104 protein-coding genes and 1 pseudogene (2 of these 105 cut by a window edge) are annotated in these 113286 nt (G+C 69.7%); 40 read left to right on the top strand and 65 right to left on the bottom strand.

From position 1 onward, the window contains the following. Positions 1-844, bottom strand: partial view of a DUF5941 domain-containing protein gene (locus tag ACGFU7_RS15940; protein ID WP_393696135.1) — the start only. 941 nt of this gene lie to the left of the window's left edge; only the first 844 of its 1785 coding nucleotides appear in the window; its start codon is at positions 842-844; the stop codon falls past the left edge of the window. Between the two features lie 274 nt (positions 845-1118). Here ACGFU7_RS15940 and galE point away from each other — a divergent pair, with 274 nt between their 5' ends. The 4 genes from galE to idi all read left to right on the top strand — a co-directional run bounded on the left by galE (position 1119) and on the right by idi (position 5428). Then, positions 1119-2099 carry a UDP-glucose 4-epimerase GalE gene (galE, locus tag ACGFU7_RS15935; protein WP_393696133.1) on the top strand — a complete coding sequence of 327 codons (981 nt, stop codon included), beginning with the start codon at positions 1119-1121 and terminating at the stop codon, positions 2097-2099. A 166-nt stretch (positions 2100-2265) separates the two neighbouring features. Continuing rightward, a complete protein-coding gene (locus ACGFU7_RS15930) occupies positions 2266-3207 on the top strand; it encodes a cation diffusion facilitator family transporter (protein ID WP_393696132.1) in 942 nt (313 codons plus the stop codon). Between the two features lie 211 nt (positions 3208-3418). Next, positions 3419-4687, top strand: coding sequence for a bifunctional class I SAM-dependent methyltransferase/N-acetyltransferase (locus ACGFU7_RS15925; protein ID WP_393696131.1), 1269 nt, complete (start codon positions 3419-3421; stop codon positions 4685-4687). Positions 4688-4834: 147 nt separating this feature from the next. After that, on the top strand, positions 4835-5428 hold the full coding sequence (gene idi, locus ACGFU7_RS15920; RefSeq protein WP_393696129.1) for an isopentenyl-diphosphate Delta-isomerase: 594 nt from the start codon (positions 4835-4837) through the stop codon (positions 5426-5428). A gap of 16 nt (positions 5429-5444) precedes the next feature. On the opposite strand, the gene ACGFU7_RS15915 is transcribed toward idi, so the two are convergent. After that, positions 5445-5900: an ATP-binding protein gene (locus tag ACGFU7_RS15915; RefSeq protein WP_393696127.1), complete on the bottom strand. Its 456-nt coding sequence runs from the start codon at positions 5898-5900 to the stop codon at positions 5445-5447. 134 nt (positions 5901-6034) lie between these two features. Continuing rightward, entirely contained in the window at positions 6035-6421 is a 387-nt protein-coding gene (locus ACGFU7_RS15910; protein WP_393696125.1) for a hypothetical protein, read from the bottom strand. 80 nt (positions 6422-6501) lie between these two features. On the opposite strand from ACGFU7_RS15910, the gene ACGFU7_RS15905 reads away from it, so the two are divergent. Continuing rightward, a complete protein-coding gene (locus ACGFU7_RS15905; protein ID WP_393696123.1) occupies positions 6502-7260 on the top strand; it encodes an enoyl-CoA hydratase/isomerase family protein in 759 nt (252 codons plus the stop codon). An 11-nt stretch (positions 7261-7271) separates the two neighbouring features. Here ACGFU7_RS15905 and ACGFU7_RS15900 read toward each other — a convergent pair whose 3' ends face one another. Together ACGFU7_RS15900 and ACGFU7_RS15895 are read right to left on the bottom strand one after the other, a co-directional pair. Beyond that, a complete protein-coding gene (locus ACGFU7_RS15900; protein WP_393696121.1) occupies positions 7272-7910 on the bottom strand; it encodes a DJ-1/PfpI family protein in 639 nt (212 codons plus the stop codon). Positions 7911-7950: 40 nt separating this feature from the next. After that, complete coding sequence (locus ACGFU7_RS15895; RefSeq protein WP_393696119.1) at positions 7951-8913, bottom strand: GlxA family transcriptional regulator; 963 nt, start codon at positions 8911-8913, stop codon at positions 7951-7953. 134 nt (positions 8914-9047) lie between these two features. Here ACGFU7_RS15895 and ACGFU7_RS15890 point away from each other — a divergent pair, with 134 nt between their 5' ends. Together ACGFU7_RS15890 and ACGFU7_RS15885 are read left to right on the top strand one after the other, a co-directional pair. Beyond that, positions 9048-9911, top strand: coding sequence for a hypothetical protein (locus ACGFU7_RS15890; protein ID WP_393696117.1), 864 nt, complete (start codon positions 9048-9050; stop codon positions 9909-9911). Between the two features lie 134 nt (positions 9912-10045). Beyond that, positions 10046-12466 (top strand): Tex family protein, encoded by a 2421-nt coding sequence (locus ACGFU7_RS15885; RefSeq protein ID WP_393696115.1) that lies wholly within the window; start codon positions 10046-10048, stop codon positions 12464-12466. A gap of 174 nt (positions 12467-12640) precedes the next feature. Here the strand turns inward: ACGFU7_RS15885 and ACGFU7_RS15880 are convergent, their stop codons facing one another. The 4 genes from ACGFU7_RS15880 to ACGFU7_RS15865 form a co-directional block, all read right to left on the bottom strand. After that, positions 12641-14278 carry an ABC-F family ATP-binding cassette domain-containing protein gene (locus ACGFU7_RS15880; protein ID WP_393696113.1) on the bottom strand — a complete coding sequence of 546 codons (1638 nt, stop codon included), beginning with the start codon at positions 14276-14278 and terminating at the stop codon, positions 12641-12643. Positions 14279-14549: 271 nt separating this feature from the next. Continuing rightward, complete coding sequence (locus ACGFU7_RS15875; RefSeq protein WP_393696111.1) at positions 14550-16325, bottom strand: BCCT family transporter; 1776 nt, start codon at positions 16323-16325, stop codon at positions 14550-14552. 74 nt (positions 16326-16399) lie between these two features. Further along, complete coding sequence (locus tag ACGFU7_RS15870; RefSeq protein WP_393696109.1) at positions 16400-17707, bottom strand: M14 family metallocarboxypeptidase; 1308 nt, start codon at positions 17705-17707, stop codon at positions 16400-16402. Continuing rightward, positions 17704-19716, bottom strand: a complete 2013-nt coding sequence (locus tag ACGFU7_RS15865) for a Xaa-Pro dipeptidyl-peptidase (RefSeq protein WP_393696107.1) — start codon at positions 19714-19716, stop codon at positions 17704-17706. Before ACGFU7_RS15865 ends, ACGFU7_RS15870 begins: the two co-directional genes overlap by 4 nt. A 212-nt stretch (positions 19717-19928) precedes the next feature. Here ACGFU7_RS15865 and ACGFU7_RS15860 point away from each other — a divergent pair, with 212 nt between their 5' ends. Together ACGFU7_RS15860 and ACGFU7_RS15855 are read left to right on the top strand one after the other, a co-directional pair. Further along, the gene (locus tag ACGFU7_RS15860) at positions 19929-21422 is read left to right on the top strand and encodes a M1 family metallopeptidase (protein WP_393696105.1); all 1494 of its coding nucleotides are present in this window, start codon (positions 19929-19931) and stop codon (positions 21420-21422) included. A 161-nt stretch (positions 21423-21583) separates the two neighbouring features. After that, positions 21584-22639 carry a LacI family DNA-binding transcriptional regulator gene (locus tag ACGFU7_RS15855; protein ID WP_393696103.1) on the top strand — a complete coding sequence of 352 codons (1056 nt, stop codon included), beginning with the start codon at positions 21584-21586 and terminating at the stop codon, positions 22637-22639. On the opposite strand, the gene ACGFU7_RS15850 is transcribed toward ACGFU7_RS15855, so the two are convergent. Beyond that, on the bottom strand, positions 22602-23519 hold the full coding sequence (locus ACGFU7_RS15850; protein WP_393696101.1) for an oxygenase MpaB family protein: 918 nt from the start codon (positions 23517-23519) through the stop codon (positions 22602-22604). The two genes, ACGFU7_RS15855 and ACGFU7_RS15850, sit on opposite strands and share 38 nt — an antisense overlap. 290 nt (positions 23520-23809) lie before the next feature. On the opposite strand from ACGFU7_RS15850, the gene ACGFU7_RS15845 reads away from it, so the two are divergent. Continuing rightward, positions 23810-24688: an oxygenase MpaB family protein gene (locus tag ACGFU7_RS15845; protein WP_393696099.1), complete on the top strand. Its 879-nt coding sequence runs from the start codon at positions 23810-23812 to the stop codon at positions 24686-24688. Here ACGFU7_RS15845 and ACGFU7_RS15840 read toward each other — a convergent pair. The 3 genes from ACGFU7_RS15840 to ACGFU7_RS15830 all read right to left on the bottom strand — a co-directional run bounded on the left by ACGFU7_RS15840 (position 24685) and on the right by ACGFU7_RS15830 (position 26684). After that, positions 24685-25317 carry a TetR/AcrR family transcriptional regulator gene (locus ACGFU7_RS15840; protein ID WP_393696097.1) on the bottom strand — a complete coding sequence of 211 codons (633 nt, stop codon included), beginning with the start codon at positions 25315-25317 and terminating at the stop codon, positions 24685-24687. The genes ACGFU7_RS15845 and ACGFU7_RS15840 overlap by 4 nt on opposite strands. 141 nt (positions 25318-25458) lie before the next feature. Then, entirely contained in the window at positions 25459-26193 is a 735-nt protein-coding gene (locus tag ACGFU7_RS15835) for a hypothetical protein (RefSeq protein ID WP_393696095.1), read from the bottom strand. A gap of 14 nt (positions 26194-26207) precedes the next feature. Further along, a complete protein-coding gene (locus ACGFU7_RS15830) occupies positions 26208-26684 on the bottom strand; it encodes a macro domain-containing protein (RefSeq protein WP_393696093.1) in 477 nt (158 codons plus the stop codon). 129 nt (positions 26685-26813) lie between these two features. On the opposite strand from ACGFU7_RS15830, the gene ACGFU7_RS15825 reads away from it, so the two are divergent. Continuing rightward, a complete protein-coding gene (locus ACGFU7_RS15825; RefSeq protein ID WP_393696091.1) occupies positions 26814-27545 on the top strand; it encodes a MerR family transcriptional regulator in 732 nt (243 codons plus the stop codon). Between the two features lie 21 nt (positions 27546-27566). On the opposite strand, the gene ACGFU7_RS15820 is transcribed toward ACGFU7_RS15825, so the two are convergent. Genes ACGFU7_RS15820 through ACGFU7_RS15800 form a run of 5 tightly spaced genes read right to left on the bottom strand, consistent with a single transcriptional unit; the run spans position 27567 to position 34348 of the window. Continuing rightward, complete coding sequence (locus ACGFU7_RS15820) at positions 27567-29738, bottom strand: 3-hydroxyacyl-CoA dehydrogenase NAD-binding domain-containing protein (RefSeq protein WP_393696090.1); 2172 nt, start codon at positions 29736-29738, stop codon at positions 27567-27569. Between the two features lie 39 nt (positions 29739-29777). Further along, on the bottom strand, positions 29778-30992 hold the full coding sequence (locus ACGFU7_RS15815) for an acetyl-CoA C-acetyltransferase (RefSeq protein ID WP_393696088.1): 1215 nt from the start codon (positions 30990-30992) through the stop codon (positions 29778-29780). A gap of 36 nt (positions 30993-31028) precedes the next feature. Next, complete coding sequence (locus tag ACGFU7_RS15810; protein ID WP_393696086.1) at positions 31029-32171, bottom strand: acyl-CoA dehydrogenase family protein; 1143 nt, start codon at positions 32169-32171, stop codon at positions 31029-31031. Positions 32172-32180: 9 nt separating this feature from the next. Then, the gene (locus ACGFU7_RS15805; RefSeq protein WP_393696084.1) at positions 32181-33206 is read right to left on the bottom strand and encodes an LLM class F420-dependent oxidoreductase; all 1026 of its coding nucleotides are present in this window, start codon (positions 33204-33206) and stop codon (positions 32181-32183) included. Continuing rightward, the gene (locus tag ACGFU7_RS15800) at positions 33206-34348 is read right to left on the bottom strand and encodes a CaiB/BaiF CoA transferase family protein (protein ID WP_393696082.1); all 1143 of its coding nucleotides are present in this window, start codon (positions 34346-34348) and stop codon (positions 33206-33208) included. The genes ACGFU7_RS15805 and ACGFU7_RS15800 overlap by 1 nt, the downstream gene beginning before the upstream one ends. A gap of 204 nt (positions 34349-34552) precedes the next feature. On the opposite strand from ACGFU7_RS15800, the gene ACGFU7_RS15795 reads away from it, so the two are divergent. Beyond that, the gene (locus tag ACGFU7_RS15795; protein ID WP_393696080.1) at positions 34553-35743 is read left to right on the top strand and encodes a saccharopine dehydrogenase family protein; all 1191 of its coding nucleotides are present in this window, start codon (positions 34553-34555) and stop codon (positions 35741-35743) included. 81 nt (positions 35744-35824) lie between these two features. Here the strand turns inward: ACGFU7_RS15795 and ACGFU7_RS15790 are convergent, their stop codons facing one another. Both ACGFU7_RS15790 and ACGFU7_RS15785 read right to left on the bottom strand, forming a co-directional pair. Then, positions 35825-36850, bottom strand: a complete 1026-nt coding sequence (locus tag ACGFU7_RS15790; RefSeq protein ID WP_393696078.1) for a peptidoglycan-binding protein — start codon at positions 36848-36850, stop codon at positions 35825-35827. A 112-nt stretch (positions 36851-36962) separates the two neighbouring features. Next, the gene (locus tag ACGFU7_RS15785) at positions 36963-37766 is read right to left on the bottom strand and encodes a glycoside hydrolase family 25 protein (RefSeq protein ID WP_393696076.1); all 804 of its coding nucleotides are present in this window, start codon (positions 37764-37766) and stop codon (positions 36963-36965) included. A 257-nt stretch (positions 37767-38023) separates the two neighbouring features. Between ACGFU7_RS15785 and ACGFU7_RS15780 the strand changes: the two genes are divergently transcribed. Next, positions 38024-39010, top strand: a complete 987-nt coding sequence (locus ACGFU7_RS15780; protein ID WP_393696074.1) for a peptidoglycan-binding protein — start codon at positions 38024-38026, stop codon at positions 39008-39010. 37 nt (positions 39011-39047) lie between these two features. Here the strand turns inward: ACGFU7_RS15780 and mmpA are convergent, their stop codons facing one another. Further along, positions 39048-39191, bottom strand: coding sequence for a morphogenic membrane protein MmpA (gene mmpA, locus ACGFU7_RS15775; RefSeq protein WP_393696072.1), 144 nt, complete (start codon positions 39189-39191; stop codon positions 39048-39050). 49 nt (positions 39192-39240) lie between these two features. Then, positions 39241-39918, bottom strand: coding sequence for an endonuclease V (locus ACGFU7_RS15770; protein ID WP_393696070.1), 678 nt, complete (start codon positions 39916-39918; stop codon positions 39241-39243). 99 nt (positions 39919-40017) lie between these two features. Here ACGFU7_RS15770 and ACGFU7_RS15765 point away from each other — a divergent pair, with 99 nt between their 5' ends. After that, on the top strand, positions 40018-40317 hold the full coding sequence (locus ACGFU7_RS15765) for a YciI family protein (protein ID WP_393696068.1): 300 nt from the start codon (positions 40018-40020) through the stop codon (positions 40315-40317). Between the two features lie 54 nt (positions 40318-40371). On the opposite strand, the gene ACGFU7_RS15760 is transcribed toward ACGFU7_RS15765, so the two are convergent. Then, positions 40372-41472: a WD40/YVTN/BNR-like repeat-containing protein gene (locus ACGFU7_RS15760; RefSeq protein WP_393696066.1), complete on the bottom strand. Its 1101-nt coding sequence runs from the start codon at positions 41470-41472 to the stop codon at positions 40372-40374. A gap of 184 nt (positions 41473-41656) precedes the next feature. Here ACGFU7_RS15760 and ACGFU7_RS15755 point away from each other — a divergent pair, with 184 nt between their 5' ends. Further along, positions 41657-42073, top strand: coding sequence for an SsgA family sporulation/cell division regulator (locus ACGFU7_RS15755; protein ID WP_393696064.1), 417 nt, complete (start codon positions 41657-41659; stop codon positions 42071-42073). Positions 42074-42196: 123 nt separating this feature from the next. On the opposite strand, the gene ACGFU7_RS15750 is transcribed toward ACGFU7_RS15755, so the two are convergent. Continuing rightward, positions 42197-42601, bottom strand: coding sequence for an ATP-binding protein (locus ACGFU7_RS15750; RefSeq protein WP_393696062.1), 405 nt, complete (start codon positions 42599-42601; stop codon positions 42197-42199). Positions 42602-43237: 636 nt separating this feature from the next. On the opposite strand from ACGFU7_RS15750, the gene ACGFU7_RS15745 reads away from it, so the two are divergent. Beyond that, a complete protein-coding gene (locus ACGFU7_RS15745) occupies positions 43238-44212 on the top strand; it encodes an acyl-ACP desaturase (RefSeq protein WP_393696060.1) in 975 nt (324 codons plus the stop codon). Positions 44213-44336: 124 nt separating this feature from the next. Here ACGFU7_RS15745 and ACGFU7_RS15740 read toward each other — a convergent pair whose 3' ends face one another. The 3 genes from ACGFU7_RS15740 to ACGFU7_RS15730 all read right to left on the bottom strand — a co-directional run bounded on the left by ACGFU7_RS15740 (position 44337) and on the right by ACGFU7_RS15730 (position 46078). Next, on the bottom strand, positions 44337-44837 hold the full coding sequence (locus ACGFU7_RS15740; protein ID WP_393696058.1) for a tetratricopeptide repeat protein: 501 nt from the start codon (positions 44835-44837) through the stop codon (positions 44337-44339). A 113-nt stretch (positions 44838-44950) separates the two neighbouring features. Beyond that, complete coding sequence (locus ACGFU7_RS15735; RefSeq protein ID WP_393696056.1) at positions 44951-45205, bottom strand: WhiB family transcriptional regulator; 255 nt, start codon at positions 45203-45205, stop codon at positions 44951-44953. A 72-nt stretch (positions 45206-45277) separates the two neighbouring features. Next, positions 45278-46078, bottom strand: coding sequence for a VOC family protein (locus ACGFU7_RS15730; RefSeq protein WP_393696055.1), 801 nt, complete (start codon positions 46076-46078; stop codon positions 45278-45280). Between the two features lie 298 nt (positions 46079-46376). Here ACGFU7_RS15730 and ACGFU7_RS15725 point away from each other — a divergent pair, with 298 nt between their 5' ends. Next, entirely contained in the window at positions 46377-46661 is a 285-nt protein-coding gene (locus tag ACGFU7_RS15725; protein WP_393696053.1) for a hypothetical protein, read from the top strand. A gap of 63 nt (positions 46662-46724) precedes the next feature. Here the strand turns inward: ACGFU7_RS15725 and ACGFU7_RS15720 are convergent, their stop codons facing one another. The 7 genes from ACGFU7_RS15720 to ACGFU7_RS15690 form a co-directional block, all read right to left on the bottom strand. Further along, on the bottom strand, positions 46725-47798 hold the full coding sequence (locus ACGFU7_RS15720) for an LLM class flavin-dependent oxidoreductase (protein WP_393696051.1): 1074 nt from the start codon (positions 47796-47798) through the stop codon (positions 46725-46727). 4 nt (positions 47799-47802) lie between these two features. Continuing rightward, complete coding sequence (locus ACGFU7_RS15715; RefSeq protein ID WP_393696049.1) at positions 47803-48690, bottom strand: ABC transporter substrate-binding protein; 888 nt, start codon at positions 48688-48690, stop codon at positions 47803-47805. After that, complete coding sequence (locus ACGFU7_RS15710) at positions 48691-49446, bottom strand: ABC transporter ATP-binding protein (RefSeq protein ID WP_393696047.1); 756 nt, start codon at positions 49444-49446, stop codon at positions 48691-48693. Beyond that, the gene (locus tag ACGFU7_RS15705) at positions 49443-50273 is read right to left on the bottom strand and encodes an ABC transporter permease (protein ID WP_393696045.1); all 831 of its coding nucleotides are present in this window, start codon (positions 50271-50273) and stop codon (positions 49443-49445) included. The genes ACGFU7_RS15710 and ACGFU7_RS15705 overlap by 4 nt, the downstream gene beginning before the upstream one ends. Further along, on the bottom strand, positions 50270-51292 hold the full coding sequence (locus tag ACGFU7_RS15700; RefSeq protein WP_393696044.1) for an ABC transporter substrate-binding protein: 1023 nt from the start codon (positions 51290-51292) through the stop codon (positions 50270-50272). The genes ACGFU7_RS15705 and ACGFU7_RS15700 overlap by 4 nt, the downstream gene beginning before the upstream one ends. 21 nt (positions 51293-51313) lie before the next feature. Then, positions 51314-52336 carry an ABC transporter substrate-binding protein gene (locus ACGFU7_RS15695; RefSeq protein WP_393696042.1) on the bottom strand — a complete coding sequence of 341 codons (1023 nt, stop codon included), beginning with the start codon at positions 52334-52336 and terminating at the stop codon, positions 51314-51316. A 151-nt stretch (positions 52337-52487) separates the two neighbouring features. Beyond that, entirely contained in the window at positions 52488-52598 is a 111-nt protein-coding gene (locus ACGFU7_RS15690) for a putative leader peptide (protein ID WP_393696040.1), read from the bottom strand. Between the two features lie 199 nt (positions 52599-52797). Here ACGFU7_RS15690 and ACGFU7_RS15685 point away from each other — a divergent pair, with 199 nt between their 5' ends. The 3 genes from ACGFU7_RS15685 (at position 52798) to ACGFU7_RS15675 (ending at position 56092) form a co-directional block, all read left to right on the top strand. Beyond that, positions 52798-53580, top strand: a complete 783-nt coding sequence (locus tag ACGFU7_RS15685) for an IclR family transcriptional regulator (protein ID WP_393696038.1) — start codon at positions 52798-52800, stop codon at positions 53578-53580. Positions 53581-53677: 97 nt separating this feature from the next. Next, on the top strand, positions 53678-55900 hold the full coding sequence (locus tag ACGFU7_RS15680) for a DEAD/DEAH box helicase (protein ID WP_393696036.1): 2223 nt from the start codon (positions 53678-53680) through the stop codon (positions 55898-55900). A 45-nt stretch (positions 55901-55945) separates the two neighbouring features. Next, on the top strand, positions 55946-56092 hold the full coding sequence (locus ACGFU7_RS15675; protein ID WP_393696178.1) for a pentapeptide repeat-containing protein: 147 nt from the start codon (positions 55946-55948) through the stop codon (positions 56090-56092). Here ACGFU7_RS15675 and ACGFU7_RS15670 read toward each other — a convergent pair. Next, a pseudogene (locus tag ACGFU7_RS15670) lies at positions 56080-57030 on the bottom strand (multicopper oxidase domain-containing protein); the annotation flags it as partial. The gene ACGFU7_RS15675 and the pseudogene ACGFU7_RS15670 overlap by 13 nt on opposite strands. A gap of 305 nt (positions 57031-57335) precedes the next feature. Between ACGFU7_RS15670 and ACGFU7_RS15665 the strand changes: the two are divergent. Both ACGFU7_RS15665 and ACGFU7_RS15660 read left to right on the top strand, forming a co-directional pair. Beyond that, positions 57336-59828, top strand: coding sequence for a ThuA domain-containing protein (locus tag ACGFU7_RS15665; RefSeq protein ID WP_393696034.1), 2493 nt, complete (start codon positions 57336-57338; stop codon positions 59826-59828). A gap of 38 nt (positions 59829-59866) precedes the next feature. Further along, positions 59867-62056: an OmpL47-type beta-barrel domain-containing protein gene (locus tag ACGFU7_RS15660; RefSeq protein ID WP_393696176.1), complete on the top strand. Its 2190-nt coding sequence runs from the start codon at positions 59867-59869 to the stop codon at positions 62054-62056. A gap of 12 nt (positions 62057-62068) precedes the next feature. Here the strand turns inward: ACGFU7_RS15660 and ACGFU7_RS15655 are convergent, their stop codons facing one another. Together ACGFU7_RS15655 and ligD are read right to left on the bottom strand one after the other, a co-directional pair. Beyond that, entirely contained in the window at positions 62069-63148 is a 1080-nt protein-coding gene (locus tag ACGFU7_RS15655) for an ABC transporter permease (protein ID WP_393696032.1), read from the bottom strand. Next, positions 63145-64155 carry a non-homologous end-joining DNA ligase gene (gene ligD, locus ACGFU7_RS15650; protein ID WP_393696174.1) on the bottom strand — a complete coding sequence of 337 codons (1011 nt, stop codon included), beginning with the start codon at positions 64153-64155 and terminating at the stop codon, positions 63145-63147. Before ligD ends, ACGFU7_RS15655 begins: the two co-directional genes overlap by 4 nt. A gap of 98 nt (positions 64156-64253) precedes the next feature. On the opposite strand from ligD, the gene ACGFU7_RS15645 reads away from it, so the two are divergent. Further along, positions 64254-65321 (top strand): ATP-dependent DNA ligase, encoded by a 1068-nt coding sequence (locus tag ACGFU7_RS15645; protein WP_393696030.1) that lies wholly within the window; start codon positions 64254-64256, stop codon positions 65319-65321. Here ACGFU7_RS15645 and ACGFU7_RS15640 read toward each other — a convergent pair. The 14 genes from ACGFU7_RS15640 to ACGFU7_RS15575 form a co-directional block, all read right to left on the bottom strand. Beyond that, a complete protein-coding gene (locus tag ACGFU7_RS15640) occupies positions 65304-66527 on the bottom strand; it encodes a lytic murein transglycosylase (RefSeq protein WP_393696028.1) in 1224 nt (407 codons plus the stop codon). The two genes, ACGFU7_RS15645 and ACGFU7_RS15640, sit on opposite strands and share 18 nt — an antisense overlap. 22 nt (positions 66528-66549) lie before the next feature. Next, entirely contained in the window at positions 66550-67344 is a 795-nt protein-coding gene (locus ACGFU7_RS15635) for a hypothetical protein (RefSeq protein WP_393696027.1), read from the bottom strand. A gap of 48 nt (positions 67345-67392) precedes the next feature. Then, a complete protein-coding gene (locus ACGFU7_RS15630) occupies positions 67393-67923 on the bottom strand; it encodes a hypothetical protein (RefSeq protein ID WP_393696025.1) in 531 nt (176 codons plus the stop codon). Positions 67924-67989: 66 nt separating this feature from the next. Beyond that, the gene (locus ACGFU7_RS15625) at positions 67990-68586 is read right to left on the bottom strand and encodes a hypothetical protein (protein WP_393696023.1); all 597 of its coding nucleotides are present in this window, start codon (positions 68584-68586) and stop codon (positions 67990-67992) included. Between the two features lie 19 nt (positions 68587-68605). Further along, on the bottom strand, positions 68606-69124 hold the full coding sequence (locus ACGFU7_RS15620; protein WP_393696021.1) for a hypothetical protein: 519 nt from the start codon (positions 69122-69124) through the stop codon (positions 68606-68608). Beyond that, positions 69121-70377 (bottom strand): MCE family protein, encoded by a 1257-nt coding sequence (locus ACGFU7_RS15615; RefSeq protein WP_393696019.1) that lies wholly within the window; start codon positions 70375-70377, stop codon positions 69121-69123. Before ACGFU7_RS15615 ends, ACGFU7_RS15620 begins: the two co-directional genes overlap by 4 nt. Then, positions 70377-71582 (bottom strand): MCE family protein, encoded by a 1206-nt coding sequence (locus tag ACGFU7_RS15610; protein ID WP_393696017.1) that lies wholly within the window; start codon positions 71580-71582, stop codon positions 70377-70379. Before ACGFU7_RS15610 ends, ACGFU7_RS15615 begins: the two co-directional genes overlap by 1 nt. Further along, positions 71579-72703: an MCE family protein gene (locus ACGFU7_RS15605; RefSeq protein ID WP_393696015.1), complete on the bottom strand. Its 1125-nt coding sequence runs from the start codon at positions 72701-72703 to the stop codon at positions 71579-71581. The genes ACGFU7_RS15610 and ACGFU7_RS15605 overlap by 4 nt, the downstream gene beginning before the upstream one ends. A gap of 1 nt (position 72704) precedes the next feature. After that, a complete protein-coding gene (locus tag ACGFU7_RS15600) occupies positions 72705-73724 on the bottom strand; it encodes an MCE family protein (RefSeq protein ID WP_393696013.1) in 1020 nt (339 codons plus the stop codon). Then, positions 73721-74752 (bottom strand): MCE family protein, encoded by a 1032-nt coding sequence (locus ACGFU7_RS15595; protein WP_393696011.1) that lies wholly within the window; start codon positions 74750-74752, stop codon positions 73721-73723. Before ACGFU7_RS15595 ends, ACGFU7_RS15600 begins: the two co-directional genes overlap by 4 nt. Next, the gene (locus ACGFU7_RS15590) at positions 74749-76050 is read right to left on the bottom strand and encodes an MCE family protein (protein ID WP_393696009.1); all 1302 of its coding nucleotides are present in this window, start codon (positions 76048-76050) and stop codon (positions 74749-74751) included. Before ACGFU7_RS15590 ends, ACGFU7_RS15595 begins: the two co-directional genes overlap by 4 nt. Beyond that, positions 76047-76850, bottom strand: coding sequence for an MlaE family ABC transporter permease (locus ACGFU7_RS15585; RefSeq protein WP_393696007.1), 804 nt, complete (start codon positions 76848-76850; stop codon positions 76047-76049). Before ACGFU7_RS15585 ends, ACGFU7_RS15590 begins: the two co-directional genes overlap by 4 nt. Positions 76851-76856: 6 nt before the next feature. Next, positions 76857-77708 (bottom strand): MlaE family ABC transporter permease, encoded by an 852-nt coding sequence (locus ACGFU7_RS15580; protein ID WP_393696005.1) that lies wholly within the window; start codon positions 77706-77708, stop codon positions 76857-76859. After that, a complete protein-coding gene (locus ACGFU7_RS15575; RefSeq protein WP_393696004.1) occupies positions 77705-78694 on the bottom strand; it encodes an ABC transporter ATP-binding protein in 990 nt (329 codons plus the stop codon). Before ACGFU7_RS15575 ends, ACGFU7_RS15580 begins: the two co-directional genes overlap by 4 nt. A gap of 939 nt (positions 78695-79633) precedes the next feature. Between ACGFU7_RS15575 and ACGFU7_RS15570 the strand changes: the two genes are divergently transcribed. Then, a complete protein-coding gene (locus ACGFU7_RS15570) occupies positions 79634-80566 on the top strand; it encodes a hypothetical protein (RefSeq protein WP_393696002.1) in 933 nt (310 codons plus the stop codon). 384 nt (positions 80567-80950) lie between these two features. Here ACGFU7_RS15570 and ACGFU7_RS15565 read toward each other — a convergent pair whose 3' ends face one another. The 3 genes from ACGFU7_RS15565 to ACGFU7_RS15555 all read right to left on the bottom strand — a co-directional run bounded on the left by ACGFU7_RS15565 (position 80951) and on the right by ACGFU7_RS15555 (position 84140). After that, on the bottom strand, positions 80951-82456 hold the full coding sequence (locus ACGFU7_RS15565) for a DUF6801 domain-containing protein (RefSeq protein WP_393696000.1): 1506 nt from the start codon (positions 82454-82456) through the stop codon (positions 80951-80953). Between the two features lie 196 nt (positions 82457-82652). After that, positions 82653-83255, bottom strand: a complete 603-nt coding sequence (locus tag ACGFU7_RS15560) for a hypothetical protein (RefSeq protein WP_393695998.1) — start codon at positions 83253-83255, stop codon at positions 82653-82655. A 516-nt stretch (positions 83256-83771) separates the two neighbouring features. Next, the gene (locus tag ACGFU7_RS15555) at positions 83772-84140 is read right to left on the bottom strand and encodes a hypothetical protein (RefSeq protein ID WP_393695996.1); all 369 of its coding nucleotides are present in this window, start codon (positions 84138-84140) and stop codon (positions 83772-83774) included. 448 nt (positions 84141-84588) lie between these two features. Between ACGFU7_RS15555 and ACGFU7_RS15550 the strand changes: the two genes are divergently transcribed. The 6 genes from ACGFU7_RS15550 to ACGFU7_RS15525 all read left to right on the top strand — a co-directional run bounded on the left by ACGFU7_RS15550 (position 84589) and on the right by ACGFU7_RS15525 (position 91288). After that, complete coding sequence (locus ACGFU7_RS15550; RefSeq protein ID WP_393695994.1) at positions 84589-85803, top strand: helix-turn-helix domain-containing protein; 1215 nt, start codon at positions 84589-84591, stop codon at positions 85801-85803. Between the two features lie 200 nt (positions 85804-86003). Further along, positions 86004-86267 carry a hypothetical protein gene (locus tag ACGFU7_RS15545; RefSeq protein ID WP_393695992.1) on the top strand — a complete coding sequence of 88 codons (264 nt, stop codon included), beginning with the start codon at positions 86004-86006 and terminating at the stop codon, positions 86265-86267. Between the two features lie 99 nt (positions 86268-86366). Beyond that, positions 86367-86840, top strand: a complete 474-nt coding sequence (locus tag ACGFU7_RS15540; RefSeq protein WP_393695991.1) for an SCP2 sterol-binding domain-containing protein — start codon at positions 86367-86369, stop codon at positions 86838-86840. A gap of 4 nt (positions 86841-86844) precedes the next feature. Beyond that, entirely contained in the window at positions 86845-88059 is a 1215-nt protein-coding gene (locus ACGFU7_RS15535) for an acyl-CoA dehydrogenase family protein (RefSeq protein WP_393695989.1), read from the top strand. A 267-nt stretch (positions 88060-88326) separates the two neighbouring features. Next, positions 88327-89154, top strand: coding sequence for a hypothetical protein (locus tag ACGFU7_RS15530; RefSeq protein ID WP_393695987.1), 828 nt, complete (start codon positions 88327-88329; stop codon positions 89152-89154). 58 nt (positions 89155-89212) lie between these two features. After that, positions 89213-91288 (top strand): MDR family MFS transporter, encoded by a 2076-nt coding sequence (locus tag ACGFU7_RS15525; protein ID WP_393695985.1) that lies wholly within the window; start codon positions 89213-89215, stop codon positions 91286-91288. A gap of 26 nt (positions 91289-91314) precedes the next feature. Here ACGFU7_RS15525 and ACGFU7_RS15520 read toward each other — a convergent pair whose 3' ends face one another. Together ACGFU7_RS15520 and ACGFU7_RS15515 are read right to left on the bottom strand one after the other, a co-directional pair. Then, positions 91315-91764, bottom strand: coding sequence for a YchJ family protein (locus tag ACGFU7_RS15520; RefSeq protein WP_393695983.1), 450 nt, complete (start codon positions 91762-91764; stop codon positions 91315-91317). 30 nt (positions 91765-91794) lie between these two features. Beyond that, complete coding sequence (locus ACGFU7_RS15515; RefSeq protein WP_393695982.1) at positions 91795-92760, bottom strand: GlxA family transcriptional regulator; 966 nt, start codon at positions 92758-92760, stop codon at positions 91795-91797. Between the two features lie 52 nt (positions 92761-92812). On the opposite strand from ACGFU7_RS15515, the gene ACGFU7_RS15510 reads away from it, so the two are divergent. Next, positions 92813-93229, top strand: a complete 417-nt coding sequence (locus ACGFU7_RS15510; RefSeq protein WP_393695980.1) for a cupin domain-containing protein — start codon at positions 92813-92815, stop codon at positions 93227-93229. A 59-nt stretch (positions 93230-93288) separates the two neighbouring features. After that, positions 93289-94776, top strand: coding sequence for a membrane-associated oxidoreductase (locus ACGFU7_RS15505; RefSeq protein WP_393695978.1), 1488 nt, complete (start codon positions 93289-93291; stop codon positions 94774-94776). 16 nt (positions 94777-94792) lie between these two features. Here the strand turns inward: ACGFU7_RS15505 and ACGFU7_RS15500 are convergent, their stop codons facing one another. From ACGFU7_RS15500 to ACGFU7_RS15490, 3 genes are all read right to left on the bottom strand, one after another. After that, positions 94793-95602 (bottom strand): SAM-dependent methyltransferase, encoded by an 810-nt coding sequence (locus tag ACGFU7_RS15500; protein WP_393695976.1) that lies wholly within the window; start codon positions 95600-95602, stop codon positions 94793-94795. A 94-nt stretch (positions 95603-95696) separates the two neighbouring features. Next, a complete protein-coding gene (locus ACGFU7_RS15495; protein ID WP_093896218.1) occupies positions 95697-95933 on the bottom strand; it encodes a DUF397 domain-containing protein in 237 nt (78 codons plus the stop codon). Continuing rightward, entirely contained in the window at positions 95933-96793 is an 861-nt protein-coding gene (locus ACGFU7_RS15490) for a helix-turn-helix domain-containing protein (protein ID WP_393695974.1), read from the bottom strand. Before ACGFU7_RS15490 ends, ACGFU7_RS15495 begins: the two co-directional genes overlap by 1 nt. Before the next feature lie 207 nt (positions 96794-97000). Here ACGFU7_RS15490 and ACGFU7_RS15485 point away from each other — a divergent pair, with 207 nt between their 5' ends. The 8 genes from ACGFU7_RS15485 to ACGFU7_RS15450 all read left to right on the top strand — a co-directional run bounded on the left by ACGFU7_RS15485 (position 97001) and on the right by ACGFU7_RS15450 (position 108717). Then, the gene (locus ACGFU7_RS15485) at positions 97001-97459 is read left to right on the top strand and encodes an ATP-binding protein (RefSeq protein WP_393695972.1); all 459 of its coding nucleotides are present in this window, start codon (positions 97001-97003) and stop codon (positions 97457-97459) included. Next, positions 97453-97893, top strand: coding sequence for a hypothetical protein (locus ACGFU7_RS15480; protein ID WP_393695970.1), 441 nt, complete (start codon positions 97453-97455; stop codon positions 97891-97893). The genes ACGFU7_RS15485 and ACGFU7_RS15480 overlap by 7 nt, the downstream gene beginning before the upstream one ends. Positions 97894-97941: 48 nt before the next feature. Further along, positions 97942-98226 (top strand): NAD(P)-dependent oxidoreductase, encoded by a 285-nt coding sequence (locus tag ACGFU7_RS15475; RefSeq protein ID WP_393696172.1) that lies wholly within the window; start codon positions 97942-97944, stop codon positions 98224-98226. A 124-nt stretch (positions 98227-98350) separates the two neighbouring features. Further along, the gene (locus ACGFU7_RS15470; protein WP_393695968.1) at positions 98351-101998 is read left to right on the top strand and encodes a DUF4132 domain-containing protein; all 3648 of its coding nucleotides are present in this window, start codon (positions 98351-98353) and stop codon (positions 101996-101998) included. Beyond that, positions 101995-103131, top strand: a complete 1137-nt coding sequence (locus ACGFU7_RS15465) for an AAA family ATPase (RefSeq protein WP_393695966.1) — start codon at positions 101995-101997, stop codon at positions 103129-103131. Before ACGFU7_RS15470 ends, ACGFU7_RS15465 begins: the two co-directional genes overlap by 4 nt. Further along, positions 103131-105491 carry a DUF5682 family protein gene (locus tag ACGFU7_RS15460; RefSeq protein WP_393695964.1) on the top strand — a complete coding sequence of 787 codons (2361 nt, stop codon included), beginning with the start codon at positions 103131-103133 and terminating at the stop codon, positions 105489-105491. Before ACGFU7_RS15465 ends, ACGFU7_RS15460 begins: the two co-directional genes overlap by 1 nt. After that, complete coding sequence (locus ACGFU7_RS15455) at positions 105488-106693, top strand: VWA domain-containing protein (protein WP_393695962.1); 1206 nt, start codon at positions 105488-105490, stop codon at positions 106691-106693. Before ACGFU7_RS15460 ends, ACGFU7_RS15455 begins: the two co-directional genes overlap by 4 nt. After that, entirely contained in the window at positions 106690-108717 is a 2028-nt protein-coding gene (locus ACGFU7_RS15450) for a hypothetical protein (RefSeq protein WP_393695960.1), read from the top strand. Before ACGFU7_RS15455 ends, ACGFU7_RS15450 begins: the two co-directional genes overlap by 4 nt. Here the strand turns inward: ACGFU7_RS15450 and ACGFU7_RS15445 are convergent. The 6 genes from ACGFU7_RS15445 to ACGFU7_RS15420 form a co-directional block, all read right to left on the bottom strand. Further along, positions 108714-110060: a 6-phospho-beta-glucosidase gene (locus ACGFU7_RS15445; protein ID WP_393695958.1), complete on the bottom strand. Its 1347-nt coding sequence runs from the start codon at positions 110058-110060 to the stop codon at positions 108714-108716. The genes ACGFU7_RS15450 and ACGFU7_RS15445 overlap by 4 nt on opposite strands. A gap of 169 nt (positions 110061-110229) precedes the next feature. After that, positions 110230-111828, bottom strand: a complete 1599-nt coding sequence (locus tag ACGFU7_RS15440; protein WP_393695956.1) for a cytochrome P450 — start codon at positions 111826-111828, stop codon at positions 110230-110232. Between the two features lie 70 nt (positions 111829-111898). After that, positions 111899-112513, bottom strand: a complete 615-nt coding sequence (locus ACGFU7_RS15435; protein WP_393695954.1) for an ATP/GTP-binding protein — start codon at positions 112511-112513, stop codon at positions 111899-111901. After that, the gene (locus ACGFU7_RS15430) at positions 112494-112865 is read right to left on the bottom strand and encodes a DUF742 domain-containing protein (RefSeq protein WP_393695952.1); all 372 of its coding nucleotides are present in this window, start codon (positions 112863-112865) and stop codon (positions 112494-112496) included. Before ACGFU7_RS15430 ends, ACGFU7_RS15435 begins: the two co-directional genes overlap by 20 nt. Further along, complete coding sequence (locus ACGFU7_RS15425) at positions 112862-113269, bottom strand: roadblock/LC7 domain-containing protein (RefSeq protein ID WP_093896207.1); 408 nt, start codon at positions 113267-113269, stop codon at positions 112862-112864. Before ACGFU7_RS15425 ends, ACGFU7_RS15430 begins: the two co-directional genes overlap by 4 nt. Further along, positions 113266-113286 carry the 3' end of an ATP-binding protein gene (locus tag ACGFU7_RS15420; RefSeq protein ID WP_393695950.1) on the bottom strand. 1611 nt of this gene lie beyond the right edge of the window, so the window shows 21 of its 1632 coding nt (coding positions 1612-1632); the start codon falls outside the window, past its right edge; the stop codon is at positions 113266-113268. The genes ACGFU7_RS15425 and ACGFU7_RS15420 overlap by 4 nt, the downstream gene beginning before the upstream one ends.

Genomic DNA, 113286 nt, shown 5'->3' with positions numbered 1-113286 from the left:
CCAGTGCCCATACGTCGTCACCGCCGCGGGCGGCGCCGAGCGCGAGGCCCGCGTAGTACGCGTATTCCTTGGCCCGGTCGAAGGTGGCGTCCAGCCAGGCGCCCATCGTCGAGTACTGCAGCGAGTAGCGGGCGAGCTGCCCGTCGGTGCAGTCCAGAACGAAGGAGAAGAGCAGCAGCAGTCCGGCGGCGATGTAGCCGCCGCGGGTGCCGGTCGCCGCGCTGCCCGCCGCGATCAGCGCGGTGAGCAGGGATGCGGTGGTGACCTGGTTCGGGGTGAGGCCGCGGCGGGCGCACCAGCGGGCGATGTAGCGGGAGTACGGGCTGATGAAGAACGTGGTGAAGAAGCCGTCGTGGGCCTTCACGGCGCTGCGCAGCCGTACCGCTTCGTCGTCGACCGCGGCGACGGCGGTCTGCGCGGTGGTGCGCGCGGGCTCGTCGACCGGCACGGTGGCGACCAGCGAGCCGAGCTCGGGGCGCTGCACCGCGGTGCCTTCGGTGTCCATGGTGACGGCGAGGCGGCCCGGCACGGTGCGGTCGGTGACCGTCGCCGTGTTCGTGCCCTGGCCGGCCGGGACGCCCGCGCCGACGGCCTCGGCGGTGGTGCTCAGGGCGCGGACGAGCGCGGGGCGCGCCTCCGGCTGCGCGGTGAGCGCGCCGGGCACGGTGGCGGCGGGGAAGCGCGGATCGGTCAGTCCGAGCCGGAGGGCATGGACATGGCCGACGAAACGGGGGTCGACCAGTGCGACGCGGCGGTCGGCGGGGACGGCCGAGAGCAGCCGTGCGGCCTCGGTCACATCGGCGGCGATCTGTACGTCGAAGCCCAGTGACCGCAGATCGTCCACGAGCGACGATCCGGGTACCGGTGCACCGGTGAGGATGGCGGTCGACAGACGAACTCACTCCTTGGTGCTGACGGGGGCGGCGCGCGACAATGCGGCCCACAAGCGGGCCCGCGGCACGTCGGCAGAGGCTATCGGATGAACGGAAGCGGGAGTTCACTGCCCGTTTATGCTCCGTTCGGGGTGGACCGGCATCATGCGACGCCGTCCGCGATCATCATCGTCGATCCCCGCCTCAGCTGACAAAACGCGGCGGCATAGACCTAGGCTGACCCGCATGACATGGCTGATCACAGGCGGAGCGGGATATATCGGTGCACATGTAGTGCGGTCCATGGTGGGGGCCGGTGAGCGGGTGGTCGTCCTCGACGACCTTTCGACCGGTGTCGTCGAGCGGCTCCCGGCCGATGTTCCGCTGATCCGGGGCTCGGCCGCCGACCGTGCGCTGCTCGACCGGGTACTGGCTCAGTACGCCGTTACCGGTGTGGTGCATCTCGCAGCGAAGAAGCAGGTCGGCGAGTCCGTCGAGAAGCCGCTGCTGTACTACCGGGAGAATGTGGCCGGGCTGACCGTCCTTCTGGAGGCCGTCGTCGCGGCCGGTGTGCGTCGCTTCCTGTTCTCGTCCTCGGCCGCGGTGTACGGCGTACCGGATGTGGAACTCATCACCGAGGACACTCCTTGTGTCCCGATCAATCCGTACGGTGAGACGAAGCTCGCCGGGGAGTGGCTGGTCCGGGCGACCGGGAGGGCGCACTCCCTGTCCACCGGCTGTCTGCGCTACTTCAACGTGGCCGGTGCGGCCGCGCCGGAACTGTCGGACACCGGTGTCTTCAATGTGATTCCGATGTTCTTCGACCGGCTGACCCGCGGTGAGGCCCCCCGGATCTTCGGTGACGACTATCCGACGCCCGACGGCACCTGCATCCGCGACTACATCCATGTCGCGGACCTCGCCGACGCACATCTCGCCGTCGCCCGGCGGCTTGCCGAGCAGGGCGCCGGGGACCTGACCGTGAACATCGGCCGCGGTGAGGGCATCTCGGTGCGTGAGCTCACCGATCTGGTGGGCGAGGTCAGCGGCCGCCCGGAGAAGCCGGAGATCGAGGCGCGCCGCCCCGGCGATGCGGCGAAAGCCGTCGCGTCCGCCGTCCGGATGTCCCAGGAGCTGGGCTGGACGGCCCGGCGCGGAGTACGCGAGATGGTCGAGTCGGCCTGGGAGGGCTGGTGCCTGCACCACCCCGAGGCACGCGGCAACTGAGCCGCCGATGACCGCCCCACAGCCCTGACCTGCAGTCATTTCCGCAGGTCAGGGCATATGACAACGATGTTCAGTACCGTGTTGCCCGATACCCCCCACCCGTAGTTCACTGGCAGTGCTCGGGCAGATCCCGTCCGAGTCCGCGAGACGACCGGGAGGCGTCCCCATGGGGGCAGGGCACGACCACGGGCACACACACGGCGGTCCGCCGCCCACGGGCACGGCAGCCGCCGCGTACAAGGGACGACTGCGGATCGCGCTGTGCATCACGCTCACCGTGATGGTCATGGAGATCGTCGGCGGGCTGCTCTCCGACTCGCTCGCCCTGATCGCCGACGCGGCGCATATGGCGACCGACGCCCTGGGCCTGGGCATGGCGCTGCTGGCGATCCACTTCGCCAACCGGCCGGCCGGGCTCAACCGCACCTTCGGCTTCGCCCGCGCCGAGATCCTCGCCGCCCTGGCCAACTGTCTGCTCCTGCTCGGCGTGGGCGGCTTCCTGCTCTTCGAAGCGATCCAGCGCTTCATCACCCCGGCCGAGACCAGGGGCGGTCTGACGATCGTCTTCGCCCTGGTCGGCCTGGTCGCCAACATGGTCTCCCTGTCGCTGCTGATGCGCGGGCAGAAGGACAGCCTCAATGTGCGCGGGGCCTATCTGGAGGTGCTCGCGGACACGCTCGGCTCGTTCGCCGTGCTGATCTCGGCGGGAATCATCCTGGCCACGGGCTGGCAGGCCGCCGACCCGATCGCCTCGCTGGTGATCGGCCTGATGATCGTCCCCCGCACGGTGAAGCTGCTCAGGGAGACGCTCAATGTGCTGCTGGAGGCGGCACCCAAGGGCGTCGACATGGGTGAGGTGCGGGCCCACATCACCGCCCTGCCCGGGGTGCTGGACGTCCATGACCTGCACGCCTGGACGATCACGTCGGGGATGCCGGTGCTCTCCGCCCATGTGGTGGTGCGTCAGGACGTGCTCGACTCGATCGGTCACGAGAAGCTCCTCCATGAACTGCAGGGCTGTCTCGGTGTCCACTTCGACGTGGAGCACTGCACATTCCAGCTGGAGCCGAGCGGCCATGCCGAGCACGAGGCCAGGCTCTGCCACTGAACTGCCGTTCAGCAGGGCCGTGTAGGGTATTCGGCGAGGTGTTTTGGGCCTACCCATGTCTGAGAGAGGAGCTGAGGTTGATGACCGTCGCGACGGCGCCTGCCCGGCGCAGCATCCGGTCCTTCTTCATCTCCCGGGTTCTCGGCTAGCACCCCGACTCGCACCGGGTCGACACGTTGGCCGGAGCCCTCACACCCAAGGGTTTCCCACGTTGACCGACAACGATCACGCCGTCCGTTCCGAGGCGTTCTTCTCCCTGCACCACAACCTGCCCCGGCAGAGCCCCGGCTCCGATGCCACCACCCGGCAGCTGCTGGAGCTCACCGGCCCGTTGCCGCGCCGTCCGCGCGTCCTGGATCTGGGCTGCGGGCCCGGCCGCGCCGCACTGCTGCTCGCCGCCGAGGCGGGCGCAGAGGTGACCGCCGTCGATCTCCACGAGCCGTTCCTCGACGAACTGCGCGAGGCGGCCGGAGCCCGCGGGCTCGGCGACCGCATCCGTACGGTCCGGGCCGACATGGCCGAGCTCTCCGGCCCCGGCTTCCCGGACGGGTCGTTCGATCTCGTCTGGGCCGAGGGGTCCGCGTACATCATCGGTTTCGACACCGCGCTGCGTGACTGGAAGCGGCTGCTCGCCCCGGGCGGCTCCCTCGTCGTCAGCGAGTGCGTCTGGACGACGGACGCGCCGACGGACGAGGCCCGCGTCTTCTGGGAGCAGGAGACGTCGCTGCGCCCCGTGGCGGCCAACGCCGCGGCGGCCGTGGCGGCCGGCTACCACGTGCTCGGGGTGCGGGTGCAGCCCGACAGCGACTGGGACGAGTACTACATCCCGCTCGCAGAGCGCGTCGCGGGAGCCGACGCGTCGGCTCCCGGCATGGAGTGGGCGCTCGCGGCGACCCGCGAGGAGCTGGCCATGCGGCGCGACCACGGTACGGAGTACGGCTACGCCGGCTACGTACTGCGCCCCGCCGACCCCCGCTGGACGACCCGGCCGGAGACGGCGTCGGACGCGGCGGCCGTGCACGCGGTCAACGCCGCCGCGTTCCCGACGCCGGACGAAGCCGCTCTCGTCGACGCGCTGCGCACCGATCCGGCGGCCTGGCTGCCCGGCCTCGGGTACGTCGCGCTGGACGGCCCGGACGGCGACATCGCGGCGTACGCGCTGCTGACCCGGTGCCGGGTCGGGGACGCGCCGGCGCTCGCGCTGGCCCCGGTGGCGACGGCCCCGGACCGTCAGCGGCAGGGTGCCGGACAGGCCGTGGTGCGGGCCGTGCTCGACGCGGCCCGGCTGCGGGGCGAGCCGCTCGTCCTGGTGCTCGGTCATCCCGAGTACTGCCCGAAGTTCGGTTTCGTGCCGGCGTCCCGGTACGGGATCCGGCCCGGCTTCGACGTCCGGGACGAAGCGATGATGGCCCTGGTGCTCGACGGCTCCGCGCCGGTGCCGCAGGGCACGATCCGGTACCCGGCGGCCTTCGGCGTCTGACGTGCCGTCCGGCCCCGCCGCGCTCCGTGGTGCGGTGGGGCCGGACATGCCAGGACCCGAAGTACGGACAAGCGGCTTTTGTGCGGCAGACTTGAGCAGACTCGACGGGACCGGCGCACGGGGCCGGGACCATAGCGAAGGATGGGTATGCCGACCACACCAGCCACCGCGGCGAACAGCTCGTCGAACGGCACAGCAGAAGCGATCATGCTCGAACTGGTCGATGAGAACGGCACCACCATCGGTACGGCGGAGAAGCTCGCCGCCCATCAGCCGCCCGGTCAACTGCACCGGGCCTTCTCGGTGTTCCTCTTCGACGAGCAGGGCAGGCTGCTGCTGCAGCGCCGCGCGTCCGGCAAGTACCACTCCCCCGGTGTCTGGTCGAACACCTGCTGCGGGCACCCCTACCCGGGTGAGGCGCCCTTCGCCGCCGCCGCCCGGCGTACGTACGAGGAGCTGGGGGTCTCGCCCTCCCTGCTGGCCGAGGCGGGCACGGTCCGCTACAACCACCCCGACCCGGCCTCCGGCCTGGTGGAGCAGGAGTTCAACCATCTTTTCGTGGGAATGGCGCAGGACCGGTTGCACCCGGACCCGGAGGAGGTCGGCGAGACCGCGTTCGTGACGGCCGACGAGCTGGCCGAGCGGCATGCCCGGGCGCCGTTCTCGGCCTGGTTCATGACGGTGCTGGATGCCGCACGGCCGGCGATCAGGGAGCTGACCGGACCGTCCGCCGGCTGGTAGCGGGCGGACGGCACCGTCAGAGCTGCGGGCTCAGCGGCAGCGCCGCCCAGATGATCTTTCCGCCGCCTGCGGTGTGTTCCACATCGCAGGCGCCGCCCGCTTCCCGGGTGATCTCCCGGACCAGCAGCAGGCCGCGCCCGCCGGTCTGCGCGTAGTCCGTCTCCAGGGCCGTCGGACGGTAGGGATGGTTGTCCTCGACGGACACCCTGACCCATTCCGCGCCGACGGCCACCTCGACGGCGAGCTCCGGCGAGAGCAGCGCGGCATGCTTCACGGCATTGGTGACCAGCTCGGAGACGATGAGCAGCAGGCCGTCGGCGATGTCGTCGGCCACCGGCACGCCCTGGCGGTTCAGCAGATCGCGTACGGCGTGCCTGGCCTGCGGTACGGAGACGTCCACGGCCGGGGCGGTGAACCGCCAGACTCCCTCGTACGACACGGGCCGGGCGGGGACACTCCCGCGGCTCTCCATAGTCCGGTACCCGCTCTCGACTCGGTGGTGACTGCACGTCGAGTACAGAGTGCGGGGCGTAGTTGGTCCGGACCGTACGACTGCTCAAAAGTCGACTTCTATCGACAGGTTTTGACCGGATAAGCTCGGAAGCATCAACTCTTGGACCGATTCTGATCCTCCCCGGTGGGCGTGTCCGGCAGTTCTCCGGTCACCCGTTGATCCGAGACCAGGGAGACGATACGGCGGCCGCCGACCCCGATCGCAATCAGGCCGAGCCCGTCGAAGAGCAGCGCCGGCGAGAAAAACGGGCCGAGTACGTAAAGGCTGCTGTGCGGCCGGTCGAAGAGCACCAGCAGCCCCAGCAGCAGGCCGAAGGCTCCTTGCAGCAGCGTCCAGCCGAAGAGGAGCATCGAGGTGGGCGTCGCGACGCCGGTGTAGACGAGGCCCACCAGACCTGCCACGACGAGAAGGGTGCCGAGCAGCGCCAGCCGGCCGAAACTGCGGCTCAGCTTCTTGCCCTCGGCTGCGGAATCGGCCACGGGAAGCCCCTCACGGTGCGTGCCTGTTCGGCGACCCCTTCTTGATCATAGGTTCGAACCATACGGATAGCATCCGGCCCATGGACCGTACCGAGCCCCGGCTGGAGCACACCGTCGCGGACGGTGCCGCCACTGTCGTCATCAGCAACGCCGCCAAACGCAATGCGATGACGCCCGCTATGTGGAGCGCGCTGCCCGGTCTGCTGGAGCGGCTGGCCGCCGACCCGGCGGTCCGGGTGCTGGTACTGACGGGCGCCGGGGACACCTTCTGTGCCGGAGCGGACATCTCCTCGCTGCGGGATGCGCAGGGCGGTCCGCAGGCGCTCGCCGTGGCGGCCGAGGAGGCCCTCGCAGCGTTTCCCAAGCCGACGCTGGCGGCGGTCCGCGGCTACTGCGTGGGCGGCGGCAGCCAGCTCGCGGCCGCCTGCGATCTGCGGTTCGCCGAGGAGGGCGCGTCGTTCGGCGTGACACCGGCCAAGCTCGGGATCGTGTACGCCGCGTCGTCGACCCGGCGGCTGGTGGCGCTGATCGGCCCGGCCGCCGCGAAGCATCTGCTGTTCTCCGGCGAGCTGATCGGCACCGCACGGGCACTGCGGACCGGTCTGGTGGATGAGGTGCTGCCGGCCGGTGAACTGGACAAGCGGGTCGACTCGTACGTACGGACCCTGGCAGAGCGCTCGCAGCTGACGCAGGCTGCGGCGAAGGAGTTCGCCACGGGGCGCGAGGACCGGGACGTGTACTGGGCGGAGCAAGCGCGGTGCAGCGGCGACACCGCGGAGGGTGTCGCCGCGTTCCTGGAGCGGCGCGCGCCGCGCTTCACCTGGACGACGGGGTCGTGACGCCCCCGCGGCTACTGCTCAAGGATGAAGCGGCTCTTGGCGCGGAACTCCTCGACAAGTGCCGCCGGGGCCTTCGCCGGTGAACCCGCGTCGTACGGCGGCTGGGGGTCGTACTCGGTCAGCAGCTGTACGGCCATGGCGTGCTCGTCGTCCGCGATCCGGCCGAGCAGGGTGAGTCCCATGTCGATGCCGGAGGACACGCCTGCTGCCGTGACGTACTTGCCGTCGATGACGACGCGTTCACCGGTCGGCTCGGCGCCGAAGTCCTTCAGGAAGTCCAGCGCGAGCCAGTGCGAGGTGGCGCGCCGGCCCGTCAGCAGTCCGGCCGCGGCGAGGAGCAGCGAACCGGTGCAGACGGAGGTGGTCCAGGTGCTGGTGGCGTCGGCCGTGCGCAGCCAGCCGAGCAGCGCCTCGTTCTCCATCTGGTCGCTCTGGCCGGGGCCGCCGGGGACGACCACCACATCCGGTGCCGGTACGTCGGCGAAGGTCTTGTCGGCGACGAGCGCGAGGCTGCCGTTGTCGTTGCGCACGGGTCCGGTCCGTTCGGCGACGAACACGGTCTCGGCGCCGGGGGTGCGGGCGAGCATTTCGTAGGGGCCCACGGCGTCGAGTGAGGTGAAGCGGTCGAAGAGGACGATGGCGATCTGCATGGGGTTCCTTTCGGTCGGTCGTCGGTAGGTGGCAGGTCGGTCAGTCGATGGAAGGCTGGGTACGGAAGCGTCGGCGGTATTCGGCGGGTGCCGTGCCCAGGGCCTTGATGAACGCGCGCCGCATGGCCTCCGGGGTGCCGTAGCCGCAGGCGCGCGATATGCCGCTGACGCCGTCGGTGGTGTCCTCCAGCAGCCGACGGGCGTGTTCGAGGCGTACCCGGTCGACGTAACGGCCGGGTGTGAGGCCCGTCTCGGCCTGGAAGGCGCGGGCGAAGTGGCGGGGCGAGAGGCGGGCGCGGGCGGCGAGCGCCTCGACGGAGAGATCGTCGCCGGGGTGCTCGGTGATCCAGTGCTGGACCTCGCGCAGCGGTTCGCGCCGGGCTGTCTGGGCGGTGAGCTGGGCACTGAACTGGGCCTGGTTCCCGGGTCTGCGCAGAAAGACCACCAGGTGGCGGGCGACGGTGAGCGCGATGTCCCGGCCGTGGTCCTCCTCGACGAGTGCGAGGGCGAGGTCGATGCCGGCGGTGACTCCGGCGGAGGTCGCCAGCCTGCCGTCGCGTACGAAGATCGGATCCGGGTCGACCTCGACGGCCGGGTAGCTGCGGGCGAGGTGCTCGCAGACCATCCAGTGCGTGGTCACCCGGTGCCCGTCCAGCAGTCCGGCCTCGGCCAGCAGCAGCGCGCCGGTACAGACGGAGACGAGCCGTTCGGCATGCGGGGCATGGTCCCGCAGCCATTCGATGAGGGCCGGATCGGGGGTACGGGTGCCCTGGCCGCCGGGGACGAGAAGGGTGTGCGGCGGTTCGGCGTCGGCGAGGCTGCCGTCCGGGACCAGGGTCAGGCCACTGCTGGTACGGACCGGGGCGCCGTCGAGGGAGGCGGTGCGCAGTTCGTACCCGGCCCCGGGGAAGTGGGAGGCCCCGGCGAAGACCTCCACCGGGCCGGTCACATCGAGGCTCTGGACACCGTCGAAGAGGACGACGAGTACGGATCGCTGCGTCATGACTGCCATCCTGGGCAACCGGGAGCATGGCTGCAATGACGAAAAGCCCACCTTTTCTGCCATGTCGAGGCTCGCGCCGATTGAGCGTCGCCCCGGGGTTACGGGACGTACCGACCAGTCGGTAACGTGCTCGTATGAGTACTCTGCCGCCGCGCGCCGGACGCCGCTGCCACAACGCCATCAACCCGTTGCACTCGACGGTCTACTTCTCCCCCGACCTCGGCAAGGAGCTCGGGGAGCTCGGCATCGACGACTCGAACGCCGCGTACTTCGCCGCGCGCGGGGCGGCGCTGGGCGCCGTCGGCCCCGGCACGGTCACCGCGGCCTTCTACAACTTCAACCACGACCTCGTCGCCCGGCACCTGCCCGCCGTGTGGTCCGTCGCCTCGCCGCAGGCGGTCCTGGACGCCCGGCTGCGCGCCGCCGACTCCACGCTGCGCCGCCTGCTGGGCGAGGAGATCATCGCCTCCCCCGAACTGGCAGAGGCGGCCGGACTGGCGCTCCGCGCCGCCGAGGCGTGCACCCGACACGCCCGGCCGCTCTACGCCGCACACGCCGATCTTCCGGTGCCCGAGCAGCCGCACCTGGCGTACTGGCACGCGGCGACACTCCTGCGCGAACACCGCGGCGACGGCCATCTCGCAGCTCTCCTCGCAGCCGGTCTCGACCCGGTGGAGGCCCTGGTCAGCCACACCGCGACCGGCAAGGGAATGTCCCCGCGCTGGATCCTCGCCACGCGCGGCTGGCGCCGCAGCGACTGGGAGGAGGCGTCCGAGCGGCTGCGTGGGCGCGGACTCCTGGACGGCGAGGGCGAGTTGACGGAGGCGGGTATCGCACTGCGGGCGGATCTGGAGGACGCCACGGACCGGATGGACCTGGCCCCGTACGAGCATCTGGGCACGGACGGTGTGGAGCGGCTGACCGAGCTGGCGCGCGGGTTCCTGCTCACGGCGGCCTCGGCAGGCGCGTTCCCGGCCGATCTGATCGGCAAGGGCTGAGTGCGCCGACCGGCGGGCAACTGGGGCGGTCGGGCGACACGGCGCCCGGCCACCCGGCACAATGCAGGCGAAGGGGCTCCGCCCCGGTAAGCACAGCCAGTACAGCCAGTACGAGAAGGCGAGTCGGTAGAACCGTGACGACGTCCATCGAAGGCAGGATCGCCGAGGAGCTCGGCGTACGTGAGCGGCAGGTGAAGGCGGCCGTCGAGCTGCTCGACGGCGGGTCGACCGTGCCGTTCATCGCGCGCTACCGCAAGGAAGCGACCGAAATGCTCGACGATGCGCAGCTGCGCACGCTGGAGGAGCGGCTGCGGTATCTGCGGGAACTGGAGGACCGTCGTACGGCGATCCTCGACTCGGTACGCGAGCAGGGCAAGCTGGACGAGGCGCTGGAGGCGCAGATCCGGGCCGCCGACACCAAGGCGCGTCTTGAGGACATCTATCTGCCGTTCAAGCCCAAGCGGCGCACGAAGGCGCAGATCGCTAGGGAGGCGGGGCTCGAACCGCTCGCCGACGGCCTGCTCGGCAACCCGTCGGCGGAACCCCTCGCCGCTGCCGCCGCCTTCGTCGACGCCGACAAGGGCGTGGCGGACGGTGCGGCCGCGCTGGAGGGAGCCCGCGCCATCCTCACCGAACGTTTCTCGGAGGACGCCGATCTGATCGGTGAGCTGCGTGAGCGCATGTGGTCGCGCGGGCGGCTGGCCGCCAAGGTGCGGGACGGCAAGGAGGAGGCCGGGGCGAAGTTCGCCGACTACTTCGACTTCGCGGAGCCGTTCACCGCGCTGCCCTCGCACCGGGTGCTCGCGATGCTGCGGGGCGAGAAGGAGGACGTGCTCGACCTGGTCCTGGAGCCGGAGGAGCCGTCCGAGACGCCCGGCCCTTCGGCATACGAGAACATGGTCGCCCGGCGCTTCGGGGTCGGCGACCGCGGCCGCCCCGGCGACAAGTGGCTCGGCGACACCGTGCGCTGGGCCTGGCGGACCCGGATCCTGGTGCACCTCGGCATCGATCTGCGGCTGCGGCTGCGTACGGCGGCGGAGGACGAGGCGGTACGCGTCTTCGCGTCGAACCTGCGCGATCTGCTGCTTGCCGCGCCGGCCGGGACGCGGGCCACTCTGGGGCTCGACCCCGGTTTCCGTACGGGTGTGAAGGTCGCCATCGTCGATGCGACCGGCAAGGTCGTCGCGACGGATGTCATCCACCCGCACGTCCCGGCGAACAAGTGGGACCAGTCGCTGGCCAAGCTGGAGCAGCTGGCGAAGGCCCACGACGTCGACCTGATCGCGATCGGCAACGGTACGGCGTCCCGCGAGACGGACAAACTCGCCGGTGATCTCATCGACAAGCACCCCGAGTTGAAGCTCACCAAGGTGATGGTTTCGGAGGCGGGCGCCTCGGTGTACTCGGCTTCGGCCTTCGCCTCGCAGGAACTCCCCGACATGGACGTGTCGTTGCGCGGCGCCGTCTCGATCGCGCGGCGGCTGCAGGACCCCCTCGCAGAGCTGGTGAAGATCGACCCGAAGTCGATCGGGGTCGGCCAGTACCAGCACGACCTGTCCGAGGTGAAGCTGTCGCGCTCGCTGGACGCCGTCGTCGAGGACTGTGTGAACGGTGTCGGTGTCGACGTCAACACCGCGTCGGCGCCGCTGCTTTCGCGGGTCTCGGGCATCGGCTCGGGGCTCGCCGAGAACATCGTCGCGCACCGTGATGCGAACGGGCCGTTCACGTCACGCAAGGCGCTCAAGGATGTGGCGCGGCTGGGCCCGAAGGCGTACGAGCAGTGCGCGGGCTTCCTTCGCATCCGGGGCGACGACCCGCTGGACGTGTCGAGCGTGCACCCGGAGGCGTACCCGGTGGTGCGGGCGATGGTGAAGCGGACGGGCAGTGACGTGGCCTCGCTGATCGGCAACACGAGTGTGCTGCGGTCGTTGCGGGCCGACGACTTCGTGGACGAGAAGTTCGGTCTGCCGACCGTCACGGACATCCTGAAGGAGCTGGAGAAGCCGGGGCGCGACCCGCGTCCGGCGTTCAAGACGGCCACCTTCAAGGAGGGCGTCGAGAAGATCGGCGATCTGGCGTCCGGGATGGTGCTGGAGGGCGTTGTCACCAATGTCGCGGCGTTCGGTGCGTTCGTGGACATCGGCGTGCACCAGGACGGCCTGGTGCATGTGTCGGCGATGTCGCACACGTTCGTGAAGGACCCGCGGGATGTCGTGAAGCCGGGCGACATCGTGAAGGTCAAGGTCATGGATGTCGATATTCCGCGGAAGCGGATCTCGTTGACGCTGCGACTGGACGACGAGGCGTCGGCGGGGGCGGGGAGCCAGGGCGGCGGGCCGAGGCGGGAGCGCGGCGGCGAGCGCGGCGGCCAGGGCGGTGGCCAGGGTGGCCGGCCGCCGCGGCAGCGGCAGGGTCAGGGCGGTCAGGACCGTGACCGGCGCGGCGGCGGAGGCGGCTCTGCTCGTCCGGCGCCGGCGCCGGTGAACAGTGCGATGGCGGATGCGCTTCGGCGGGCCGGGCTGACGGATCCGAAGCAGGGCGGCAAGAGGGGCTGACGTCGGGGCGGGTGGGGTGGGGTGCGGTCCGCTGTGCGGGGCTGTCCCTTCCCCGCCCTTCCCTGAACCGGGGCTCCGCCCCGGACCCCGCTCCTCAAACGCCGGAGGGGCCGGAAAATTCACGCCCGAGCGGGCCTGAGTTGCCCGTCCTGGGCGGGAAATCCCGGCAGACCCTCAGAGCTCCTTCACCTTGCCGTCCACCACCTCGACGCGCCGCGTCGTCCGTACCGCTTCCAGCATTCGGCGGTCGTGCGTGACCAGCAGCAGCGTCCCCGTGTACGACTCCAGCGCCGATTCCAGCTGCTCGATCGCGGGCAGATCGAGATGGTTCGTCGGCTCGTCGAGGACGAGGAGGTTGACGCCCCTGCCCTGGAGCAGGGCGAGCGCCGCCCTCGTGCGTTCGCCGGGCGAGAGTGTCGTCGCGGGACGCATCACATGGTCCGCCCGCAGGCCGAACTTGGCGAGCAGCGTGCGGACTTCGGCCGGTTCGGTGTCGGGGACGGCCGCGCAGAACGCCTCCAGGAGCGACTCCGAGCCGTGGAACAGCTTGCGTGCCTGGTCGACCTCTCCGACCACCACGCCCGAGCCGAGCGTCGCGTGGCCGGCATCCAGCGGCAGGCGGCCCAGGAGTGCGGCGAGGAGGGTGGACTTGCCCGCTCCGTTGGCCCCGGTGATGGCGACCCGGTCCGCCCAGTCGATCTGCAGGGATGCCGGGCCGAAGCTGAAGTCGCCGCGTACGACCTGGGCTTCGCGCAAGGTTGCCACGACCGAGCCGGAGCGGGGTGCGGCGGCGATCTCCATCCGCAGCTCCCATTCCTTGCGCGGCTCGTCGACGACATCGAGCCGTTCGATCATGCGCTGGGTCTGCCGGGCCTTCGCGGCCTGCTTCTCGCTCGACTCGCTGCGGAACTTGCGGCCGACCTTGTCGTTGTCGGTGGCCTTGCGGCGGGCATTCTTGACGCCCTTGTCCATCCAGCCGCGCTGCATCTGCGCGCGGCCTTCGAGGGCGGAGCGCTTGTCGGCGTACTCCTCGAACTCCTCACGGGCGTGCCTGCGAGCCCTCTCGCGCTCCTCCAGATAGGCCGCGTACCCGCCGCCGTAGAGGTTGATCTGCTGCTGGGCCAGGTCCAGTTCGAGGACCTTGGTGACCGTACGCATCAGGAATTCGCGGTCGTGGCTGATGACGACCGTGCCCGCGCGCAGCCCGGAGACGTAGCGCTCAAGACGCTCCAGGCCGTCCAGGTCGAGATCGTTGGTGGGCTCGTCGAGCAGGAAGATGTCGTAGCGGGAGAGCAGGAGAGAGGCCAGGCCCGCGCGGGCTGCCTGGCCTCCGGAGAGTCCGGCCATCGGCAGGTCGAGGCCGACGGTCAGTCCGAGGTCGGCGGCGACCTCTTCGGCGCGCTCGTCCAGGTCCGCGCCGCCGAGAGCCAGCCAGCGTTCCAGCGTCTCGGAGTACGCGTCGTCCGCGCCCGGCGCCCCGTCGACGAGGGCCTGCGTCGCGGCGTCCATCGCGGTCTGGGCGTCGGCGACGCCGGTGCGGCGGGCCAGGAACTCCCGCACGGTCTCCTGCGGACGCCGCTCGGGCTCCTGTGGGAGGTGGCCGACAGTGGCGGTGGGCGGGGAGAGCCGCAGCTCGCCCTCCTCCGGCCGGTCGAGTCCGGCGAGCAGCCGGAGCAGGGACGATTTACCGGCGCCGTTGACTCCGACGAGACCGATCACGTCACCGGGCGCGACAACGAGGTCGAGCCCGGCGAAGAGTGTGCGGTCGCCGTGTCCGGCGGCGAGGTCTTTGGCGACGAGAGTGGCAGTCATCAGGGTGTCGATCCTAATCGGCGGCCGGGGAGAGCGGAGCAGCCCGGCCGGTCAGGCTTCGCAGAGCGGGTGCGGGCCCGGGTGGTGGGGCCGGCGGGACCGGGCCACCGAGCCGCCGCTCGTGCGCGGGCTCTGCGGTCGGGGGTGCGGGCGCAGGCGACCGGGCCGGGGCCGCACCCTCGGGCGGGCTCTGCGGTCGGGGGTGCGGGCGCAGGCGACCGGGCCGGGGCCGCACCCTCGGGCGGGCTCTGCGGTCGGGCGGCGGGCGTCGTCAGTCGTCCTGCGGGCCCGATGGGCCCGATGGGCCCGACGGGCCCGGTCCCGGCCCCTGGTCCTCGTGGAGTCCGGTGGTGATCCGGCTGCCGCCCGGGCCGATCCGGATCTCGAAGTCTCCGGCGTACTTCGCATGGCCTTCGATGACCGCGGATTCGACGGCTTCCACGCCGAACTCGCGTCGCACGATCATTGGGTCCTGGCGCAGGTCCCGCATCAGCGCCACGCACATGCCGATCATCACGAAGGTGAACGGCGCGGCCACGAGAATCGTCAGGTTCTGCAGTCCGGCGAGCGCATCGCCCTTGCCGTTGCCGATGAGCAGCATGATCGCCGCCACCGCGCCGGTGACCACGCCCCAGAAGACGACGACCCACTTGGCCGGTTCGAGGATGCCCTTCTGGGAGAGCGTGCCCATCACGATGGAGGCTGCGTCCGCGCCCGAGACGAAGAAGATGCCGACCAGGATCATGACCAGCAGGCTCATCGCCGTGGCGATCGGGAACTGCTGGAGCACTCCGAAGAGCTGGGCCTCCTGGGTCACGGCGGTGCCGAGCCTGCCGGCCTCCTGCAGGTTGATCGCCGTACCGCCGAAGATCGCGAACCAGACCAGGCTGACGGTGCTGGGCACCAGGATGACCCCACCGATGAACTGCCGGATCGTCCGGCCGCGGCTGATGCGGGCGATGAACATGCCCACGAACGGCGTCCAGGAGATCCACCAGGCCCAGTAGAAGACGGTCCAGTTGCCGAGCCACTCGGCCACCTCGCCCTTGCCGGTCGCCTCGGTGCGCCCGGCGAGCTGGGCCAGATTGCCGAAGTAGGCGGCGATCGAAGTGGGCAGGAGGTCGAGCACGATGATGGTGGGGCCCGCGATGAAGACGAAGACGGCGAGGATCAGGGCGAGCACCATATTGGTGTTGGAGAGCCACTGGATGCCCCTCTCCACGCCGGAGATCGCCGAGACGACGAACGCGACGGTCAGCACCCCGATGATCAGGACCAGGAGCCCGGTGCCGGTCTTCTCCTTCCAGTGCAGCTCATGGAAGCCGCTGCCGATCTGGAGGGCGCCGAGGCCCAGTGATGCGGCGGAGCCGAAGAGGGTGGCGAAGATGGCGAGGATGTCGATCAGCCGGCCGAGACCGCCATGGGCGTGCCGGGAACCGATGAGCGGCTCGAAGACGGCGCTGATCGTCTGCCTTCTGCGGCGCCGGAACGTGCTGTACGCGATGGCCAGGCCGACCACGGCGTAGATCGCCCAGGGGTGCAGCGTCCAGTGGAACAGGGTCGTTGCCATTGCCGTCTGCATCGCTTCGGCCGCGTCGGCGGGGTGGGTGCCGGGCGGTGGGCTGCTGAAGTGGGCGAGCGGCTCGCTGACTCCGTAGAACATCAGGCCGATGCCCATACCGGCGCTGAACATCATGGCGACCCAGGACACGGTGTGGAATTCGGGCTCCTCCCCCTCCTGGCCGAGGGCGATCTTCCCGTAGCGGCTGATGGCCAGCCACAGAGCGAAGACCACGAAGCCGGACGCGGCGAGCATGAAGGCCCAACCACCGTTGTGGATCAGCCCGTTGAGCATGGAGCTGGAGACGTCTTCCAGCGAGTCGGTGGCGGTGGCTCCCCAGACCACGAAGGCGAGAGTGAGGACGGCGGTGACCCCGAACACCACCCGGTCGGTCGTGGGGTGCCGGTCCCGGGCCGGGTCACCGGGGAGGTCCGCCGTCACCGGCAGATCCCCCCGGCCTCCCGTTCTCTGTTCGTCCTGCGACACGAATGGCACCTTTCACGGAAGCTGTGATTTCGCTCTCCGTAGGCAGTACCACACGCGGCGCTCACCTCATGGGATCAACAAGCGGTATCGGCTTGACCGTTTGTGAGGTGATATGTCGCCCGCTCGTCCAGGAGGAGCGGGATCAGATTCCGGGCCGACTGCCGCAGCGGTACATACGCTCCGTCACCGTCGGGCCGGGAGGTGACGCCGTGCAGGGCGAGTTCGTCCTTGACGTCGTCGAACTGGGCCTTGGTGAGCCGGTATCCGCACGGCGGGTCCTGGAGGACTTGGCCCGCTTCGGGTGACTCGTTGTCGGCGCCGCCGAGATAGACGGGACCGCGGTCCTTGAACCCCGCGGCGCGGGATGCGGCGGTGGCGGCCTCGATCCGGCTGCGCCGCTCGTCGGTGAAGGCGAACAGGCCGTCGAGTGCGACGAGTTGTGAGTGGACGCGGCGTCGGCTGTTGAGTGCCGGGTCGGCCTTCTCGGCGTCGGTGAGCGCGTCGACGCGGGATTCGATGAGCAGGCCGACGGCGTGCTTGATGCCGGAGGTGTTGCGCAGGATGCGTTCTTGTCCGTCGCCCGCGGTCTGCTTGATCGGATCGCCGGTGACCGGGTCGGTCCAGATGCCGTAGAGGCCGCTGCTGTAGCCGGCCTCCTTGGCGGTGGGGCGCACATAGCTTTCGGCGAGGGTCTGCGATTCGCCGTGCACCCGGTCGGAGGCGTTGAGGTTACGGGGCCACAGGACGAACAGGTCCTTGTCGTAGTACGGAGGGGTGGCCCCGTACTCGTGCAGGTCGTAGATCACATCGGGCTTCCGGTCGCGGATGACCGCCGCCATGGCACGGGCTTCGGCGGTCTGCAGCGCGATGTGGTCGCGATTGATGTCGACGCCGTCGGAGTTGCCGCGGGTGTCGGCGGCGCGCCCGTCAGGGTTCGCGGTGGGCACGACGAGGACATTGGTACGGGAGAGGAAGGCCCGGGTCGACCGGTCCTGCGCGTAGGCCAGATCGCGAATGGTCGTCAGACATGCCTCCCGGCCGGACGGTTCGTCGCCGTGCTGACTGCAGATCAGCAGCATCGTGTCGGCGGTGGGGCGGTGGTTGCCTATGCGGACGAGCTGGAGCGGGCGGCCCTGCTTCGTCGTGCCGATCCGGTCGACGGAGACCCGGTCGCTGCCCCGGTCGACGGCTGCCAGGAAGGACTGTTCCTCCGGCTGGCCGGTCCAGCGGGCCCCGTTGCTGATTTCGAAGCCGGTACGGGGCTGGGCGTGCGCGGCCTCGGCCGGCACGGTGACCAGGGGTACGGCCAGCACGGCGGCTGCGGCCGTCAGGACCAGGTTGCGGCGGACGGGCCGGCGGGCGGTCGGGATACGGGGTGTCATGAGCGGCTGCCTCCCGGGATGCGATGGGCGGGACGCGGCGGCGCCACGCCCTCGGAGTGGACTGCGCGGGGGGTGGCTGTCGCGGGTGCGGAACCCGCGGTGGCACGTACGAAGGCTCCGGCGCCGCCGGTGAACGGCAGCTTCGCGGACGTACGGGCCAGGTCGAGGGTGAGCGTGGGCGTGGAGTCGGGCGGGTCGATGAGGTCCCGGTCGGTGCCGGCGACGATCAGGGCGAGGCGGTGTCCGGCCGGGACGACATGGTCGGTGGCCGCCAGGTCGATGGTGATCGTGTAGGCCCTGCCCGGGGTGAGGGGGCGACCGTGTCCGGCGGAGGCGTACGTGCCGAGGTCGGCCCAGCCGCGGCTGAGGACGGTCCGGTCGACCGCGACGTTACTGGCCCGGGTCTCCTTGAAGCAGGAGCTGTCCCCGGTCGTGCTCGCGCCCCAGCAGGTTCGGTCGGTGAGAGTGGTGATGCCTTCGCCGGACGAGCCGTAGTCACGGATGGTGTCGGGGCCGATGTCCACGAGGACCGCGGAGAGGTGGGCGGTCGATGTGGTCGGGGTGGCGGTGACGGTCACGGTGGACGAGCCGGCCAGCCGCAGGTCCCGGGTGAGCGGCGCGGTGCGGAATCCGGCCTTGGCGCCCGTGGTCCGGTCCAGGTCGGCGGCCCACTCCGTCTCGCTCTGCGCCGGATCGTCGGTGAAGGTCTCGGTGGCGCCGGGGCGGGCGGGCTTCAGGGCGAGGGTGCCTACACCGGGCGCGCTGCCGGGGCCGGGGCGCACGGTGGTGGTGTGCGTGGTGCGGGGCGGCCAGACCTTGTCGGTGGACCACTGGTCGGGGTGGCGTTCGATATCGGCCATCGGTTCACGGTCGATGCCGTTGTCGTAGCCGAGGAGGTAGTGGTCGAACCAGCGGTGCAGCGTGTCGACCCACTCGGCGCGCCGGTAGTCGAACGGGTCGACGTGTCCGGTCTGCGAGAGCCAGATCTTGCGCTCCACGCCCTGGTCCGCGAGGGCATCCCACCACTGGCCGAGGTGCTTGGTGCGGACGTTGAGGTCCTGCATGCCGTGTACGGCGAAGACGCTGGCCCGCACTTTGCGGGCGTCCTTCACGTAGTCGCGGTCGCTCCACAGCTTCGTCCGGTCACCGGTGCGCGGCGCCTGGTCGACGAGCTGCTGCTGGACGGCGGCGCAGCGCCCGAGCGCCTCCGGGCTCTCCACATAGCCGGAGAGCCAGTCGGGGCCGCTGTCGTAGAGAGGGGCGCCCTGGGCGAAGTAGTAGTCGTACCAGGAGGAGATGGCGCTGATCGGCACGATGGTCCGCAGACCGTCCACTCCGGTCGCCGCGACACCGTTGGCGATGGTGCCGTCGTAGCTCTTGCCGATCATTCCGGTGCGGCCGTTGGACCAGCCGGCCGTGGCGTGGTCGCCGCCGGTACGCGTGGTGTAGCCGCGGGCGCGGCCGTTCAGCCAGTCGATGACGGCCTTGGCGGACTGCACATCGGAACGGCCTCCGACGTCGACACAGCCGTCGGAGCGATTGGTACCGGCCAGATCGACGGCGACGAAGGCGTAGCCGCGCGGCACGAAGTAGTTGTCGTAATAGAGGGGGAACTGGACGGGCCGGCCGTCGGTGTCGTACGTCTTGAGCTGGCTCTCGTTGCCGCGGCCGCAGCAGGAGTAATACGGGCTGGCATCCATGATCACGGGGATTTTCCGGCCCTGCCGGGCGGGTTCGCGCGGCCGGACGATGTCGACGGCGACGCGGTCGCTCTTCCCGTTTCCGTCGCCGTCCAGTCCGGTGTCGACCCAGACGGATTCCCGGACGGCGTTCTCGTACGAGTAGACGGGCCTGCTCTCCGGGGGCCCGGATTCCTGGGCGCTGCTCTGCGGGAGCCTTGCGGCGCCCTGTGCACCTGCTGGTGAGAGCAGGACGGCCATCAGGGCGGCAACGGCCGCCACCACCAGCGATCTGTACGTCAAGCGGGTGCCCCGCGCACGTGTCGGCATGGGCGGAAGGTACCCCGGTCAACTCCTGGGCAACAGGGGGCGATCACCGATAGAAATGACGTGCCCATGCCGTAATGATGGACCATGTGCCATGTCGGCCGAATGGCGATCGTGTGACAGCTGCGGTCATGGACACGACTGATGCGGCAGTCGCTGAATAGGGTCGACGTGACGGTTCGAAAGATCATTCGCCCCGACGACTTGGAGCATTCGTGCACCGCAGATTCATCGTCCCGAGCGCACTCGCGGCCTCCCTGCTGCTGGCGATCCCGGCCTCGGCCGCCGAAGGCACCGCGGGCGCCCCGGGCATCGGCGACCCCTATTACCCGGCCAGCGGCAACGGCGGCTACGACGTTTCCCACTACGACCTGCGGCTGAAGTATCAGCCCGCGACCGACCTGCTGGAAGGCACGGCGACGATCCTCGCCACGACCACCCAGGAACTCTCCCGTTTCGACCTCGACTTCGGGCTGGACGTCTCCGAGGTGCGGGTCAATGGCAAGAAGGCCGGTTACGCCAGGAGCGGCGACCAGGAACTCGAGATCACTCCGGCGGCAGCGCTGGCCAAGGGCAAGTCCGTCTCGGTGGTCGTGCGGTACGCCGGGAAGCCGTCCGAGCTGAAGATCAACGGCTGGACCTCCTGGGCCCGTACCCCGGACGGCGCGGTGGCCGCGCAGGAGCCGGACTCGGCCGTGTGGTGGTTCCCCAGCAATGACCACCCGCTGGACAAGGCCACGTACGACATCTCGGTGTCCGTACCGGACGGCACCCAGGCGATCAGCAACGGCGTGCTCCAGTCGCAGAGTTCGAAGCTCGGCTGGACCCGCTACAACTGGCGCTCCAGCAAGCCGCAGGCGACGTATCTGACGACGCTGGCGATCGGCAAGTTCGACATCACCACGGACACCACGTCGGACGGGCTGCCGGTCGTCAACGCGTACAGCAAGGACCTCGGCGCCAACGGTGGTGCGGCACGCGCCAGCATCGAGCGGACCACCGAGGTCGCCGAGTGGCTGACGGAGGTCTTCGGGCCGTATCCCTTCGACGCGCTCGGCGGTTACTCCCCCAATGTGACCAGCGGGTTCGCGCTGGAGACACAGACCAGGCCGTTCTACAGCCCGAAGCAGTTCGCGAACGGTGCGAACGTCTCGGTCGTCGTCCATGAGCTGGCGCACCAGTGGTACGGCGACAGCGTGTCCGTCAAGGGCTGGAAGGACATCTGGATCAACGAGGGCTTTGCCCGCTACAGCCAGTGGCTGTGGTCGGAGAAGGAGGGCGAGGGCACCGCGCAGGAGCTGGCGGACTACACCTACGCCCAGCATCCGGCGGACGATACCTTCTGGACGGTGAAGCCGGGCGACCCGGGCCCTGACAACCAGTTCGACGCGGCCGTCTACGACCGGGGTGCGCTGGCGATCCAGGCGCTGCGCAACAAGGTGGGCGACGAGACGTTCTTCGAGCTGCTCAAGGGCTGGCCGGCCGAGCATGCCTACCAGAACGCGAGCGTGGGGGACTTTGTGACGTACGCGGAACGGGTCTCGGGCCGGCCGCTCGCCGGCTTCTTCGACACCTGGCTGTACCAGCCGACGCGGCCTCAGGCCCCGGCGGCGGCCGCGGCGCGCTCGTTGCGCGCAACCACGCAGCCCACACGGCCCGCGTCGTGGAAGCAGATCGCGGCCACGAACACGATTCACGACCACCGCTGACGGGTCCGCGGACCGGGTCCGGGCACCGTCGCTCCCCTCTCCTCGGTGGGGCGACGGTGCCCGGCGGACGGCCGGGGGCGCCGGTTAGGCTGATGGCGTCGGTGCTGTCCGGCCGGCCCCGGCCGTTTCCGGCCTGACCCCGCGCGTACGAGGAGCGTCCCTTGCCCGGTCCGACCCCCGATTCCCCTCGCGATGTCCGCCCCACACTGGAAGCCGTGGCGGCCCTCGCCGGGGTCTCACGGGCGACGGCCTCCCGGGTGGTGAACGGCGGGGCGGGGGTGCGGCAGCCGCTCGTGGAACAGGTACGCAAGGCCGTCGATGAGCTCGGCTACGTTCCGAACCACGCCGCGCGGACCCTGGTCACCCGGCGCAACGGCGCAGTCGCCGTGATCATCGACGAGCCGGAGTTCCGGATCTTCTCCGACCCGTTCTTCTCCCAGCAGATCCGTGGCATCAGCCGTGAACTGAACGTGTATGACGCCCAGTTGGTACTGCTCCTGGTGGAGGGCAGCGGGGACTTCGACCGGGTCGCCCGCTATCTGGCCGGCGGCCATGTGGACGGCGCGCTGGCCTTCTCGCTGCACATGGACGACGAACTCCCCGCGGTCATCCGCCGGTTCCGGGTGCCCACGGTCTACGGCGGCCGCCCCGGCCGGCCGGGTGCCGCGTCCGAGCTGGCCGTCCCGTACGTCGACTGCGACAACCGGGGCGGCGCGGCCGAGGCCGTACGCCACCTCGTCTCCCTCGGCCGGCAGCGGATCGCGCACATCGCCGGACCACGCGACCAGACATCGGCACTCGACCGGATCGACGGCTACCGCGATGTGCTGCCCGACGGCGATCCGGCACTGCTCGCGGAAGGCGACTTCACCGTCGAGGGCGGCGCACGGGCGATGACGCAACTCCTTGAGCGCCACCCCGATCTGGACGCGGTCTTCGCCGCCAACGACCTGATGGCTTCGGGCGCCCTGCGGGTGCTGCGCGAGCGCGGCCGCAGGGTGCCCGAGGAGGTGGCCCTGGTCGGTTTCGACGACATGCTGTCGATAGCCGAAGCCACCGATCCCCCGCTGACGACGGTCCGTCAGGACGTCGAGGGAATGGGCCGGCTGATGGTGCGGATGCTGATGCAACGGCTGAACGGCGACAGCGGGGGCGAGGGCGACGAGCTCGAATCGGTGATCACGCCGACCGAGCTGGTGCGCCGGGCTTCGGCCTGAGCCTCCCGTCGCGCCGGACGGCCTCGCGATGGCCCGCCCGCGCCCTGCGCGCGTACGGCAAATAGCGCAGCCGCTCCGGCAGCACGGGCACGACGCGGCGCACCACCCCGCAGAACCGCCGCAGCTTCCGCTCCTGCGCATCCGTCCACTCCAGCCCGATCGCCGCCCGCGCGTCCGGCGGCATCAGCCCGATGGTCACGAAGCGGCGGAACCGGGCCAGCGGCAAAAACAGCACCGGCCACAGCGCCTTCAGCAGCAGCCGGAGGGGCAGCGGCCCACGGTCCGGCGGCGGTACGGGGCGATCGGTGGCGATCAGGTCCTCGACGACGACGGTCAGCTCGATCTCGTCAGCGAGCATCTTTCGGAAGTACGGCCAGAACTCCTCGATCGTCTGTGGCATGTCCCGGTCGTGAATGCCGAGAATCCGTCCGACCTGGAGCCACTCCCGGTACAGGGCACGTTCCTGGGCGTCGGTGAGCGGCCGGACGAGATAGCGCGCGGCGTGCTGGTAGACGGGAAAGCCCGTGGCATGCACCCACGCATAGTTCGCGGGGGACAACGCATGGTAACGGCGCCCCCGGGTGTCGGTGCCCTGGATGGTGCGGTGCAGCTTGCGGAGCCTGCGCCCTTCCTCGGCGGCCGCCTCACCCCCGTACACCCATAGCTGGAGCGAGCGCAGCGACCTCTCGCCGCGCCCCCACGGGTCCGTACGGAAGACGGAGTGTTCATCGACGCCCGCACCGACCGCCGGGTGGGCAACCTGGAGGGTGAGGGCGGCGGGCAGCATCAGGAGGGCACGGATGTCGCCGGAGAGGCTCCAGAGCACGCCGCCGGGCGGCGGCGGGGCGGGGGTGTCATCTCTGACTGCTTCGGTGTTCATGCGGTGCTCCCGGCGGTCGGCGGGGCGTGCGGCTCGATGCCCGACCCTTGTGTGATCCAGTATGCGATCGCTTCCGGGCGGGTGCGCAGGGGCCCCTGGGGGGCCTTCCCCGACGCTTGTGCATCGACGGTGTTGACGCGACCGATGAAACAAGTCGATAGTATTTGTATCTTTGACTCCTCGGATGTGATGAACCATCAGATCTCTTGAATATCAAGGGAGTTGAGCAAGAGAGGAAATGGAAGAGGCAGGGCCCGCACGAACTCAGCACACGGACAGGAGGGCGCACCATGGGCCGTTACAGCCGCCTGCGGGAGATCCGCCGGATGGATCCCTCGCGCGATTACGCCGAGATCCTCCGGCTGATCTCGCAGTACGAGTTCCCCTGGGACTACCGGCAGGGTGTGAGCGTCGCATTCCTCCGCGACTACGGCGTCCCCCGGATCTCCGTGCTCCTCGACCGCACCCAGGAGTTCGAGCGGTCCGGGCAGAAGCGGTACGACGACACGGTGCTGTTCGGGTACGAGATGGCCGCGAACGGCTTCGACTCGGAGCGTGGACGGGCCGCGGCGCGTCATCTCAATCGGATCCACGGCAAGTACCGCATCCCGAACGAGGACTTCCGCTATGTCCTCGCGACGACGGTCGTGGGCCCGAAACGCTGGATCGACCGGTACGGCTGGCGCCCACTGTGCGCGCAGGAGGCCCAGGCGCTTGCGGAGGTCGGCCGGAAGATGGCGGAGATGATGGGCATCGAGGGGGTTCCAGACACATACGAGGGGTTCGAGCGGCTTCTCGACTCGTACGAGGAGCGGATGTTCGCGTACGACCCGGCCAACCGACGGGTGGCGAACGCCACGTTCCGGGTCATGGCGAGCTGGTATCCGCGGCCGCTGCGCCCCCTCGTGGCACGGTTCTCGCTCGCCGTGCTGGACGAGCCGCTGCTCGTGGCACTGGGCTTTTGTCCGCAACCGCACTGGGCGCGGTCGTCGGCCGCGGGAGCTCTGCGGCTGCGTGCACGTTGCGTACGGTGGCTGCCGGCCCGGCCGCACTGGCTGCCCTCGCGCCCGCAGCCTCGTTCGTACCCCTTCGGCTGGCGGCTCGACGACCTCGGCCCTCACTGGGCCCGCAGTCGCCCCCTGGAGCCCCTGCCCGACGAGACGGTCTAGCCCGCGGCGAGCAGCGGCACCAGATAACGGCGTGCGAACGCCCGTACCTGCGCATCGTCGTCGAGCTCGAAACAGCTGACGGGGTTGAGGAGGAAGGAGACCGTGATGCGCACCATCAGCTCGGCAATCGGTGTCGGATCGCTCACCGGCCGGCCCTCCGCACGTCGGGCATGGCGCAGCCGGTCGGCCAGGTACTCACGAATGGCGAGGAAGGCCGGCCCGCTCTCCAGGGTCAGAAAGGGAAGCATGGTCTCGGGCTCCAGTCTCAACAGCCCACCGATGAGCGGATGTTCACGAATGTGCCCGAGGACGGCGGCGAAACCCTCGACGAGCCGGTCCTCCGTCGTGGGCAGCGCGGCGACCGCGCCATCCACTTCCACGACGAAGCGCCGGTATTCGCGCAACAGACAGGCCGAGACCAGACTGTCCTTGTTGCCGATCCGCCGGTAGACGGTGACCCGCGAGACCCTCGCGCGCTTGGCGACGTCATCGACGGTCGAGCGGCGCAGCCCGAAGGTCATGAACTGCTCACGCGCGGCGTCGAGGATCTGCTCGCTCAGCGCGTCGGACGCCGGTGTCTCACTGAGCGCCCGGGCCAGCAGTGTCTCGTTCGTTCTCCGTGCTGCCATGGGCCCTCCCCGATCCGCCGCTTCCACTCCACCATAGAAGTCGATACAGAGTGACCCACTCCGTATTCCTGTAACACCGCGGGCAGGGCGCCCACCGGAGTCCGGCGGGCGCCCTGCTGAGGGTGCGGTGCCGGCCGGGGACTACTCGCAGGTCCCTGCGAACGTCCTACGGGTCACCACATCGGTGGCCGCGGCGCTCGTGTCCAGCCAGGCGACGCGCCGGCCGTCACCGAGGGACGGGGCCAGCTGGGCGCCGGAGGAGCAGGAGACGCGGCTGAACCGGTTGAGACCGGCGAGCACGTCGGCGGTCTTGGAGACCTGCGCCTTGCCGGGTCCGCTCCAGGAGCCGAGCGCGCCCCAGATGCCGTACGTGGAGTACGCGAGGTACTTGTCGTTGACCGAGAACTGGGCGACGTACGTGCTCGACGGGTGGCGCAGCTTCGCCGCCTCGGACAGATCGTCGAGCGGCGCCGACATGAACGTCGTGCCCGGGATCAGGAAGCCACCGGTCTCACGCCAGAACACGCGCTCCGAGGTGATCCGGATGTCCGAAATGCAGTTGAAGAGGAAGCCGTCGATCCGCTTGGTCTGCGTGGTGCCCTTCGCGATGTCGTAGACGTAGACATACCTGCCGTCGCCGCCGGCCCAGGCGATCTGACCGTGCTTCATCGCGAGGCGGGCGGCCTGCTCGTCGACCCCGCTGCAGACCTCGTACGCGGGCAGGACGTCGGCACCGATGGTGGTGCCGTCGTGCGTGCCGCCCTTCCGCTCCCAGCCGTTCTCGATGCCGTGGTCGTCGAAGGCCTTGGCGATGACGGCGAGATCGGCCTTGGAGACGTGCAGGGACTTGGCGGCGAGGGTCACCGCGTTGCGCATGCTTCAGCAGTCTTCTAGTCGAAGTCGTACACCGTCACCGGTATGTCCCGTCCGGTCAGCCGCTTCTCGACGAGGGGCTCGATCCGGGACCACTTCCCGCCCGCCAGCCCGCAGCCGATCCGCGGCATGTGGACCGAGGCCCCCAGCTCATGGGCCCGGTCGGCCACCGCCCCCAACGCCGTATCGATCGCCCCGTAACGCACCGGGACCCCGTTGCTGCCCGTGCGCATCCCCCGCTGGCCCACCGTGTTCGCCACCCAGATGTACGGGCTCACCTGCACGAACTGCGCCGCGCCGAGGCCGAAGTCGTTGCCCGCGCGCTCCCGGTGCCACCGGCGGTAGGCCGCCTCGGGTTCGGGCCAGCGGCGCGAGAGAGCCAGGACGAATCCCTTGCCCCAGCCGCCGAGGTCGTTGCAGACATGGACGATCAGCTTGACGCCCTTGCCACGGGGCGAGGTCGCGTCCCCTCGTACATATGTGATCTCGGACATGGCATCAGGCTAAGTGCCACCACTGACAGCCGGGCACTTTCACATCAATGGTGAGACAGCAATACTGTTGCACCGGGATGAGGCACACGCACAGCAGTTCACCCGCAGGGCCGGACACGAGGAGCAGATATGGCGACCGGGGCCGAGGAGCCTACGCTCACCGTCGACGAGCTGGCGGCGCGCGCCGGTGTCACCGTACGCACCGTGCGTTTCTACAGCACCCGTGGTCTGCTGCCGCCGCCGGTGATCGGGCCGCGTCGTGTCGGGCACTACGGGCATGACCATCTGTCCCGGCTCGCGCTCATCGAGGAGCTCCAGCACCAGGGCATGACGCTGGCCGCGATCGAACGCTATCTGGAGCAGCTGCCGCCGGATCTGAGCGCGCACGATCTGGCGATCCACCGGGCGCTGGTGGCCTCCTGGGCGCCGGATTCGGCGGAGGACGTGACACGGGCGGAGCTTGAGCGGCGTGCGGGCCGGGCGCTGACCGAACAGGACATGGCGCGGCTGGCCGCGATGGGCGTGCTGGAGCGTGCCGAGCCGACCGATGGCAGCTACCGGGTGGACCCGGGAGTGCTGCGGCTCGGGGTCGAGCTGCTGGGCGTACCGATCGCGCACGAGACGATCCTGGCCGCGCGCACGGTTCTGCTGGAGCACTCCCGGTCCGCCGCGCAGGAGCTGACCCGGCTGTTCCGGGACGAGGTGTGGAATCCGTACCGGGAGCGGGAGGCGGACCCGGAGCATGTGGCGGCGATGAAGTCGCTGTCGGCCCATATGCAGCCGATGGTGCTGCAAGCGCTGGTGACCGCGTTCCAGCGGTCGTTGAAGGAGGAGCTGCGGGCCGCGTTCACGGCGGAGTGAACGCGGCGCGCGGGGCCGGTGTCAGTCGTGGAAGGTCTCGCCCTTCTCTGCCTTCTCCACGAGCAGCGCGGGCGGCAGGAAGCGGTCGCCGTACCGATCGGCGAGCTCCCGGGCGCGTGCCACGAAGCCGGGCAGGCCACCCTCGTAACCGTTGATGTACTGGAGTACACCGCCGGTCCACGGCGGGAAGCCGATGCCCATGATGGAGCCGATGTTGGCGTCGGCGACGGAGATGAGGACGTTCTCCTCCAGGCAGCGGACGCTGTCCAGTGCCTCGGAGAACAGCATCCGTTCCTTCATGTCGATGAAGGGGATGTCCGTGTCCGGCTTCGCGAAGTGCTCACGCAGTCCCGGCCACAGGCGGGTTCGCTTGCCGGCTTCGTCGTACTCGTAGAAGCCCGCGCCGCCGCTGCGTCCCGGACGGTCGAACTCGTCGACCATCCGGTCGATGACCGCATCTGCCGGGTGTCCGGCCCAGGTGCCACCGGCCTCCTCGACGGCCCGCTTCGTCTCGTTGCGGATCTTGCGGGGCAGCGTGAGGGTGAGCTCGTCCATCAGGGAGAGCACCTTGGCCGGATAGCCGGACTGCGCTGCGGCCTGCTCGACCGATGCGGGCTCGGCGCCCTCGCCGACCATGGCGACGCCCTCGTTGATGAACTGGCCGATGACGCGCGAGGTGAAGAAGCCGCGGGAGTCGTTGACGACGATCGGCGTCTTCTTGATCCGGCGGACCAGGTCGAAGGCGCGGGCCAGGGCCTCGTCGCCGGTCTGCTCGCCCTTGATGATCTCGACCAGCGGCATCTTGTCCACGGGCGAGAAGAAGTGCAGGCCGATGAAGTCGGCGGGGCGCGAGACGCCTTCGGCGAGGACGGTGATGGGCAGGGTCGAGGTGTTGGAGCAGAGCAGGGCGTCCGGCTCGATGACGTCCTGGATCTCCTGGAACACCTTGTGCTTGAGCCCGGTGTCCTCGAAGACCGCCTCGATGACGGCGTCGCAGCCCGCCAGATCGGCCGGGTCGCCGGTCGGGGTGATGCGGGCCAGCAGCTCGTCGCGCTCGGCCTCGGTGGTACGGCCCCGGGAGAGCGCCTTGTCGAGGAGTTTCTCGCTGTACGCCTTGCCCTTGGCGGCGGCCTCCGCGGAGATGTCCTTGAGGACGACATCGATGCCCGCACGGGCGCAGGAGTACGCGATGCCCGCGCCCATCATCCCGGCGCCGAGGACGGCGACCTTGCGGACCTGGCGCTCCTCGATGCCCTTGGGGCGGCTGGCCCCGGAGTTGACGGCCTGGAGGTCGAAGAAGAACGCCTGGATCATGTTCTTCGAGACCTGGCCGGTGACCAGCTCGGTGAAGTAGCGGGCCTCGATGGTCAGCGCGGTCTCGAAGTCGACCTGCGAGCCCTCGACGGCGGCCGCCAGGATGTTGCGGGGTGCGGGCATCGGGGCGCCCGCGAGCTGCTTCTTCAGGTTGGCCGGGAAGGCGGGCAGGTTCGCGGCGAACTTCGGGTTGGACGGGGTGCCGCCGGGGATCCTGTAGCCCTTGATGTCCCAGGGCTGCTGGGATTCGGGGTGGGCGTCGATGAAGGCGCGGGCCTTGTCGAGCATCTCCTGACGGGTTGCGGCGACCTCGTGGACCAGGCCGTTCTCCAGGGCGCGCTGCGGGGTGTACTGGGTGCCCTGGAGGAGGACCTTCAGCAGCGCGTCGGCGATGCCCATGAGGCGTACGGTGCGGGTGACGCCGCCGCCCGCGGGCAGCAGGCCGAGGGTGACCTCGGGCAGGCCGATGCGGGAGCCGGGTGCGTCGAGGGCGACGCGGTGGTGCGAGGCGAGGGCGATCTCGTAACCGCCGCCGAGCGCCGCGCCGTTGATGGCGGCGACGACGGGCTTGCCGAGGGTCTCGATGCGGCGCAGCGAGTTCTTGATGGCGGTGCCGGTGTCGAAGGCCTGCTGGGCGTTCTCGGGACCGACCTTGATCATGTCCTTGAGGTCGCCGCCCGCGAAGAAGGTCTTCTTGGCGGAGGTGTAGATGATGCCGCGGATGGAGTCCTTCTCGGCCTCGGCGCGGTCGGCGACGGCCGCGATGGAGTCCTTGAAGGCCTGGTTCATCGTGTTGGCGGACTGGTCGGGGTCGTCGAGTACGAGGGTGACGACGCCGGTCTCGTCCTGTTCCCAGCGGATGGTCGTGCTCTCGGTCATTAGCTTTTCTTCTCCGTAAGCAGGGGTGGCCGGGGACGGTCAGAGACGCTCGATGATGGTGGCGACGCCCATGCCGCCGCCGACGCAGAGAGTGGCGAGGCCGAACCGCTGGTCGCGTCGTTCCAGTTCGTCGATGAGCGTGCCGAGGATCATCGCGCCGGTGGCGCCGAGCGGGTGGCCGAGCGCGATCGCGCCGCCGTTGACGTTGATCTTGTCGAGGGAGAGCCCCATGTCCCTGGCGAAGCGCAGCACGACGCCGGCGAACGCCTCGTTGATCTCGACGAGGTCGATGTCGTCGATGGTCAGCCCGGCCTTGGCGAGGGCCTTGCGGGTGGCGGGCGCGGGGCCGGTCAGCATGATGGTGGGCTCGGAGCCGGAGACGGCGGCGGAGACGATCCGGGCGCGCGGCGTGAGTCCGTACCGCTCACCGATTTCCTTGGTGCCGATCGCGACGAGCGCGGCGCCGTCGACGATTCCGGAGGAGTTGCCCGCGTGGTGGACGTGGTCGATCTTCTCGACCCAGTGGTACTTCTGCAGCACGACCGCGTCGAAGCCGCCCATCTCACCGATGGCAGCGAAGGACGGCTTGAGCGCGGCGAGGGAGTCGGCGGTGGTGCCGGGCCGCATGTGCTCGTCCTGGTCGAGGACGACGAGGCCGTTGCGGTCCTTGACGGGGACGACGGAGCGCGCGAAGCGGCCGTCCTTCCACGCTTCGGCGGCGCGCTCCTGGGAGAGTGCGGCGAACTCGTCGACGTCACGGCGGGAGAAGCCCTCGATGGTGGCGATGAGGTCGGCGCCGACGCCCTGCGGGGCGAAGCCGGTCTCGTAGCTCGTCATCGGGTCCATCGCCCAGGCGCCGCCGTCGGATCCCATCGGGACCCGGGACATCGACTCGACGCCGCCCGCGAGGATGAGGTCCTCCCAGCCCGAACGGACCTTGGCGGCGGCCAGGTTGACGGCTTCCAGGCCCGAGGCGCAGAAGCGGTTCTCCTGGACGCCCGCGACGGAGTCCGGGAGGCCGGCCGCGATGGCGGCGATCCGGGCGATGTCGGATCCCTGGTCGCCGAGCGGGCTGACCACGCCGAGGACGATGTCGTCGATGGCCGCTGGGTCCAGGCCGGGGAAGCGGCTGCGGATTTCGTGGATGAGGCCGACGACGAGGTCGATCGGCTTGGTGCCGTGCAGGGCGCCATTGGCCTTGCCTCGGCCGCGCGGGGTGCGGATCGCGTCGTAGACAAACGCTTCGGTACTCAAGACAGCAGCCTTTCGGGGGTGGTTGTGCGTCAGAGGTCAGGCGAGCAGCGAGCGGCCGATGATCTCCTTCATGATCTCGGTCGTGCCGCCGTAGATGGTCTGGATACGGCCGTCGGTGAACGCCCTCGCGACCGGATACTCCGCCATATAGCCGTAGCCGCCGTGGAGTTGGAGGCAGCGGTCGGCAACGCGCTTCTGCAGCTCGGTGGCCCACCACTTGGCCATCGAGGCGTGTACGGCGTCGAGCCCACCGTCGGAGTGGTCAACGATGCACCGGTCGATGAACGTGCGGGTGACGGTGCACTCGGTGGCCATCTCGGCGATCTCGAACCGGATGTGCTGGAGCTTGGAGAGCGGCCGCCCGAAGGCCTCGCGCTCCTTGACGTACTGCGTGGTGATCTCCAGCAGATGTTCGGCGGCTGCGATCCCGGCGACCGCTATGCCGATGCGCTCCTGCGCCAGGTTGGTCATCAGATGGATGAAGGCGCCGTCCCGCTCGCCGAGCAGATTCTCCTTGGGGAGGCGGACGTCGTTGAAGAACAACTCGGCCGTGTCCTGGGACTTCTGGCCGATCTTGTCGAGGTTGCGGCCCCGCTCGAAGCCCTGCGCGCCGCGTTCGACGACGATCAGCGAGAGCCCCTTCGCACCGCCCTGAGGGGTGGTCCTCGCGACCACGACCACCAGGTCGGCGAGGATGCCGTTGGAGATGAACGTCTTGGAGCCGTTGAGCAGCCAGTGGTCGCCCTTGTCCTCGGCGGTGGTGCGGATGCCCTGGAGGTCGGAGCCCGCGCCGGGTTCGGTCATGGCGATGGCGGTGATGAGCTCGCCGCTGCAGAAGCCGGGCAGCCAGCGCCGCTTCTGCTCGTCGGTGCCGAGGCCGGTGAGGTAGGGGCCGATGATGTCGTTGTGCAGCCCGAGTGCGAGTCCGGGGGCACCGGCCCGGGTGAACTCCTCGGCGAGGACGGCGCTGTACCGGTAGTCGGTGTTGCCGCCGCCCCCGTACTCCTCGGGTACGGCGAGGCCGAGCAGCCCCTGGCGGCCGGCCGCGAGCCATGCCTCGCGCGAGACGATGCCGTCCTTCTCCCACTGTTCGTAGTGCGGGAGGACCTCCTTGGTGAGGAAGGTGCGGACGGTCTCGCGGAACGCGTCGTGCTCTTCGGTGAAGATCTGCCGCTGCACTGCAGCCTCCTAGAGCCAGTTCTTGACGGTGGAGATCAGCCGGGCCGGTTCGGCGCCGACGGGGATGACGTTGAGCATCGTCACGCCGGCCTCGCGGAAGGCCTCGATGCGATCGCGTACGTATCCCTCGGGGCCGCAGAGCGACATGAGCTCGCAGAATTCGTCCGGGACGGCGGCCTCGGCCTCTTTCTTCTTCCCGGCGAGGTAGAGCTCCTGGATGAGTGCGGCTTCCTTCTCGTATCCGTAGGCGACGGCCAGGTCGTTGTAGAAGTTCTTGCCCCGGGCGCCCATGCCGCCGACGTACAGCGCGATCTGCGGGCGGGCGAGGTCCCGGAGCACGGCGGCGTCGTCGCCGATGGCGAGGAGTCCGCCCGCGACGGTCTGGAGAGGGCCTCGTGCCGGGTCGCGCTTCGCAGCGCCTTCGGCGAGCGCCGTGCCCCACACCTGCTGGGCCTTCTCCGGGATGTAGAGCGTCGGCAGCCAGCCGTCGGCGATCTCGGCGGTCAGCCGGACATTGGCGGGGCCGAGGGAGGCGATGTAGAGCGGGATCTCCTCGCGGACCGGCCGGGTGAGGATCTTCAGCGGCTTGCCGAGCCGGCCGCCCTTCTCCTTCGGCAGCGGCATGTCGGTGATGCCGTGGTGGTCGATGACCTCGCGGCGCCAGATCCGGCGGCAGAGTTCGACGGCCTCGCGGGTCCGGCCGAGCGGCTTGTCGTACGCCTTGCCGTGCCAGCCCTCCACGACCTGCGGCCCGGACGCGCCGAGCCCGAGCAGCGCCCGGCCGCCGGAGATCGCGTCGAGTCCGGCGCCGGTCTGGGCGATGAGGGCGGGGGTGCGGGAGTAGACGTTGAGGATGGCCGCACCGATCTTCATGCGTTCGGTACGGGCGGCCAGATAGCCCATGATCGTGGGTGAGTCGAAGCCGTACGCCTCCGCGACCCAGACGGCGTCGAGTCCGGCCGGCTCCAGCGCGGCAACCTGGTCACAGGCTCCGCGCGGGTCGCCCGCGTAGTTCAGCGGCAGGGAGAGTTCCATCAGTCGGTGGTGTCCTTCCGGGTCCTCGTGATGCTGGGTACGTCCCAGTCGGCGGCGACGGCCTCGGTGTCCGTGCCGGGCCGCGCGGGCCCGCTGCGTACGGATACGGGGGTGGCGGAGAAGCGGGGTGCGGGGGCGGGCTGGGTGAGTCCGCCGTGCTCGACGAAGGTGGAGCGGGCCGCGATGTGCGGATGGTGGGGTGCCTCACGGAGCGAGAGGACGGGGGCGACGCAGGCGTCCGTGCCCTCGAACACCTCGGTCCACTCCGCGCGCGTACGGGTCCTGAACCGGTCGGCGACGACCGTGCGCAGCTCCTCCCAGCGGGCGATGTCCCCCCGGTCCGGGGCCTCGTCCCCGATCCCGAGGAGCGTACTGAACTGGTCGTAGAACCGCTGCTCCAGCGGCCCGACCGCCATGTACTGGCCGTCGGCGGTCTCGTACGAACCGTAGAACGGGCAGCCGCCGTCCAGGAGGTTGGAGCCGCGCCGGTCCTGCCAGCCGCCGGCCGCCAGCATGCCGTGGATCATCGTGGCGAGATGGGCGGCGCCGTCGACGATCGCCGCGTCCACGACCTGGCCCCGGCCGCCGGGCGTGCGGGCGTGCTGGAGGGCAGCGAGGACGCCGACGACGAGATAGAGCGAGCCGCCCGCGTAGTCGCCGACCAGATTGGCCGGGACGGTGGGCGGCTCACCGGGCTTGCCGATCATGGAGAGGGTGCCGGTGAGGGCGATGTAGGCGATGTCGTGCCCGGCTCGTTCGGCGAGCGGTCCGTCCTGGCCCCAGCCGGTCATCCGTCCGTAGACGAGCTGCGGATTGCGGGCCAGTGCGGCGGCCGGCCCGACACCGAGGCGTTCGGCGACGCCCGGCCGGTAGCCCTCGATCAGGATGTCGGCGCGCTCGACCAGGTCGAGCACCTTGGTTGCCCCGTCCTCGGTCTTGAGGTCGATGAGCACGGAGCGTTTGTTGCGGTTGGTGAGGTCGTATGCGGGGTCGATCCCGAGCCCCGGGCCGCCGGGCCGGTCGACCCTGACGACATCGGCGCCGAGGTCGGCCAGGAGCATCGCGGCGAACGGCCCGGGTCCGATGCCTGCCAGCTCGACGACGCGCACGCCTGCCAGCGGGCCGTGCTCTGTCGTTGCCATCAAACCCCCAGCGGTGTGACACAACTGATGTAACAGCGATGATGCTAAGAACGCGCCGCGCTCCGCACAACCCCTTGGGCCGAGCAAGCGCTTAGTTCTTTCTCCTGGATCCTCCCCCACGATCGCCGCCCGGCCACACACCGCCACGACCCCCTCCGCTAACCTCTGCCTGCTACATCGGCGCCGGCCCCTGCGGAGGCACTCATGAACAGGCAGAACGGGGCACAACGCCCCTATGACGTAGTCCTCTTCGGCGCCACCGGCTTCGTGGGGGCCCTCACCGCCGAATATCTCGCCGCCCACGCACCCGCCGGCTGCCGCTGGGCCGTGGCCGGACGCAATCGGGCCAAACTGGAGCAACTGCGCGAACGCCTCACCGCGATCGACCCGCGCTGCGCGGATCTCCCGCTGCTGCACGCCGACGCCGACGACGAGCACTCGCTGCGCGAACTCGCCGAATCCACCCATGTGGTGGCCACGACGGTGGGCCCCTATGTCTGGCACGGCGAGCAGCTGGTCGCGGCCTGCGCCGAGGCCGGGACGGACTACGCGGACCTCACCGGCGAGGCGGAGTTCGTGGACCGGATGTATCTGAAGCACGACGCGCGGGCCCGCGAGACTGGGGCGCGGCTCGTGCACGCCTGCGGGTTCGACTCCGTACCGCACGACCTCGGGGTGTACTTCACCGTCCAGCAGCTGCCGCAGGACGTGCCGCTGACGATCGACGGGTTCGTCCGCAGCAACGCCGTCTTCTCCGGCGGTACGTTCGCCTCCGCGCTCACCGCGATGGGCCGCGGCCCTCACATGCTGCGCGCCGCACAGGAACGCCGACTTCACGAGCCCCGCCTGGTGGCCCGTCGCGCCCGCGCCCGGCTCGGCGCCCCGCACTTCAGTACGGAGACCGGCACCTGGGCGCTGCCGCTGCCGACGCTGGACCCGCAGGTCATCGAGCGTTCGGCGCGGGTGCTCGCCCGGTACGGCCCCGACTTCCGCTACCGCCACTTCGCCTCGGTGAAGCAACTGCCCGTGGCACTGGGCGGCACGGCCGCGATCGGCGCCCTCCTGGGGGCCGCGCAGATACCGGCTGCGCGGTCCTGGCTGATGGACCGGTACGAGCCGGGCGAGGGCCCGGACGCGGAGCGCCGCAGCCGCAGCTGGTTCACCGTGCGCTTCGTCGGCGAAGGCGGCGGGCACCGGGTCTTCACCGAGGTGTCGGGCGGCGACCCCGGCTACGACGAAACGGCGAAGATGCTCGCCGAGTCCGCACTCTGCCTCGCCCTGGACGAGCTTGCGCCGACATCGGGTCAGGTCACTACGGCCGTCGCGATGGGTGACGCGCTGCTGGAGCGGCTGCGCGCGGCCGGGCTGCGCTTCCGGGTCGCGTCGGCTCGCTGAGCGAACCGGCATGCAGGTGTCCGGCCACCCCGCCCCGGGGCGGGGTGGCCGGACACCTGTCCTGCCTCCTGCGGATCAGGGTCAGCGGGACCAGCCGCAGTGCACATGGCGGCTGTGTCCGGCGTTGCCCGGGCCGAGGACCTCCGGCGCACCGAGCTTCTTGCAGGCCGCCATGAGCTGCTTGTGCGGGGCGCCGCTGCCGACGTGACGCCCGTTGATGTGCGTGATGTCGAAGGCGATCCCGGCGTAGTGCCTGGAGTTGCCGCCGTGATCGCCGCCGACGATCTCGGAGACGGAGAGCCGGTAGCCGTACTGGGTGCGCAGCGTCAGCAGACCGTTCAGCATCCGGGGGTCGAGGGCGACCCGCCGGTTGGGCCTGTCGCCCCACGGGCTGGTGAGCGCTCCCTTGCCGTTCGCCGTGTCGATGATGTTCTGCCGCGCCGTCGACCCGGCGTGCTTGCCGCCCGGGTGGACGGTGGCCAGGGTGATCTGCTTCTGGGCCAGGATCTGCCTGGCCAGTGCCGCCCGGTTACCGCCGGACGGCGTGTCGTTCAGCAGGGCCGCCCAGGTCCGGGCGCCTACGGCACCGTCGGCCGCGAGGCCGGCGGACTTCTGGAAGGCCTTCACCCTGTCCGCCACGGCGGCGGTGAAGGACCCGTCGACGGCCACCGCCTGGCCGCGCGCCTTCAGCAGGCTCTGCGCGGCCTTGACGGCCGGGCCGTTCGCGCCGCTGCGCAGGGTGGTGACGAGCCTGCTCCAGGTGCCGGCCCCGACCATGCCGTCCGCGGCGAGGTGCTGGGACTTCTGGAATGCCTTCACCTTGGCCGTCGTGGCCGGGCCGAAGGCTCCGTCGACCGTCAGCGACTGTCCACGGGAGTTCAGCAGGTACTGCAGGGCGGTGACACCGGTGCCCTTGTTGCCTGCCTTCAGGGTCGGCCAGCCGGTCGCGGCGTACCGGGCCGAGGGCTCGGCGGCGGTCGGGGCCGCCGTCTGCAGTTCGCCCGCGGTGGCGAGGGAGGCTGCCGGGCCGGTCAGCGCGGCGAGGGCGACGAAGCCGGTGACGAGCCGGGCTGTGGTGTGGCGGGGACCGGCGGGAGATGCGGACATGGGTGACTCCTCGTCATGAGTGGTGGTGAGTGGTGGTGAGTGGTGATGATCGTTCGGTCGGGAAGGGGAATGCGGGCGGCTTCGCTCATGAGCCCCATGAGCTTGATTGGCTTCATGCGCCCTTCGTCATCGCCCGCAGCTCGGCCGGGCTGCCACGGAAGACATCGCGGTCCACCGGCCCCGTGATCCCCGGCATGGTTCCCGTCCTGGTGTACTGCCAGAAGGTCCAGGACCGTCCGGCGCCGGGTACTTGCTGTGGCTCGTCCGCGTGGCTGCCGTATCGGGCGAGCCACAGCGGATGCCCGGCGAACACCTCGCCCTTGCCGCCCATGCACTCCTTCACGAAGGACGCCCGGGTGTAGACGATCGGGGTGACGTCGAATGCCTTCTGCACATCGCGAAGGAAGATCTGCAGCTGGTCCGGGCGCAACGCCTTCGGACACACCTCCGTGCGGCCGGCAGGGAGCTTCTCCACATCCAGCACCGGTGGCAGCTCGCCCGCCCGGTTGCCCCGGTAGCCGGCCGCACGGGCGGTCGCGACGAAATGCCGCGCCTGCGCGGCTCCGTCGGCCGTGGTCCGGGGGTGGAAGAAGTGGTACGGGGCCCGGAGCAAGGAGGTCTTGGCAGCGGCGGCGTAGTCGCGGGCGAACCAGCCGTCCTTGCTGGACACCCCTTGCGTGGCCTTGAGGAGGGCGAAGCTGTTCGAGGCGGCCACGCGGTTCCAGTCGATCGCCGCCTCCTGCTGCTTCCCCATCGTCTCGTGGTTGTAGTGGCTGGTGTCCACACCGTTGACCCCGTACGACGGGGGCGGCGCGGCCTCGACGGCCGGAGCAATCACCCCCAGTGCGACGAGGGCTGCCCCCACGACGGTGCCGGTCAGGGCGACGCGCACTCGTACGGGTGATGTCTGAGGCATATTCAGATCTCCTTGTTCCTCGGGTGAGAGGGCCGCGGGCGTCCCCGTCCGCCGCGAATGCGCAGGCCGGAGCACCCCCTGGAAGGGGTGGAAACGGGGTGGGTTCGCGGGGCCTGACGGGCCGGCCGCTCCTCAACTGTGCCGCACGGAACGGGTCTTTCACTACGATCTGCGTCCCGCAGGTCGATGCACCTATGCACGACCACGATGCACGGTGCTGACCTGCGGCTATGCACACAGAAAGTCGGGGAAGAACGATGACGGAGAGCACTGTGGCGAGCCACGAGGAGCACCCGGGGCGGGCTCTCGCCGAGTTACTGAGGAACTGGTGGGAGTCGTCCGCGCGCGACGGCCGCGAGAAACCCACTCAGCATTCCCTCGCCAAGCGGCTGGGGGTCGACCAGACCACCCTGTCGCGCTATCTGAATCCCGCTCACGCCTCCAACGCGCCGCGCAGGATCGTCGAGCAGCTGCACTCGGCGCTGCGGGCGCCCGACGACGATCTGGTCCGGGCATGCACCCTGGCCGACGCGGCAGCCGGGGCCCCGCCGGCCCGGAAACGTCCGGCGCCCACGACGCCGCCCGACCCGGCGGCCGCCGCGACCGAATCGGTGGCGGTGGCCACCGGCACACCCGTACCCGCCGAGCGGAATCCGGCGGCCCGTCGGTGGGACCGCTCCCCCGTCGCGTTTCCGACCCTGGCCGTTTCGGCCTTCCTCCTTCTCGTCCTCGGCTGCCTCGCGTGGTGGGTGGTCCCGACCACGGGGCAGAGTGACGCCCAGGCCACCGCGAAGGTGTCGGACCGTCCGTCACAGGGCACGGACTGGCCGTTGGCGCGCAAGGGCAATGTGCTCTGGAAGGCCCGTACCGTGCAGCATCTGCTCCGGGCGAACGGCTTGGACGTGAAGGTCGACGCCGACTACGGACCGGCCACGGCGGAGGCCGTGAAGAAGTTCCAGGCCGCTCACGGCCTGACCGTCGACGGCAGGGTCGGCAAGGACACCTGGCCGCTGCTGATCGTGACGATCGACTCGCGCACGACGAAGCCCGAGGCCATCAAGGCAGTGCAGTACCTGCTTCACCACGCGGGGGTGCCGACCGACACCACCGGCACGTACACCCCCTCGACCATGCGGTCGCTGAAGGAGTTCCAGGCATCCCGGAATCTGCCCGTGACGGGTATCGGGGACGAGGACACCTGGCGCGCGCTGCTCAACGCCCAGGGCCCGGACCTGCACAAGTAGCCGCGACGGCGGGGCGGGGGCGGCACGCCCTCCCGGGTCAGAGTGCCCAGGCCACCAGCGTGCAGATCATCGAGACAGCCCATACAGCTCCCGCGAGAATGCCGAGCGTCATCCCCACCGCGACCCTGCGCTGGGCGAGATAGACGGTTCCTGGTCGTGTGGGCGTTCGATGTTCGTTCATGCGTACCAGTCTGCCCGTCATGATCGTCGGGCGTTATCCGTACACATACTCAGGCGGTCGCTTCCCGCAGGACCTGACGGCAGAGCGCGTCGGCTCTGCGGGTGGTCTCCGGCTGACGGAAGTCGCGGGCCAGCAGCAGCGTGTGGGCGCAGGCGTTGTCCAGGCCGGTCCGGTGTCCGACGGAGACGAAAACCGGCTTGATGCCGTCCTGGGTGCGCAGGGCCCGGCCCACCTCCTCCTCGCCGTCGAGCAGCGGCGACCAGTCGCCCCGGCGGGGGCCCGGTTGCTCGTACGAGAAGGTGAACGGGTTCTTGGCGACGCCGATCACCGGGAGTCCGGTGAGCACGCCCAGGTGACTGGCGAGCCCGAAGCGGCGCGGGTGCGCAAGGCCGTATCCGTCACAGATCACGAGTCCGGGGTCGGCCGGCAGGGATTCCAGCGCGGCGAGCACGGTCGGGATCTCCCGGAAGGCGAGGAGTCCGGGGATGTACGGGAAGGTGACCCGGCCGACGGCGGTGGCCTCGGCGACCACGGCGAGCGTTGCCTCGTCGAGGACGACCGCTGCCGCCACGACGACATCGCGCTCGTCGTCGTAGGCGACGTCGACGCCCGTGACCCGGCCGCTGCCGGTCGGCGGGCCGGGCTCGTCGAGCACCACCCGGGGGCGCAGGGCGTCCTGAATGGCTCGGGCTTCGGCCTCGTCGGCAGGCATCGGGAGCGTTGTCATAGTGCCGTCGAGTTTAGGCAACGGGCACGGCGGCGGGCCGGGCGGGACTTCGCGGACACGGCCCGGGCCGGTGCGCCCCCGTCCCGTAGCCTGGAGATCATGTTCGTACTCGAGTTGACCTACACCGCACCCGTCGAGCGCATCGACGCGCTGCTGCAGGACCACATCGCCTGGCTGGACACACAGTACGCGGCCGGGGTGTTCATCGCGTCGGGCCGCAAGAACCCGCGCGACGGCGGGGTGATCCTGGCCGTCGGGGACGACCGCGCACAGATCGAGAAGATCGCGGAGGAGGATCCGTTCGCGGCACAGGGCGTGTGCGCGTACCGGATCACGGAGTTCATAGCAACGAAGACCTCGGACGAACTCGCCCCGTACCGGCAGCAGTTGCCCGGATAGCGGGTATCCGCCACCCGGATACCCGGGCACCGCTCCTCGGTCGCAGGGTGCGCCCTAGAACCTCGCGCGCGCCACTCGTCCGCTCTCGCCCGCGGCCCAGCAGCCGCCGTCCGGTGTGCAGTCGACCGTGTCGTACGACCCCGTGTCGACCGTGCGCCAGGTGCGGCCGCCGTCCACGGTGAGGTCCGTGCCGGTCGGGCCGACCGCCAGCGCACCCGACCTGCTGTGCGGCAGCCAGGCGACGCCCGAGCGGTAGGCGGCCGGCGGGGTGGCGGACTGCTGCCAGCTGCGGCCGGCGTCGCCCGTCACCGCCGCGGCGTTCGGCGAAGGCCGGCCGGCCCGGTAGTCGCCGCCGACCGCGATGCCGTGGTGGCGGTCGCGGAAGGCCAGGCCGAAGACACCGCGCGCCGGGTCGCCGGCCGGGATCGTGGATTCGGTCGCGGTCCAGGTCAGCCCGCGATCGGCGGAGTGCAGCACCCGTGCGGTGGCGGCGCCCCCGGTCGCCAGCCAGACGTCCTTGGGACCGGATGCGACCAGGCACTGACCGCTGGCGGCGAACCCCGCCTCACCGGTCTGGGCATCCGGCATGCCCGCACTGGGCAGCACCCGCCAGCTCCGGCCGCCGTCAGCGGTCGACAGGATGCGGTACTTCCCGTCGACGGGATCGCTCATCGCGAGTCCGTGCCGGCTGTCGAAGAAGGTGAGGCAGTCGTAGAAGGCGCGCGCATCGGTGTTACGGAACGACTCCGTCCAGCTCGCTCCCCCGTCGTCCGTACGGAACACCCTGGAGGCCTCTCCCTCCCCGATGGCCAGCGCCACCGCACGCCGGGCGTCGAATGCCTCGATGTCGCGGAACTCCAGCGCCTCCTGCGCCGCACCGGGCGGTGACACATCGCGCCAGTGACGGCCGCCGTCCGAGGTGCGCAGCACCGTGCCCTTCGAGCCCGCGACCCAGGCGGTGCGACGGCTGACGGCGGCGAGGCCGCGGAATCGGGCGTCGGTCCCTGTCTCGGTGAGCGTCCAGGCCGGTCGTTCGCCGGGCCGGTGCCCCTCCCCCGGTGTTGCCGCGGCTGCCGGTGTGGCCAGTGTTGCGGTCAGCGCCGCCGCACAGAGCCCCCATGACATCAGTCGTCTCGTCTTCCCCTTGGCCCTCATGGCGCTGGAAGCTAGCCCACGAGCTGTGCTCCGTCCAGGGTGCACCGGCGGGAAGTGGGCACGCGATCGGCGCGGCGGCGTGCGGTGATGCAACTCACGCCACCTTCCGGTGCACGGATGAGGGAGTTCCGTCGTCTCCATCAGTGCCGGGAACCGTTCATCTGGCCGAGAAAGGGAGCAGGTCTTGTCCACCGTTATCGAGCAGTCCGTGCAGGCCCGCATGGTCGCATCCGCGCCGCGGATGGAGACCCTTCCCGCCACCCTGCAGTACGACCGGAGGGATCCGTTCGCCGTACGCATGGCGTTCCCCGCGACGGCGACCCTGGAGGGCACCGATGTGTCCTGGGAGTTCTCCCGTGAACTGCTCGCGGCGGGAATGGACGGAGCCGCCGGTGTCGGGGACGTGCGCATCAGACCGTTCGGATACGACCGCACGGTCCTGGAGTTCCATGCCACCGAGGGAATCGCGATGGTGCACGTCCGCACTGCGGAACTGCGTCGCTTTCTCGAGCGGGCGCAGGAACTGGTGCCGGCCGGCGACGAGCACCGGTTCCTGGATCTCGACCGGAGCCTGACCGATCTGCTCGGCGGGGCCTGCTGACCCCGCGCCCGGGGAATCGGCGCGACCGGTGAGTCTGCGCCGGTGCCGGGCGAGGCCGACGCGAGTTCTGCACCGAGGGACGTCGAGGGAGTGCGAGCGGTAGAGGGACGGCCGGTGCGGGAGTCAACGGTGGAGTAAGGCCCATGCCTTGCAGCCGCCGGACGGGGTCAGCGCGGGAGCCAGCCCCCAGTCCCCACCGTGCGAATCGACCGCGGCTGCCAGCAGCCACATGCTTTCGCTGCGGCGTTCGCGGCATTCCTCGGATTTCTCGGCCGAGCCGTGGGGCGGGTGCTGGTCGTAGAGGATGATGCGCAGCGCATCGAACTGCCAGTGGACCCGCAGCAGCATCTCCCGGTCCGGGGTGAACCGGCAGGCGGCCGCGACCAGTTCGGAGGCGGCGAGGACGGCTGTTTCACGGAGTTCCGCGAGGCCGTGCCGGGTGAGGAGTTCACCCACGGCGCTGCGTGCGAGGCCGGCGCAGAAGGCGCCGCCCGGCAGTGCGAACGAATAACCGAGGTTGTCCGCCACCGGCGGGAGAGTACGCCGACAACTCTGAGCGCTCCGACGGCGGGGGACGGCCCGGCCCCGGAGAAGATCCCGATCGCCCGGTAAATCCGGACAGCCGTCGATCGCCTTCCCGGAGCGCTACGGTGCGAGGCCGCCCGGCGTTTCACGACCGAGCCGGTGTGCGCGTCCTGCGGCGGCGCCCGGCTGGACGCGGCCGCGCCCGCCACCCGTATCGACAGGCTCTCCGCTCCTGGTGCGGCTGCGCGACCGGGGCAACACCGTCGTCGTCGTCGAGCACGACCCGGATGCGATGGCTGCCGCGAGGGACCCCGGCGGCGCTGCTCGGCCATCGCACATCGTTCACCGCCGAGCATCTGCGCCGGGATCTGGGGCTGGAGCGCCCCTGTGACGGCACTTGAGAGAGCCTTTGGGAGTCCACGGAGCCCGACACGGCCCCGTATTAGTGGATATGAGCAAGTTCGGTACGCCCGGCAGTCGGGCGGGCTGCCGGCCTCCACACCCCCGCGACCTGCGTACATAACGTTACGTAATCGGGCATCGCGAGAGCGGGCTTGGCGATGGCCTTACTGCCGCTTTAACCTACGGTCTCGTAACCTACGTATCCGTAGGTAATTCTCCCGTCCCCAGGAGTCCCCCGTGACGATCACCGCTCCCCACCTCGGCAGCCCGAAGGCGTGGACCGACGCCCAGCTGCTGTACGCCCTGGAAGAGGTGGTGGAGAAGGAGCTCAACCGCCATCTCAAGGTCGCCAAGGACTGGATGCCCCACGAGTACGTGCCGTTCTCCGACGGGCGGAACTTCCCGGGCATCTTCGAGGACGGTGAGGCCTGGCAGTCCGACCAGTCCAAGGTCACCGACATCGGCAAGATCGCGCTGGTCGTGAATCTGCTGACCGAGGACAACCTCCCCAGCTACCACCACGAGATCGCCTCCCTCTTCGGCCGTGACGGCGCATGGGGCACCTGGGTGCACCGCTGGACCGCGGAGGAGGGCCGGCACGGCATCGTGATGCGCGACTATCTGCTCACCTCGCGTGCCGTCGACCCGGACAAGCTGGAGCAGTTCCGGATGGCGCACATGGCGGAGGGCTTCGAGTCCGACAACCGCCACTCGATGCTGCACTCCGTGGCGTACGTCGCCTTCCAGGAGCTGGCCACCCGCGTCTCGCACCGCAACACCGGCCATCAGTCGGGCGACCCGGTCTGCGACCGCATGCTGGCGCGGATCGCGACCGACGAGAACCTGCACATGGTCTTCTACCGCAACCTCCTCGGTGCGGCCTTCGATCTCGCCCCGGACCTGACGATGCAGGCCGTACGCGATGTCGTCGTCAACTTCCGGATGCCCGGTCACGGCATGCCGGGCTTCGAGCGGGCCGCCGCGCAGATGGCGATCGGCGAGATCTACAACATGCGCATCCACCACGACGACGTGATCCAGCCCGTGCTGCGCCACCTGAAGGTCCTGGACATCGACGGGCTCGGCCCGGACGGGCTGAAGGCGCAGGAGGAGCTCGGGCTGTACATGGGGGGCCTGGACAGCGAGGCGTCGAAGTTCGACGAGAAGCTGGCGGCCCGCAAGGCACGGATGGCCGCACGCGCCCAGGCCTGACGCCCGACCGACTGTCGTCGGCCGCCGGCGCGGGCCACTGCTCCGCAAGCCTGTCCGGCGGCCGAGGGCCTGTCCGCCCCTGATCCGCCGGACAGGCCCTGGGGCACAGTGCCCCGCGCCGGGCTCACATCGTTTCGTGCAGATCCTGCGCGTAGTGCTCGATCGCCCGTCGGTACTGATGCACATGCGGGTCCTCGCTGGTGGCGGCGAGCAGCCTCAGCAGCAGTTGCATGGATTCATGGTGCTCGCCGGTGTTGAAAAGGGCCATGGCGAGGAACGTCCGCAGCGCCCCGTCGTCGGGGAACTGCTCGACACCGCTGCGCAGGACCTCGACGGCTCGCTCGTACTGTCCGAGCACCCGATGGGTACTCCCGAGGCCGAGCAGCGCGCCCCGGCGGTCCTCCTCCGACAGCCCGGTACCGTCCAGGCAGCGTTCGTAGAACGGCACGGCCTCGGCTTCCAGACCGAGCGCATCGTGGACCCAGGCGGTCTGGTAGGCCACTTCGGCATCCGCGGGGAAGGCGGCGGAGAGGGACAGCAGCTGCTGTCGGGCCTCCTCGGGCCGGCCGTCGGTGCGCAGCCGCACCGCCGCCACGAGCAGAGCGTCCCTGTCCTGATCATTCATGCGGACATCGTCCCAGGCCGGCAGGGCCCATCCGGCCGCGGGACTGCCGGCCTGCACGTGCGGGAGCGGCCGGTGCCCCGGGCGGGCCGGATCGTTGTGCGGACAGAGTGAGTTCAGGCCTGGTCGCGACCGGTTCTGCGCAGCCGGTCCCGCTCCTTCTCGGAGAGGCCGCCCCATACGCCGAAGCGCTCGTCGTTGGCGAGGGCGTACTCCAGGCAGGCCTCGCGCCCCTCGCAGGCGTTGCAGAGCTGCTTGGCCTCACGTGTGGAGCTGCCAGGGGCAGGAAAGAAGAACTCGGGCCCCGCCTGTGCGCACAGCGCAGTCTCCTGCCAGGCGAGCGCGGGGTCGGCCGCGGTGTTGATCAGCATGGAACCACAGTGCCCGGTCGCGATAAACGACTGATCAACGCTTCATCAATGCGGCGCGCCGATGGTTTCCGGTCAGCCTTCCGGCGCCTGCGCACTCCTGATCAGGGCGAATTCCGCTCCGTCCGGATCGGCGACGTTGGCGAACTTGCCCACGCCTTCCATCTCCATCGGCTCCAGCGTCAGTTTGCCGCCCAGCCGCTCCACGTCCGCGACGGCCGCGTCGCAGTCGTCGACCTCGAAGTAGGGCAGCCAGTGCGGTCCGGCGACCGCTCGTGTCGGTACGGCGCTGAGCGGCACCAGACCGCCGAAGCTCGCGTCCTCACGGCCGCCCTTCGTCCGGATCACCGTATAGGCCCCGCCGCCTCCCGGGAACGGCGTCTGCGCGGTCTCCCATCCGAACACGGTGTCGTAGAACGCGGCGGCGGCCGGGACGTCCGGGGTGTACAGCTCGGCCCAGCACAGCGATCCCGAAACACCCACCATGCCGAGGCCCGGATTCTCCTTCGGCTGCCAGATGCCGAAGAACGCCCCTGCCCGGTCCTTGAATCCGGCCATCCTGCCGAAGTCCAGGACATCCATCGGGGCGAACGGCACGCTGCCGCCCGCCTGCTCAACCGCTCTCACCGTGGCGTCGGCGTCCGACGACTGGAAGTACACCGACCAGGACGGCTTCGCCTGATCCCCGGTGACTGTCATCGCGCCCCCGACCGTCTTCCCGTCCAGCATGAACATGCCGTAGCCGCCGGTCTCCGGGCCCCCGGCAAGATACTCCCAGCCGAAGAGATCGGCGTAGAACTCGATGGCCCCGTCGAGGTCGGGCGTGCCCAGATCGATCCAGTTGGGCGCTCCGGTGACAAAACGGGTGGTGAGCACGGTGAGCTCCTTCGATGAGGCCCGTTCTTGCGGTGGCAGGGATCCTTCCTGACGTTCCGAGTCTTGCACCGGGCACTGACAACCGCAGCCCGCACCCGGCGGGCGAGCCGCGTCGTCTTACGCCGTACAGGTTCGGGGAACGGCCGCGCCCACTGGCTGCCCGGCGAGCGCGCGCCCGAGCGGGGACCGATCGATCCGTACGACGCTCCGGTCGTCACCGCGGACCATGGCGAGGTGTACGAGACACACCTCAGCGCGGTCCAGCTGTGGGCGCCCAGGCTGGACGCTCCGCCGGACGGTGGCTTCGTGGTCGGGCAGCACGGGCGAATTGCTCCGGCCGGTCGGCACCGGGCCCGGCCTGATGGACATGTCGGACTGCCTCGCCCTCAATGCCGACGGCACGACGGCCTGGGCCTGCCCGTGCAGGCAGGCGACCGTCGAGCCGGAGCAGGGGTCCGCGCAGCTGGTCCGTCACGACGGCAGCGCGTTGGCGCACTACGACACGGTCTGCCGCGGCACGCGTATCCATTTCCGGGGGCGGAAGGGGACGGACTGGTCGGTGCTCGACGTCGCCACGGGCTGACGGCACCTGGCGGATGCCGTACGGCGGCCCCCGACCGCTATACGGGGCATCGGCCGCCGCGTCTCAGCCCTTCACGCCCAGCGCCGGAAGCACCATCTCCGCCACCCGGTATGCCTCCTCGAGCAGCGGGTTGCCGGACAGGATGAAGGTGTCGACGCCCAGGCCCTCGAACTCCTTGAGGCGTTCGATCACCTGGGCCGTCGAGCCGACGACCGCCGTGCCGGGGCCGGGGCGGAAGAGGCTCATGCCCGGCCACATGTTGGGGTGCACCTCCAGCTCCCGCGCGTGTGCGGGAACCTTGCCGCCGTGCTGGCGGAACTGGCGCTGCCAGCCCACGCCGTCCTCTCCCGCGCGGTCGCCGAGCCGGCGGGCGTACGTCGCCTCGCTCGTGACGTCGAGGAGCCGGTCGGCCGCCGCCCATGCCTCGTCCTGCGTGTCGCGGACGATGAGGTGGAGGCGCAGGCCGATCCTGAGAGTACGCCCGTACGCGGCGGCGCGCGCCCTGACCTTTTCGAGCTTCTCCTTGAGCACGTGCGGAGGTTCGCCCCAGGTCAGGAATACGTCGACGTGCTCGGCCGCCATCTCGATACCGGGGTCGGAGGAGCCGCCGAACCAGAGCGGGATGTGCGATTCCTGGACCGGCTTCAGCTCCCTGAAGGACGCGCCCGCGTTCTTCAGGTCGTAGAAGCGGCCCTTGTGGTCGAAGACCTCACCGGCCGTCAGCCGCTTCACGATCGACCAGTACTCGGCGCTCAGCTCGTAGCGTTCGTCGTGCTCCACGTGGAGTCCGTACTCCTGGAGCGACTTGGTCGAGCCGTTGACGACATTGAAGCGGAGCCGGCCGCCGAAGAGGGTGTCGAAGCTGAGGGCCATCTTGGCGAGCAGGGTGGGCGAGATCAGGCCGGGGTGGACGGCCAGCAGGGGCTTGAACCTGGTGCTGGTGGAGGCGGCCAGCGCGCTGCCGAGCGGCCAGACGTCGTAGAGGTCGGTGGCGAGCAACGCACCGCTGTAGCCGAGGCGTTCGACCGTACCGGCGAGCTGGGCGAGGTAGCCGAGGTCTACCGGCCGCCGCCCTTCGGGCTCCCAGGGGTAGGCGCCTTCGCGCGGGATGATGTACCAGAGGACTTCGGTCGCCATGTCGTCACGCCGCCTTGTCCGAGGCGGCACCGGCCCGGGCACCGGCGACGGTGACCGGCCGGTCGATGAAGCCGGTGCGGTGGAAGATGTCGGCCGCTTCCTGCTGCTCGGCGATGAAGGCGTCCGTGACGGGCTCGATCTGCCAGGGCAGGGTGCGCAGCGCGGTCTCCCAGTCGTCGGCGGATCCGCCGAGGTCGGCGGCGGCGATCTCGGCCGCCTGGCGGGGATGGGCGGCCGCCCAGTCGTCGGCGCGCTGCAGGGCACGGGTGAGCGCCTCGATGACCTCGGGGCGGCTCTCGGCCAGGTCGCGGCGGGCGAAGAAGACGGACCGGTCGGTGATGACATCGCCGGTGCGGACGAGGGTGCGCAGTCCGCCGGTGCGGCGGGCCGCGGCCAGCTGGGCGCCCTGCGCGACCCAGGCGGCGATGGCACCGGTGCGCAGCAGCTCCTCGCTCTCGTCGTTGCTGCGGACGGCGGTGATGTCGTCGGCGTACGAGAGCCCGGCGTCGTCGAGCGCCTTGGCGATGAGATGGGTCTGCCAGGAGCCGATCGCGAGGTGGACGGTGGTGCCCTTGAGGTCGGCGACCGTACGCACGGGGCTGTCCTCGGGGACGAGCAGCGCGCCGTGTTCGGGACGCGGAGCGGATACGGCGGTGTAGACGATGTCGTGCCCGGCGGCCTGGGCGGTGACCGGCGGGGTGGAGCCGGTGCCGCCGAAGTCGATGACGCCCTGGCTGAGGAGTTCGCCGGTGCGCACGCCGTTGGTGTACGGGTGGAAGACGACGCTCTCGCCGAGCGGGGCCAGTTCCTCCTGGGCGAGGCCGAGCCGGGAGAGGTGGTACAGGTGGTAGAGGGACGGGTTGCTGCTGTGCACACCGATGGTGATGGTCATTCAGATCACTCCGACTTCGGTACGTTCGGGGAATGTTGCGGGGTGCGGGGTCGTCCCGACCCCGAGGTCGTCGAGGAGCCGTCGGCGCAGGGCTGCGAACGCGGGGTCGCCGGGGTCACGCGGCCGGTCGACGGTGACGGGTTCATCGGTGACGAGCCGGCCGTCGCGCAGGACGGCGACCCGGTCGGCGAGCCGTACCGCTTCGTCGACGTCATGGGTGACGAGGAGGACGGCGGGCCGGTGCTTGCGGCACAGCTCCCCCACCAGGTCCTGCATCTTCAGCCGGGTCAGGGCGTCGAGTGCGGCGAACGGCTCGTCCAGCAGCAGCAGTTCGGGCTCCCGGACCAGGGCGCGGGCGAGCGCGACGCGCTGGGCCTCGCCGCCGGAGAGGGTGGCGGGCCAGGCGTCGGCGTGCCGTTCCAGACCGACTTCGGCCAGGGCCCTCAACCCGTGCTCGGAGCGGCTGCGCGGCAGGGCCACCGTCACATTGGCGAGGACTTTCTTCGACGGTACGAGGCGGGGTTCCTGGAAGACGACGGTACGGGCCGGAGGGACGAGGACCTCTCCCTCGTCGGCGCCGTCGAGTGCGCCCAGGATGCGCAGCAGGGTCGTCTTGCCGCTTCCGCTCGCGCCGAGCAGGGCGACGAACTCGCCCCTCGCGATGTCGAGTCGGAGGCCGTCGAGCACGGTGCGGTCGCCGAAGACGCGGCGCAGTCCCCGTACCCGTACCGCGGCCTGGGCAGTCACATCGGTCATCGGGTGGCTCCCTGCGGGGTGCGCCACGGCATCAGCACGCGTTCCAGCAGCCGTACGACGATGTCGGCGGTGAGTCCGAGGAGCCCGTAGATGAGGATGCAGACGGCGAGGATGTCGGTGCGGGCGTAGCTCTGTGCCTGGGACATCAGATAGCCGATGCCGGCCGTCGCGTTGATCTCCTCGGCGGCGATCAATGCGATGACGCTGAGTGTCATGGAGAGCCGCAGCCCGGCAAGCAGTGACGGCAGGGCCCCGGGAAGGACGACTTCGCGCACGAGAGCGAGCCGGCCCATGCCGAAGCTGCGCATGGCTTCGATGAGCTTGGGGTCGGTGTTGCGCACCCCGCTCGATGTCGACACATACATCGGGAAGGTGGTGGCAACGGCGATGAGCAGGATCTTCGCGGTCTCGTTGATCCCGAACCAGACCATGAACAGGGGCACCAGGGAGAGGAACGGAATCGTGCGCAGGGTCTGGAGGGAGGAGTCGAGGAGTTCGTCGCCGAGGCGGGTGAATCCGGTGGTGATGCCGAGGGTCAGCCCGGCGACGAGGCCGATGAGGAGGCCGAGTCCGGAGCGGGTGAGGGAGGTGGTGAGCGCGTCGGGCAGCTGCCCGTTTCCCCACAACTCTCCCACTGCACGGAGCACCTCGGCGGGCGAGGCGAGTACGTCCGGGGTGAGGAGCCCGGTGGCGGATGCCGCCCACCAGAGGGCGAGGAGGGCGACCGGGCCGAGTGCCCGGACAGTTACGGAGTAGGTCCGGCTGCGGGCCTTGCGCCGCTGGGGGCGTGGCCGGACGAGGCCCGGATGCAGGGTGGTGTCGCTCACTTCAGCTTCTCGACGTCGAGGAGGTGGGCGGCGACGTCGACCTCGGTCGTGGTGACCTTCTGCTCGGCGTAGAAGGCGGCGACAGCCTCGAAGCGCTTGATGTCCTCGGGTCCTATGGGGCCGACCGTGCCGGCCTTGCTCGTGAAGTCGGTCTGGACCTCCTTGGCCTTTCCGGTGACAGCGGTCGGTCCGACGTCCGTGAAGACGTTCAGATACGCGGCCGGGTTCTGCTTCTCCTTGGCACCGGCGTCGTGGAGGTACTGGTAGAGCGCCTTCACGACCTTCGGGTGCTGCTCGGCGAAGCCCGTGCGTACGGCGTTGAGGCTGTAGTTGTCGGAGCCGATCGCGGCGCCGTCGGCGACGAAGTGCGCCTTGCCGCTGCCGATTTCGGCGACGGAGTAGGTCGACCAGACGGCCCAGGCGTCGACCTGGCCCGCGTTGAAGACGGCGGCCGTCTGGTCGGGCCGCAGATAGACCCGCTTGACCTTGTCGGCGGGGATGTTGGCCTTGGCGAGGGCCTTCAGCAGCAGGTATTCGCCGGTGCCGCCTTGGTTGACGGCGACCTTCTTGCCGACCAGATCGGCGACCGACTCGATGCCGGAACCGTTCTTGACGAGAATGCCCTCGCCCGCCGCGTCCGGGTCGACCGCGGTGAAGAACTTGAAGCCGGGGCGCTGGGCGAGCGAGGTGATGCCTGAGGTGATGGAGCCGGTGGCGATGTCGAGCTGGTCGGCGTTCATCGCCTGGGCGGCCGGGGCGAAGGGCCCGGCGCTGCCGGTCCACCGCACCTTGGCGCCGGCCTTGGCGAGCGCCTTGTCGAGGCTGCCGTCCTTCTTGCCGACGGCGAGCACACCGGAGTTGCCGGGGTCGGGGATACGGATGTCCACCGTGCCCTTGGCACCGGAACCGCCGCTGCCGCTGTCGGCCTCGGAGGTGCCGCAGGCGGTGAGGGCGAGGAGTGCGGTGACCGTGAGGAGCGCGGGGGCGATGGTCGTACGCAGTGGTCGGGGGAGGTTCATGGTGTTGGGGGTCCTCACGGTTCAGGGGGCAAAAGGCGGGGAGACGGCGGGCCGGGAGGCGGCGAGTGCGGTGGCGCGGCGCAGCGGCTCGGGGTCGGCCCAGGCCATGACGTCGACGGGTTCGGGCAGGAAGCCGTGGGCGCGCAGCCCGGCCTCCTGCTCGGCGAGGAGGGCGAGGCGTTCGGTGGAGAGGTCGGGGTGGAGGGTGAGGTGGGTGCCCGTCCGGTAGGCCCCGGCGACTCCGTCGGCGCCCGCCCCGGTCTCGGCGCCGAGGATGCGGGCGACCTCGCCGGGCTGTCCGGTGGCCCAGTCGGCGGCCCTGAGCAGGACGGCGAGGAAGCGGTCGACGAGGTCGGGGTGGTCGTCGAGGAGCTGCTGGTGGACGGTGATGGGGCGCGGGGTGCCGTTGTTGATGCGGAACCGGCGGTCGGCCGGCTCGTCGAGTTCGACGGCCACCTCGGCGCCCGCCCGCCGCGCGGCCTCGACGGCCAGCGCGCCCTTCACATAGACGGCATCGACGTCACCGCGCCGCAGCGCCGCCAGCTCGGCGGCCCACTGGCCCTCGTGTTCCGAGGCGGGTACGTCGACGAGCGTGGCGTCGTCCAGTGCGAGTCCGGCGCAGGCGAGCGCGCCCTCGAAGCCGCGCAGTGCCATGGCCCGCCAGAAGTCGATCGCGATGTCGTGCACGGGAACGGCCAGCCGCAGCCCGCGCAGGGCGTCGACGCCCCGGATTCCGGAGCCGGGCCCCACCAGTACGGTCTGCCGTTCCTCGATCCAGGTGAGACCGATCAGCCGGGTCCGCTCGCCTCGCGAACGGGCCCACAGGGCGGGGACGTTGCCGCCTTCGCGGAAGAGTCCCGGCAGGGCGTGGGTGAAGTGGACGGCACGGTCGGCATCGGGCACGGCGTCCTGGAGGGAGCGCACCGTGATGCCGTCGGGCGCGAACTCTTCGGTGAGCCACTGCCGGTCGGCGGCGATGCCGGTCGCGGTGGGTACGGGACAGCGGGTGAACCAGAGCGTCCGGGGCAGGACGGCATGCGTCATGGAGTCTTCCCGAGGGGTCGGCGAAGCAGATGGAGTCGTGGCGCGTGGCACGTACGTCAGGGGGTGTGGGCACCGCGTACGGCGAAAGAGCTCCGGGCCGCGTCTCGGACGCGGCGGGAGAAGGGAAAGGAAAGCGGGGAAGGGAAGAGGGTCAGCGACAGGCGGCGCTGGAGACGCGTGCCAGGTCGATGTGACGGCGCAGCGTCAGGACGAGCAGGACCGGAGCGGCGTGGGCGGGGGTCGCGGTTCGGCGGCCGGCCATGGCACTGCTCCCTTCTGCTCGTCGGTGGTGACGTGCAGCAGCCTGCCACGGACTCGCCTCGACTCACAACTCACTTCCCATGATGTGGGATTGAGTATGAACGGAATATTTCATAGCCCCGATTTCTCGCTCTTCAGCTCCCGTAATGTGGCAACCACATGTCTCGCCATCCCCCCTCACGAGCGGAGAGTGACCCGATATGACCGAGGCCGCGACAGTGCGTGCTCCCGGCGGAGCGCAGGCGGTACAGCGCGCCCTGGATGTCCTGCACTGCTTCCACGACAACGGCCCCGACCTCAGCGCCTCCGATCTCGCCCGCCGCCTCGAACTCTCGGTCTCCACGGCGCACCGGCTGGCCCGCACGCTGCTCGGCGCGGGCTTCCTGGAGCAGGACGCCCGTACGTCCCGCTACCGGCTCGGCCCCGCCGTGACCGAGCTGGGCCGGCTCTCGTACCACCAGCGCGGTCTGCATCTGGCTGCCCCGGAGCTGACCGATCTCGCCGAGCGCACGGGCGCCACCGCCGACCTGGCGCTGCGCAGCGGCCCCCACGCGGTGATCGTCGCCGGTGGTTCGGTCACTCCGAAGACGGGGCTGCGCAGGCCACTGCACTCCACCGCGCTCGGCAAGGTGCTGCTGGCCTGGGCACGGCCGGGCGAGGGCGGGGCCTCCTCGCTCCCTCCGCTCCCTGCGTTCACCGACCGCACGATCGTCGAACCGGCAGCGCTGGAGGCCGAGTTGGCGAAGGTACGGTCCGACGCGTACGCGCTCAACGACGGCGAGTCGGCGTACGGGGTACGGACCCTGGCGGTCCCGGTGCTGGACGGCGGCGGGTATGCGCGCTTCGCCCTCGCGGTCCGGGCCACGCCGTCCGTGATCACGGAATCGCGCACCGAATGGTTTCTGTCGCAGGCCCGCTCCTGCGCACGGGCCCTGGAAATCCTGCTGCTGTCCCCGGCGGAACGCCGACCACCCACGCCCTGAGCCGAAGGCACTGTCGGCGCCGCGTGGCACGATATGAATCGCTCGGGGCAGGTGCCGGGCAGGACGGCAGCCGGGCTGCGCGGACAGAGGAACGTACATGACAGAGGCCGGACCGGCGGAGGCCGGGGCGCCGACGGGGAGGGCCGCCCGGGAGCTGCTCGTGCAGGCCGAGCAGCTGCTGGACACGGCGCGTGCGGTGCTGGCCGATCATGCCCGCGCCGTCGATGCCGTGCACACGGCGCTGACTCCGCTGCTCGACTCCCTCATCCGTCGCGAACTGTCGGCCATCCCGGTCTCCAGGCTCAAGGACGTCACCGAGGGCAGACTGCGGCTCGGCGCGGTCGAGCAGGCCGGCTTCACGACCGTCGGCCAGGTCCACGAGGCGAACCGTTACGAGCTCCGTCAGATCCCCGGGGTCGGCGCACAGACCGCCGACCAGGTGCTGGCCGCCGCCGGGCAGATCGCCCACGCGGTACGGGACACGGTTGCCGTCCGGATAGACGTGGACACGCCGGACCACTCCACGACCGCGCTCGTCACCGCACTGCACCGGCTGGTCGAGGCCGGCCCCGACGTCCGCCGGGCCGTGGATGCGGCGGGCCGGCTCATCGGGCGTCTTGAGCCCTTGCTGGCCGCTGCGGGACCGGCGCGGGGGCGGCTGCGCATACTGTTCACCCGGCGCCACGCCCGCGCCCAGGCGCTGGAGGCCGTCGCCTCGGTACGGACCGCCGTCGCCGAAGCGGCCGCACGCGGGCTTCCCCTGCTGTTCGGGCAGGTGTCGGTCGATCTGCTGCGGGACGCGGGGCCGGACGTCGCGGCCTGGGTCGACTTCGAGCTGCGGTCCGCCGAGTACTACAGCCTGCTCGCCGAGATGTCGGGCACCGGCCCCGACCGGGACGCGGCCGAGGGGTTCCTCCCGTCCGGGATCGCGGACCGGGTGCGCGGTCTGCGGTTGGACGACGCCCATCTGCGCGTCTCCCTGCGCGGCTACCAGTCGTTCGGCGCCCGGTTCGCGCTCGCGCAGAAGCGGGTGATCCTCGGTGACGAAATGGGGCTCGGCAAGACCGTCCAGGCCATTGCCGCGCTCGCGCACCTCTCGGCGCGGGGCGAGACGCACTTTCTGGTGGTCTGCCCGGCGAGCGTGCTGATCAACTGGGCGCGCGAGGTCCGTTCCCGCTCCACCCTGCGCGCGCTGCCGGTGCACGGCCCCGAGCGACAGGGCGCCTTCGCCGAGTGGCGTGAGAGCGGCGGCGTCGCCCTGACCACGTTCGATGCCCTGCACACCCTGCCGGCCGCCCGGGACTGCGGCATGAGGCCGGGCATGCTGGTGGTCGACGAGGCGCATTACGTCAAGAACCCCGAGACCCGCCGCTCCCGGGCGGTGTCCGGCTGGACGCAACGTACCGAACGAGTGCTGTTCCTGACCGGTACGCCGATGGAGAACCGGGTCGAGGAGTTCCGCAGCCTCGTCCGCCATCTCCAGCCCGAACTGGCCCCCTCGATCCACACCACCCATGGAGCCGCCGGTTCACACGCGTTCCGCAGAGCCGTCGCCCCGGCCTATCTGCGGCGCAATCAGGAGGACGTGCTGACCGAACTCCCGGCGCTGGTGCAGGTCGACGAGTGGGAGGAGTTCAGCGAGGACGATCTCGATGCCTACCGCGAGGCGGTGGGCGCCGGGCAGTTCATGCGGATGCGCCGGGCCGCGTACGCCCGGCCGGCCACGTCCGCGAAACTGAACCGGCTGCGCGAGCTGGTTGCCGAGGCTGCGGACAACGGCCTCAAGGTCGTTGTGTTCTCGTACTTCCGCGAGGTGCTCCTCACTGTCGAACAGGCCCTGGGGGCGGGCGTGTTCGGGCCACTTTCGGGGAGCCTCCCGGCTGCCCGTCGCCAGGAGATGATCGACGAGTTCGGTGCCGTCGAGGGCCATGCCGTCCTGCTGAGCCAGATCCAGGCGGGCGGCGTCGGACTGAACATGCAGGCCGCCTCCGTCGTCATCATCTGCGAGCCGCAGATCAAGCCGACGATGGAGCACCAGGCCGTGGCCCGCGCCCATCGGATGGGTCAGATACGGACCGTCCAGGTGCACCGGCTCCTCGCGGCCGACAGCGTCGACGAGCGGATGCTGAACATCCTGGCCCGCAAGGAGCGGCTGTTCGACCTGTACGCACGGCGCAGCGACGTCGCCGAGACGACGCCGGACGCCGTGGATGTGTCGGACGGGGCTCTGGCCCGACGCATCGTCGAGGAGGAACAGCTGCGCCTCGTCACCGGAGCGGCCGGGGCAGCCGGTGTGGCCGGAGCAGTGTCGGAGAACTGACTGCGTCAGGACCCGTGCGCCGCCGGGTCGTGGGCGGCCGCGCCCTTGGCTGTCTTGCCGGGTGCGGTTTCGCCCGAAGCCGTCTTGTCGGGAGCCGTACTGCCCGGCGCGGTCTTGTCCGGCGCGGTCTTGTCCGGCGCGGTCTTGTCCGGCGCGGCGGTTTCGTGCGCCATCATGTCGTGCGGGTCGTAGCCCGGCACGGTGCCGTCCGCCTTGGCGACCAGCAGCAGTCCGGCCATGCCCATGTCGGAGTGGCTCTGCACATGGCAGTGGTACATCCAGGCGCCGGCGCCCACGTGTTCGCCGGCGACGACCTGGAAGCCGAAGGAGTCCGCCGGGCCGACGATCTTGGTGTCGATGACGCGGCTCGGGTCGTCGGGGCCGGTGAGCAGGCCGGTCCGGTTGTCCGCCCAGCGATGACCGTGGATGTGGAACGTGTGGTAGTACTCGCCATGCGTGATCATGACCACTTCGAGCCGGTCCTCCACCGTGGCCTCGAAGTTGGGGCTCTCATGGGCCGCCTTGTTGTTGATCGTCATGTCGTTGAAGACGATCGTGATCGTCTTGTCCGGCAGGATGTCGCCCTTGCGCCGGACGATCACCGGACCGTAGAGGCCCTTCCGGATGCCGCCCGTGCCGTGATCCGTACCGACGACATGGTCGTGGTAATGCCAGTATCCGGCACTGCCCGACTGCCAGGTGCCGTCCTTGCGCCGGCCCGGGGCGTGGGTGCGCCAGGTGTAGGTGCGAGTGCCGCCCGGTTCGACGATGCTCTTGTTCATCCGGGTGCCGTCGCTCGCAATGTCGTAGTCGACGCCGTGCGCATGCAGGCTGGCCGGCACATCCATGGTGTTCTCGAACTCGATGTGCAGGGTGTCGCCCTCGTTGATCTCGATGAGGGGCCCGGGAATCGACGCCTTGCCCTTCTCCAGGCCGTATCCCATCTGACCGTCCGCCAGCTTCTCCGCGTACAGCTTGAGATGGCGGACGATGCCTCCTGCCGGGGCGGTCCTGGGCGGGGGTTCCGCCGAGCTGGCCTCGATCGTACCGAGCGACAACGATGTCACGCCGGTCGCGGCCGCCACCCCACCGCCTACCAGAATCCGCCGGTTGAAGCTCCTTCTGTCCATGTCGAACTCCCCACTGCGCTAAGGAATTTACGGAGTTTTGCGAATGTGCCCGGATCTCAAGGACTGCCCGGGTCGCGTAGACCGCGGAGATTACGAAGGTTACGGGGATCGCGGCGGCTTCAGAGGTTGTCGAGGTTGGCGGGGCGCAAGTGCTCCCCGGACGGCCCACACCGTAGCCGGGGGATCTTCGTTTATCCACACCCAGGACAAAGTTCGTGCCATTGCTGCCATAGCTATTGGCGAGCCGCGAAAAGAGGTCTAGCTTCATCCGCTGTTGCAGTGACCAAAGAGGGGTGGGTGACCACATGCAGCGCACACCACATCACAGGTCCAGATCGCGACGCGGACTTGCGGCGGCTCTGGCGGCCGGCGCACTGACCGCTTCCCTGCTCGGCGGCAATGCCGCCAGCGCCAGGCCCTATCCGGAACCGTCGCGAAGTATCGCGACAACGTTGTCCCTGCCGTCGCCGCCGGGCGGCGCGAACGTCAAGGTGCTGGTGTTCCATGCCTCCGCCACCGAAGAGTCCCCGACCGTCGACGCCGGGATCGCGGCGATCGAAAGGATCGGGCTCACCGGGCCGGAGGCCGGCCGGTTCCGGACCGTCGCCACCGACGACCCGGCCGTCTTCACCAACGGCAAGCAGCTCGGCAAGTACAACGCCGTCGTCTTCCTGACGGGTGGCGGCGATGTGCTCGACCCGGAGCAGGAGGCCGGCCTTGAGGCGTACATGGAGGCGGGCGGCGGTTTCCTCGGCATCCATGATGCGGCGCGCACCGAGCCGTACTCGGACTGGTTCACCGGCCTGGTCGGCGCCCGCCCGGCGACCGACAGCCCAACATCCGTACAGCGTGCGACAGTTGAGATCGGCGATCGGCAGCATCCGGCCACCAAGAACCTGCCGCTGGAGTGGAAGCGCCCCGACAAGTGGCTGAACTGGACGAAGAATCCGTCCGGTGATGTGCACACCGTGGCGCGCGTCCGGGAGATCACGTACAAGCCGGGCGCAAGCGCCAACGGCTGGGACCACCCGGTCTCCTGGTGCCGGGACTACGACGGCGGCAGGTCCTTCTACACGGCGATGGGCGGTACGGTCGACAGCTTCGCGGAGACCGACTTCCGCGACCATCTGCGCGGCGCACTGGACTGGACGACCCGGATCTCGCAGGCCGACTGCAAGGCGACGATCACCTCCAACTACAAGGCGGAGCGCGTCACTCAGCCCAACCAGCCCGGCCAGAACGACCAGATCGGCGAGCCGCACGGGCTGGTCGTCGCCCCCGACGGGCGGGTGCTGTACATCGGGCGTGGTGGCGCCGACAGCAGCAAGCCGGTCGTCACCGACTGGAACGACCCGGACATCGGCAAGGGCCTGGGCCAGATCCATGTCTACGACCCGAAGACGAAGAAGGTGACCCTCGCCGGCGAGCTGACGATCTTCGGCAACAAGGGCGGCGGCGACGAGCTGGTCAAGGTCGAGGAGGGACTGCTCGGCATCGAGCTTGACCCGGACTTCGAGAAGAACGGCTGGGTGTATCTGCACTACACACCCCACGCGAAGATCGACCGCGACAAGCAGATGGCGGTACGACAGGTCTCCCGGTTCACCCTCGACCTGGCCACCGACAAGCTCGATCTGTCCTCCGAGAAGGTGCTGCTGCACTGGCCGGTACAGATCCACAGCTGCTGTCATGCGGGCGGCGGGATGGCCTGGGACTCCAAGGGCAACCTGTACATCGCGACCGGTGACAACAACTCCTCCGGTTTCAGCGACGGTTACTCCGGCAACAACCCGCAGCCGAACTACAAGGGCGTCTCATTCGCCGATGCCCGGCGCACCGCGGGCAACACGAACAACCTCAACGGGAAGATCCTGCGGATCCACCCCGAGGACGACGGCTCGTACACGCTGCCCGAGGGCAATCTCTTCACCGGCAAGGAGCCGGACGAGGGCGGCGGCAAGACCCGCGGCGAGATCTATGTAATGGGCGTGCGCAACCCGGCCCGGATCTCGATCGACAAGACCACCGACACGCTGTACGCGGGCTGGGTCGGCCCCGACGCGGGCGCCCCCAGCACCACGTGGGGCCCGGCCAAGTACGACACGTTCGCCGCGATCACCAAGGCGGGCAACCACGGCTGGCCGTACTGCATGGGCAACAAGCAGCCGTACCGGGACCGCAATCTGCCGGACCCGGGCAAGCCGCTCGGCTGGTACGACTGCGACCACCCCAAGAACGAGTCTCCGAACAACGACGGTCTGGTGAACCTGCCGCCGATCACGTCCAACACCATCTGGTATTCGCCGCAGGGCGGTGGCGTGGACTACCCGCGCGACACGAACGGCATCCCGAGCTACAAGGTGGAGGAGCAGAAGCAGCTGCTGCCCTGGCTCAAGGGCGGCGGCCAGGCCACGATGAACGGCCCGGTCTACCGGTACGACGCGGCGAGCACCAGCGCCGACAAGTGGCCCTCCTACTGGGACGGCAAGTGGTTCGTCGGTGACTTCTACGACGACACCCAGCCGCGGCACGCCGTGCTCACCGACCCGAAGACGGTCGGCAAGGGCGGTCTGCCCACGCATGCCGAGTCCCTGAAGAAGATCATCCCGGTCGGGGCCGACGGCATCCGCAACCTGATGGACTGGAAGTTCGCCCCGGACGGTTCGCTGTACGTCCTGGACTACGGGCGCGGCTTCTTCACCTCCGACTCCAAGTCCGCGCTGTGGCGTGTGACGTACAAGGGCGGCGGTCCGACCCCGGCCGCCGAGGATCTGGCCAGGAAGGCGGCAGTGAGTTGAGACACCGTTCAGTCTTCTCGCGACAGCGGTACCGGCCCATGCGGCTGTGGCTCGCCCTGCTGGGTTCGTTCCTGATGGTGCTGGGGCTGACCTCGACGGCGGCGTACGGCCGTACAGCGGCTCCTGCCGCTGCGGCGGCCGACCAGGTCCTCACGTGGACGGCGGGCGACCCCATCGACCACTATCTGTCGGCTCCGAAGACCGCGGTGGCCGGCAAGGCGACCATCGTCTTCGAGAACAGCGCGGCGACCGGCAACACCACGGGCATGCCGCACACCCTCACGTTCAGCGTCTCGGATCCGGAGTTCAACAACGACGTCACGCTGAACATCCTGGCCAACCCGGCCGACGACCAGGGCGGCAAGCACACCGCCGAGGTCACGCTCTCCCCCGGCCGGTACTTCTACCACTGCACCATGCCGGGGCACGAGGCGATGCAGGGCATTCTCACCGTGACGGACGGCGGCGGTACGGACACCACGGCGCCCGAGACCTCGGCGAAGGTCGACGGCGACAAGAACGCCGACGGCGCGTACATCGGTCAGGCGACGGTCACCGTCTCGGCGACCGACGACAGCTCCGGCGTCGACACCGTCGAGTACGCGGTGGGGGCGGACGGCGCCTGGCAGCCGTACACCACGCCGATCGTGGTGAACGAGGTCGGGACGCACACGATCCGGTACCGCGCCACCGACAAGGCGGGCAATGCCGCAGCGGAGAAGTCGGCCGACTTCGCGGTCGCGGCACCGCCGACGGACGACAAGACGCCGCCGGAGACCTCGGCGACCGTGTCCGGTGAGAAGGACGATCAGGGGCAGTACCTGGGGATGGCGACGGTCACAGTGACCGCTTCCGACACCGGGTCCGGCGTCAACACCATCGAGTACGCGATCGGGTCGGACGGCGCCTGGCAGCCGTACACCGCACCCGTGATGGTGCACGAGACCGGCACGCATCGGGTCCGCTACCGGGCCACCGACAAGGCGGGCAATGCGGCAGCCGAGAAGTCCGTCGACTTCACCGTCGTCGCACCGCCGACGCAGGACAAGACGCCGCCGGAGACCTCGGCAGAGGTCGAGGGCGACAAGAACGCCGACAACGCCTACATCACCAGCGCCAGGGTGACGGTCACCGCGACCGACGCCGAGTCGGGCGTGGACAAGGTCGAGTACTCGCTCGACGGCGGCCCGTACCTCGCGTACACCACCACCGTCATCGTCGACCGCGTCGGCTATCACACGGTCGCCCACCGGGCGACGGACAAGGCGGGCAACACCTCCGTGGCGAAGCAGGTGTCGTTCACCGTCGCGGAGAGCGGGGGCGTACCGGCGCCGAACTGCCCGGAGTTCGACGAGCGGCTCACCGTCATCGTCGGCACGGTCGACACCGGGGTGCCCAATCGCATCACCGGCAACCGCTGCACGATCAATGAGCTGATCGAGGACGAGAAGGACTGGTCGTCGCACGCGCTGTTCCTCAAGCACGTCGACGGCGTTCTCGACAAGCTGCTCACCGCCGGTGTGATCGACGCCCGCGAGCACAAGAAGATCTACCGGGCGGCCAAGCAGTCGGGGATCGGCAAGCCGGGTCAGGACGAGGGCTACAAGAAGCTCTTCGACGGCACGGCGGAGTCGTTCGCCAAGTGGCAGCAGGTGGGTGGCGGCAAGTTCGGGCTCAATGCGGACGGCACGATCACCAGCTCCACCGCGGTGGACGGCATGGGCATGCTCTGGTTCCCGGGCCGGCAGTACGGCGACTTCTCGCTGAAGCTCCAGTGGCGCGACGACGCCCCCGGCACGGGCAACGCCAACAGCGGCGTGTTCGTCCGCTTCCCGAACGTCCACGACAACCCGGAGGAGTCGCGTCCGGAGTGGGTCGCCATCAAGTACGGCCATGAGGTGCAGATCCTCGACCGGCCGGACGGCGACATGTACAAGACCGGCTCGGTCTACGGCTTCGACCGGATCGGTCTGGCCGGCGCCGGGGTCACGCCCAAGGGCACCTGGAACGACTACGAGATCCGGGTGGTGGACCAGCACTACTCGGTCTACCGCAACGGTGTCCTGCTCAACGAGTTCGACAACAACGGCGGCCAGGTCTTCGAGCCGCCGCGGGGCGACGACCCGGGCACCGACGGCCGTCGGTACGCCTCCGGCTACATCGGGCTCCAGGTCCACAGCACCACGGACGTGGTCTCGTACCGCGACATCCGGATCAAGGAGCTGTAGCCGAGGCCGGTATCACGTGGCCGTGACCGCATGCTGAGGCATGTGGTCACGGCCTCCCGGATGCCGGTGGCGCCATACCCAGAACACCGTGCAGGAGACCAGCGCCCAGCCGGCGAGGACCAGGTACGGGAAGACGCGCTGGTGCCCCTGGTAGTAGACGGCGGCGTGCTGGGCGTTGACCGAGGCGCCCGGGGGGAGCCAGCGGCCGATGAAGCCGAGCACCGACGGCAGCAGCGGCCAGGACACCGCACCACCGGAGGACGGGTTTCCGAGCATCACCATCAGTCCCCAGGTGGGGATCATCGCCCAGCGCCCGATCAGGGCGTTGAACATGGTGAAGACCATGCCCGTGGTGAACATGGTGAAGGCGAGGATCAACCACGACTGGACGAAAGGCAGGTCGACTGAGCCGAGCAGCCAGTCCACCACGGCGGCGATGGAGAACCCGCCGAGCAGGGCGTAGGCGACGGTGAACCCGACCCGCTCCAGGGGCTCCAGCGCCTTGGCGTGCACACTCAGCTGGATCGCGCCGACGAACCCGACGATCACCGCGGCGAGCGAGATGTAGAAGAGAGCGAGGCCGCGCGGGTCGCCCCGCTGCAGGGGCTTCACGTCCGTGACCTTCACCGGCACTTGGGCCGCTTCCCCCACCTTCAGCGTGGACTCGGCGAGCAACTGGGCGACCGAGGCTCCGGACGCGCTCGCGACGTCCAGGCCGACCCCGCCGTTCTCGGACCGCAGGACGGCGAAGACCTTCTGCTCCTCCAGCGCGATGCGGGCTTCGGCTCCGGTGGCGTACTCGTGCAGCACCAGCGAGGTGTCGAGCGCACCCTCCAGCCGGCCGAGGAAGACCTTGTCGCGCGGGGTGTCGAGCTCGCCGACCACGGCGGCCGGGATGTTGCGCGGGGTCGGGTTGGCCATCGCGTACGTGTAGGAGCCCGCGAAGAGACCGGCCGCGGCCGCGATGATGAACAGAAGCACGACGGCGGGCAGATACGGGGACGCCTTGAACGCCGCCCATCGGTCACCGCGGGCCGGGGGCCTGGCATGTTCCCCGCGCGGGGTGACGGGCTCCAGATCGGGTGCGCTCATACGTCCCCGTCCTCGTCGTGCCGGGCGCGGCTCGGCTGCACGCGTTTGGGTTCGCCGGGCATCTTCGGGTACTCCGGCGGGTACGGCATGTCGCCGAGCCCGCGCTCCCGCTCGTCCCGGTCCGCCAGCTCCAGCAGCCCGTCGAGCCGGAAGGCATGCTCGTCCATGTCCGCGTGCACGTCGCCCACCTCCGCGTAGCGCTTCGGCATGGTCCTGATGTCGAAGTCGCCCGGTTCGGCGTCGTCGATCTCCGCCCAGCGCAACGGGGCGGAGACCGGGGCGTACGGAAAGGGGCGTACGGAGTAGGCGGAGGCGATCGTGCGGTCACGGGCGGTCTGATTGAAGTCGACGAAGATCCGCTCGCCGCGCTCCTCCTTCCACCAGGCGGTGGTCACCCGGTCCGGCATCCGGCGTTCCAGTTCGCGCCCGGCGGCGATGGCGGCGCGCCGGACCTCGGTGAAGGTCCACAACGGCTCGATGGGGACGAAGACATGGATGCCCCGGCCGCCGGAGGTCTTGGGCCAGCCGTGCAGAGCGTGGTCGTCGAGTACGGACCGCAGCTCATGGGCGGCCCTCACCGCGTCGGCGTAGTCCGTTCCGGGCTGTGGGTCGAGGTCGATGCGCAGCTCGTCCGGATGGTCGGTATCGGTGCCGCGGACCGGCCAGGGGTGGAAGGTGAGCGTGCCGAGGTTGGCCGCCCAGATGACGGCGGCGATTTCGGTGGGGCAGATCTCGTCGGCGGGGCGGCCGCTGGGGAACGCGATCCGGGCGGTGGGGATCCAGTCGGGGAGGTTCTTCGGTGCCCGCTTCTGGTAGAAGAACTCGCCTTCGACACCGTCCACGAAGCGCTGGAGAGTGGTCGGCCGGTTGCACAGGGCGCGCGTGATGCCGGGGCCCACGGCCAGGAAGTACTCGGCCACGTCCCTTTTCGTGTAGCCCTTCTCCGGGAAGTAGACCTTGTCCGGACTGGACAGCCGTACGGCTCGTCCGCCGGCTTCCAGCTCCACCGCTTTTCCCGCTGCACCCATGACGGTCACGGTAGGCCGGGCTCGCATATGCCGCATATTGAGAGACGTATGTCCACACATGGGCAAGAATCGGGGTCATGGATCTGCCGGTGATGCCTCCTGTGAAGCCGATGCTCGCCAAGTCCGTCTCGAAGATCCCGCCCGGCATGCAGTACGAGGCCAAGTGGGACGGCTTCCGCGCGATCGTGCACCGCGACGGCGACGAGGTGGTGATCGGCAGCCGCACCGGAAAGCCGCTCACCCGCTACTTCCCCGAGCTGGTCACCGCCGTCCGGGACAATCTGCCGCCGCGCTGTGTGATCGACGGCGAGATCGTGATCGCGTACGACGGCCGGCTGGACTTCGACCGTCTCAGCGAGCGTATCCACCCCGCCGATTCCCGGGTGCGGCTGCTCGCCGAGCAGACCCCGGCCAGTCTGGTCGCCTTCGACATCCTGGCGGTGGGCGACGATTCGCTGCTCTCCACCAGGCAGTCCGACCGGCGCGCCGTACTGGAGGCGGCCCTGTCCGGTGCATCGGCCCCGGTCCACCTCGCACCGGCGACCACGGACCCGGCAGTCGCCCAGGAATGGTTCGAACGGTACGAGGGCGCGGGGCTCGACGGTGTGGTCGCCAAACCGCTCGATCTGCCGTACCGCCCCGACACCCGGGTGATGTACAAGATCAAGCACGAGCGGACCGCCGACTGTGTGGTGGCGGGGTACCGCTTCCACAAGAGCGGCCCGGTCGTCGGCTCGTTGCTGCTCGGTCTGTACGACTCCGAGGGCGTCCTGCAGCACGTCGGAGTCTGCGCGGCCTTCTCGATGAAGCGGCGCGAGGAGCTGGTCGCGGAGCTGGAGCCGCTGCGGATCGACTTCGCCGGCCACCCGTGGGCGGCCTGGGCCGATGCCACCGCGCATGAGACCGCCCGGCTGCCCGGGGCGCCGAGCCGCTGGTCCGGGAAGAAGGACCAGTCGTGGGTGGCGCTGCGCCCGGAGCGGGTCTGCGAGGTGGCGTACGACCACATGGAGGGCGACCGTTTCCGGCACACCGGCCAGTTCCGCCGGTGGCGGCCGGACCGCACCCCGGACAGCTGCACGTACGCGCAGCTGGAAGAGGTGGTGCGGTACGACCTGGCCGAGGTGCTGTCAGCCGGCGGACGCTGAGCCCGACGGCGTGGCGCACGGGTCCTCGCTCGTCCCCGGGTCGGGTGACGGGGATTCCGTGGCTCCGGCCGAGTCGGTCGGATCGGGGGATGTGGAGTCCGTCGGGCAGCCGGGGTCCGTGCCCGGGTCGGGTTCCGAGGTGCTGGGGTCGGGGCTCGTACCGGGGTCCGGGGAGGCCGGTCCGCTGTCGGTCGGATCGGGGGAGCCGCCCGGATCGGTGGGGTCCGGGGAGCCGCTCGGGTCCGGTGAACCGGTCGGCGAGTCGGAGGGCTTCGGGGACGCCGATGACGAGGGGCCGGGCGAACCGCCGGGCTGCGGGCCCACGATGATGCCGCCGCCCGGGGCGCCGGGACCGCCGACCGGGTGCGTCGGCTCGTTCGGCCCGCCCGCGCCGGGGCTCTTCGGTACGGGGCCCTTCCCGTCGGCCACCGGATGGATGCCCTTGCGGTAGAACTCCAGCCAGGACAGCACGGTACGCAGATAGGTGTCCGAGTGGTTGTAGCTGAGGATCGCCCGGTCCAGATCGGCCTTCACCGACAGATTGCGCGGTCCGGCACAGAGGTAGTACCCGGCGGCCAGGGCGGCGTCGTAGACATTGCTAGGATCGCGGCGGCCGTCGCCGTTTCCGTCCTTGCCCCAGTGGGCCCAGGTGGAGGGGATGAACTGCATCGGGCCGACCGCCCGGTCGTACGTCCTGTCACCGTCGTACGCGCCGTTGTCGGTGTCCGGGATGTTGGCGAAGCCCGCACCGTTGAGCACCGGCCCCAGGATCGGACTGAGTGTCGTTCCGTGGGCGTCGACCCGTCCCCCGCCCGCCTGCCCGGACTCGACCTTGCCGATCGCCGCGAGTAACTGCCACGGCAGACGGCATCCGGGGTCGGTGCGGCCGAGCGCGCTCTCCGCCTTGCGGTAGGCGGCGAGGACCGTGGCCGGGATGCCCGCCTCGGCCCAGGACCGGGCGAGCGCCGGGCTCTGCTTCACACCGGCCTTCGGCGGCTTCGGCGACTGCAGCGGCGGCAGTTCGGTGTGGTAGGAGTCGTCATTGGGCACGTGCGACCACGTGACCTCGTCGGCCTCCTGGCGCTCCTTCGCGGTCTGTTCATGGCGGACGAGTCCCGGTGCCTGGGACGCGGTGAGCGCGGCCATCGCGGCGACCGCGGCTGCCGTGCCGCCGATTCCGCGACGCATGGTGCCGTTGAACCTCATGCGTGCTCCCCTCTCCCCCGGGTCACTGGGTGAACGTATCGATGGCGGAGATCCGCCAGGTGCCGCCGCGGCGAACAGCGTCCACGGCGAACATGGCCGCCGCGTAGGTCGTCTCGTCCGACTTGCCGGTACGGGTGTTGCTCTGGTCGGCGAAGATCAGCAGCCGGGCCCGGTCGCCGTCGAGGAGTTCCACGCCGCTGTCCGTGACGGTCGTGGTCAGCACGAGCTTCTGCTTCTGCCCCTGGGCCCGTACCTGGGCGAGCATGTCCTTGTGCTGCTGAACGGCCTTGCCGACCAGGTAGGTTCTCGCCGCCTGATCGGACTTGGCGGTGGCGGCGTAGTTGTACGAGAAGACCGCACCGACCGCCTCGGAGATCTGGCCCTTCACCTCGCTGGTCCGGCTGATGTCGGTGAGGGCGGTGTTCTGCCGGCTCGCGTCATCGCGCAGTCCGTCGGCCGCGGTGAACGACCAGGCTGCGAAGGCGCCGAGGAGGACAGTGAGTGCGCAGAGCACGGCGGGGAGCCGGATCCGGAGTCGGGGCAGTCGCCTGCGCGGCTGTTCATCCCGCCCCTCCTGTGCTTTCGTCCCCTCCGTCCCCTCCGCCTTCTCCGCCTTCTCCGCCTTCTCCGCCTTCTCCGCCTTCTGGGAATCGGAGTCGTGGGAATCGGACGACTCCTTGAGGTCCGGTGTGTCTACGGCCTCCTGCTCTTCCTCTCCGCGCCGGACGTTCTTGCGCGGCGGTGCGGTCGAGTGCTCAGCGGCGGCCACGGTCGCCAACCTGCGTCGGCGGTTGACCAGATGACGGGTCGTCGACATGTCCGGGGTCCTCTCGGTGATCGGATGCTTCGGATGGAGCCGGGGACGTCAGCCGGCCGTGTTGCCGACCGGTGCCTGGCCGAGGGCGCTGAGCTTCCACCCCTCGGACGTGCGGGTGAGCTGCCCGAGCATCCGGCTCTCCTTCACCGCGGGCTTGCCTTTCGGTGCCGTCACGGTGATCCGCAACGCCACCATCACCGATGCCTTGCCGGTCCGGTCGTCGAGTTCGGTGACCGCACCGGAAAGCACCTTGGCGGTGCTCACGGTCTTCGCCTCCTGGATCTGCTTCTCGAACCCGCTCCGCCCGTCGACGAGTTGCTTGTGCAGATCGCCGGTGGTGGACTCCTCCCAGCTGTCCAGTCCCTGGTCCAGCTTCTGGTGGTCGAGGGTGTTCATGTTCTGCACAGCCTGCTCGCCGGCGGCCAACGCGTCGTCGCGCGTCTGCGCATAGGCTGCCGAGTCGTCGTGCGCGGCCCCGTACCAGGACCAGCCGCCCCAGGAAGCGCCGCCGGCCGCCGCGACCGTCAGCACGATCGCCGCCACCACCAGCGGGTTCCTCGTCGTCCGTACCCGTGCCATTGCTGTCTCTCCCCTGCCGGCTGAGCTGAGCGGTGGATGTACCTGTGGCTGCGGTTGTGGTTGCGGCTATCTGGAGGCGATGTCGACGATCTGCCAGTGTCCGTTGCGCAGTTCGGCGGTGACGGACAGCTGGGCAGCCGCCGTGGTCGGATCCTTGCCCTGGCGCTCGTAGACCTGGTCGAGGAAGACGAGCAGATGGGCACCGGTGCCGGAGAGCCGGGTCACCCCGGCGCGTACGACATGCGTGGTGAGCGTCAGTTTCTGGTCCCTGGACTGCTTCTCGACCTGGCCGAACAGCGCCGCATACTGCTGCAGCGCCTTCCCTCCGAGGAGCTGCTTCGCCGACTCCTTGGTGCCGGCGGTGTCCTGCGGGCCGTACGAGAAGACCTTGCCGAGTGCGCTGCTGACATCGCCCGCGACCCGGGTGGTGGCCTCGGTGTCGGTCAGCGCGAGGTTGTCGGTGGCCGGGGTGTCCCTCAACTGCTGGGCCCGTACGAAGAGTCCGGCGCCCGCCGCGACCAGGGCGAGGACCAGCAGCACAGCCGCGACGGACTGCCGGCGGGCGGGCCGGGACTCCCCTGTCCCGCCGGTCCCGTCCCCCGCGCTCTCCCGGCTCTCCGGCTCCTCGACCGCCGGTTCGGTCGTCTCGTCGGTGCTCACCATCGCCTTCCTCCCCTATGCCTCATGCGGCACCTACCGGAATCGCGGTGAGTGCTTTGACCTTCCAGCCGTCCGGGGTGCGGGCGAGCGTGGCCTCGAAGCGTTTGCGTTCGGTGGCCGCACTGCCGGTGCGCGGTGTGACCTGGACGTCGACGGTCGCCATCAGTTCGGCCGTACCGGTCCGTTCGTCGAGCGCGGTGAGCGCCGCGTCGGTGACGGTGCCGCGGGCCGTGCTGCCGTTCTTCTTCAGGTCGCTCGCGTCCTTGCTCCGGGTGCGCTTCAGCTGGTCGTGCAGCGGCCCGGTGGAGACATCGAGCCACTGCTGCAGCCCCGCGTCCACGCTGGTGGCGTCCTTGCCGTTCAGGCTGTTGAGCCGGGCGAGATGGTGCTTGCCCGCAGCCAGGGCCGTGTCACGGTCCTTGGCGAAGGAGAGGGTGTCGTCGCCGCGCGCCTGTGCGTACGACCATCCGCCCAGGGCGCAGATCAGCACGGCGGCAAGGACGATCGCCCAGCCACCGAGGCTCCTGGCACGGGGGTTCACTCGCCGGCTCCCAGTCCGAGCAGCCCGGCCATGCCGTGTGCGGCAGGCGCGGTGTCCGCCGTGGTCCCGAGTGCTCCTGGGAGTGTGCCTCCCGCATCGGCCCCGAGGAGCATGGAGCCGGGCTTGGCGGGTTCGGGTACGGCTCCGCCCTTCGGCGCGTTCGCGCTGCCTCTTACGTTGATGCCGGTGCCGGGCGAAGAGGTGCAGCGTGCTGCGGTGTTGACCTCGGGGCCGGTCGTCGTGTCGAGGCCGTTGCGATAGGTCGTACCGCCGTAGCCGGCGGTGCAGGGCAGCGGTTCGAAGAACGTGACCGACATACCGAACCGGGCACCGTCCTCGTCCACCGCGCTCGCTCCGGCGGCGGCGACCGCGGGCAGCTTCACAAGGAGTTCCTCCATCCCGCGCTGCCTGGTGACGGCGACCTCGGACGTGGTGAGGAGGTTCGCGACGACGATTCCGAAGCTGGGGTCGAGATCGCGCAGCAGCCCGCTGATCTGCCCGGTGGCATCGGGCGCGGCAGCGATCAGTTTCCGCAGGTCGGTGTCCGATCCCTTGAGCTGGGCCGCCAGTTCCTCGGCGCCGGAGGCGAAGCCCTTGAGCGCTTCGCCCTGTTCGGCCTGGGTGCGCAGCACGGTCTCGCCGTCGGTCATCAGCTTGGTGTTGGTGGGCAGCGCGTCGTCGGCCGCCTGTACGAAGTCGCTGCCGGTGTCCAGGAGGACCTGGAGGTCGTCGCCCCGCCCGCTGAGTGCCGTGCCGAACTCGTCGACCACGGTGCGCAGGGAGTCCAGATCGACGGACCCGGCGAGGTCATTGACGCTGGTGAGGACATTCGTCACCGGGGCCGGGACGGTGGTGTCGACCTGGTCGATGACCGAGCCGTTCTCCAGGTAGGGCCCGTCGGCGCGGGTCGGCCTCAGATCGACGTACTGCTCGCCGACGGCCGAGAGGTTGGCGACGACGGCCTTCAGATCATCCGGGATGGGCGGTGCGGACTTGTCGATGCGCAGTTCGGCCTCCACACCGTCGTCAGTGAGGTCGATGGGTCCGACGCGGCCCACGGAAACCCCCCGGTAAGTGACATTCGAGTGAGTGAACAGGCCACCGGTACGGGCAAGTTGGATTTTGACGGTGTAGTAGTCCCGCATGCCGACGTAGTGGCCGAGGTCGGCGTACCGGACACCCAGATAGCCGAGCACCAGCACCGCGATGATCAGGAACGAGATGTTCTTCAGCCGGATGGCGAGGGTGATCATCAGCTGCTCCCCTCCGAGGCCGAAGGCTTGTCCGAAGGCGTACTCGGAGTCGTTCCCGAAGCCGTCCCTGAAGTCGTGATCGAGGGGAGAGGAAGCGGCAGCCCCGAGTCGGCCGACTTGGTGGTTGCCGTCGTTCCGTTCGCCGTGACCGCGTCCGGGTCGAAGGCCGGAATGATCTGCGTACCGGGTACGGCCGTCATGTCCAGATACACATTGAGGTAGTCGCCCTTGACCCCGCGCAGCACCTCGTCCGTGAACGGGTAGGTGAGGAGCACCTGGAGGGAGTCGGGCAGGTCGTTGCCGGAGTCGGCGAGCGCCTTGAGCGTGGGGGCGATGGCCTTCAGGTCGGCGATCGTGTCCGCCTTGCTCTTGTCGATGGTGTCGACGGCGACGGTGGAGAGGGTGTCGAGGGCGCGCAGCATGGTGAGGAGCGAGCCGCGTTGTTTCTCCAGGACCTTCATTCCGGGGCTGAGCCCGGTGAGGACCTTGCCCACGTCCTGTTTGCGGGTGGCGAGGGTGGTGGAGAGCCGGTTGACTCCGTCGAGAGCCTCGGTGATGTCCTTCTTGTGGTCGTCGAGGTTGGTCACGAGGGTGTCGACCCGGCTGAGCATCGACCGGATCTGCGGCTCCTGCCCGGCCATCGCCTTGTTGAGTTCGGTGGTGATGGTCTTGAGCTGGTTGATGCCACCACCGTTGAGCAGCATCGACAGGGCGCCGAAGACCTCTTCGACCTCGGGGTTCCGGTTGGTGCGGGTGAGCGGGATCCTGTCGCCGTCGGCGAGGCTGCCCTCAGCGGTCCCGGTCGCGGGTGGCGAGAGCTGGACGTATTTCTCGCCGAGGAGGCTGGACTGTTCCAGGTGGGCGTATGCGTTCGCGGGCAGTTTGATCTTCCCGTTGACGCGCATGGTGACCCTGGCGTTCCAGGTGCCCGGGGCGAGGGAGATCTTGGTGACGCGGCCGACCGAGACGTCGTTGACCTTCACCGAGGACTGCGGGGCGAGGCTGAGTACGTCCCCGAAGTCGGCGGTGATCTCGTACGGATGGTCGCCGAGGTCCGCACCGCCGGGCAGCGGCAGCTGGTCGATGCCGGAGAACTGCGGGGCCTGGCATCCGGTGGCGACGAGGGCGCAGCAGACGCCGAGCGCGATCAGGGTGGCGACGCCGGTGGTTGCGAGGGCCCCGGGTCTGCGGAGGGAACGGCTCATCGGTTCGCCCCCTTCTTGTTGTTGTTCGCTGTCCCGGCGCCCTCCGGTGTGCCGTAGACCGTGCCTACCGCCGGCAGTGGCAGCGAGGGCAGTGCCTTCTGCCGTTGAGCATCCACCGGGGAGAGCCCGTCGAGGCTCACGGTCGATTCGGTGAGCGGCCCGCCCATGCTGAGCTCGTTGAGGTCGGTGCGGCCGTTGAGGGTGCGGTGCGTCGGGTCGTAGGCGCCCAGAACGTTGCCTGCGGAGAGCGGCAGTGTGTCGAGGGATTCGGCGAGCGAGGCCCGCTGGTCGACGAGGGTCTGGGTGATCGGCACCAGGGCGTCCACGTTCTTCTTGAGTGCCCCGCGGTTGTCCTGGATGAAGGTCTTGACCTGGGCGAGTGCGGTACCGAGCTCCTTGAGTGCGGCGCCGAGGTTCTTCTTGTCGTCCGCCAGGAAGCCGGTCACGGAGTTCAGCTGTTGTTCGGCGGCGCGCACATTGCCGTCGTTGTCCTTCAGCATGGTGGTGAAGGTCTGCAGGTAGGACAGTGTGTCGAAGAGGTCCCCGCTGCTCTTGTCGAGTGTCTTCGTCGCCTTGCCGAACTGTTCGATGGAGTCCCCGATGTCCTTGCCGTTGCCCTTGAGGTTCTTCGCCCCGGTGTCGAGGAGTCCGGCGAACGCGCCCTGGGCGTTCGCCCCGTCCGGGCCGAGCGCGCTGGAGAGTTCGGTGATGGACGCGTACAGCTGGTCGACCTCCACCGGAGTCGCGTTGTTCGCGGCGGGCAGTTCCGCTCCGTCGGCAAGTACCGCTCCCCCGTTGTAGGCGGGGGCGAGCTGGATGTACCGGTCGGCGACGAGGCTGGGGGCGACGACGACGGCGTGCGCCTGTTTGGGCACCTTGATGCCCTTGTCGACCCGCAGGACGACCTTGACCTCCTTGCCCCGCGGTTTCACCGATTCGACGGTGCCGACCTTCACCCCGAGAATCCTCAGGTCCGATCCGGCGTAGACACCGGTCGCCTGGTCGAAGTAGGCGGTGACGGTCGTCGTTCCCTCGTCGTCCATGGCCATCACTCCGGTGGTGGCCGCGACGGCCACGACGGCGAGTCCGGCGCCGATGCCGACGATGCGCGTGAGTCTCACGTCAGCTGCCGCCTTCCTGCTTGGGAGGCATACATCCGGTCGCCGGCGGTGTGTCGGCGGGCAGGTAGTTCTTCGGTACGACGCCGCAGACGTAGTTGTCGAACCAGCGGCCGTTGCCGAGGGTGTTGCCGACGAGCCGGTTGTACGACCCGGCGAGCGAGAGCACCTTGTCGAGGCTCTTGCGGTTCTTCTGCAGAACCGCGGTGACCCGGCCGAGCGCCTGGAGGGTCGGCTTCAGCTGCTTGTTGTTGTCGGCGACGAGTCCGGTGAGCTGGGTGCCCAGATCGCGGGTGCCGGTCAGCAGCAGATGGATCGAGTCGCGGCGCGCCTGGATCTCGCCGAGAAGCAGATTGCCGTCCTCCAGCAGGGTTTCGAAGCTGCTCTTCTTGTTGGCGAGGGTCTTGGTGAGCTGCTTGCTGCCCTTGAGGAGGGTGGCGAGCTGCGCGTCGCGCTCGGAGACGGTCCTGGAGAGTGCGGAGAGCCCGTTGGCGGCGCTCTTCACGTCCGGCGGGGAGTCCTTGAACGTGGCGGAGATCGTCTCGAAGCTCTTGGCGAGCTGTGCGGTGTCGATCTCCCCGATGGTCTCGCCGAGGCCGTTGAACGCCTGGGTGACGTCGTAGGGGGATGTGGTGCGGCTCGCCGTGATGCGTTCGTGCGGGTCCTGCGGGGCGTTGCCCAGCGGGTCGACGGCGAGGTACTTCTCGCCGAGGAGTGTCTTGATGGCGATGCCGACGGTGCTGGAGTTGCCGATCCAGGCGTCCTTGACCCGGAATGTGACCTTCACCTTGGCGCCGTCGAGGGAGACCCCGGTGACCTGACCGACCTTCACTCCGGCGATCCGTACCTCGTCGCCATCGGCGAGCCCGGCGGATTCGGTGAAGTCGGCGCTGTAGGTGGTACCGCCGCCGATGAAGGGCAGCGAGTCGGCACGGTAGGCGGCGAGCCCGACGAGGGTCAGGACGAGCAGGCCGACGATGCTGACGGCGACGGGGTTGCGTTCGCGTATGGGTTTGATTCTCATGACAGGCACCTCGGCTGGGTGATCGCGATGCCGGTGGGCGGTGTGCTGCCGTCGCTGGTCGTCACGCCGCTGACCCTGGCTTCGCAGAGGTAGAGGTTGAGCCATGAGCCGTAAGAGGTGAGGCGGCTGATCGCCGCCATCTTGGCCGGGGTCTTCTCCAGGAAGTTCTCGATCTTCGGCGAGTTGTCGGCCAGCCGGTCGGAGAGGCGGCCGAGTTGCTTGATGTCGTCCTTGAGCGGTTTGCGGCCGTCGTTGAGCAGGTCCGCGGTGACGGTGGTCAGCGCGCCCATCGCGGTGACCGCCTGTCCGAGCGGTTTACGGTCGCCGGAGAAGCCGGTGACGAGCTTCTGGAGGGTGACGACGAGGTCGTTGAAGCCGGCCTCGCGGTCGTTGACGGTCTTCAGCACCGTGTTGAGGTTCTTGATCACCTCGCCGATCACCTTGTCCTTGGCGGCGACGGTGCCGGTCAGCGAGCCGACGTGCTGCAGGATGCTGTCGACGGTGCCGCCCTCCCCCTGGAGCACCTGGACGATCGAGCCGGCGAGCTGGTTGATGTCCGGCGGGGAGAGCCCTTCGAAGAGCGGCTGGAAGCCGTTGAAGAGCTGGGTGAGGTCGAGCGCCGGCGTGGTGCGGGAGAGCGGAATGGTGGAGCCCGCGGTGAAGTTCTCGCCGACCGGTCCTGCTCCCTGGTCGAGGTCGATGTACCGCTGGCCCACCATGTTGAGGTACTTGATGGACGCGGTCACCGATGCCGGGAGCTTCCGGCCCTTCTGAACGGTGAAACCGACCTCGGCGAGCCGCCGGTCGGCGACCTTGATGGACTCGACCTGCCCGACCTTGACCCCGGCGATCCGGATGCTGTCGCCGACGATGAGTCCGGTGGCGTCGGTGAACCTGGCCTTGTACGTACTGGTGTTGCCGACGCCCGTATTGGCGATGGACAGGGCCAGGACCGTGGTGGCCAGGGTCGTCACCAGGATGAAGACGATCGATTTCGCGAGCGGTCCCGCGAGGGAGCGGCGCTTCACTTGAGCTTCACCTCCGCACCGCGGAAGGCCGGACCGATGAGCACGCTGCTCCACTCGGGCAGCGCCTGCGGCTGGACTTTCAGTGAGGGAGCGACCAGTTCGTTGACGAGTCGGCTCTCCTGCGGGGAGTTGGGCATACCGAGGGACGCGTCCGCTGCCGGCACTTCTTCGGGGGTGCCGGGCGCGGAGTCCGCCGAGGTCCCCCGGTCCGCCGCCGTACGGGCGTCCGCGGTCGGCAGCGTGTCGCCGACGTAGGGCACGGAGTAGCAGTGCGGTCCGCCGGTCGCGTTGTAGACCGGGGTGTCCCTTCCGGCCACGTACTTCCCCTTGGAGGGCACGGTCTTGAGCGTGACGTGGAGTCCCGGTTCGTCGGTGCCCTTGCCGAGCGCCTTGTCCATGGCGGGGACGAACCCGGCGATGGTGCGCAGCGTGCAGGGGAATTCCGACGAGTACTTCGCGAGGGTCTCCAGCGTGGGCCTGCCCGTTGCGGAGAGCCGGATGAGGTTGTCCTTGTTCTTCCGCAGGAAGGTGGTGATGTCCTGGGCGGAGGCGGTCGTGGACCCGTAGAGGTCGGCGAGCCCGGCCTGCTGTTCGGCGAGGGTGCCGCTCGTGGTGGTGAAGTCGGTGAGCGCGTCGAGGACGTCCGGGGCCGCATCCGCGTACACGGTGCTCACCTTGACGAGTTCCTTGATGTCGGCGTTGAGCTTGGGCAGTTGGGGGTTGAGCTTCTTCAGGTGTGCGTCGAGCGTGACAAGGGTCTCGCCGAGCTTGTCGCCGCGTCCTTCGAGTGCCTGGGAGACGGCGGTGAGGGTGGCAGAGAGCTTCTGCGGCTGTACGGCCGTGAGCAGCGGCAGGACATTGTCCAGGACCTGTTCCAGCTCGATGGCGTTGCTGGAGCGGTCCTGCGGGATGACGGCCCCCGCCTTCAGCGTCTGCGCGGAGGGGATCCGAGGCGGTACGAGTGCCACGAACCGTTCTCCGAAGAGGGTGGTGGGCAGCATCTGGGCGGTGACGTCGGCCGGGATCCGGTCGAGTTTGTCGGGTTGGATGGCGAGGGTGAGCCGGGCCCCGTCCCCGTCGGCCGCGATGTTACGGACCTGACCGATGACGACGCCGCGCAGTTTCACATCGGCGTTGTCGTGCATCTCGTTGCCGACGGTCCCGGTCCGCACGGTCACGGTGGCATCGTGGGTGAAGTCCTTGTTGTACACCGCGACCGACACCCACACGAGTACGGCGGGCACCAGCAGAAAGCTGACTCCGGCGAGCCGGCGGCGCACCGTCTGCGTGTTCATCATCCGGCCACCTTCACGGTCGTCGTGGCGCCCCAGATGGCGAGCGAGAGGAAGAAGTCGGTGACGCTGATCAGCACGATCGCGTTGCGCACCGACCGCCCGACGGCGATACCGACCCCGGCGGGCCCGCCCTCGGCCCGGAATCCGTAGTAGCAGTGGGCGAGGATCACCATCACGCTGAAGATCAGCACCTTGAGCACCGACAGCAGTACGTCGTCCGGGGAGAGGAAGAGATTGAAGTAGTGGTCGTACGTACCCTCGGACTGCCCGTTGAACAGGACGGTGACATAGCGGGACGCTACGTACGACGAGAGCAGTCCGATCGCGTACAGCGGGATGATCGCGACGACTCCCGCGATGACCCGGGTGGTGACGAGGTAGGGCATGGACCGCACGCCCATCGCTTCGAGGGCATCGACCTCTTCATTGATCCGCATCGCGCCGAGCTGGGCGGTGAAGCCGGCGCCGACGGTGGCGGAGAGGGCGAGACCGGCGACGAGCGGGGCGATCTCGCGGGTGTTGAAGTAGGCGGAGATGAAGCCGGTGAAGGCGGAGGTGCCGATCTGGTTGAGGGCCGCGTACCCCTGGAGGCCGACGACCGTCCCCGTGAAAAGCGTCATCGCGATCATCACGCCGATGGTTCCGCCGATGACACCGAGGCCGCCGCTGCCGAACGCGACTTCGGCGAGGAGGCGCTGCACTTCTTTGAGGTAGCGGCGCAGGGTCCTGGGGATCCAGATCAACGCGCGTATGTAGAAGATGAGTTGATCGCCGGAGCGATCCAGCCAGCCGAGCATGGACATCTTCTCTCAGCTCCCCTTCGCGGGGACGATCTGGAGATAGATCGCCGTGAGGACCATGTTCACGAAGAACAGCAGCATGAAGGTGATGACGACGGACTGGTTGACCGCGTCGCCGACTCCCTTGGGGCCTCCGCGCGGGTTCAGACCGCGATAGGCGGCGACGATGCCCGCGATGAACCCGAAGATCAGCGCCTTGAACTCGCTGATGTAGAGGTCGGGCAGCTGGGCGAGGGCGGAGAAGCTGGCGAGGTACGCACCGGGCGTCCCGTGCTGCATGATCACGTTGAAGAAGTAGCCGCCGAGCGTGCCGACGACGGAGACCAGGCCGTTGAGCAGGACGGCCACGAACATGGTGGCCAGGACGCGCGGGACGACGAGGCGCTGGATGGGCGAGACGCCCATGACCTCCATGGCGTCGAGCTCCTCACGGATCTTCCGCGATCCGAGGTCGGCGCAGATCGCCGAGCCGCCCGCGCCGGAGATGAGCAGGGCCACGATGAGCGGGCTGGCCTGCTGGATGACGGCGAGGACGCTGGCGCCGCCGGTGAAGGACTGGGCGCCGAGCTGCTGGGTGAGCGAGCCGACCTGGAGGGCGATGACCGCGCCGAACGGGATCGAGACGAGGGCGGCGGGCAGGATGGTGACACTGGCGATGAACCAGAACTGCTCGATGAACTCCCGCACCTGGAAAGGCCTTCGGAAGATCGACCGGGTCACGGACAGGGCGAGCGCGAACAGTTTCCCGGTCTCGCGCAGCGGGGCGAGCAGCCGCGTCGGTGGTCTCTGTACCGGCGTCTGCCGCGGTGGCGCGTCGGTGGCGGGCGGCTCGGGGGGCCGCACCGGAATCTCGGCCGTCACGGGCGCGCACCGCCGGCAGCCGGGGTGTAGCTGTTCATGATGGCCGTACGGGCGGCCTCCGGCAGCTGGCCCATCATGCCGAGGACCCGCTCCCGGCGCCGCAGGACGGCCTGGCGGACCGGCATCCCGGGCGAGGGCTCCAGCTGCGGTACGACGGTCCGCGGCCCTGAGGTGTGGTCGTAGCCGGTGCCGTTCAGCTGCTCGGCGGCGAGGGTGGCGGCGTCCTTCTCCTCGGACATGCCGATGGGGCCTTCGCGGCGTCCGGAGAGGAACTGGGAGACGACGGGCACATCGCTGGTGAGCAGCACCTCGCGCGGCCCGAAGGTGACGAGGTTGCGGCAGAACAGCATCCCCATGTTGTCGGGGACGGTCGCGGCGATGTCGAGGTTGTGGGTGACGATCAGCATCGTGGCGTCGATCTGCGCGTTCAGATCGATGAGGAGCTGGGAGAGGTAGGCGGTACGGACGGGGTCGAGCCCGGAGTCCGGCTCGTCGCAGAGGATGATCTGCGGGTCCAGGACGAGGGCACGGGCGAGGCCGGCCCGCTTGCGCATGCCGCCGGAGATCTCGCCGGGCAGTTTCCCCTCCGCACCGAGAAGTCCGACGATGTCGATGCGTTCCATGACAATGCGCCGGATCTCGGATTCCTTCTTGCGGGTGTGCTCACGCAGCGGGAAGGCGATGTTGTCGAACAGCGACATGGACCCGAAGAGGGCACCGTCCTGGAACATGAGGCCGAAGAGCTTGCGGGTCTCCATGATGTCCCGTTCGGGGCTGTTCACCATGTCGACGCCGTTGATGAGCACGCGGCCGTGTTCGGGCTTCAGCAGGCCGATGATGGATTTGAGGAAGACGGTCTTTCCGGTACCCGACGGGCCGAGCATGACACTGACCTCGCCGGCGGGAAGCGTGAGCGACACGTCCTGCCAGATGTTCTGCTTGCCGAAAGACTTGGTGAGGCCTTCGACCACTACTTCGATTCCCATCCCACCTCCTGCATGCGCTCACGAAGTGACAGAAGTGCGCCGAGGGGCGCACGTTAAGTTCATCAAGACCGCCAGGACAAGCCCTTGAACAGCCAATTCGCCAACCTGCGGCTCTTTTGTCATTCAGTGACAAGCCCGGGGGGAAAGCTTGTCAACAATTGCGTACTCGTAACACTCGGTGCAGGTCGGGGCCTCGCGGCCCAGGGGGGCCGGAGCCGTGAGGCCCCACAGCGCGCACTCCGCCCGGAATAAAGGGGGTTCCGGGCAGTGAGCTCGCGGGTAGGGACTCCTCGCGCGGGGGGCCACGACGGGGAGTCCCTTTCCGGCTGACGAGCAGGACCACGCCTCACCGGCCGAGTTGCTTACGGGGGCGAGGTTACGGCTGGGTAACCTGGCCCGCAATACCAGTTCTCGAAGTTTCCGCGAGCCCGTGTTCAGCCACGTTGTTCTTTACACGGACTGAGCAATGATCCGGGAGAACTTATCCACGAGTGATAAATTCCGCGACCTCCGGAAGGGGTACGGGCGCCGGCCACCTGCACAAACGAGGCGCGTACGACGCACCACTCGGACGGGGCGCACACACAAGCGGTGTCAATCATTCCGCATCACGCAGCGCCAGGGTGCGCACCAATTGACAAAGAAACGCCGCCCGATGCTCACCCGGGACCGAGAAGACCCTTTCGGTAGAAGATTCTCAAACGGCGGGATTGTGCGGCGGTGTTTCCCGCAAGTAACCTCGCGGCTCAGTGAATCCAGAAGCCAAACCTCTCTCGCTTTGTTCGATTCACGGTTCACTGTTCTCGTCCTCGACGCCGTCCTGTCTCTCTTCGCAAAGGGCGAGCAGCCCCTCGACGCGCCGGCTCCGGGCGTCGAAGACCGAGCAACTCCGAGAACGACACCGCCGTACCGACGGCTGCCTGAATTAAAGGGGAAGACATGAGATCCGCTTCGAACCGGGCGCGTGTGGGGCTGCTGGCCTCCGTCACGGCCCTCGCCGCGTTCGCCTCCGTGGGGTCGGCCACCGCCGCCACGAGCCTCAACGGCAACTGGGCGCCGTTCACCCGTTGTCCGGTGGACGCGCCCGCGATGCTGGCCGCCGACGGGAAGACCGACACCGCGCTCTGTCTCTCCTCCCACTCGGCGAGCGGTTCCATCAAGCTCGGCAACAGCGTGGTACCGACCGGGGCGAGCGACCTGCAGGTCGGCGTGGTCACACACACCGGTGGGTCGACCACGGTGGTGTCACCGTCCGGCGGCGCCCTCATCGCCGACTCGGCGGACATCCCGGGCGGGCTGCTCGGCCTGATGTGCCCCAGCGACATCCCGGTGATCACCGGCATCTGCAACCAGTTGACCAACGTCAGCCTCAACCGGGTCACGGCCACGGTCGAGTCGGTGAACACCCCCACCGACTTCCAGCTGCTCGCGGGCACCACCACCGGGAAGCCGATCATCACACTGCCTGTACGGATCCACCTGGAGAACCCGTTCCTGGGCGACAAGTGCTACATCGGCACCAGCTCGGACCCGATCCTGCTGCGCCCGCAGAACCTGACGAAGCCGACCGTCAGCACCCAGCGGTTCGACGGTGACGGCACCACCAGCACGACCGGGCCCATGGGCCGGATCAGCCTCATCGGCGCGAACCAGAACGACGCCGCGTACGCAGTCCCCGGCGCGAGCGGCTGCGGTCTGGGCCTGCTCAACTGGGCGGTCAACCTGAAGACCGGGCTGCCGTCCGCCTCGGGCAACAACAACGTCACTCTGGACAACGCCCAGACGTACGTGGCAACCATCAACAACCCGGGCAGCGTCGCCCCCGACGCGGGCAAGCTGCTGTCGCAGTACTGGCACTCGGCGGCCCAGTAGTCGCCGGAGCACCGGTGGCTCCGCCCCGTCCCGAAAGGGGCGGGGCTTCTCGCTATGCCGGTTGGGCTTCGCGACGGACCAGCCCTGCTCATAGGGCACGTCGAGTGCTCCGACACTGCCGGCGTGCGCGGTGCGGCCGCATGCAGGGCAGGTGCGGGAGGCGTTGCGGGGGTTGGGCAGGACGGCGAAGTCCTCACCGATGCCGACATCCAGGCACTGAACTCCACATGCCGACAGGTCAGTTGACCCAAGCGCTGCGCGCCGCCCTCCTCATCGCCGAGAGCCGCGGCGCACGCCTGACCCCGCCACGCAACGAAGCGACCGACACGTGACGGGGTAACGGGACCAGGCGCCTCCCGGCGCTCCTGCCCGTGGCTACGGAAATCAGCCCTTAGGGGCCTCGGTACCCGGAATCACAGGCATGGTGGGAGGGCAGAACGTATTGGTCTGGGCCGGCACACATGTCTTTCCCTGATTCATCGTCACGAGATTTCCGGGACCCGAGATCGATGCCGTGAACAGCGGGGAAAGATCCTCACTCCCCGTTCCGCAGCCGGAGAATGAAGGTACGTCGATCTCCCCCGACAACAGACCTCCGCTGAAAACATCCGTGTAAAACGGACGCTCCCCCCGGAGAACCACCTTGAATGGCTTACTGGTCCGGCAGTTCGGACCCACGTCCAGGGGGACACCGTTCACCTTGACGTCATGCAGGCGTAGCGACTGCATGAAGGAGGCCACGGAGAAATAGACCACACCGGCGCCAACCCCTATGTTTCCGGTAGAGATGGTGAGAGGGCCGTTCTCGAATTCAACCTTCGCGGATACCGGCTGGAACCCAAAAGTCAAGAAGGTGGATTCAGCGTCCGGCAGCTTCAGGTTTCCGAGCGATGAGATGCGGATATAATATCCGCCCTTCGCCGTCACCTTCCGTTGCCCTATGTGCTTGTTCGCTGCAACGCTGATAAGCGCCGGCTGTCGGCTCGGATCATTGATTATCATTGCGCCGTTCAGCTTGCGCACATTGGCTATGCCGACCGCGTAGGCGCAGCCCGCCAATCCCCCGGTGGGTACGTCGAGCTCACTGAGGGGATCGCCGGCCGGTGGCTCCGGTGCCTCGCTCCAGTCCATCTCGCCCACGGCAGGGGCAATCGGACAGTGGTCAGCGGTTTCGGCCGGGACTGCACCCGGTTCGACCGATATCCCTTCACGCACACCCTTCTCGGCGGGCTCCCCCGTTGCCGGGGTGCCCGTCGGCGTGGTGTCGGCGCCACCCGGCACAGGGACGGTCGCCAGGCGTCCGTCCTGATCGGCGGTCAGATCGCAGGTCAGCGGCGCGGGTTCGGCTCCGTCGATCTGTGTGGCCTCCGTGTCGGCGCGCAGGCCCAACGTCAGCGTGCCCGCACGGAAGACGACGTCGCCCGGAGCTCCGACCGTCACTGACGGGACCTGTCCCGAGTGAACGAGCTGTACCTCTCCGTCGGCAGGCAGCGGGGTGCTCGGGGCTGTGAGACTCTGCCAAGTCGCTTCGGCCGTACGATCATTCTGCGCGACGCCGACTGCGAGAGTCACCGTGCTCGATGCCGCTGCGGATCCGGCCGGAAGCAGCGCCTCGATGTCGGCCCGCGAGATCCCGACAGTGACCGTGACCAGATCGGGCTGCACCGGTTCGCCGACTGCACCGGAGGCCGGAAACGCGGCGCTGACATCGACGGTGACCCGGACGTTCCCGTTCGGCACTGCGCAGTCGTACGCGAACGGGGCCGCCTTCGTTCCTTCGTCCGCAGCCGATCCCGGCCCGGACAGCAACCCCGCGAGGAGCACGGCGGCTGCAATCGAAGCCAGACGCACGAAAGGCCTGCCACCGGTCGCAGATGTCTTCACGTTCATATGGGCGCTGTCCCCCTGATGCGGTGTGATGCGGTGGCTACGGTGCTGCACGCGGCTGGATGCGTCCACCCGTTCGACACATTCGGTCGCGTGACGTATCGCGTCCGAACCACGGCGGGGGTGGCGGCGGAGTGCTCCTCCGCCGCCACCCCGGATGCGTCCCTGGGCCGGTCCTTACCTGACCTGACTGGCCGGACTACGACGTCGCGGTAATGGTCTGCGACGGGTCCACGACGTATGTGGCGTTGAGACTGGCCACGTCGCCGTCGTTGATGAGGCCGAGGCAACTGGCGTTGGACGCGACGAGATCAGTGCCGGAGCCGTCGATCACGAGGGCCCCTGCCGTGTTGTCGTAGTGCCCGTAGACCTGGCCCGAGAAGTCGGCGGAGCAGCCGATTCCTTCGATGTGCGCCGAGATGTCACTGACGGTGCCGTCAACCCAGTCCGTGTGGGTGGCGTTCGGCTCGACGGCGTTGATGTGCCACGGCGAAGCGGCCATCGTGACGTCGAAGTTGATACCCCCGACGTTGCAGTTCGTGAAGGTGATGTTGTTGATGTCGCCGATGTCGACACCGTCGGCGCTCGTCGCGTCGAGCGATCCGTCGTTCACGTCGGAAGAGTCGCAGACGAGCTGCGCAAAGGGAACATCCAGTGTCGGGAGCTCTGCATGGGCGGTGAAGTCCCCGCCCGGGCTGACGGCCCATGAGTGCGGAGCGGCCGAAGCCGGCGACATCGACAGGGCGACGGCTGCGCCCAGTGCGGCGGTGACGACTGCGGCTCTTCGTGCAAGCGTGTTCACAGTTCCTTTTCCCTTCTGAAGGTGCGGTCAATTAAGGAGTGTCCCTCCCGGCAATTGAGGGCGGCATTCCAAAGGTGACCACGGAGCAGAGAATGAGCAGTCCGACCCGACCAACTGCTCGACCACTTGCGTTCGGCGAAGACGCTACGGTCGAGTAACGTGGCTTCGCAACACCCCGGACGAAGAATCTCCAAATGAGCGACTTTCGGTCAGGAATTTGTTCGGCGGCGAGCAACAGGCCGTGGATTCTTATCCAGAAGTGAGTAGTTCCGCCCCGGCAGGGTCCGCCCCTCGGGCGCCTGCTCACCTGGTCGAGGACCGCAGAACCGGCAACTCCCCATGTCACAGCCTCGAACCCGAACGGCGCCAGCCCTTGCTGGCGTGGTGCGACGCACTCGCGCCTACGTGCGCGGAGCAGCACCCGCAGTTCGAATCGCCGTTGTACCGGGCGCACGCGACTTCAATTGACGGCAGCGGAAGAATTGCCGAGGAATGATGAATTGCTGTCCGACCGCATCATTTCGAGCGGAGTTCACCGTCGGCCGCCACCATGGCCTGCCCGTGGTACGTCCGGTCGGCCGGGCAGCCGGTCCGGCTGTGGTGTGGCGTCACCGTGGTGGCGGCCTTGAGCAGCACCCTCCCGGCAGCTCCCGTCACCGTCACGGTGATCTCGACCGGATCGGGGCCGTCGTGCCGCAGGTTCGGCTGCGCCCCCTGGGCCATCGGCCGGCATTGCCCGTTGGCGCACAGCTCGGCCGCCGCCGGATGGCTCGCCGCATATGGGCGGGCATCGACCGACACGCTGTCCCCGGCGATGATCTGCGGGCAGGCTCGCGCCGTACCGCCGCTGTCACAGCCCGCAGTCGTCACCGGAGCGGCAAGCACCGGAATTCCTCCAACAATCAAAGGAGATCGGGATCGGAGAACATGAGCCGTCCACGAACCACTCATCACCCACCACCTCTTGACATCGCCGAGGTACCGCGGTCGACTGACCATCTCAATGGAAGTGCGATGCATAAACCTTTACGGGTAGCGGCATGAGGGAATTTCGCGGACCCCGCGGAATTCTTGTCACGAAATACCGAACCCGATGTACGTGCCCGTCCCCCACCGCCGGTCAGGTGGCCGGCACCGGACCGGCACAGCCCCGGCTCGACCGGGTCATGGCATGACATTACGTGCCCCTTGCATCTCGTCCTGTCCCGACGGTGTCCACAGGCCCCTGCTTGGACTATGTTCAGCAGCCCACGTTGGTACGCACCTGACGGCTTGGGAGCGCTCCTCCCACGGCCCATCCCCCATCGGGCGCAGGAGAGCAAGGGGTACTGGCATGCCGGGAGTTGCACAGCCCTCGGACCTCGGAGAACCACTGGGACCACTGCCGCAGGAGTTTGCCGCGATCGTGCGGCCCGAACTCCCCAGCCTGATCAAGGAGATCGGACTGGAGGTGACCCGTGCGTACCCCGAATACGCGCGACTGCTCGACGGACCGTACGGGCAGGGCATCCGGGTCGGCGTGGAGCAGAGCATCTCCGTCTTCGTGGACCAGGTCGCCGAGCCGGCCGCCCCCTCCGCGCTGCGCGACGAAATGTGCCGCAGATTCGGCCGGTTCGAGGCGTACGAGGGGCGCAGCCTGGACCAGTTGCAGGGCGCGTACCGGCTCGGCGCCCGGGTCGCGCTGCGCCGGGCCAAGAAGGTCGGCCGGCGCTACAACCTCTCCCCCACGATGATGCTCACCTTCGCCGACGCCCTGTTCACGTACGTCGATGAGCTCGAAGCGCTGTCCCGCGAGGGCTACTTGGAGGTCAGGGCGGCCTCCGGCGACCACACGGACACGCTCCGGCGGCGTCTGCTGCATCTGCTGCTCGCCGGCCGTCCCGTGCCCCGTACCGCCATCGCCGAGCTCTGTGAGCAGACCGGCTGGGTACTGCCCGACGAGGTGACCCTTGTTGCGGTGCGCTCCTCGGCCGACCTGGGCCGGCTCGGCGCCGACCGTGACGTCCTCGTCGATTTCACCGACCCGCAGCCGCACTTACTGATCCCGGGACCGCTCGACGACGTGCGAAGACGCATGCTCGATCACGCGCTCCTGGGCACCCACGCCGCCATCGGCCTGACCGTTCCCACCGCTCTGGCCTCGGACTCGATCCGCTGGGCCCGTCGCGTACTCGAACTCATCGACGCAGGCATCATCGACGACGCACCGGTCGTCCTCTGCGAGGACCACCTCATCACCCTGTGGCTCCTCTCCGACCCGGTCCTCCTGGACCAGCTCGCACGGCGCGAACTCGCCCCGATCGCCGGAATCAGCGCCAATCGGCGCGAGCGGCTGATCGAGACGTTGCGGATCTGGCTCGACACCCGTGGCACCGCGGCCCAGATGGGCGAGCTGCTCGACGTGCATCCACAGACCGTCCGCTACCGGATGCGCAATCTGGAATCCATCTTCGGTGAGCAACTCGTCGACCCCGAGTCCCGGTTCTCCACCGAGGCCGTGCTGCGAGCGATGCAACTGCGCGCCCGCAGCGACGACGCTCCGCTCTGAGCGGAGCACGTACCTCTTGCGCGGTCAACTTACTTACGGGTAAAGGGAAATAGCCGGTCACTCTCAAAACGGTTGCCACACGGAGACGTTCTCAACAAGAAACCCGGAAGTGCGTCCCGTACATATGGAGGAGTCGGCCGCCCACCCGGCGGCCACGCCGAGAACCACCTCCTGGCCAACCATCCGAGAGGGAACCCCCCATGACCGCCTCACACCTCCTCGTCCCCGTGCCGATCCCGGACCGGGTCGCCGCGCTGATCGGGTCCTGCATCCCGCCGCACATCGTGCAGGCGGAGTTCGATGCCGAATGCGCCGCGCGCGAGGTGCGCAGGTTCCGTGGCCCGCGCCTCTGCATCGAGGACCAGGCCGACCGTGAGCAGGCACTCTCCGAGCTGGCCCGCGCCAACAAGTTCCTCGCCGCCCACCACCCCCGGCTGCCGGTGCGCCCGGGCAGTTCCTGGTGAACCGCCCGCACCTCCCGCACTGCGCATCCGTCTTGCGAAGGGACGGCGCGGGCACCTACCTTACTCAAAAGTAAATTTACTCCGGAGTAAGGAACTGGCGTGGCCGACAACAGCAGCGGCAACCTCACCGACGAACTGGCCGGGCTCGACTTCGCGGCCGTCTCCCCCGAGGAGTTCGCACGGATCGTCAAGGGCCTGTCGGCCAAGCAGCTCGGCGAGGTCATGCACGGCGATCTGCGCTCCCGCGTACTCGGCGAGGTCTTCGGCCGGATGAGGCAGCAGTTCCGCCCGGAGGCCGCGGGGCAGCTGAAGGCGCTGATCCGCTGGAAGATAACCGGCGACAGCGATGCGGTCTTCGAGACCGTGATCTCCGAGGGCAGCTGCACCGTCAGCGAGGGCCGTTCCGAGGCCGAACCGCGCACGACGCTGGTGATGGGGGACGCCGAGTTCCTCAAACTGGTCTCCGGCAACGGCAATCCCGTGACGATGTTCATGCTGCGCAAGCTGAAGGTCGCCGGTGATGTCTCGCTGGCCTCGGGCCTGACCCGCTACTTCGACATCCCGAAGGCCTGAGCCCATGAGCTACTTCTCCCTCGCTCTCACCGAGGAGCAGCAGGATCTGCGTAACTGGGTGCACGGCTTCGCCGCCCAGGTCGTCCGCCCCGCAGCCGCCGAGTGGGACGCGCGGGAGGAGACCCCGTGGCCCGTCATCCAGGAAGCCGCCCGGATCGGTCTGTACGGTTTCGAATCCCTCGCGGACATGTACGGCGACCCCTCCGGGCTCTCCCTCCAGATAGCCAACGAGGAGCTGTTCTGGGGCGATGCCGGAATCGGCATGGCGCTCTTCGGCACCTCCCTCGCCGTAGCCGGAATTTTCGCCTCCGGAACTCCGGACCAGCTCGCCGAGTGGGTGCCGCAGTGTTACGGCGACGAGGACGACCCGAAGGTCGCCGCCTTCTGCGTCTCCGAACCGCAGGCCGGCTCCGATGTCGCCGCGATGACCACCAGGGCCCGGTACGACGAGGCCCGCGACGAGTGGGTGCTCTCCGGCCAGAAGGCCTGGATCACCAACGGCGGAATCGCCGAGGTCCATGTGGTCGTCGCCTCGGTCGATCCGTCGCTCGGCTCCCGCGGTCAGGCCGCGTTCGTCGTGCCGCCCGCCACCGAGGGCCTCGTGGCGAGCCGCACCATCAAGAAGCTCGGCCTGCGCGCCTCGCACACGGCGGATGTCTTCCTGGACGACGTACGCGTTCCCGGCCACTGCCTCCTCGGCGGAAAGGAGAAGCTGGACGCCCGGCTGGCCCGTGCCCGCGAGGGTACGAACGCCAAGGGGCAGGCGGCGATGGCGACCTTCGAGGTCAGCCGTCCGACCGTCGGCGCCCAGGCGCTGGGCATCGCGCGCGCCGCGTACGAGTACGCGCTGGAGTACGCGGGTCAGCGCGAGGCGTTCGGCCGGCCCATCATCGAGAACCAGTCGATCGCGTTCGCGCTGGCCGACATCCGTACCGAGATCGAGGCCGTACGGCTGCTGATCTGGCAGGCCGCGTGGATGGCCCGCAACGACCGGGGCTTCGACGCGGGACAGGGGTCCATGTCCAAGCTGCGCGCGGGCGAACTCGCGGTGTCCGCGACGGAGAAAGCCATCCAGATCCTGGGCGGCGCCGGGTACAGCAGGGAGCATCCCGTCGAGCGGATGTACCGCGATGCCAAGATCTACACGATCTTCGAGGGCACGAGCGAGATCCAGCGGCTGGTGATCGCGCGGGCGATCTCCGGGCGCCACATCCGCTGATCGCTCCTGCACGGATGCCGGGCGGGCGGCCGTTCGCGCACCCGGCATCTTCGGCTGCCCGCGCCCCTTGTGCGACGTACGTCGCCGGCACCGGCACCGGCCGGATTGGGATCGGCCGCGATGGGCGTGAGAATGTCGGGCAGTGGCGCGATTGCGATGCGGTCGACTCGTGCGGGGCGGACCTCATGACGCTCCGGGGTCCGTACCGGGCAACGCCATCGACATCATTGATCCACTGTCCACCGACACACCCCCTGGGGGAACGCCATGCCCGCCGGCCCGCGCCCGTCCGTCCTCTTCGTCACCGACCTCGCCTACGAGGCCCGCGGTCGCCGCTACTGCGACGAGGACATCTATCTGACGTCGCGGCTGCGCGAGGAGTTCGATGTCGCGCTCTGTCACCCCCGGGACGCCGCCGCGCTGCTGGACGGTTTCGATGCGGTCGTCGTACGCAACAGCGGTCCGGTGCTGCACTACCAGGAGGCGTACGACGCGTTCTGCGCACGGGCGCGGGAGCTGGGCGTACGCGTCTACAACCCGCTGCACGGCCGCGGGGACATGGCGGGCAAGCAGTATCTGGTCGATCTGAGCCGGGCCGGATATCCGGTGATCCCCACGGTGGACCGGGCGGCGGATCTGAGGCTGCTGCCCGCGGCCCCGGAGTATGCGGTCAAGCCGAAGCTGGGTGCGGACTCGGTCGGGCTGCGGTTCATACGGGAGGCCGCGCTGCCGGAGAGCGACGACGGCACGCTGCTCGTCCAGCCGCGGATCGACTTCCGTTACGAGGTGTCGTTCTACTTCATCGACCGCGACTTCCAGTACGCGCTGTACGCACCGCATCCGGACCAGCGGTGGGTGCTGGAGCCGTACGAGCCGAGCGCGGCGGATCTGAAGTTCGCAGGCAGGTTCGTGGAGTGGAACAGTCTCGACCACGGCATCCAGCGGGTCGACGCGTGCCGGACCGCGGAGGGCGAGCTGCTGCTCGTCGAGTTGGAGGACCTCAATCCGTATCTCTCGCTGGACCGGGTGGCGGAGCCGGTACGGGAGGCGTTCGTGACCCGTATGAAGGCTTCCGTGCGGGACCTGCTGGCCTGACGACACATCCGGCCGTCCCCCACATGCGGGAGGCGGGGGCCGGTGTGAGGGTGCAATCGTGACTACTGCCAGCGAGACCGCCCCCGCCGCGCAGAGTGCCGCCGCGCCGCCCGTACTCGATCCGCGCCGCAGGAACATCGTCTTCGCGACGATCGTGCTGGGGATTCTGCTGGCCGCCCTGGACCAGACGATCGTCGGCACCGCACTGCCGACGATCGTCTCGGATCTCGGCGGCGCCGCGCATATGTCCTGGGTGGTCACCGCGTATCTGCTCGCCGAGACGGTGGCGACGGTCCTGGTCGGCAAGTTCGGCGACCTGTTCGGCCGGAAGATCATCTTCCAACTGTCGGCGATCATCTTCATCACCGGCTCGTTCCTGTGCGGTCTCGCGACCAATATGACGTTGCTGATCGTCTGGCGCGGGCTTCAGGGCATCGGCGCGGGCGGGCTGATGGTCACCTCGATGGCGCTGATCGCCGATGTGATCCCGCTGCGCGAGCGCGGCAAGTACCAGGGCGCGATCGGCGCGGTCTTCGGGGTGTCGACAGTGATCGGGCCGTTGCTCGGCGGACTCTTCACCGACCATCTGAGCTGGCGCTGGGCGTTCTACGTCAATGTGCCGATCGCGATCGTGGTGGTCGTCGCCGCCGCCCGGACGATCCCGTCGGTGAAGGCCGCCGGACGGCCCGTGATCGACTATCTGGGCATCGCGATGGTCACGGTCGGCGCGAGCGCACTGATCCTGGCGACGAGCTGGGGCGGCAATGAGTACGCATGGGGATCGCCCGTCATCATCACCCTCTTCGCGGGCGGCGCCGCCGCACTGGCACTCTTCTGCCTCGTGGAGTTCCGGGCCGAGGAACCGATGCTGCCGATGCGGCTGTTCCGGAATCCGGTGTTCACCGTCTGCTCGATCCTGAGCTTCATCGTGGGCTTCGCGATGCTCGGCGCAATGATCTTCCTGCCGACGTATCTGCAGTACGTGGACGGGGACTCGGCGACCCTGTCAGGGGTACGGACGCTGCCGATGGTCGTCGGGCTGCTCGTCGCCTCGATCTTCAGCGGCAATGTGGTCTCCAAGACGGGCCAGTACCGGATCTTCCCCATCGTGGGCTCGCTGATCATGGCGGTCGGGCTGTTTCTGCTCTCCCGGATGGGCCCGGACAGCGGGGTGTGGCTGGAGTCGCTGTACATGCTGGTGCTCGGTGCCGGCATCGGTCTGTCCATGCAGGTACTGACGATCGCCGTGCAGAACACGGTCGACTACTCCGATCTGGGTACGGCGACGTCGGGCGTGACGTTCTTCCGTACGCTCGGCAGCTCCTTCGGTACGGCGGTCTTCGGCACGATCTACGCCAATGCGCTGAAACCGAATCTGACCGACGGCGTCACCGCGGCGGCCCGGGCGGGCGGCGACCCCGCGGTGCTGGCGAAGGCCGCGCAGAGCCCGCAAGGGCTGCACAGTCTGCCCGCCGCGCAGTCCGCGCCACTGGCCCAGGCGTACGCCGACACACTGCACACCGTGTTCCTGTGGACGGTGCCGGTCGCGGTCCTGGGGTTCGTCGTGGCGCTCTTCCTCAAGCAGGTGAAGCTGCGGGACACCGCACGGGTCGGCTCGACGGACATGGGCGAGGGCTTCGCCCAGCCCAGCGCCGGTGACTCGGCCAAGCTCCTGGAATTCGCCGTGGCCAAGATCCTGCACGGAGCGGGCCGGGACACGGCCCGGCGTATCGTCGCGGACTCGGACACACGGCTGGACATGGCGGGGGCCTGGGCGGTGATGCAGGTCGAGCTGTTCACCCGGATGGTCGGCCATGCGGGTCTGAACCTGATCGCGGCCCGGCACCGGGTTCCGCCGGAAGTGCTGGTGCCGGTCTTCGACCGGATGATCGAGGAGGGCTATCTCACCGGCGACGGTCATCTGTTCACGCATACGGCCGCCGGGAGCCGGGAGGCCGCGGCGATCAACGACGCGTGGGCGCGGTGGCTCAACGAGCGCCTGGACGAGAACGGGACACGCCCGGACAACCGGCAGCTGCGGGCGGCGGTGGATGTGATCGCCAAGCGCTTGCTGGCGGAGGACCTGACACAGGATCTCTCGCCGGAGAAGTCGCGAGTGGGGGCCGCCGTCTGAACGGGCCCGGTCACCGCGCGGCCGGGTCAGTCGGCGAAGACCCCGGTCGAGTACACCCAGGCGCCCTCGTACCGGCCGAAGCGGCTCTTCTCGTGGAGCGAGTCCGGCCGCCCGTTGTCCGTGTAGTGCGCGCGGAAGGTGACCGTTCCCGTGGTGTGGAACGCGCTGCCGTCCGTCGTCTCCAGGATCTCAAGGCGTACCCAGCGCATCCCGGGATCGAAGTCGACGGCGGGCGGCCGGGTGTCGGGGTGCCAGGTGCGGAGCAGATACGCCTCGTCCCGTACGACGAACGCGGCGTACCGGGAGCGCATCAGCGCCTCGCAGGTCGGCGCGGCCATGGTCCCGGCGTGCAGGCGGCCGCAGCAGCCCGCGTAGGTGGCGGGCAGGCCGCACGGGCACGGCGAGTCCGCGGTGATCGCGCAAGGCCGCGCTCCGGCGGTGGCGGACCGCCTCGGTCGTGTGGTGCGTCGTGACATGCGTCCATTGTCACCCGCGGCCGGGCCGGTTCAGCGGGCCGGGGTGAAGCGGCGACGGTACTCACTGGGGGCCAGTCCGGTGCGGCGGCGCAGTTGGGTCCGCAGGTTCGTCGCCGTACCCAGTCCGCTGGCGCGGGCGACCACGTCGAGGCGTTCCTCGCCGCGCTCCATCAGCCGGCAGGCAAGGGTGATCCGGCGTTCGGTCAGCCAGCCGAGCGGGGTCGTGCCGAGCTGGGCGCGGAAGCGGCGGTGCAGGGTGGCCGGGCTGACGGCGGCGCGCGCGGCGAGGCCGGTCACGGTGAGGTCCGCGGCGAGGTGTTCCTCGGCCCAGACGAGGAGCGGGCCGAGCGAGGTGTCGGGGACGTCGGGCAGGGGGTGCTCGACGAACTGGCGCTGGCCGCCGTCGCGGTGGGCCGCGAAGACCAGGCGGCGGCTCACGGCGGCCGCGATCTCCGCGCCGTGGTCGGAGCGGATGATGTGGAGGCCGGTGTCCAGGGCGGCGGCGCTGCCGGCTGCGGTGATCACCCGGCCGTCGTCGACGAACAGCACATCGGGGTCGAGGTGGACCTGCGGGTGGCGGGCGGTGAAGGCGTCGGCCCAGCGCCAGTGGGTGGTGGCCCGTCGGCCGTCCAGCACTCCGGCGGCGGCCAGTGTGAACGTACCCGTACAGAAGCTGACCAGCCTGGCTCCCCGGGCGTCCGCACATCTGATCGCGTCGAGGACGGCCGGATCGGGTGGGGTCTCCGGGTCGGGGCGGTTCGGCACGATGACGGTGTCGGCCCGGTCGACGGCATCGAGCCCGGCGACGCCGGAGAGCTGGAAGAGACCGTGGTGCATGCGCACGGTCGGGGTCTCGGCGCAGAGCTCGAAGTCGTACCAGGGCACGGGCAGCTCGGGACGGCGCAGCCCGAAGAGTTCGGTGGCCACACCCATCTCGAAGGGGTTGGAGCCGGCCGAGACGATCATCACGACCCGGTGCGAGGATTCTTTCGCCATATGCGATTCCTAGCACTCACGGGGGCCCGGGCCAAGGCCGAGGATGGGGATCATGAGCGATGACACGACGAAGACCGCACCCTGCCCGATCCTGCTGAGCGATGCGCTGAAGACGTTCGAGGCCCTGTGGAGCCCGCGGATCGTGGCCCGCGTCAACGACTACGACGTACGGATCTCCAAGGTCCGCGGTGAGCATGTGTGGCACGTCCATGAGGACACCGATGAGTTCTTTCTCGTCCTCGACGGCACGCTGGACATCCAGCTGCGTGAGACGGACGGGGAGCGGACCGTCACTCTCGCCCGTGGCGCGGTGTTCGTCGTCCCGCGCGGGACCTGGCACAAGCCGTCCGCCGACGGCGGGGCCTCGGTCCTGTTCTTCGAGCCGTCCGGTACCCCGTCGGTGGGCGACCGGCACGACAAGGTCCCCGGCCATGTGGATGTGACGATCGGCCATGCCCTGGGGAGCTGAACACGGCGCTGACCCGGCGGGGTTGACACTGTGACGAGCCGCGGGTCAGAGTCCCGCCGATGGAGATCACCGAGCTGACCCCCGCCGAACGCCGCATATGGGATGCCTTCCCGCGTGGCGTTCCCGTCGACTTCCGTACCGGCGTGGCGGCCGAGGACGACCCGGAGGCGGGGACCGGCTGGGGGCAGGAGCGCACGGTACGCGGCGAGGTGCTGCGAGCCCTGCTGGTCGGTGGCCGGCAGGAGGACGGCGAGGTGGCGGCGCTGCGTGTGATGGGTGCGCGGATCTCGGGCGCCCTGAACGTGCGGTACGCGACGGCCGAGTACGCGGTGCTGCTGGCCGGCTGTCACTTCGAGCAGGCGCCGAATCTGTACGGGGCGCAGCTGCGCCAGCTCAACCTCAGCGATTCGGTACTGCCGGGCCTGACCGCCGGCACCATCCGGATCGACGGGGTGCTGAGGCTCACCGGCTGCCGGATCTCCGGCCCGGTCCGGCTCGGCGGTTCGAAGATCACCCAGGCATTGTTCTTCGACCGCACCCGGATCGGGGTGAACGCCGACGGCTCGACGGCGGACAGCGACGAAGCGGTGCTCCAGCTCAATCATGTGACCGCCGGGGACGACATGTGGATGCCGGGACTCGTCGTGCACGGCGAGTCCCGGCTCGACGGCGCCGCCGTCACCGGGCAGATCCTGCTGAACGACGCCCAGCTGCTGAATCCGGGGGCCACCGCCCTCCAGGCGGAGACGCTCACGGTCGGCACCGATGTGCACGCGATGCGGATCCGGGTCGAGGGGCGGACCAATGTGCGCGGCAGCCGGATACCGGGGCAGTTCAACTTCGCGCACGCGCGGCTGTCGAACCCCGGCGGTGTCGCCGTGCGTGCCAGCAGCTGCGTGGTCGGCGAGCTGTGGCTCCGGGAGGCCGCGCCGATCGAGGGACGGGTGAATCTGCGCCGCGCGCAGATCGATCTCATCCACGCCGACCCGGCGGTCTGGCCGCGCGATGTCCACCTCGACGGGCTGACGTACACCGCTCTGCTCCCCCATCTGCCCGCCGAGCAGCGGCTGCCGCTGCTCGAACGCGAGGAGGAGGGATACGTTCCGTACGCGTACGAGCAGTTGACGGCGGCGTACCGGCGGATCGGTGATGACGGCGCGGCACGCACCGTGCTGCTCGCCAAACAGCGCACCCATCGCTCCACCATGCCGGGATACGCGAGGGTGTGGGGGTATCTGCAGGACGTCACCGTGGGGTACGGCTTCCGGCCGGTGCGGGCGGCGGCCTGGCTCTTCTCGCTGCTGCTGATCGGGTCGCTGGCGTACGGACTGCACCACCCGCCACCGCTGAAGGCCGGTGAGGCCCCGCCGTTCAGCGCCTTCTTCTACACCCTGGATCTGCTGCTGCCGATCATCGACTTCGGGCAGGAGAAGGCGTTCAACCCGCAGGGCTGGTACCAGTACGTGTCGTATCTGCTGATCGCGGCCGGGTGGCTGCTCGCCACGACGATCGCCGCGGGCATCACCCGGTCGGTCAGCCGTCAGTGACGGCGCGGCCGGGCGGTCAGGCCTTGCGGGCCACGCCCGCGTAGCCCGGGATCGGCTCGCCGCCGGGGACGTCGATGACCTCGCCGAGCTCCGGGTGCCAGTCCGCGGAGAGCGAGACACCGGGCTCGACGAGTTCGAGTCCGTCGAAGAACGTGGTGAACTCGGCGTGGGAACGCAGGCGCAGCGTCATCCCGCGGGCCTTGTACATGGCGGACGCCTGCGCCGCGCCCTCGGGATCGAAGTCTCCGGTGGTGTGCGAGAGCACCAGGTAGCTGCCGGAGGGGAGCCGCTCGACCAGGCGGTCGACGAGTTCGGCCGCACCGTCCTCGTCGTCCAGGAAGTGCAGCAGAGCCAGCAGCGACAGGGCGACCGGCTTGTCGAAGTCGAGGACCTTGCCGGCCTGCTCCAGGATGACTTCCGGCTTGCGGGCGTCGGCCTGGATGTACTCGGTGGCGCCCTGTGGGGTGGAGCGCAGCAGGGCCGCCGCGTGCGCGAGGACGATCGGGTCGTTGTCGCAGTAGACGATGCGCGCGTCCGGAGCGGTCCGCTGGGCGATCTGGTGGAGGTTCGGCTCGGTGGGGATGCCGGTGCCGATGTCCAGGAACTGGCGGATGCCGTTCTCGGCCAGCCACCGGGTGGCCCGGTGCATGAAGGCCCGGTTGACGCGGGCCATGTCGCGCCCTCTGGCGTCGAGGGCCAGCAGTTGCCGGGCCATCTGTTCGTCGACCGGGTAGTTGTCCTTGCCGCCGAGGAACCAGTCGTACATCCGGGCGGGATGCGGCTTGCTGGTGTCGATCGCGATGGCTTGGGGTTCGTGCCCGGTCATAGCGTGCTCCATGGGTCCATAGGTCGGCGAGCAACAAGAGTGTGGGGCGAAGACGGGCTCCGGCGCTGCGGAATCAGGGGATGGGGCCGCGGATTCAGGTGAGAAGGAAGTCCGCCTGGCCGGACTTGGCCCCCTGGATGAAAGCGGCGATCTCACGGTGGGAGTAGATCAGGGCGGGGCCGTCGGGATCGGCGGACTGGCGCACGGCGACTCTGCCGTCGGACAGCTTCATGGCTTCGACGCAATTGCCTCCGTTCCCACCGCTCCACGGCTTGTACCAGCCCTCGGAGCCGAGTTCGGCGGCCGGCATGCCGTTGTATATGGGTTCCATCACAGCTCCTTGCGGAAGTCCCGGAGGATTTCCTTCGTGCGTTGTGCAGTTGCGGCCTGAGCCGCCATGCGGTCCATGACTTCGAGGTAGGAGGCCACCTCGGGGCGCGCGTCGAAGTAGACGGCTCCGGTCAGGTACTCGCTGTAAACCATGTCGGGAAGTTCGGGGACGCCGAAGCGGAAGAGGACGAAGGGGCCGTAGGTGCCCGGATGGTGGCCGGTCGAGAACTCCGCGATCTGCAGCGTCACATGCGGCATCTCGGTCGCTTCGAGCAGCCGGTCGATCTGCCCGCGCATGGCGTCGACGCTGCCGACGGGACGGCGCAGCACCGTCTCGTCCATCACCACCCACAGCTTCGGGGAGTCCGGCCTGGCCAGCAGGGACTGGCGCTGCATCCGCAGCGCCACATGGCGCTCGATGTCCTCGGGTCTGGTCTGGCCGACGGCTCCGGTGCGCATCACCGAGCGCGCGTAGTCCTCGGTCTGCAGCAGTCCGGGGACGAAGTGCGGCTCGTACATGCGCAGGAGGCTCGCGGCGCCCTCCAGGCTGACGTACATGCTGAACCAGTCGGGCAGCACATCGTGGAAGCGCTGCCACCAGCCGGGTTTATTGGCCTCTTCGGCGAGCTCCACAAAGGCGTCGGCCTCGCCGTCGGCGATCCCGTACGCCTTCAGCAGCAGCTGGACATAGGGGATCTTGAGAGCGACCTCGGCGGTCTCCATCCTGCGTATCGTCGCAGGTGCGACCCGCAGCACCTTGGCAGCCTGGTCACGGCTCAGGCCGACACGCTCCCGCAGATCCTGCAGGCGCTTGCCGAGAACGACCTGACCCACGGTCGGGGCGGACCGCGGTTCGCTCACTTCAGACCTCCCGATGCACTGATTGCCAGCAGTGTGCCATGTGCAGGCCGTCCAAGACACAGCCACTCTGAAATTTTCAGAGTGCCCCTTGCCAAGTGTTCCCGACAGGGGGAGAGTTGGTGAGTGAACCAGTTCACGTAGTCACGGCCGCCCTCATTTGCGTGGGATCGCGGAGCGTGACGCAGCCCCCACTGTGAGGAATCGGTTGTGGCACCTGGCAGTGCGCTTGTCCCCCGGCTCATGGACCTCAGCCCCGGGACGGAAGCGCTCCGATACTGCTTCGCGCTGCCTGCGCACCCCGAGTCGGTGGCCGGTGCACGGCGGCTGACGAGAGATCGGCTCGACGAGTGGCCGCTGGACGAGGACGCGCACGAGGCGGCGATCTTGATCGTCTCGGAACTGGTCACCAACGCGGTGGTGCACACCGTGAGCGCTCGCGTCGTGTGCGAGCTGCGCTGCCTCGACGGACGGCTGCGCATAGCCGTGCAGGACCAAGGACACCAGCCCGGCGGACCGCAGCTGTGCCGTACCGCCGATGACGAGCACGGACGCGGCCTGCTGCTCGTCGACGCGATGAGCAGCTCCTGGGGTTCCCGCGACGCGGGCAACGGCTCGGGCCGCATCGTCTGGGCAGAACTGCCGCACTGCTCGGAGCGGTCATGTTGAAGAACGCAATGTCCCATCTGCTCGGAGCGCGCCGCTCCCGTGAGCCCCGGCGCGCCACCGGCACGGGCACGGTGCAGTTGCCGCTGCCGCCCGCGCTGTCGGCGAGCCTGGGCTGTGACGCGGTGGGGGTGCCGTCCCGGTACGGCTTCCGGCTGATGTCTCATCTGCCACGCACCGGCTGCGTCTTCGCGGATGCCGATCGCTGGTGGTGGATCGTGCCTGCGGGCTCCGACCTCGATCTGGACTGGCCCGCGCAGGCCGCCTATGCGAAAGGGGCCTACGTTCCGGCGGCACGGCCCCGGCTGATCCACCAGCCCGACAACCGCACGCCGTACACCCCGCCCATCCCGCTCTTCCTGATGGTGTGCCAGGTCACCGGTGTGACGCCGTCGTGGGCACCGTCCGGCGGCGCACGCGCCGTCTCCGCTCCCTGACGCAGCCGGGAAAGGGGGCGGAGGTTTCCCTCAGGAACCCCGCCTCTCATCAACACGGCACGCGGGGCGCCGGTCCACACGGTGGCGTTGACGGACGAGGCAGCGGCCGGCCGGATCAGCGCCGTACTCGACGTCACCGATCCGGAACCCCTGCCGCCGGACAGTCGGCTTCTCGACCTGCGGGGCGCCTCCCTGACGCCGCATCTGACGGGCTCGCTCGGCAATGAGCTGGAACGGCTCGGGAGTGCGGCGGTGGACGAGGTGCAACGGCTGGTCCCGGGACTGTCATTTACTCGTGCCGTGCGCAGGGAAGAGCTCTCACATAGCGGTTGACCTGCTGCTTCACCCGACGGATACCCCGGTCTCGCTGCGTTGTCAGTGGTCCGTTCTACTGTGGAACCACTGATCGAGAAGCCCGCGGCTGAGCGGGCTGTCCGGGTGTGAAGGGGGCGGGACTGTGCGTCGCTGGGAGTACGTCGAGGGCAGTGCCTCGAAGTTCTGGGAGACCGAGGCCGAGGGTGCCGTGGTGACGGTGCGCTACGGGCGGTGCGGGAGCGACGGGCGTACGCAGACGAAGGAGTACGCGTCGGCCGAGGGCGCGTCGGCGCAGGTCCTCAAGACGATCGCGGAGAAGGAGAAGAAGGGGTACCGCGAGGTGGGGGGATCGACTGCGGGCGCCGCAACGGCCACGGGGGCTGCCGCGGCGACTGCGACCGCGCCGGGCGCGGTTCCCGGAGCGGACACTCCTGCGCTTCCCGAAGCGGACGCTCTTGTTCTGCCCGACGAGGACACCTTCATTCTTCCCGCCAACTGGCGGCGGATGCTCCACCCTCGGCGGGGCGGGGTGCGCCGGGTGCCCAGCAGGGCGCGGAAGGAGACGCTCGACAAGGTCGAGATCCGGATCGTCGAAGAGGCGTCCTGGATCCAGGAGTTCGTGGACGCGCCGCGTTCGGATGCCGGGCTGGCCGACCATCTGCGGTCACATGCCGCCCAAAGCCCCTCGCCGGTCGGAGCGGCCGTACTGGCCTCGGTCGTCAGCCTTCCTGTGCCCGACTCCGCGTGGGCGGACCACTGGTCCGATCGCTACGGTCTGCCGTTCGCCGCACGGGCCGCGGTCGAGCTGTTCTCGGTCGACGCCGACTGGCACCAGAGCGGCCACCGACGGAGCGCGCCCCGGCTGGAGGCGCTCGCAGGCCCGCGCCACGCGTACTGGGCGAGGGATCGCCGATTGCCGATGGACCGGGTCCGTGCGCTGCTCGCCGTGGCCGACGAGGAGACATACCGGGAGACGGTCGAGGCGCTGGGCAAGTGCCGCACCGATGCCCTGCGCAAGATCATCGTCTCCTATCTGGTACCGAGTGAGACCGACTGGATCGACGACCTCTGCACAGACCCCGAAGTAAGCGGGGAGCGGGACCATACCCTGTGCGCCATGGTGTTCAGCTCGCTGAACTCGGCCGACCAGATGGCGCGGTTCCCCCACCGGCCGGGCTTCACCGACAGCGTCGCGTTCATCGCGACGGTCGCCGAGGGCATCGGACCGGCTATCGCTCCCCTGCTGGCCGACTCACTCAACGGCAACCACTACTACTCCGACGGCATGCAGCTCGCCGCCAACTCCCTGGTCGAGCTTCCCACCGACGAGGCCTTCCTCGGCCTGCTGGCCCATGCGGACTCGAAGCATGTCCGCCCCGCTCTCCTGGACGCCATGCGCCGCTATCCGGTACGTGCGGTGCGACTGCTGGCCGCCGAGGTTCGCGGCAGCTCGGCCGCGTCGTCCAGCCGGACGCTGCAACTGCTGCGCGGTCATATCGGCGCCCACCACGAACTGGTTTCGCTCGCGCTCGGGGACCTGGACGCCGAGATCGTGGAGATCGTCGAACCGCTGCTCAACCCGGCGGACCTGATCGCCGACGCATCTGTGGACGCCCTGCCGGCCGTGCTGACGGCGCCGCCGTGGTCCCGGCCCCGCACCAATGCCAAGCCCCCGGTCGTGACGGGACTGGCCGCGGTGTCCGATCCCTCGCTGGAGTGGCTGCCCGAGGAGCAGGCGGCATGGGCGGCCAGCTCCTCCTGGTACACGACCAGGCACAGCAACGGCGACTGGGAAAAGGACACCGCCGCCCTGCATCACGACTTGGCCGCGGGCGGTCTGCGGCCGGCCTGGGTCTTCGTCCACGGGCCCGAGGAACTGGTCGCCCCGCTGCTCGCCACCTGGGATCCGACCGACCTGTGGGACGGCGAGGACACCCTCAAACCGATCGCCGCCCGCTTCGGCCTCGCCGCGCTGCCACTGCTGCTGCGCGCCGTGCCCCGGCAGCCCGGCGCGCTCGCCCCACTGCTGCTCCCGTTCGTCGACGCGCAGGTCGCCCGGCACATGGCGAACTGGGCGGCACGCCTCAAGTCCACTGCGGTGACCGCCCGTTCCTGGTTCACCCGGCACGGCGTCGCGGCCGCCCCGCTCCTGGTGCCGGACGCCGTGGGCAAGGCGGGCGCCGCACGGCGCGCCGCCGAACAGGCACTGACGCTGATCGCCACGGTGCACGGCGACACCGTGGTCCGCGATGCCGCCCGGACGTACGGCCCGGAGACGGTTGCCGCGGTGGACACGCTGCTGGCCGCGGACCCGCTGGAGCGGGCGCTGCCCGCCAAGCTGCCTGTACTGCCGGGCTGGGCGGAGCCCTCGCTGCTGCCCCAGGTCGTGGTCCGGTCCGGCGGTGCGCTGCCAGTGCAGTCGGTGCGCCATGCCCTGACGATGTTGGCGCTGTCGAAGCCCGGCGAGGTGTACCCAGGGGTCGCTTCGCTCGTCGAGACGGCCGATGCCGCTTCGCTCGCCGAGTTCGCCTGGGCCCTGTTCGAGCAGTGGCAGCTGGCCGGTCTGCCCGCGAAGGAGTCGTGGGCACTGCACGCGCTGGGACTGCTGGGCGACGACGAGACGGTCCGCCGGCTCACACCCGTCATCCGTGCCTGGCCCGGTGACGGCGCGCACCACCGGGCAGTGGAGGGTCTCGATGTGCTGGCGTCCATCGGCACCGATGTCGCCCTCCTGCATCTGCACGGCATCTCGCAGCGGGTGAAGTTCAAGGCGCTGAAGGCACGCGCCCAGGAGAAGATCGCCGAGGTCGCCGCGGGGCTGGGGCTGACCGGGGAACAGCTCTCCGACCGTCTGGTGCCGGACTTCGGTCTGGACGCGGACGGTTCGACAGTCGTCGACTACGGGACCCGATCGTTCACGGTCGGCTTCGACGAGCAGTTGCGGCCCTATGTGCTGGACGGTGACGGCAAGCGCCGCAAGGATCTGCCGCAGCCGGGCGCCCGGGACGACGCGGAGCTCGCCCCGGCCGAGCGCAAGCGGTTCATGGCGCTCAAGAAGGACGTCCGGACGATCGCCTCCGACCAGGTGCGCCGGCTGGAGGCCGCGATGGTGACCGGGCGTTCCTGGACGGCCCAGGAGTTCCAGGAGCTGTTCGTCGGTCATCCGCTGCTGTGGCATCTGGTGCGCCGACTGGTATGGCTGAGCGAGAAGGCCGACGGCGTGCACACGGCGTTCCGGGTCGCGGAGGACCGTACGTTCGCCGACGTGGAGGACGATGTCTTCGCCCTGGCCGACGACGCGACCGTGCGGCTCGCGCACCCGCTGCATCTCGGGGAGGAGCTGACCACCTGGTCCGAGGTGTTCGCCGACTACGAGATCCTTCAGCCGTTCGCGCAGCTCGGGCGCACCGTGTTCGAGCTGTCCGAGGAGGAGACGGCGGGGTACCGGCTCACCAGGTTCGAGGGGCTCAAGGTGCCGACCGGGAAGGTCCTGGGGCTGGAGCGGCGCGGCTGGGAGCGCGGTGTGCCGCAGGACGCCGGAGTGGAGCGCTGGATCTCCAAGCGGCTGACGGACGACTGCTATCTGGTGATCGCGCTGTACGAGGGCATCGCGGTCGGGGTGGTCGACATGTTCCCCGATCAGATCCTCGAAACGGTCTGGCTCGACGTCCAGCCCAATGATCACTGGGACCGTCGCAGCCACCCGCACCGCTTCGCCGACCTGGACGCGCTGACCGTGTCCGAACTCCTCGGCGACCTGGCGGAACTCACCGAGGGCGTCGCATCATGACCGTACGGAACGAGACGCGCGTCGAGACACCGGACGGCGGCCCGGCTCCGGTGCAGCGGCCACCGGCCGAGGTGCGGTACGCCGAGGAGCTGGCCGCGCTGCGGGCCGGCGACCGTGATCCACGGCCGCCGGGCTGGGAGTTGAGCCTGCGCGCGGCGCGCCGCTTCGTCATCGGTGACGCGGACGAAGGGATCAGCCGGAAGTTCGTCGGCAATCCCTCGCTGGTGGACCGGGCGCTGGTGACGCTGGCGACGAGCCGTGGGCTGATGCTGGTCGGGGAGCCGGGCACCGCCAAGTCGCTGCTGTCCGAGCTGATCGCGGCCGCGGTCAGCGGGGACTCGACGCTGACGGTGCAGGGTGGCGCGGCCACCACCGAGGACCAGATCAAGTACGGCTGGAATTACGCACTGCTGGTCGCGGAGGGGCCTTCCACCCGCTCGCTCGTCCCGGCTCCGATGCTGCGCGGCATGGCGGAGGGCAGGCTCGTGCGGTTCGAGGAGATCACCCGCTGTCCGCTGGAGGTGCAGGACTCGCTGCTGTCGCTGCTCTCCGAGCGGGTGGTGGCGATCCCCGAGCTGACCGGACCGGACGGCATGGTCTTCGCCCGGCAGGGCTTCAATGTCATCGCGACGGCCAACACCCGGGACCGGGGCGTCAATGAGATGAGCGCGGCGCTCAAGCGGCGGTTCAACTTCGAGACGGTGTTCCCGATCCCCGACCTGGACACCGAACTCGCCCTCGTCGAGGCGGAGGTGACGACCCTGCTGCGGCGTTCGGGAGTGGAGCCGCCGCCGGACCGGGATGTGCTGGAGGTCCTGGTCGGTACGTTCCGGGAGCTGCGTGCGGGAGCCGGCGAGAAGGGCGGACCCGGTGGGGTCTCCGACCGTCCTTCGGCGGTGATGAGTACCGCGGAGGCCGTCTCGGTCGCCCATGCCGTGGGCGTGCGCGGCTGGTTCCTGCGCGGCGAGCCGGGCAGTGCCGCCGATGTGGTGGCGTGTCTGGCGGGGACGGCGGCGAAGGACAGCCCGGAGGACCTGGCCCGGCTGCGCCGCTATCTGGAGCAGCAGGTGCCGCGCCGGCGCAGCCCGGCGTGGAAGGCTCTGTACGACGCACGCCATCTGCTGGCCGACTGATGTCCGCGGTGTTCCTGGGGGTGCGTCACCACTCCCCCGCGTGCGCGCGCCTCGTCGAGCGGACCATCGCGGAGCTCCGGCCCGCCCAGGTGCTGGTCGAGGGTCCTGCCGAGATGAACGGACGGCTGGACGAGCTGCTGCTCGGACATGAGCTGCCGGTCGCGGTGTTCAGCCACTACCGCGACGGGCAGCGCTCCGCGACGTCCTGGGCTCCGCTCTGCGACTACTCGCCCGAGTGGGTCGCGCTGCGGGCGGGGCGGGCGGCCGGGGCGGAGGTCCGTTTCATCGATCTGCCGGCCTGGCATCCGGCGTTCGCCGAGCGCACCAACCGCTATGCAGATGCGGAGGTCCGCTACGCGGAGGCGACGGAGCGGCTGTGCCGGCACTTCGCGGTGGACTCCTCGGATGCCCTGTGGGACCGCCTGTTCGAGGTCGAGCCCGACGAGGGTCTCGCCGAACGGCTCGATGCGTACTTCGCGCTGGTGCGCGGTGACGCGGAGGCCGATGCGGGCGACCGGGCGCGCGAGACGTACATGGCGGCGTGGGTCCGGGCGGCGCTCGCCATGACCGGGGACCGGCCGGTGCTGGTGGTGACCGGCGGCTTCCACCAGCCCGCGCTCCGTGCGCTCACCGGATCCGGTGGCGAGAGCGCTGCAAGCGGTGACGACTGGGAGCGGGGCGTGGACGGGTGGCCGCAGGTGCCCGCCCCGCCGGACGGGGCCATGGCCGGGAGTTTCCTCGTGCCGTACTCCTTCCGGCAGTTGGACGCCTTTGCCGGGTACCAGTCGGGGATGCCGTCGCCCGGCTACTACCAGCAGGTGTGGGAGGCGGGCCCCGAAGCCGCGGCGGACGGCTTGCTGCGCATGGTCGTCGAGCGGCTGCGGGCGCGTAAGTTCCCGGTGTCCACCGCCGATCTGATCGCCGCGCGGAGTCTGTCCCAGGGGCTCACGGCGCTGCGCGGCCATCCGCGCCCCGCCAGGATCGATGTGCTGGACGGTCTCGCGGGCGCCCTGATCACGGACGACCTGGACCGCCCGCTCCCGTGGACGAGCCGGGGCACGCTGACCACGGGTGCCCATCCCGCGGTCGTCGAGATGGTGGCGGCCTGCAGCGGCGACCGCACCGGGCAACTCCATCCCGGCACTCCGGCGCCGCCCCTGGTTCACGATGTGGCGGCGCAGCTGGCCGGGCTGGCGCTCGTCGGCGGCCCCGGGGCCTCGTACCGCCTGGATCTCACGGACGCCACCGATCTGGAGCGCAGCCGGGTGCTGCACCGGCTGCGGGTCATGCGGATTCCCGGTTATGGGCGGATGGCCGGTCCCGAGCACGGAATCGACCCGGTCTTCACCGAACGCTGGGAGGCGCAGTCCGTCTCGGGGCGCGAGGCCGCGCTGGTGGAGGCGGGGGCGTACGGCGCGACCCTGGCGGAGGCGGCAGCCGCCGCGCTCACCGAGCGGACGCAGGACGCGGCGGTGGAGGCCGGCGACCTGGCCCGGGCGCTGTTCGACGCCGTGCTGTGCGGGATGGACGGGTTCTCGGCGCAGTTGCTCGGTGAACTTGCCTCCCGTGCCGGCGAGTTGAAGGAAGCCGGATCGCTCGGGGACATACTCTCCACGGCCCTGGGGCTGTGGCGGCACGACCGGGTGTACGGGGTGGCGCACGGTCCGCTGCTCGCCGCTGTGATCGACGGGGCCACGGGGCGGTTGCTGTGGCTTCTGGAGGGGGCGCGCGGTGCGTCGGGGGTGGACTTCCCTCGTCTGCTGGCCGTGGTCGCGGTGCGGGACGCGCTGCTGCACGCACCGGAGTTGCTCTCCGTCGCGCGGGAGGCGGCGGCCGCGATCGCGTGGCGGATCAGCGGCGATCCGGAGGCACCCATCGATCTGCGCGGGGCCGCGTTCGGACTGCACCGGGCCCTGGCGCAGGTCCCGGGCGCCTCCGGGGATCCGGCCGAGGCGGTGCGTACGGTGGCGACGGCCGGTACGGATGCGCTCGGCGACTGGCTGGCGGGACTGTTCGCGCTCGCCCGCGACGAGGTGACGGGCGCGGTGGGGAACGAGGGCGGGGACGAGGGCGGCAGTGGAGCGGAGTCGCTGATCGATGTGCTGGACAGCCTGGTCTGTGCGCTGCCCGACGACGAATTCCTGTCGGGTGTGCCCGCACTGCGTCAGGCCTTCGCGTTCTTTCCGCCACGCGAACGCGACCGGATCGCCGGTCGCCTGTTGGAACGACGCGGGGTGCGCGGCTCGTCGCGTTCCTTGCTGCGGACCACCGAGGACCCGCTGCTGATCGCCCGGGCCCGCACCTTGGAGGAGTCCGTGTCCCGACTGCTGGCCCGCTATGAACTGGGAGCCACCCCATGACCATGCCCGCGCACGTACCCGGCCGGGCACCCACGCCCGGGGAAGACGGCGGCACAGGTCCCGGCGCAGCTCCCGACGCGGGGCTGGAACGGTGGCGGCTGGTCCTCGGTTCCGCCGCCGAGCGGCACACCGGTCCGCTGGGGCCGGGCAACGCCGGCCGGGATGCCGCACTCGACTGGCTCTACGGCCGCGACCCCGACCTCGCCAGACGCGGTGTGCGCCGCTCCGGCACCACCCCCCGTACGGGAGGTGACGGCCCGTCCGCCGTGACCGCGGTCGACTGGCTCGAGGACATCCACCGGCTCTTCCCGAAGGAGACCATCGAGCGCCTGGAGAGGGACGCCGTCGAGCGGTACGGCATCCAGGAGATCGTCACCGATCCCGCGGTGCTGGAGCGGGTCGAGCCGAGCCCCACGCTGCTGCGGGCCGTGCTGCGCACCAAGCATCTGATGAACCCGCAGGTGCTACGACTGGCCCGGCGCATCGTCGAGTCGGTGGTGAAACAGCTCCTGGCCAGGCTCCAGCCGGAGATCCGCCGGGCGTTCCACGGCACACGCTCCCGCAAGCCCAGCCGGGTGCCGCTGGCGAGGAACTTCGACTTCCGGCAGACCGTACGGGCCAACCTCGCCCACTACCAGCCGGCCGAGCGGCGCCTTCTCATCGAGCGCGCCCACTTCCACTCCCGTACCCAACGCCATGTGACGCAGTGGCAACTGATCCTGCTGGTCGACCAGTCGGGCTCGATGGCCGGATCGGTGATCCACTCGGCGGTGACCGCCGCGTGTCTGTGGGGCCTGCCCGGCCTCAAGACGCACCTTGTCGCCTTCGACACCCAGGTGGTGGACCTGACCTCCGATGTGACCGACCCGGTGGAGCTGCTGATGCGGGTCCAGCTGGGCGGCGGCACCGACATCGCCCGGGCCGTGGAATACGGTGCAGGTCTGGTGGAAAATCCGCGGCGCACGATCGTCGCGCTGATCACCGACTTCTACGAGGGCGGCGACCCCTACCGGCTGCTGCGCACGGTGCGGGCACTGGTCGAGCAGGGCACCACCGTGCTGGGGCTGGCCGCGCTCGACGAGGACGCCAGCCCCGAGTACGACCGTGAGCTGGCCGGGCGGCTCGCCGCGGCCGGGGCACACATCGGGGCGATGACACCGGGCCGCCTCGCCGAGTTCGTCGCCGAGAGGCTGGGCCGATGACCGACACATTGAGCGGCGCCGTCACCACGCGCCCCGATCTGCTCGCCCTGACTCCGGACACGCTCGCGGCACTGGCCAACCGCGGCCTGGTCAAACGGGCCACGAAGGAGCTGGACGCGGGCACGGTGCCCGCTCTCACGACCGACCCGGACACCACGGTGCGAGCCCGCTTCGACGACGGCACCACGACGGCGCTGCCGCCCGGTACGGGTCTGGACGACGGCGACTGCAGCTGCGCCGCACCGGGCGTGTGCCGCCACCTCCTCGCCCTGGTGCTGGCCTATCAGCGCGGGGCCGAGGCCGAGACGGACAGCGCCCCCGCCCCAGTCACCGACTGGTCCCCCGGCAGCACCGGCGACACGGCCCTCACCGAAGCCGTCGGCGCCCGTCCGCTCGCCGCGGCCCGCCGCACCTTCGAGCGGGGTTACACCGCCCTGGTGCACCGCCCGTCCCCGGACCGTCCCGAGCCCCGGGTCGAACTCCCCACCTGCACGGTGCGCTTCCCGGTCCCCGGCGAGATCGCGTACGCGCTGACGGACGCGGCCGCCGCGCTGCGCGGCGAGGTGGTGGCGCTCGCGGTCTGGGCGTTCCGGGCCGCCGACGCGACGGGGACCGAGGAGCGGTCCGTCCCCGTCCAGGTCGGCGGACGCACCACCGCCCCGTCCACGGCCGGGCCCGCGCTCGACGCGGCCGTCGAGCTGGCGGATGAGCTGCTGGCGGAGGGCGTGGCCCATGTCGGACCGGTCCACGGCGGAGCCCTGGCACGGGCCGGTGCCGGGCTGACCGCCGAGTCGCTGCACTGGCCCGCGGGTGCACTCGCCGAGTTGACGGACCAGCTCACGGCGTACGCCGACCGCAACGCCGACTACCGCCCGGAGCTGGTCGCAGCCCTGCTCACCGAGTTGCACGCCCGGCGCCGTGCCGCCGCTCTCCCCGGCGTCCTGGGTACCCGCGAGGCCGGGGACACCCCGCTGCGCCGGGTCCGGCTCATGTCGCTCGGCTGCCGCGTCCACGGCACACCGCAGTCCCTGATCTCCGAGGTGTATTTCGCTCATCCCGGTGCGGGCACCGTCCTCGTCCTCCGCAAGACCTGGACGGCCGCCGAGGGCAAGGAGCTCACCGGTCACCGGCTGTCCACCCGCCGCGTCCTCGCCACGCCCCTGAGCTCACTGGCCGCCGGAAGTCTGGTCAGCGAGAGCGTGCGGCGCACCGCGAGCCGCGCCCTGACGATCGCCCGGGGCCGGCTCGGCACGACGACCATCACGCCCGTCGGCGCCGCCTGGACGGAGCTTCCGGAACCCTTGCTCGTACGGGATCTGTCCGCGCTGACGGCGGGCTGGGAGGGCAGGCCACCCCGGCTGATCCGGCCACGGGTCGAGGCGGAGGCGGTCCATGTCGTCGCGCTGTCACAGGTGGAGAGCGTCGGTTACGACCCCGCCGAGCAGCGCCTCGAAGCCGTCGTGCGCGATGCCTCGGGGATCCCTGCGCTGGTGACGTCGGGTTACCGGCCGGAGTGCCCCGGTGCGTTGGACGCCCTGGCCGATGCGCTGGAGGGCGGCGCCACGCATGTCAGTGGTTCGGTGCACCGCTCCGGCGGTGGGATCCGGATCGATCCGATCGCGGTGCTGACCCCGGCCGGGGTGATCGTGCCCGATCTCGCCCCCGGTGACGGTTCCACCGCGTTGGCTGCGGCGGTGCGCCGTCCGTCCGATCCGCTGACGGCGGTGCTGGACGAGGCGATATCCGCCATGTCGGCGGCGGCGCACAGCGGACTGCGCCATCTGAGCAGCCCCGCCCGCTCCCGTATCGACGAGGCGGCGACGGCGCTGTCACGCACCGGCCTGACCCGTGCCGCGACCCTGCTGCGCGCCTTCCTCGACGCGCTGGACGACAGGGCCGCGCCGAACGAGGAGGGCATCGCCACCCGTTCCGATGCGTGGCTGGACGCCCAGCTCCACCTCCTGGTCAGCAGCGAACTCCGGTCCTCCCAACCGGACTTCGTGGCCGCGTCAGCACCCGTCTAGGGCCGGTTCAGATAGGCGAGCCGGGGATGAACCTTCATGTACCCGTCGAGGAGACGTCCGGCCACCGTCACCGAGTCGACCAGCGGGTGCAGTGCGAAGGCTTTCACGGCGGTGGCGCGTGAGCCGCTTTCCGCCGCGTCCAGTACCGCGCGCTCGACGGCCTTGACCGCGGTGACCAGACCGATGGCGTGGTACGGAAGCGGGTCGACGGCTACGGGACGGGCGCCGTTCGCGTCGACCAGGCACGGCACCTCGATGACGGCGTCCGCGTCGAGCACGGAAAGCGTCGTGCGGTTGCGGACGTTGAGGATGAGCGAGGTCCGTTCGTTGCGGGCGACGGCCCGCATGAGGGCGAGGGCCACCTTCTCGTATCCGCCGGACTCCAGATCGCTCTCGTCCCGCTCGCCGACCCCGGCGACCTCCCGGTTCTCCGACATATAGGTGGCTTCCCGTTCGGCGCGGGTGCGGTCCCAGGCCGGCAGCGCGGCGGCGGCCGGGTCCTTCACCCGGGCGTAGAAGCCCTTCTGCTGCTCGCGGAGAAAGGCGCCTCGGGTCTGCTCGGCGTCCTGGTAGGCGCGTACGGCTTCCCGGTTGAAGTAGTAGTAGTGCAGATACTCGTTGGGGACGGCGCCCAGCGACTGCAGCCAGTCGACGCCGAAAAGTCTGCCCTCCTCGAAAGAGCCGAGGAGTTCCGGATTCGCCAGCAGCCGTGGGAGTTCGTCGCGGCCGTCGACCTGCAGTCCGCGGACCCAGCCCAGGTGGTTGAGGCCGACGTAGTCGATCCGGGCCCGGTCGGGGTCGGCACCGAGCACCCGGGCGATACGGCGGCCGAGGCCCACCGGGGAGTCGCAGATGCCGATGACCCGGTCGCCCAGGTAACGGGACATGGCCTCGGTGACCAGACCGGCCGGGTTGGTGAAGTTGATGACCCAGGCGTGCGGGGCGAGCCGCGCGATGCGCTGCGCGAGATCGACGGCGACGGGCACGGTGCGCAGCCCGTACGCGATGCCGCCCGCGCCGACCGTCTCCTGGCCGAGTACACCCTCGTCGAGAGCGACCCGTTCATCGGCGGCCCGTCCTTCCAGTCCGCCGACGCGGATCGCCGAGAAGACGAAGTCGGCACCGCGCAGCGCCTCGTCGAGCTCGGTGGTGGCGGTGACGGCGGGCGCGTCCGGGACGTTCGCGGCCTGTTCGCCGAGCACCCGGGCGATGGCCGTGAGCCGGTCGGCGTCGGTGTCGTAGAGGGTGACCGCGGACACGCGGCCCTCGGCGTGATCGGCGAGCAGCGCCCCGTACACGAGTGGAACCCGGAATCCGCCGCCGCCCAGAATTGTCAGCTTCACGCTTCCGCATGGTACGGGGGCCGGCCCGGGCGGGGCCCGAGCGACTCCGGACGGCGGCTCTCCCCCGGCGCCGACAGCACCCGGCCCGGTGGCCGCGGACCTGCGGGTCCACGGCCACCGGGCCGGTGATTCGTCTCGCCTCCGTCCCGACGGGCGGGTCCGGGTCGAATCAGTTGCCGCTCCACCAGCGCGAGACGGCCCGCCACAGCCTCGCCGGTGCGGTTTCGCTGCGCTGCTGCGGGATCCGGCCGACGGCGGACTGCCCTGCGGGCGTGCCCCCGGACTCGTCGGTGACCGTCGCACCGGGCGCGTCTGTCGCGCCGGTCACGCCGGTCACGCCCATCGCGCCCATCGAGGCAGGCGCCGGTGCCGCACCGGGCGTGCGTCCGGGCGTGGGGGCGGTGTGCCGGACCGTGGACTGCACCTCCCAGTCCTGTCGCGGCGGGTTCGGCCTCCCCATGGACGGCGGTTCCTTGTCGTCCTGCGGCGCACGCACGGCGAAGTCCGCCGGAAGCTCCACCAGGTGCCGGCCCATGATGTTCCCGATCCAGCTCAGCTCGCTCTCGTCGACGGCGAGTTCGAGGTCGGGGAGCCGCATGAGCAGGGCGTCGACACCGACGTCCGCGATGGCGCGTCCGATGTCCTGCCCGGGACATTCATGGGGGCCGCCACTGAACGCGAGGTGGGCGCGGTTGCCCTCCATGTCGGCGCCCAGGTCGGGCCGTACCACCGGATCGGTGTTGGCCGGTGCGATGCCGACGATCAGGGCGTCGCCCGCCTTGATCTGCTTACCGCCCAGTTCGGTGTCGCCGACCGCCCAGCGCCCGAAGACCGCGGTGAACGGCGGTTCGTCCCACAGCGTCTGCTCGACCGCTTCGGGCACCGTCATATGGCCGCCGCTGAGCCTGGCCCGGAAGCGGGGGTCGGTGAGCACCATGCGCAGGACGTTGGCGATCAGGTTGGCGGTCGCCTCGTAGGAGGCGATGAGGATCAGCCGCAGATGCTCGGTGACCTCCTCGTCGTTCATTCCTGCCGGATGCTCGACGAGCCAGGTCGCGAAGTCCTCCGCGGGTTCGCGCCGGCGGCGTTGGACGAGCCGGTTCAGCACTTCGACGACGTAGGCGTTGCTCGCGACGGCGGTCGCCGTGCCCCGGGTCATGTCGCGAGCGGCCTGGACCATCCGGTCGTTGTACTCCTCGGACATGCCGAGGATCGCGCACATCACCATCATCGGCAGCCGCTCGGCGAACTGGCTGACCAGGTCGACGCGGCCTTCCTGGCAGAAGTCGTTGACGAGCCGGTTGCTGTAGCGGTTGACGTGGCGGCGCACCCCGCGGGTGTCGATGCGGCCCATGCTGTCGGTGACCGCGCCGCGCTGGCGTTCATGGGTGGCGCCGTCGGCGAAGACACAGACCGGCTGCCAGGTGAAGATCGGGGCCAGCGGGTGGTCCGGCGCGACGGTGCCGTCCTGCAGGGCCCGCCACCGCCGGGAATCGCGGGAGAACTGCGAGGGGGTACGGGTCAGGTGCAGGTTCTCGCTGTGCCCGAGGACCAGCCAGGCGGGTACGTCTCCGTGCAGCAGTACGGGGGCCACGCTGCCGTGTTCGGCACGCAGCTTGTCGTACAGCCCGTGGGGGTCCCGCTCGGCCTCCGGGCCATAGAACCGGCGTAGTCCGCCGGGGCCGATACCGAGGCCGTGGGCCGGGCACTCGGGGGGCGGTACCGGCCCCTGGGCCGCTCCGGGCTCGTAGTGGAATGGGGTTGTCACGATCGCTCCAGGGATCAGGATTCCAAGGACCAGACGGATGGGACGCGCGGGGGGTGTGTACTGCGGTCGGTCAGGCGAGCGGGAGGGCCAGACTGTGCAGATAGCGCATCAGCGTCATCAGTACGTCGCGGCTGGAGGCACGCAGCCGGGCGTCGCAGTCGATCATCGGTACCTCTTCGGGGAGGTCCAGGGCAGCACGCAACGCCTCGACAGGGTGTTTCGGGGCGTCGGGGAAGGTGTTGACGGCGACGACGAACGGCACACCGCGCTCCTCCAGCCGCCCGATGACATCGAAGCTGACTTCGAGGCGGCGGGTGTCGATGAGGACCACCGCGCCGAGGGCGCCTTCGAACAGGCCGTTCCACAGGAACCAGAACCGTTCCTGGCCCGGGGTGCCGAACAGATAGAGGATCAGTTCCTCACTGATGGAGATCCGGCCGAAGTCCATGGCGACGGTGGTGGCGGTCTTGCTCTCCACCCCGAAGTTGTCGTCCACGCCGACACCGGCCTGGGTCATGGTCTCTTCGGTGGTCAGCGGCCGGATCTCGCTGACGGATCCGACCATGGTCGTCTTGCCGACCCCGAACCCTCCGACGATCACGACCTTCACCGCGGCTGTCGCCGTGGTGGGAAGGACGTCCTCGCTCCGGGGGCCGGTGATCGTGTCAGAGCTTCTGAAGTCCATGCATCACCGCTTCGAGAAGGGACCTGTCCGGGAGAGTGGCGCGGACGATGGGCGCGCGCGATTCGATGAGATCGGTCGCGAGGAGTTCCGTGAGGAGCGATGTCACCACGCTGAAGGGCAGACCGAGGTACGCCGAGATCTCGGCGACGGATAACGGCGCCTGGCAGAGCCGCAGTATCACGGCCTGCTCGGGCTGGACCGTCGGCGTCGGCTGGGCCTTCGCGACGACCATCGTGACCAGGTCGAGCGGCGCCCGCTCGCTGCCGTCGGGATCGCCGGTGATCACGTACAGCCGTTCCGGGTCGCTCAGTGCCGGATCGGCCGTTCGGCGTTCTCGTCGGGGAGAATTCATCCGGCCTGCCCGTCATGGCGCGGCGGACTCGTCAGGTGGGCACCGATCCTGACGACCATGTCGCGCATCCGCGACCCGACGAGCCCCGCGTCGACCGTCTCACCGGCAAGGACCGCGAGGTAGGCGCCGGTTCCGGCGGCCATCAAGTAGAAGAAACCGCCGGTGACTTCGATGACGACCAGGCGCATGAGACCGTCGCTGTAAGGGATTTCGGAGGCGACGGCGGCGGCCAGGCTCTGCAGTCCGGCGCAGGCCGCCGCGAGGCGGTCGGCGACATCGGGGTCGCCGCCGTGCCGGGCGATGCGCAGACCGTCGGCGGAGAGCACCACGATCTGGTGGATGTCCGGCACGTCGTCGGCCAGTTCCTTGAGCATCCAGTCCATATTCCCGCGCTGCTGGATCACTTCAGGTCTCCCTTGTC

This window comes from Streptomyces sp. NPDC048473, from assembly GCF_043200155.1.
Classification (GTDB): Bacteria; Actinomycetota; Actinomycetes; order Streptomycetales; family Streptomycetaceae; genus Streptomyces.
The sequence above is the reverse complement of the archived record's forward strand: the minus strand, read 5'-3'. Positions and strand labels throughout refer to the sequence as shown.

Bases quoted from the DNA above. Each gene is read 5' to 3' on its own strand.
- ACGFU7_RS15455 (WP_393695962.1), top strand. From the start codon at position 105,488: ATGACCATGCCCGCGCACGTACCCGGCCGGGCACCCACGCCCGGGGAA.
- ACGFU7_RS15880 (WP_393696113.1), bottom strand. From the start codon at position 14,278: ATGACTGCCACTCTCGTCGCCAAAGACCTCGCCGCCGGACACGGCGAC.
- ACGFU7_RS15710 (WP_393696047.1), bottom strand. From the start codon at position 49,446: ATGACCGATGTGACTGCCCAGGCCGCGGTACGGGTACGGGGACTGCGC.
- ACGFU7_RS15865 (WP_393696107.1), bottom strand. From the start codon at position 19,716: ATGCCGACACGTGCGCGGGGCACCCGCTTGACGTACAGATCGCTGGTG.
- ACGFU7_RS15495 (WP_093896218.1), bottom strand. From the start codon at position 95,933: ATGGAACCCATATACAACGGCATGCCGGCCGCCGAACTCGGCTCCGAG.
- ACGFU7_RS15850 (WP_393696101.1), bottom strand. From the start codon at position 23,519: ATGAACACCGAAGCAGTCAGAGATGACACCCCCGCCCCGCCGCCGCCC.
- ACGFU7_RS15795 (WP_393696080.1), top strand. From the start codon at position 34,553: ATGAACAGGCAGAACGGGGCACAACGCCCCTATGACGTAGTCCTCTTC.
- ACGFU7_RS15625 (WP_393696023.1), bottom strand. From the start codon at position 68,586: ATGGTGAGCACCGACGAGACGACCGAACCGGCGGTCGAGGAGCCGGAG.
- ACGFU7_RS15500 (WP_393695976.1), bottom strand. From the start codon at position 95,602: ATGACCGGGCACGAACCCCAAGCCATCGCGATCGACACCAGCAAGCCG.
- ACGFU7_RS15465 (WP_393695966.1), top strand. From the start codon at position 101,995: ATGACCGTACGGAACGAGACGCGCGTCGAGACACCGGACGGCGGCCCG.
- ACGFU7_RS15700 (WP_393696044.1), bottom strand. From the start codon at position 51,292: ATGAACCTCCCCCGACCACTGCGTACGACCATCGCCCCCGCGCTCCTC.
- ACGFU7_RS15570 (WP_393696002.1), top strand. From the start codon at position 79,634: ATGAGATCCGCTTCGAACCGGGCGCGTGTGGGGCTGCTGGCCTCCGTC.
- ACGFU7_RS15890 (WP_393696117.1), top strand. From the start codon at position 9,048: ATGAGTACTCTGCCGCCGCGCGCCGGACGCCGCTGCCACAACGCCATC.
- ACGFU7_RS15690 (WP_393696040.1), bottom strand. From the start codon at position 52,598: ATGGCCGGCCGCCGAACCGCGACCCCCGCCCACGCCGCTCCGGTCCTG.
- ACGFU7_RS15575 (WP_393696004.1), bottom strand. From the start codon at position 78,694: ATGGGAATCGAAGTAGTGGTCGAAGGCCTCACCAAGTCTTTCGGCAAG.
- idi (WP_393696129.1), top strand. From the start codon at position 4,835: ATGCCGACCACACCAGCCACCGCGGCGAACAGCTCGTCGAACGGCACA.
- ACGFU7_RS15735 (WP_393696056.1), bottom strand. From the start codon at position 45,205: ATGCTGATCAACACCGCGGCCGACCCCGCGCTCGCCTGGCAGGAGACT.
- ACGFU7_RS15530 (WP_393695987.1), top strand. From the start codon at position 88,327: ATGCCCGCCGGCCCGCGCCCGTCCGTCCTCTTCGTCACCGACCTCGCC.
- ACGFU7_RS15645 (WP_393696030.1), top strand. From the start codon at position 64,254: ATGGATCTGCCGGTGATGCCTCCTGTGAAGCCGATGCTCGCCAAGTCC.
- ACGFU7_RS15435 (WP_393695954.1), bottom strand. From the start codon at position 112,513: ATGGACTTCAGAAGCTCTGACACGATCACCGGCCCCCGGAGCGAGGAC.
- ACGFU7_RS15820 (WP_393696090.1), bottom strand. From the start codon at position 29,738: ATGACCGAGAGCACGACCATCCGCTGGGAACAGGACGAGACCGGCGTC.
- ACGFU7_RS15660 (WP_393696176.1), top strand. From the start codon at position 59,867: ATGCGGCTGTGGCTCGCCCTGCTGGGTTCGTTCCTGATGGTGCTGGGG.
- ACGFU7_RS15830 (WP_393696093.1), bottom strand. From the start codon at position 26,684: ATGTCCGAGATCACATATGTACGAGGGGACGCGACCTCGCCCCGTGGC.
- ACGFU7_RS15600 (WP_393696013.1), bottom strand. From the start codon at position 73,724: ATGAGAATCAAACCCATACGCGAACGCAACCCCGTCGCCGTCAGCATC.
- ACGFU7_RS15535 (WP_393695989.1), top strand. From the start codon at position 86,845: ATGAGCTACTTCTCCCTCGCTCTCACCGAGGAGCAGCAGGATCTGCGT.
- ACGFU7_RS15715 (WP_393696049.1), bottom strand. From the start codon at position 48,690: ATGACCATCACCATCGGTGTGCACAGCAGCAACCCGTCCCTCTACCAC.
- ACGFU7_RS15450 (WP_393695960.1), top strand. From the start codon at position 106,690: ATGACCGACACATTGAGCGGCGCCGTCACCACGCGCCCCGATCTGCTC.
- ACGFU7_RS15565 (WP_393696000.1), bottom strand. From the start codon at position 82,456: ATGAACGTGAAGACATCTGCGACCGGTGGCAGGCCTTTCGTGCGTCTG.
- ACGFU7_RS15430 (WP_393695952.1), bottom strand. From the start codon at position 112,865: ATGAATTCTCCCCGACGAGAACGCCGAACGGCCGATCCGGCACTGAGC.
- ACGFU7_RS15655 (WP_393696032.1), bottom strand. From the start codon at position 63,148: ATGAGCGCACCCGATCTGGAGCCCGTCACCCCGCGCGGGGAACATGCC.
- ACGFU7_RS15510 (WP_393695980.1), top strand. From the start codon at position 92,813: ATGAGCGATGACACGACGAAGACCGCACCCTGCCCGATCCTGCTGAGC.
- ACGFU7_RS15545 (WP_393695992.1), top strand. From the start codon at position 86,004: ATGACCGCCTCACACCTCCTCGTCCCCGTGCCGATCCCGGACCGGGTC.
- ACGFU7_RS15460 (WP_393695964.1), top strand. From the start codon at position 103,131: ATGTCCGCGGTGTTCCTGGGGGTGCGTCACCACTCCCCCGCGTGCGCG.
- ACGFU7_RS15900 (WP_393696121.1), bottom strand. From the start codon at position 7,910: ATGCAGATCGCCATCGTCCTCTTCGACCGCTTCACCTCACTCGACGCC.
- ACGFU7_RS15520 (WP_393695983.1), bottom strand. From the start codon at position 91,764: ATGTCACGACGCACCACACGACCGAGGCGGTCCGCCACCGCCGGAGCG.
- ACGFU7_RS15640 (WP_393696028.1), bottom strand. From the start codon at position 66,527: ATGAGGTTCAACGGCACCATGCGTCGCGGAATCGGCGGCACGGCAGCC.
- galE (WP_393696133.1), top strand. From the start codon at position 1,119: ATGACATGGCTGATCACAGGCGGAGCGGGATATATCGGTGCACATGTA.
- ACGFU7_RS15870 (WP_393696109.1), bottom strand. From the start codon at position 17,707: ATGACACCCCGTATCCCGACCGCCCGCCGGCCCGTCCGCCGCAACCTG.
- ACGFU7_RS15515 (WP_393695982.1), bottom strand. From the start codon at position 92,760: ATGGCGAAAGAATCCTCGCACCGGGTCGTGATGATCGTCTCGGCCGGC.
- ACGFU7_RS15680 (WP_393696036.1), top strand. From the start codon at position 53,678: ATGACAGAGGCCGGACCGGCGGAGGCCGGGGCGCCGACGGGGAGGGCC.
- ACGFU7_RS15840 (WP_393696097.1), bottom strand. From the start codon at position 25,317: ATGGCAGCACGGAGAACGAACGAGACACTGCTGGCCCGGGCGCTCAGT.
- mmpA (WP_393696072.1), bottom strand. From the start codon at position 39,191: ATGAACGAACATCGAACGCCCACACGACCAGGAACCGTCTATCTCGCC.
- ACGFU7_RS15780 (WP_393696074.1), top strand. From the start codon at position 38,024: ATGACGGAGAGCACTGTGGCGAGCCACGAGGAGCACCCGGGGCGGGCT.
- ACGFU7_RS15785 (WP_393696076.1), bottom strand. From the start codon at position 37,766: ATGCCTCAGACATCACCCGTACGAGTGCGCGTCGCCCTGACCGGCACC.
- ACGFU7_RS15915 (WP_393696127.1), bottom strand. From the start codon at position 5,900: ATGGAGAGCCGCGGGAGTGTCCCCGCCCGGCCCGTGTCGTACGAGGGA.
- ACGFU7_RS15835 (WP_393696095.1), bottom strand. From the start codon at position 26,193: ATGCGCAACGCGGTGACCCTCGCCGCCAAGTCCCTGCACGTCTCCAAG.
- ACGFU7_RS15610 (WP_393696017.1), bottom strand. From the start codon at position 71,582: ATGAGCCGTTCCCTCCGCAGACCCGGGGCCCTCGCAACCACCGGCGTC.
- ACGFU7_RS15905 (WP_393696123.1), top strand. From the start codon at position 6,502: ATGGACCGTACCGAGCCCCGGCTGGAGCACACCGTCGCGGACGGTGCC.
- ACGFU7_RS15615 (WP_393696019.1), bottom strand. From the start codon at position 70,377: ATGATCACCCTCGCCATCCGGCTGAAGAACATCTCGTTCCTGATCATC.
- ACGFU7_RS15845 (WP_393696099.1), top strand. From the start codon at position 23,810: ATGGGCCGTTACAGCCGCCTGCGGGAGATCCGCCGGATGGATCCCTCG.
- ACGFU7_RS15635 (WP_393696027.1), bottom strand. From the start codon at position 67,344: ATGTCGACGACCCGTCATCTGGTCAACCGCCGACGCAGGTTGGCGACC.
- ACGFU7_RS15805 (WP_393696084.1), bottom strand. From the start codon at position 33,206: ATGGAACTCTCCCTGCCGCTGAACTACGCGGGCGACCCGCGCGGAGCC.
- ACGFU7_RS15800 (WP_393696082.1), bottom strand. From the start codon at position 34,348: ATGGCAACGACAGAGCACGGCCCGCTGGCAGGCGTGCGCGTCGTCGAG.
- ACGFU7_RS15590 (WP_393696009.1), bottom strand. From the start codon at position 76,050: ATGATGAACACGCAGACGGTGCGCCGCCGGCTCGCCGGAGTCAGCTTT.
- ACGFU7_RS15665 (WP_393696034.1), top strand. From the start codon at position 57,336: ATGCAGCGCACACCACATCACAGGTCCAGATCGCGACGCGGACTTGCG.
- ACGFU7_RS15765 (WP_393696068.1), top strand. From the start codon at position 40,018: ATGTTCGTACTCGAGTTGACCTACACCGCACCCGTCGAGCGCATCGAC.
- ACGFU7_RS15825 (WP_393696091.1), top strand. From the start codon at position 26,814: ATGGCGACCGGGGCCGAGGAGCCTACGCTCACCGTCGACGAGCTGGCG.
- ACGFU7_RS15630 (WP_393696025.1), bottom strand. From the start codon at position 67,923: ATGGCACGGGTACGGACGACGAGGAACCCGCTGGTGGTGGCGGCGATC.
- ACGFU7_RS15895 (WP_393696119.1), bottom strand. From the start codon at position 8,913: ATGACGCAGCGATCCGTACTCGTCGTCCTCTTCGACGGTGTCCAGAGC.
- ACGFU7_RS15720 (WP_393696051.1), bottom strand. From the start codon at position 47,798: ATGGCGACCGAAGTCCTCTGGTACATCATCCCGCGCGAAGGCGCCTAC.
- ACGFU7_RS15770 (WP_393696070.1), bottom strand. From the start codon at position 39,918: ATGACAACGCTCCCGATGCCTGCCGACGAGGCCGAAGCCCGAGCCATT.
- ACGFU7_RS15930 (WP_393696132.1), top strand. From the start codon at position 2,266: ATGGGGGCAGGGCACGACCACGGGCACACACACGGCGGTCCGCCGCCC.
- ACGFU7_RS15740 (WP_393696058.1), bottom strand. From the start codon at position 44,837: ATGAATGATCAGGACAGGGACGCTCTGCTCGTGGCGGCGGTGCGGCTG.
- ACGFU7_RS15505 (WP_393695978.1), top strand. From the start codon at position 93,289: ATGGAGATCACCGAGCTGACCCCCGCCGAACGCCGCATATGGGATGCC.
- ACGFU7_RS15760 (WP_393696066.1), bottom strand. From the start codon at position 41,472: ATGAGGGCCAAGGGGAAGACGAGACGACTGATGTCATGGGGGCTCTGT.
- ACGFU7_RS15585 (WP_393696007.1), bottom strand. From the start codon at position 76,850: ATGTCCATGCTCGGCTGGCTGGATCGCTCCGGCGATCAACTCATCTTC.
- ACGFU7_RS15550 (WP_393695994.1), top strand. From the start codon at position 84,589: ATGCCGGGAGTTGCACAGCCCTCGGACCTCGGAGAACCACTGGGACCA.
- ACGFU7_RS15480 (WP_393695970.1), top strand. From the start codon at position 97,453: ATGTTGAAGAACGCAATGTCCCATCTGCTCGGAGCGCGCCGCTCCCGT.
- ACGFU7_RS15685 (WP_393696038.1), top strand. From the start codon at position 52,798: ATGACCGAGGCCGCGACAGTGCGTGCTCCCGGCGGAGCGCAGGCGGTA.
- ACGFU7_RS15695 (WP_393696042.1), bottom strand. From the start codon at position 52,336: ATGACGCATGCCGTCCTGCCCCGGACGCTCTGGTTCACCCGCTGTCCC.
- ACGFU7_RS15790 (WP_393696078.1), bottom strand. From the start codon at position 36,850: ATGTCCGCATCTCCCGCCGGTCCCCGCCACACCACAGCCCGGCTCGTC.